The sequence below is a fragment of the Pseudoduganella lutea genome (genome assembly GCF_004209755.1).
Lineage (GTDB): Bacteria > Pseudomonadota > Gammaproteobacteria > Burkholderiales > Burkholderiaceae_D > Rugamonas > Rugamonas lutea.
The window spans coordinates 2468386-2583728 of record NZ_CP035913.1; the positions used below are offsets into that span (position 1 = coordinate 2468386).

Here is a 115343-nt window from a genome sequence, read left to right on the forward strand (position 1 = left end):
AGAAAACGTTGCTCGAAAAATGGGGGCGTAGCCGAGGGTGACGCAGGGGTTTCGCGGAGCATGCTCCGCGCCTGCAGAACGATGTTGCCATGCAGGGCAACATCTTCAAGGAGCCTGCTCCTTGTCGGCGTAGCGATGCTGGCTTGCAAGCCAGCATTCCTTCCGTACCCCATTTTTCGAGCAACGTTTCGAAAGCTGGCAGCCTTCCGCGTGACGACCGCCCGCTTCCGTTTTCAGCTACCATGGCGGGCTGTCCCGTTTTGAAGGCCCCGCCATGTCGAATTCCCCAGAACATTCCCCACTCGGCAAGAACTCTGCTTACCGCACCGATTACGCGCCGGAACTGCTGTTCCCGATCCCGCGCATCGGCAAACGTGACGAGCTCGGCTTGACAGGCACGCTGCCATTCTTCGGCGTCGACATCTGGAATGCGTACGAACTGTCGTGGCTGAACATGCGCGGCAAGCCGCAAGTGGCCGTGGCGCGCATCACGGTGCCGGCCGACTCGCCGAACATCATCGAATCGAAGTCGTTCAAGCTGTACCTGAATTCGTTCAACCAGACGCGGCTGGGTGGCCCGGAAGCGTTGCGCGAGCTGCTGCAGCAGGATCTGTCCGCCGCGACCGGGGCCACCGTGCACGTGGCACTGACGATGCAGGAAGAATTCGGCAAGCTGCAGATGGGTGAACTCGATGGCCTGCTGCTGGACCGCCTCGACATCGAAATCGACAACTATTCGCCGCAGCCATCGATCCTGAAAGCCGCCGTCGATGAATTGCCCGTCGAGGAAACCCTGGTGTCGCATTTGCTGAAATCGAACTGCCTGGTGACCGGCCAGCCGGACTGGGGCAGCGTGCAGATCAGCTACGCCGGCCCCCAGATCGACCAGGAAAGCCTGTTGAAGTACCTGATCGGTTTTCGCGAGCACAATGAATTCCATGAGCAATGCGTGGAGCGGATCTTCGTGGACATCCTGCGCGAGTGCCGGCCCGCCCACCTGACCGTGTATGCCCGGTACACCCGCCGTGGCGGACTCGACATCAATCCCTGGCGCAGCAACTTCACCAAGGCCGGCAGCCCGTCGAATCTGCGCAACGCACGACAGTGATTGAGGCATCGCAAAGCATTCATCTTAGGAGTATGCTCAGCTTCAGGATGCTCGCGGCACGATCGTCCGAAACGCGCAATAATTGGCCAATGCCGGTTCGCGCGATGGAAATGTCGGCGCACAACGTTGTTTTAACGTGGAAATAGCGCTGGCTGTATTCGTTGTGTTTCAAAACACTTTTCAACGCATGCATGGCAAGCTGGCCGGCAGCGGGGCGCAGGTGCCGGTCCGAGCAATTTCGGGTTACACGGCGGTGAAACAGGCCTATAATTCTGCTCGCCAGCCACCTTTGTGCGCCGCACCAATTACGTCGCGTTATGAATAACCTGAGTAAAATCCTTTCGCCCGAGAACGTTCAACTGGATCTGGAAGTCTCCAGCAAGAAGCGCGCTTTCGAGCAAGCAGGCCTGATCTTTGAGAACAATTGCGGTATCGCCCGCTCGACCGTTTCGGACAATCTGTTTGCCCGCGAACGACTGGGCTCGACCGGCCTGGGCCACGGCGTGGCCGTCCCGCACGGGCGCGTCAAGGGCGCGAAGAGCCTGAAGTCGCCGCTGGCGGCCTTCGTGAGACTGGCCGAGCCGATTCCCTTCGAATCGCCGGATGGCAAGCCCGTGAACCTGCTGTTTTTCCTGCTCATTCCCGATCACGTGACACAGCAGCACCTGGAAATCCTGTCGGAGATTGCCGAAATGTTTTCCGATGACGCTTTCCGCCAGGCGCTCAGCACCGATCCCGACCCGCGTTCCGTGCATCGCCGCATCGTGAACTGGCAGCCCAGCTTGCAGGCGGCGGGCTGACCGGGCGTCGATCTACTCCACAATAAAAAGAACCCATGCTGCAAAATCCCCTGACGATTCAACGCCTGTACGACGACAATCGGGAATCTTTGCAACTGGGCTGGTTTGCCGGCTTTCCCGGCGGCGAACGCACGATTTCCGGCGACGCGGCTTCGGCCGCCGACCAGGTGGGCCACCTGAACACGATCCACCCGGGCCGCATCCAGGTGTTCGGTCACCAGGAAATCAATTATTACCACCGCCTGAAGGCGCTCACGCGCGCCCATGTCATCGGCGAGCTGATCGCCGGCGGCCCGCCGGCGCTGATCGTTGCACAGGGGCTGGAAACGCCGCCCGACATCCTCGCGATCTGCGACGAAAAAAACATCCCGCTGTTTTCCACGCCATTGCCCGCGGCACAAGTGATCGACTTCCTGCGCGTGTACCTGTCGAAGAAGCTGGCGCAACGCATCATCATGCACGGCGTGTTCATGGACGTGCTCGGTGTCGGCGTGCTGATCACGGGCGACTCCGGGCTCGGCAAGAGCGAACTGGGGCTGGAACTGATCTCGCGCAGCCATGGCCTGGTGGCCGACGATGCCGTGGAATTTTCGCGCATCGCACCGAACATGATCGAGGGCCGCTGCCCGCCCCTGCTGCAGAACCTGCTCGAGGTGCGCGGGCTGGGGCTGCTGGACATCAAGGCGATCTTCGGCGAGACCGCGGTGCGCCGCAAGATGCGCCTGAAACTGATCGTCCATCTGGTGCGCCGCTCCGCGCTCGAGGAAGAAGTCGAACGCCTGCCCTTCCAGTTCCCCACCGAAGACGTGCTCGGCCTGCCGATCCGCAAGGTCGTGATCCCCGTGGCCGCCGGCCGCAACATCGCGGTGCTTCTGGAAGCCGCCGTGCGCAACACCATCCTGCAACTGCGCGGGATCGATACGCTGCAGGAGTTCATGGAACGGCAACGGCAAGCGATGAGCGGGGACTAGAAGTCCCCTCCATCGCAACGTTGCCAAGGCGTGCTCGCTTGCAAGCGAGCACCGTTCCGCAGGCGCAGAGCAGTGCTCTGCGAAGCTGTGGCCTTGCATGGCCACAGCGTTCCGCAGGCACAGAGCGATGCTCTGTGAAATCCCTGCTCCACTCCCTGCTCCACCAGCGTCAGGCAATGAGCGGCGACTGAAGTCGCCCCTCATCGCAATGCTGCCAAGGAGAGCTGCCTTGCAAGGCAGCTCCGCTTCGGTGGCGCCGAGCCGTGCTCGTCGAATTCCCACCTTCGCCAACGGCAAGCAATGAGCGGAGACTGACGTCCCCTGCAACTCATCGCTGGCGCCACGCCACACCGTAAGCCGGTACTATCCCGGTTTGAGTCCTGGTATCACACATGGCGACTTACCAGTGGTTCGTGCTGATCGGCTGCCTGATGCTGGCCCGCGGCCTGTGGGGCACGCCGATTGCCCATCTCCCGTTCACGTCGGCGATGATCTACCTTGCCGTTGGCCTGGTGGTGGGCCCGTTCGGCCTCGGCATCTTTTCGTTCGACCTGATCACGGAAGCACCGCTGCTCGAGGTGCTGACGGAAGTGGCCGTGCTGATTTCGCTGTTCTCGGCGGGCATCAAGATGCCTGTGCCCGTCACGATCCAGCGCTGGTTGCCGCCCATTCGCCTGGCGTGGCTGGCGATGGCGATATCCGTACTCCTGATGACGCTGTTCTGCTATTACGTGCTGGATTTGCCGCTGGGCGCCGGCGTGCTCCTTGGCGCGACCCTGGCGCCGACCGATCCCGTGCTGGCCAGCGATGTGCAGCTCCGCCATGCCGGCGACAAGGATCCGGTGCGCTTCGCGCTGAGTTCCGAGGCGGGCATGAACGATGGCAGCGCGTTCCCGTTCGTGATGCTGGGACTGGGCCTGCTTGGCCTGCACGACCTGGGGCCGCATGGCCTGCACTGGCTCGGTCTCGAACTCCTGTGGGGCACCATCGGCGGCCTGGCGATCGGCAGCGCATGCGGTGCCGGACTGGCCCGGATGAGCCATGCGCTGCGCCAGTACCGGCCGCAGCACGAAGTGCTCGACGACCTGATGGGCCTGGGCCTGATTGCCGTCTCCTACGGCTTGACGGTGTCCGTCAATGCGTGGGGCTTCCTCGCCGTGTTCGCGGCGGGGGTCGCCCTGCGCCAGACCGAGCTGACGCTGGCGGCACGCAGCGGCAAGGCCGTCGTCACCGACAAGGGCGTGGAACCGGTGCAGGACACCATTTCCGCCAATTCGCTGCTGTTCAAGGAACACCTGGAACGCCTGTCGGAACTGACGCTGGTATTGCTGCTGGGCGGCGCCTCGGTGGTATGGATCGACGACTGGCGCGGCTGGGCCACCGCGCTGTTCCTGTTCTTCGTTGCCAGGCCTGTCAGCGTGCTGCTCGCGCTGGGCCGCGGCAGCACACAGGCACGCGTGATCATCGCCTGGTTCGGCGTGCGCGGCATCGGGTCGCTGTATTACCTGATGTATGCGATCAACCATGGACTGCCGGAGCCGTTGGCCCGCGACCTGACCGGCATCACCGTCGCCGTCATCATGCTGTCCATCGTCATGCACGGCACCAGCGTGACACCGCTGCTCGACCGTTTCTGGCGGCGCTGAGCGCCCGATCGTGCTTCGGTCGCCGCGGGCGCCTTTGATGTATCATGCGCGCATGCGCATCGTCCTTATTACCGGCATTTCCGGCTCGGGCAAATCGGTGGCCCTGAACGTTCTCGAAGACACCGGCTATTATTGTGTAGATAACCTGCCGCCAGCCTTGCTGGCCAACCTCGTTGCCACACTGGCCGAGGAGGGCACCGCTGCGCTGGCCGTGGCGGTCGACGCCCGCAGCGCCGCCTCGCTGGCCAGCCTGCCGAGCGACGTGCGCAAGCTGCGCGAGCTGGGGCATGACGTGAAAATCATGTTCCTCACGGCGAACACGCATTCGCTGGTGGCGCGTTTTTCGGAAACGCGTCGCAGCCATCCGCTGTCGCATGAATTGCACCCGGGCCAGAACCCCGCGGCGCGCCGCACCCTCATCGAATGCATCAGCGAAGAACGCGAACGCCTGTCCGCGATCGAGCAGCTGGGCCATGTGATCGACACGTCGGAAATCTCCGCCAACAAGCTGCGTGCCTGGATCAAGGAACTGGTCGAGAGCGAGAACGCACCGCTGACGCTGTTCTTCGAATCGTTCGCGTTCAAGGTCGGCGTGCCGCAGGATGCGGACTTCGTGTTCGACGTGCGCGCCATTCCGAACCCTTACTATGACCTGGTGCTGCGCCCGCTGAACGGCCGCGACGCACCCGTGATCGCCTTCCTCGACGCGCAGCCGAGCGCCGAAGAAATGTTTGGCGACATCCGCGCATTCATCGAAAAATGGCTGCCGGCCTTCAAGACGGACAACCGCAGCTACCTGACGGTCGCCATCGGCTGCACCGGCGGGCAGCACCGCTCGGTGTACATGGCCGAGCGGCTGGCACGCTACTTCGATGCGGCGGAGCGGGTGGTGCTCCGGCATCGCGAACAACACTAAGTCAGGCGATGCAAGGAGTGCTCGCTTGCAAGCGAGCACCGCTGCGTAGGCGCGGGGCAGTGCCCCGCGAATGCCCTACTCCGCCATCGCGAACAACACTAAGTCAGGCGATGCAAAGGAGTGTGCGATTGCAAGTGCACACCGCTGCGTAGGCGCGGGGCAGTGCCCCACGAATGCCCTACTCCGCCATCGCGAACAACACTAAGTCAGGCGATGCAACGGAGTGTGCGCTTACAAGCGCACACCGCTGCGTAGGCGCGGGGCAGTGCCCCACGAATTCCCTACTCCGCCATCGGGAACAACACTAGGGCACCTCGAAAAACCTCCCGGTCCGTAGCATGATGTCAGCGCACCAATTTTGATGACTCTGCCATGATGAAGCCCAATCTGTTCGCAGCCCAGGAGCGCGAAGCCAAGCTGACAAAGCCAGGCGACGCGCTGCAAGTGCTGGAACGACACGTCGACTTCGCGGCGCTGGCCAGCGCCGTTGACGAAGCCGCACCGCGACCAGGTCGCGAACGCGGTGGCCGGCCACCGTTTCCTACCGAAGTGATGGTGCGGATTCTGCTGATCCAGCAAGTGTTTAACCTGTCGGACGAACAGATGGAGTTCCAGTTGCTCGACCGGCTGAGCTTCCAGCTTCGCCAGGCTGCATGATTCGAGCCAGATCCCGGACCACACCACGATCTGGGCTTTCAAGGAGCGCCTGATCAAGGCTGGCGCCAGCGAGAGCGTGTTCGAAGCGGTCAATCGGCAACTGGCCCGGCATGGCTATATTGCCCGGGGCGGGCAAATGGTCGATGCGAGCATTGTTCAGGCACCGAAGCAGTCGCTCAATAAAGAAGAAAAGGCCATCGTTGCCGAGAATGCCATGCCAGCAGACTGGTCGCCGGCCAAGCGCCGTCAGAAGGATACCGATGCACGGTGGACGAAGAAACATGGCAAGTCCTACTTCGGCTACAAGCTTTCGGCCAACGCCGATAAGCGCTAAAAGCTGATTCGCAAAATCAAGGTGAGCACGAGCAGCGAACATGACACCCTCCACTTTGAAGATGTGCTCGATCCGAGCAATACCAGTCGCGACTTGTATGCCGACAAGGACTATGTCGATGGCGAGCGCGAAGCGCGCCTGACAGGACAAGGCTGGCGCATGCACATCCAGCGCAAAGGCACCAAGGACAAGGCGATCTCGACGACGCAAGAGCAGCGCAACAAGCGTATCGCCAAAACCCGTGCACGGGTGGAGCATATCTTTGCCAGTCTGGCGCAGATGGGCGACAAGGTGGTGCGTTCGATCGGCTTGGCACGCGCCACCTTGCATTTGAACTGGAAAGCCGCCGCATACAATTTGCGTCGCCTTTGCTACCTGACGGAGGCGGCGGTCATGGCGTTTTAACGCCCGAAGTCCGTCTGGATCACCTAAAAAGGTCGATTCGGGCGGCGAAAAGGCCATGAATGGCCAGATTGGCGGCGAGGCTCTTCCTCTACGCCACCATTTTTTTGGGTCCAGGCTGAAATCGTCGGTTATTCGAGGTGCCCTAGAATCAGAGCAAACAGAGCCTCACATCCTCACCTATTTTGATACTTCGCGCATCCGCAATAAATGAGTCTAGTAAACCAATTTCGGTAACAAGATTTAGTGAGCAAGCATCGATAACAGCTTCGCCATAAAGATCGTTAAGCGATCGCAACCCTAAAAACACCCTTATTCGTCCTGTTTCGGAACACTCGAATTTGGCCGCAAGTCCTGGTGACTCCACCCCTTTGGCACCAAGATGAACTTCACAAATTCTTCGTTGGTTACCAAACATTTTTTCCTTTACCAACTCCTCCAAAGCATCGATCTGTTTACTAAACTGCGCCAGATCAGTGTACACAGTTGTGGCAAAAATAATCTGATCGCGCAAGACTATAATATTGCAAGTTAATCCATCGCTATCGTCTATTAAGTTAAATGTCAATGAGTTCTTCATGGTAGCAAATTAATAGTTGTAGGGTTAAAGCAACAACAAAGAAAGTACTTTCGGTTCTCAACCAGATCAATGTAGTGTTGCATATATGAACATAAAATGTCTCTCCTAGCACCATGAAAAGAATTTCACTTTATCTGATTTCCGTGATCCTAACCGGATCATTTGTATACCTCTACCTGGACTCAGAGAATCAAAGTAATTCACCAGGGCTCTTGGCGAAAGAGACGGCACAACCCAATTATAAGTTGGGCCCAACAGTAGCCGAGGGCAAACCTCCTACTGACGGCTGCGCAAGCACGCCTCCATTGTACGATCCAGTGGCCTTTAAGGGTAGCGAAGACCGTGAAAGCCTAGAGGAAAAGGTAGAGGAGGCTTATCTTAACCCCCAAATGCTATTCGCAAAAACGGAAACAGACCCTCAAGCAAACATCGCACTTTATCGGATGTTTTCTTCATGTGGCAAGCCGCCTACTAATGTGGGTGGGCACTGGCAGTCGGGTGGCGGGGGTTGCCCAACCATAGAATCAGCAAACATTTTCCGACTCCATCCGATTGAGCTCTTAAGTAAGGCAGCGGCTCAAGGTTCGACAGAGGCTAAGACGATGTTTGCATTGAACGCCCCCGTTGTAGCGTTTCAGCTTTCGAAAGACGATTCACCAGACAAACAAGAGTTCGCAAAAAGACTGTTGTCTGAAGCGAGAAAATTGGGTGCCGAAGCCGCTTACGAAGGAGATGCTGATGCGTATCGAGTGATGAGCGAATCCTTCACAAAAGGATGGTTTGGAACTAAAAATATTGAGTTGGCATATTCATATTCTCTGCCTCTGGAGGTACTAGGCAATGCCAACGACAAAGAGCAGATAGCTCGATTGGGGGGCTTATTAACCACAACACAACAAGATATCGCCAGTAAGGCAACTTACGGCTGCAGCAACTCAGTTCCGCCTGGAATTTTGAGTAATCCCTTTGGATAATTTTGACTAGGAGACATCAATGCCTGATTACCATTTCTTGCAGAAAAAGGTAGTGCTGATTGCGCTTGCCTTTGGACTCGGTTTGCCTGCATTCGCGGATGAAGTAGTTGTCATCCCTGGAAACCCGCCATGCTCTGGCGATTGTTCCGGCGGGCCAATTGTCGGAGGGGGGTTCGGAGGCGGCGGGGGGCCTCCAAATGGTAATGGGTCCGATCATGGCATTGACGGCTATAACGATGGAACAAAGGGGACTAGCGCTTCATTCAATCGACAACCCGGTTGTCAGCGAGAAGGATATTTTTGGGCGGAGGTAGCTGGCCAAGCAGCTGCTGGCCAGCCGCCGGGCAATGTTATAATGGATACATTTGGTGATCCGCTGTATCAGGCACCTGGATGGCGAAAATTTCAGGTTACCCGAATCACGCGAGAGTGGAAGGCTGCATGGAATACGACCATGCGTTATTCCCTCAACATTCATTATATGTATAACATTGAAACGGGGCAATTTGCTCAAGAGAAATTAAAAACATCCTTTGAAAGCGGGTGCACCGGGATTAGATCGAACTAATTACCGATTTCGGGTGCGATTTCTCGATTTTTGACAGGTCTAGCGAAATCACATTTGGGCACCTCGAAAAACCTCCCGGCCCGTGGCATGATGTCAGCGCACCAATTTTGATGACTCTGCCATGATGAAGCCCAACCTGTTCGCAGCCCAGGAGCGCGAAGCCAAGCTGACAAAGCCAGGCGACGCGCTGCAAGTGCTGGAACGACACGTCGACTTCGCGGCGCTGGCCAGCGCCGTTGACGAAGCCGCACCGCGACCAGGTCGCGAACGCGGTGGCCGGCCACCGTTTCCTACCGAAGTGATGGTGCGGATTCTGCTGATCCAGCAAGTGTTTAACCTGTCGGACGAACAGATGGAGTTCCAGTTGCTCGACCGGCTGAGCTTCCAGCTTCGCCAGGCTGCATGATTCGAGCCAGATCCCGGACCACACCACGATCTGGGCTTTCAAGGAGCGCCTGATCAAGGCTGGCGCCAGCGAGAGCGTGTTCGAAGCGGTCAATCGGCAACTGGCCCGGCATGGCTATATTGCCCGGGGCGGGCAAATGGTCGATGCGAGCATTGTTCAGGCACCGAAGCAGTCGCTCAATAAAGAAGAAAAGGCCATCGTTGCCGAGAATGCCATGCCAGCAGACTGGTCGCCGGCCAAGCGCCGTAAGAAGGATACCGATGCACGGTGGACGAAGAAACATGGCAAGTCCTACTTCGGCTACAAGCTTTCGGCCAACGCCGATAAGCGCTAAAAGCTGATTCGCAAAATCAAGGTGAGCACGAGCAGCGAACATGACACCCTCCACTTTGAAGATGTGCTCGATCCGAGCAATACCAGTCGCGACTTGTATGCCGACAAGGACTATGTCGATGGCGAGCGCGAAGCGCGCCTGACAGGACAAGGCTGGCGCATGCACATCCAGCGCAAAGGCACCAAGGACAAGGCGATCTCGACGACGCAAGAGCAGCGCAACAAGCGTATCGCCAAAACCCGTGCACGGGTGGAGCATATCTTTGCCAGTCTGGCGCAGATGGGCGACAAGGTGGTGCGTTCGATCGGCTTGGCACGCGCCACCTTGCATTTGAACTGGAAAGCCTCCGCATACAATTTGCGTCGCCTTTGCTACCTGACGGAGGCGGCGGTCGTGGCGTTTTAACGCCCGAAGTCCGTCTGGATCACCTAAAAAGGTCGATTCGGGCGGCGAAAAGGCCATGGATGGCCAGATTGGCGGCGAGGCTCTTCCCCTACGCCACCATTTTTTTGGGTCCAGGCTGAAATCGTCGGTTATTCGAGGTGCCCACTAAGCCAGGCGATGCAACGGAGTGTGCGCTTGCAAGCGCACACCGCCCTTTATCGCATATACGGTGCCACGTTCCCCGCGATCCGCTTGAACTCCGCCTCGGTCAGCGGCAGCTGCCGGAAAGCGGCCCAGCTTTCGCGGGGGCGCAGGTTCTTGCCGGCGGCGGCATCCGAGCCGAACAGGATGCGGTCGGCGCCGATCTGGCGGATGCGCTGTGCCAGCTTTTCCCGTTGTTGCGGCGTGATGTCCGGGTTGGCCATCGTGGCCGCGTCGAACCACAGGCGCTTCGTGCCGGGGGCGTTTGCCGCGGCAGCTTCGGCCAGCACGCCCAGCGCCTCGTCGGATGGCGCATCGCCGTAGCCCGGCCCGGTGCCGGCCAGATGCGCAACCTGCACCGTCACGTCCGGTGCGGCTGGCAGCAACTGCTCGAGGAAGACGCGGGCCTGGGCGGCGCCGTATGGCCGGCGCTTCGATACCGATGCGCGCATGTGCACCACGATCGCCATTTTCCTTGCGTTCGCGGCCGCGAACACTTGTCGCAGGCGCGCCACGTGCTCGGGCAACTCGAGCTGCACGTCCGAGTTCCCGAAGTGCAGCTTGAGCCCATGCTTGAGGTCGGGCAGCGCCGCGCAGCGTTCCAGTTCCTCCAGCGCGTAATCCTTCAGCGGATTCACGCTGCACAGGGCCCGCAGCCGGTCCGGGTACAGCGCAGCCTGCGCGCCGTTGAAGTCGTTCTCGGCGCGCACCTTCGCATGCTCGTCGTCGATCTTGCGCGCCGGACTGCCCCACACATAGGCGACGGACAGCAGCACGGCGCGCCGGATGCCGGCCGCATCGAGCAGCGCGATCAGGTCCTTGGCCGTGATCACGGGCGGGCCGCCAGCCCCACTGTCGAGCAGCCGCGCCATTGCCGGGCTGAACAGGTGCTGGTGATGGTCCACCAGCGGCACGATGTCGGCAGCTGCCGCATCGTCGGCCCGGGCCGGCAATGCCATGGCGGCAGCGGCGAATGTCAGGAAGTTACGGCGGTCCATGGTGGCCTCACAGGTGGCGCAGCGGATGGGCCCAGGCGGGCCAGGCGGGTTCGAAGAAGCGCGCCACCATGTCCTCCGTCACGCCATCGAGCGTCGGCGGGTTCCAGCGCGGCGCATGGTCCTTGTCGATCGCCAGCGCGCGCACGCCTTCGATGATCTCGCCATGCTCGAAGGTGCGGCGCACCAGGTTGCGTTCCATCCGCAGGCAATCGGCAACGCCCATCGTTGCGCCGCGCCGTATCATCTCGAACGTCACGCACATCATCAGCGGCGAGCGGCGCTCCATGGCGGCCAGCGTCTTCTGCGCGAACGGATGATCGTCGCGGCGCAGGGAGGCCACGATGTCGGGTACCGAGGGCTGGGTGAAATGGTCGTCGATCAGCGCGCGGTGCGCCTGCAGCTCGGAAGGACCGGCCTCGTCGCGCAGCGAGCGTCCGAACATGCCCACCGCCTCGCGCAGCCCCGCCCCGGCCGTGGAGCCGACCAGGTCGGCCAGTTGCGGCAGCTCGGCCGCCGGCACATAGTGATCGGCCAGCCGGCAATACATCGCGTCGGCCGCGCCGATCGTCAGCGCCGTCAGCGCCAGGTACACGCCCAGCTTGCCTGGCGCGTGGGACAGGAAATAGCTGCCGCCCACGTCGGGGAACAGGCCGATGTTCACCTCGGGCATTGCCAGCCGCGTGCGGTCGGTCACCACGCGCACGCTGCTGTGCGGCCCGCCCTGGGCGATGCCCATGCCGCCGCCCATCACCACGCCATCCATCAGGGCCACGTAGGGCTTGGGAAAGCAGTACACGAGGTAGTTCAGCGCATACTCCTCGGTAAAGAAATCCTCGATCTGCGCACTGCCGCCTTGCGGCGTCGCTGTACCGGCCGCATGGAAGAAGCGGATGTCGCCACCGGCGCACAGCGCCTTTTCGGTGGTGCTGCGGACGACGACGGCGGCAATGTCGCTGTCGTCGCGCCAGGCCAGCAACGTGCCGGTGATCGTGCGGATCATGTCGAGCGACAGCGAATTCAATGCCTTGGGTCGGTCGAGCGTGATGAAGCCGGTGCCATTGCGCACCTTGGTATGGACGTGGTCGGTCATGGTGTCTCGCATCGTTGTCGTTATTGGCCTCATTCTAGCCATGGATGCGGATCGTGTGGGTGTAAAAGGTGAACTGAAGAGGAACTGAAGGTGAACTGCCGTGAACTGCGGTGAACTGCCGGGATGCGGTGAGGTGCGGACGTAACAAAGGGCGCATTGCGCGCCCTTCTGTTGCAGCAGCCAGCCGGCTGCGACCTGCACCCGGCGTTATGCGGGTGACGCGGGAATCTCGATCTCGCTCAGGTGCTTGATGGTTTCATGATTATGATTTTGCACTTTATCCTTGTGCTTCATGACCTGCCGGTCCAGCTTGTCGATCAGCGAGTCGATGGCCGCATACAGGTCCTGCGCGACGCTTTCGACAAACACGGTCTTGCCCGACATGCGCAGGTTGATTTCCGCCTTCTGCCTTTTTTCTTTCTCGGTGAGATTATCTACACTCAGGATCACACTTACATCGATCAGCTGATCGAAATGCCGTCTAACGCGTTCCAGCTTGTTCTGCACATACTCGCGAATGGCAGGGGTTACGTCGATATGGTGTCCACTGATGGTCAGATTCATACACACACTCCTAAAGAAGATCAATCCAGGTTCGTGCGGCTTCCGCCATCAAAATGCGGCGGCGCAGAGGAACCCATACACTACAGATTGCTTACAAGGACTTGCGGAGGCTGACTGGGGGAATTTTCAATGCTTCGCGATATTTGGCAACAGTGCGTCGCGCAATCACCATGCCTTGTTCACCCAGCATGTCCGCAATCTTACTGTCGGATAAAGGGTTCTTCGGGTCTTCGGCTCCTGTGAATTGCACGATCAGCGCCCGGATCGCAGTCGAGGAAGCTTCCCCACCAGCTTCGGTTGCGACGTGGCTGCCAAAAAAATACTTCAACTCAAACATGCCATGCGGGGTGAGCATATATTTTTGAGTTGTTACCCGAGAGATAGTACTCTCGTGAAGACCCAGTGTATCAGCTATTTCACGCAACACAAGGGGTCTCATTGCCACCGCGCCATGCGAGAAAAAGTTCTTTTGCCGCTCGACGATGGCCTGGGCCACGCGCAGGATCGTGTCAAAGCGCTGGCGCATATTCTTGATCAGCCACTTGGCTTCTTGCAGCTGCGCATTCATCTGCGTTTCGCCCTTGCCCTGTTTGAGCAGGCTGGCATACAGCGCATTCACGCGCAGGCGGGGCATCACGTCATTGTTGAGCGTGACGATCCAGCCATTGCGTCCTTTCCTCACCACGACATCCGGTACGACATAGTCTGACACGTCGGCCGCGAAGGCGGCGCCCGGATGCGGATTGCACTGCCGAATCACCGCTTGCGCTTCGCGCAAGTCTTCATCGTCGCAATCGAGTGCCTTCTTCAGCTTGTTGAAGTCGCGCTGCGCAAACCACTGCAAGTGTTTTTCAACGATGCACAGCGCCATCCGCCGCGTGACCAGCGGCACGCCCGGCATGCGGCGGATCTGCAGCGCCAGGCATTCGGAAGCGTTGCGCGCACCGATGCCGGCCGGATCAAAGCTCTGCAGCAGCTTCAGCGCGGTGCGCAATTCGTCGAACTCGATCTCCAGCTCTTCCGGCATGCGCGCATGGATATCTTCCAGGCTCTCCTCGAGGTAACCGTTATCGTCGAGCGCATCGATGATCAGCTCCACCAGGGCGCGGTCGCGCGGCTCCAGCACCGTCACGCGCATCTGCTCCATCAGGTGTTCGCGCAGGCTGCGATGGCTTGCCTCGAGCTGGGGGCGGCCATCGTCGTCGTCCGGTCCCTTGCCACTGCCCGCACTGCTCCAGTCGGTATCGCCGGCACCGGGGTCGAGGCCTTCGCCTTCGCCGCCCTCGTAGGGCTCCGGTTCCGGGGCGGCCGGCGCATCCTGCGGCGGGCCGCCTTCGGGCGGCGCCTCGCCCGGCGCCTGCGTGGTGTTGATCGCCCCATCGCCCAGCAGGCGCACGGAACGGTCGAGCGGATCGTCGAGCCGCTCGAGCAGCGGATTATCGGTCAGCAGCTGTTCGAGTTCCTGGTGCAGCTCCAGCGTGGACAATTGCAGCAGCCGGATCGACTGCTGCAATTGCGGCGTCAGCGCGAGGTGCTGGGAAGTGCGCAGTTGCAAGGACTGTTTCATGGCTGTTTCATGGCTGCTGGTTCAAGACGGCTGGTTTATGCTCATTATCAGTGGAACAACGCGTGGCGCAACGCGGTCGACGCGGTTACATGCGGAAGTGCTCACCAAGATAGACACGGCGGACGGACTCGTCGGCGATGATGTCATCGGGCCGGCCGGAGGCCAGTACGCTGCCCTGATTGATGATATACGCCCGGTCGCAGATGCCCAGCGTTTCACGTACGTTATGATCCGTGATCAACACACCGATGCTGCGTTCCTTCAGGAAGCGCACGATGCGCTGGATCTCGATCACGGCGATCGGATCCACGCCGGCAAACGGTTCATCCAGCAGCACGAAGCGGGGATTGGTCGCCAGTGCGCGGGCGATCTCCACGCGGCGGCGCTCGCCACCGGACAGCGACAGCGCCGTGTTCTCGCGCAGCTTCTCGATCTGCAAATCGGCCAGCAGCGCATTCAGGCGCTTGTCGATCTCGGCCTTGCCGAGCGCCTTGCCGTCCACCTTCTGGAGCTCCAGCACGGCGCGGATATTTTCTTCCACGGTCAGCTTGCGGAACACCGATGCTTCCTGCGGCAGGTACGACAGGCCGAGGGTGGCGCGCTTGTGGATCGGCAGGCTGGAGATGTCGGTACCGTCGAGATCGATGGTGCCGGCGTCCGACGCCACCAGGCCCACGATCATGTAGAACGACGTGGTCTTGCCGGCACCGTTCGGGCCCAGCAGGCCCACCACTTCGCCGCAGGCCACCTGCAGGGACACGTCATGCACCACCTGGCGCTTGCCATAGCTCTTTTGCAATCCGCGCACGATCAGCGTGCTGCTGCAATCTTGCTGCTCGCGCGCCATCTAGTTCCCCGCTGCCGGCGCGGCCGGCGGTTGCGTGGTGGCGGGAGTCGATGCGGGAGCCGGCGCCGTGCGCTTCGGCTGGATCACCATCGTGCCGCGGCCGGCGCCCGGCTTGTCGGTGCCCGTGCTGGAATTGCGCACGCTGAAGAACTCGCGGCGGCTGTCGTACGAAATGAACTCGCCTTCCACCTCGTCGCTCGGCTTCGTGCCTTCGAGGCGGCGGATCTTGGCCTTCGAATACATCTTCACCAGTTCGGCCTTTTCGTCGTATTCGATGCGGTCCGCTTCGCCTTCCATCCACTGGTCGCCTTCACCGTCGCGCTTCTGGCGGAACGCCACCTTCTTGCCGCCGCCGGTCAGCGTGGCCAGCTGGTAGCCGTCCGGCGTGTAGGTCACCACGGCCTTGTCGGCCTTCATCCGCAGCGTGCCACGCGTGAGCGTCACGTCGCCGGTGAACGTGTAGACCTGCTTCACGTCGTCCGCATCGAGGCGGCCATAGTTGATCTCGGTGGGCTTGTACGAGTCTGCCTTTTCGGCGGCGGCAAAGCCCGCCGCGCCCAGCAGCAGCAGCGCCGACAATATGAGTCTCTTCATCTTCGATTCCTATCTGCGATTCTTGTTTGCTTCACTGCCGCGCACGGGGCGGATACACGATGGTGCCCTGGCCGAGCTGCAACTGGCGCGTGGCATTGTTGGCCTTCATGCCAACGCCGGTGGCGGTCGCGCCGCCACTCTGCATGCGCACCGGCCGGTCCGTTTCCATGCGGTCCTCGTCCGGATAGATCGTCAACAGCTCGGTGGCCAGGTGCATTTCCCGCGCGGCGGGTGACGCTGTCCTGTGGATGTTCACGTTCTTCGTCAGCGTCACGCGCGTATTGTCCTCGTCGACCCGTGCATGCTCGGCGCGGATATCCATCGGCGGCTTGTCGCCGGAAATGCTGCGCACCACGGGCTTGTCGATCTCCGACGAATCGTCGGACGGCCGGTGCGTCAGCTTGTCACCCGAGATGATGTAGCTGGGCTGCCCCGTCTCCGACATGCGCACGAACGAAAAGCGCTCCACGATGTAGTCGGGCTCGTCGACCTTGATGCCGGCTTCCATTTCCCCGCCGGCCCGGTTCATCAGCTCGAGCAGCCAGAACGAGCCCAGCGCGCCGAGCAGCGCGAGGACCATGCCGATCGACAGCCGGTAGCGGTGTGCTGTTCGCTGGTTACGCATCCTGTCTCCCTGTAGACGTCAGCGCTCAGGCCAGGAACTGGGCCATGACACGCTCGTAATTGCCCTGCGCGCGCAGCACGAATTCACAGATTTCGCGCACCGCGCCATGGCCGCCGCGGTGCTGCGTCACGTGGTGCACGCGCGCCAGTACTTCCGGCCGGGCATTCGGCACGGCCACCGCGAAACCGGCGCGCGACAGGATCGGAATGTCGACCACGTCGTCGCCGATGAAGGCCACCTGTTCCTCAGTGAGGTTCAACTGGTCCAGCAGCGCCTTGAACGGCGTGAGCTTGTCATGGCCGCCCTGGTGCACGAACTCGATCGCCAGGTCCCTGGCGCGGGCCGCCACCTGCGGCGAACGGCGCGCACTGATGATACCGGTGAGCACACCGGATTCCTGCAGCAGCTTGATGCCCAGGCCATCCTGCACGTTGAACGTCTTGAACGCTTCGCCCTCGGCACCGTAGTGCAGGCCGCCATCGGTCAGCACGCCATCGACGTCGAAGATGAACAGCTTGACCTTCGCGGCCCGTTCGAGGTTGGCCACGTCATATGTTTCACTCATCAGATCACCTTTGCACGGGTCAGGTCATGGATGTGCAGCGCGCCGACCAGCGTGCCCGCGTCGTCGACCACCAGCATCTGGTTGATGCGGTGCTCTTCCATCACGGCCACGGCATCGACGGCCAGCTTGTCGGGGCCGATGGTACGCGGATTCGCGTGCATCACGTCGCCGATGACGACCTTGCCGAAATCCTGCACCTTGTCGATCAGGCGGCGCAGATCGCCGTCCGTGAACACGCCCACCGGCCGGTATTGCGCGTCGACCACCGCCGTCATGCCCATGCCTTTTTGCGTGATCTCCATCAGCGCGTCCGGCAGACGCGTATCGGCCGTGACGGCGGGAATCGCCGCCCCGTGGCGCATCACGTCGCGCACGTGCGTCAGCAGGCGGCGGCCCAGCGCCCCGCCCGGGTGCGAGCGGGCGAAGTCCTCTTCCTTGAAACCGCGCAGGTCCAGCAGCGCCACGGCGATCGCATCGCCCAGCGCCAGTGTCACGGTCGTCGACGCCGTTGGCGCCAGGTTCATCGGGCAGGCTTCCTTTGCCACCGACACGTCCAGGTGCACGTCCGCCAGCTTCGCCAGGCTCGATTCCGGCTTGCCCGTCATCGAGATCACCATGCCGCCCATGCGCTTGACCACGGGGAGGATCGCCATCAGCTCGGTGCTTTCGCCCGAGTATGAAATGGCGATGAACGCATCGTCCGGCGTAACCATGCCCAGGTCGCCGTGCGCCGCTTCGGCCGGGTGCACGAACAGCGCCGGGGTGCCGGTGGACGCCAGCGTGGCGGCAATCTTGCGCCCGATATGGCCGGATTTGCCAATGCCGGACACGACAACGCGGCCCTTGCAGTTCAGCAGCAGCGAGACGGCTTTCCCCACGCTCTCATCCGTTGCCAGGCGGGCATGCAGCGCGATCAGCGCGTCGGCCTCGATTTGCAGGGCTTCGCGCGCCAGCTCCAGCGCGCGGCTTGCGGTCGTTGCATCAAAAGCTTTCAGCATTGTTTTTTCATGGGTTACACTCATGGCCGAAAGTATAGCCGAATTGGGAAAGCAAAAAACTTGCCAGATGTTACAAACTCCGCACGCGCGCAGCATCTCCTCCTCCCGCCCCTGGCCATTATTGGCGCTCTCCCGTGTTCTCGCCCCTTGAACTGACTCTCGTTCTGCTAGGCAGTGCCGTGCTGGGCGTGGTGGCATTCCGCATGCTCCACCTGCCGCCCATGCTCGGCTACCTAGCCGTGGGCATCCTGATCGGCCCGAACGCGCTGGGGCTTGCCGAGGAGAGTCACGCCACCCATGCGCTGGCCGAATTCGGCGTGGTCTTCCTGATGTTCTCGATCGGGCTCGAATTCTCGCTGCCGAAACTGAAATCGATGCGCGGCGACGTATTCGGCCTGGGCATGGCCCAGGTGGTGCTGACGATCGTGGCCACCATGGCCTTCGGCTGGGTGATCGCCAGCGCGCTGCCGCCGGCCATCCACATTTCCTGGCAGGCCGCGTTCGCGCTGGGCGGCGCGCTGGCCATGTCGTCCACGGCGATCGTCGTCAAGATGCTCACCGAGCGGCTGGAACTGGAATCGGAGCATGGCCGCAAGATCATCGGCATCCTGCTGTTCCAGGATATCGCCGTGGTGCCCCTGCTGATCCTGATTCCCGCGCTGGCGAAGAATCCGGACAACCTGGCGGCCACGCTGGGCTGGGCGGCGCTCAAGGCCGTGCTGGTGCTGGTGCTGCTGCTGTTCTTCGGCCAGAAGCTGATGCGCGGCTGGTTCACGGTGGTGGTCAAGCGCCGCTCGCAGGAACTGTTCATGCTGAACCTGCTGCTGGTAACGCTGGGCGCGGCGTGGATCACCGAGCGTGCCGGCCTGTCGCTGGCGCTGGGCGCCTTCCTGGCCGGCATGCTGATCTCCGAGACGGAATACAAGCACCAGGTGGAAGAAGACATCAAGCCTTTCCGCGACGTGCTCCTTGGCCTGTTCTTCATCACCATCGGCATGCTGCTGAACGTGCGCGTGGTGCTGGACAACTGGTGGCTCGTGCTGGCGCTGCTGGTCTTGCCCGTGCTGATGAAGTTCGCGCTGATCGCCGGCCTGGCCAAGCTGTTCGGCTCCTCGGACGGCGTGTCGATGCGCACCGGCCTGGCCCTGGCGCAGGCCGGCGAATTCGGCTTCGTGCTGCTGAACGTGGTCGGCGGCATGGAACTCGTCGATCCGTTCGTGGTCCAGGTGGTGCTGGCATCGATGGTGCTGTCGATGCTGGCGGCGCCGTTCCTCATCGAGCAGTCCGACAGGCTGGTGCTGAAATTCTCCAGCAACGAATGGATGATGCAGTCGCTGAACCTCACGCAGCTCGCGGCCCGCACGATGTCCGCGCAACAGCACGTGATCGTGGCCGGCTTTGGCCGCAGCGGCCAGAGCCTGGCCACGCTGCTGCAGGAAGAAGGCATTCCCTACCAGGCGCTGGACCTCGACCCCACCCGCGTGCAGGAAGCCCGCTCGGCCGGCGCCAGCGTGTCGTATGGCGACGCGGCGCGCCGCGAAAGCCTCATTGCGGCCGGCATCTACCGCGCCAGCGCGCTGGTGATCACGTATGCCAGCACGCCGTCGGCGCTGAAGGTGCTGCACCTCGTGCACGAGCTGGCACCCACGCTACCGGTGATCGTGCGCAGCCACGACGACTCCGACCTGGACCGCCTGAAGGCGGCCGGCGCCACCGAGGTGGTGCCCGAACTGATGGAGGGCAGCCTGATGCTGGCCTCGCACGCGCTGGTGATGCTGGGCGTTCCGCTGCGCAGGGTGGTGCACCGCGTGCAGGCCGCCCGCGAGGAACGCTACGCCTCGCTGCGCGGCTACTTCCACGGCATCAGCGATGTCGGCGACGACGCCGAAACGGCGCGGCTGCACACGGTGACGCTGACGCAGGCATCGAACTGCGTGGGCCGCACCGTGGGCGACATCGACGTGGACGGTGCCGAGATCATGGCGGTCCGGCGCGGCAGGGAACGGCTCGACGCCGGCGCGGACATGGTGCTGGAAGCGGGTGACGTGGTGGTCCTGCGCGGCAATGCGCAGGCGGTGGCGCGCGCCGAACAGCTGCTGCTGGGTTGACCGTGGAGATGCTGCGCCTGTCGCTGCTGTTCGCCGTCACGGCCGTCGCCGAGATCGTCGGCTGCTACCTGCCCTGGCTCGTGCTGAAGGGCGGCCGTTCGGCGTGGCTGCTCATACCGGCCGCCGCTTCGCTGGCCCTGTTTGCCTGGCTGCTCACGCTGCACCCTGCGGCTGCGGGCCGAACCTATGCGGCATACGGAGGAATGTACATCGCGGTGGCGCTGCTGTGGCTGCGCTTCGTGGACGGCATTGCGCTGACGCGCTGGGATGCGCTGGGCGCCGCCCTCGCGCTGGGCGGCATGGCCGTCATCGCGCTGCAGCCGCGCGGCTAGTTCGCTGCCGGCGCATCGGCGCGCCCGAGGATCGTGCTGGCGGCGCGCCGGTCTTCCGGCAGGCCGGCACCCTTGTCGTACAGGCTCACCAGCGCGCGCTTGGCTTCGGAGCTGCCGCTGGCCGCGGCCCTCGCGTAGAGCGCGAAGGCCTTCGTGTGATCCTGCGCGACGCCCGCTCCCCGTTCATAGCAGCGCGCCAGCATCAGGCGGGCCGGCATTTCGCCGCGTTCGGCGGCACGCTCGAGCAGCGCGATCGTGCCCGCATCGACGGCGCCGCGCTGGATCTGCAGCCACGCCAGCTGGGTCTGGGCCTGCGGGTGATCCTGCTGCGCCGCCTTGAGCAGCCATTCCTCGCCGGCCGCTTCATTCTTCGTGACACCTTCGCCACGCAGCAGCAGGAAGCCATATGTCGCCTGCGCGTTCGCGGCGCCCTGTTCCGCGGCCTGCTCGATCCAGCGCACACCATCGGCCTTGTCCTGGGCCATGCCGCGGCCGTGGAACAGCATCATCCCGAGGATCTCCATCGCCTGCGTATTGCCGCCGTCCGCCGCCTTGCGCAGCCACCAGGCGCCCTGCTCCTGATTGTGCGGATCGTTCGAGCCATGCGCGGTGGTCATGTACCGCTTCGCCATCCGCAACGCGGCCGCCGCATCGCCGCCCTCGGCCGCCTGGCGGTCGGCCTCGAGCGCGGCCGCCACGGCCGCCGGGTCGGACGCCTTTTTTTCCAGCGTCCATACGTACTGCATCTTCATCCATGCCGCCTGCGGCTTGCCGTCCTGCGTGGCAGGCACGAAGCGGCATTTCATGATGCCGTCGCGGGCAGCCATGTCGAGCATCGGGAAACCGCTGGATTTGACGATCCTGGAATCCGTCACCGCACCGGCTTCGCTGATCTTGAATGCCAGTGTGACCTTGCCCTGCTGCGCCTGCCGTAACGCCTCCTTGGGCCAGACGGGCTTGTCGCAGGTATTGAAATCGGCGACGGCAGGCGTGGTGGCGGCCACGGCGGGCGCGGCGCACAGGGCCGCGGCGATGATGGATACGGACGTGCGGGCAAGGCGGGTCAGGGGCATGGAATCTCCGTGATGGCGGTAATGGATCGAGCGGCATGGTTGTCTTCGATGCACGCATGTTACCGTCAACGGAGCCAGCCCTGGGAATCGTTTTTCACTTTCAAAACAATAGCTTGCAGGACCAAGGCGGGTCGGAAAGCAGTCCCCCGGGGCCGACGTGGCCTGCAACTACTTCGCCTGGCTCGTGCCGGTCCTGCGCAGCGCCAGCGCTGCCGCCTTGTCCTGCGGGACACCAAGCCCCTGCTCGTACAGCCGTGCCAGCCCCTCCCGGGCCGTATTGTCGCCTGCCGCTGCCGCCTTGCGATACCAAACGACGGCCGCCTCGTAGTCGCGCGGCACGCCCTTGCCGCCTTCGTAGCGTGCACCCATCCACAGCTGTGCCGCGGGGTTGCCCCGCACGGCGGCCCTGGTCAGCAGTTCCAGCGCCTGCGGCACGCCGCCTTCCGCCGCGGCGGCCATGGCGGCCTTGTCCGCCGCGCTGGCGGCAGCAAAGGCCCGCTCCGCCTCGACCGCCGGCTGCTCCGGCTCCTGCATCCACACGTACTGCATCGTCATCCATGCCGCCCGCGGTTTGCCGTCCTGCCGCGCCGGCGCGAACGGACACTTGGCGATGCCGTCGCGTGCCGCCGCGTCCAGCAGCGGGAAACCGCTCGATGCCGCGATCTTCGACTCGCGTACCTTGCCCTCTTCATCGATCAGGAAGGCCAGCGTGACCGTTCCCTGCTGCTCGAAGTGCAGCGATTCCCTCGGCCACAGCGGTTTCTCGCACTGGTACGGGTCGAAGAGGACCATGGGCTGGACCGGTTTTGCCGGCTCCGCGGCATGGCCCGCCAGGCTGGCGGCAAAGAGCGCCAGCGCGGCGGCACCACGCCTCATCATGTAATACGTCATCTGTTCCCTTCCCTGCTCATCGCTGCTGGTTCTCGGCCTCACGCCGTATCCGGGCGCTGTTCGCCGCGTCGCGTTTCAGCGCATCGGCGACAACGACATCGAGCGGCACGCCACGCCCGTTCTCGTACAGGCGCGCCAGGCCTTCCTTCGCGGGGTTGTCGCCGACAGCGGCCGCCTTGCGGTACAGCTCTGCCGCGATGGCATAGTCCTGCGCGACGCCGGTGCCGTTCTCGCGACACCAGCCGAGCAGCCGCTGGGCAACGGGGTCGTTCGCGGCGACCGCGCCATCGAGCAGCGCGATCATCTCGGCGGTGTCCCCGCCGGGCCGCTGCAGGCGCGATGCCAGCGTCACCTGGGCAGGCGTATTGCCCTGCGCAGCCGCCTTGCGCAGCCAGTCCTCCGCGGCCTGCTCATCCTTCGCCACGCCCTCGCCGCGCAGCAGCATTTCCGCCAGCATGTTCTGGGAGTTCGGCGAGCCATGCTCGGCACCGCGGCGGTACAGCGCGGCGCTCTGCGCCAGATCCTTCGGTACCGTGGAGTCCCACCGCAGCGACGATGCGAGCAATTCGATCGCGGTCAGGTCCCCGGCGGTGGCGGCCGAGCGCAGCAGCTCCGCGCCGCGCGCCGGATCGCGATCGGCCGACATCGTGCTCTGGTAGTAGCGCGCCAGCGCCACCTGGGCCTTCGTGTCGCCCTGCTCCGCCCGGGCCGTCAACGCGGCCTTGTCGAATCCGTCCGGCTTCGACGGTGCGGGTTCAAGCGTCCACACATACTGCATCTGGACCCATGCCGGGATGGCCTTGCTGTCCACGGTGGACGGTTGGAACCGGCATTTCATGATGCCTTCGAGCGCCGCCACATCGAGCAAGGGGAAGCGGCTCGACCGTGTCACCTTCGAATCGGTCACGGCACCGCTCGCGCTGATCAGGAACGACAGCGTGACGGTGCCATGCTGTTTTTCCCGCAGGGCTTCCTTGGGCCATACGGGCCTGGCGCAGGTAGTGAAATCGGCGACGGCGGCCGTTCTCACCGGGTCGGCCAGTGCGGGTACACCGCTCATCGTGGACAGCGCAACAAGGGCGGCGCCAAGCCGCGACAGGGTTGGAAATGGCATTCTCGACTGCTCTCTTTACTTGGTTTCAGCGACCGGCATGGCGGACTACCCTGTTGCGCCCGCCAGCCTTGGCCTGGTACAGCGCCTCGTCGGCGTGGGCGATCAGTTCGGTGGCCGCGGCTTCGGCCGGCCCCTCGCCTTCGGCGCCGGCCAGGCAGGCCACGCCGATCGAACCGGTGATCGACACCTTCACGCCGCCGGGCAGCTCGATCATCGGCTCCGCCAGGCTGGCGCGGATGCGCTCGGCCACGAAGGCCGCGCTGTCCAGGCCCGCATCGATCAGCAGTACCACGAATTCCTCGCCACCGAAGCGCGCCAGCGCGTCCGACACGCGCAGTTCGCCCTTGATGCGGCTGGCCACCTCGCGCAGCACCTCGTCGCCGCCCTGGTGGCCCAGCGTGTCGTTGATGCGCTTGAAATGGTCGATGTCGATGTACAGGAACGACAGGTCATAGTGCTGGCGGCGCGCCCGCGCGATCTCTTCGAGCAGGCGCCGGTCCAGGTAGCGGCGGTTGAACACGCCGGTCAGCGAATCGGTCAGCCCGATGTACTTCAGCATCTCGTTGCTGATCACGTTTTCCAGGCAGATCGCGATGATCGACGCCATGTGCTCGACGAAGTCGGTGCCCAGGCTTGGCGTGAACCGGGCCGGATCGGCGCTTCCCAGGTTCAGCGTGCCGATCACGCGCCGGTTGCGCAGCAGCGGCACGATGGCCACGCTCTGCAACGGCGGCGCGCCGGGAAAGCGGTGCGCATCGCGCGCCGCGTCATGCGCGCCGAGCAGCGGCTTCGTTTCGGTCCCGAGGGTGAGCTGGCCGATGCCCGGCACGAACAGCAGCTGCGGGAATGCGGCGAAATCGACGCCCAGCTTTTCCATCACGGTGCGGATATCGTCACCCTCGTCCACCAGCGACAGCGTCACGCTTTCCAGTTCGGAGATGGCCGGCAGCGAGCCGAAGATCCTGCCGATCAGCTCGGGAAAATTGGTGGCGGCCACGATTTCCAGGTCGAACGCCTGGTGCCGCATCATGATGTCGTGATTGCGCTCGGCCTGCTCCAGCATCCAGGCCATGCGGGCGCGCAGCGCGCGGTTCTCGGCCGCCAGGTCTTCGTGATCCGTCATCGGCTGCCGTTCAGAAGGCCAGTTCCACGTCCACTTCCTGGCCCACGCGCACGGTTGCGCCATCGCCATCGAGCAGGATGTTGTTCATGCCGAAGCAGATGGCGCCATCGACTTCCGGCTTGGCGCGGTAGCCCTGCAGGATATCGAGCGGGTCGGGGCCGAACTCGCCGGTGGCCTGGTCGATCGACGGCATCGGGCAGCGCGGGCACGGCTTCACGGGCTTGAGCACCGCACCGCCGGCGCGGAAGGTGTCGACATAGTCTTCTTCATAGGCGCCGATACCGTCGACGACGAGGTTCGGACGAAAACGGTTCATCGGCAATGGCGCGCGCCCTGCGCCTTCCAGCCGGCCATTCAGGTCGCGCAGCGATTCGGCACCGATGACGAGGATCGGGTAACCATCGGAAAACAGCGTGGGTGCCTCGATACCGCCGGTCCATGCCGGATTGGCGAGCCGCAGCGCATCCGGGTGGAAGCGCACCAGCCGGCACGGCACGCCCAGGTAGTTGCTGAACCATGTGGCCGTCAGCGCGTCGCAGTCATAGGCCTTGAGGGTGTGATCCCAGACCTGTACGGTCAGCGTGGGCGCCGTTTCGGGATCGGGCAGGCCGAGGGGGATTTCCAGGCGCAGCATGCCGGGCGCGCGCAGTTCGAGCGTATCGAGCTTGAGGCGCGGCGCGATCAGTGCCATTTTCGGATGCTCGCGCTGGGTCAGGCAGGCGCCCGCCGCGTCGACGACCATCCATTCGCGATCATAGATCTGCTCGGACATCAGGCCGGCGCGCGTAAGCGTTGCCGCCCGCAGCGCAATGCCGCCACAGGATTTGACCGGATACAGGGTAATTTCAGAAAGGATCGCCATCGACCAGCCGCCATGAGTTTCTGTGACGCGCAGTATGGCAGCAAAGCAGGCGGCAGTAAATTGCCGCGGTCGCGGCACCGGCCGGAAACGAAAATGGCCGGCAACGGCCGGCCATTCGGAGGAGAGGAGGAGGTCAGCCTTCGCTGTCGCCCTCGGGCTTGCTCTTCGGCTTGCGCGGCAGCCTGCTGCGCGAAGGCGTGCGCGGCTTCTTGGCAGGTTGCGGTGCCGCCTCGCCGGCCGGCTCGGCAGGCTCCAGCGGCGCGGGGCTTTCCTCGGCTGCCGGTGCCGGCGCTTGTGGCGCCTCGGCTTCCGGTTCCGGCTCCGGTGCAGGGGCCGGCTCCGCCGTGGCTTTCGCCTTGCTGGACCGCGCGGGCTTCTTCGCCGCCGCCAGCTTGCGTGCCGGAGTACGGCTGCGCTTGGCAGGCGCCGGTTCCGCCTCGGCCGGTGCTTCGGCTTCGGCGTCGTCTTCCGCCTGGGCTTCCGGCGCAGCGTCCGTTTCCGCATGCAGTTCGGCCAGGGCCTTGGCCGCCTGCTCGGCCGCCGTCAGTTGCCCGGCAGCCCGGGCGCGGCGCGTTTCCTTGACTTCGCGGGCCATTTCTTCCAGCGCCTGCTCGGCGGAAGCCAGCTCGCTGGCGTAATCGGCAGCGGCCGATTCGAGCGCCACCGCCAGTTCGTCCGCATCCAGATCGGCGCCGTCGGCAATTTCCTCGCCCAGGTCTTCGGCCACGTCGTCAGCCATGTTGTTGGCCGCAGCATTGCCTGCATCGTCAGTCGCGGTGTCGACCACCTCGTCGTCGGCTTCCCCGGCTTCCTGGCTGCCCGCGTCGCTGCGCGCGCCCCACGGCCCGGAAGGTGCCGCGGTTTCCGTCGCTTCAGGCACGCCGTTGCGGCGATTGCGCCCGCCACGATTGCCGCGGCCACGCCGCCCTTCGCGCTTATCCTGCGCGTCGGCTGCTTCCTGCGTGCTCACCACGGCTTCGGTCGCCGCGTCGACATCGGCCACTTCGACCACCGGCAGCGCCGCATTGCTGCTGCGGTAGACATAGGCGCCGGATTTCTCGTCGCGGCCGAATTCGAGCAGGCCGCGCGCCTTCATTTCCTCCAGCAGGTTGCCGAAGGTGCGGAAGCCGTAATACGCCTCGTTGAAGTCCGGCTTGCGGCGCTTGATCGCTTCCTTCAGCACCGAAGCCCAGATCTTGCCGCTGTCGCCACGCTCGGCAATGAGGGCATCGAAGGTTTCGTAGGCGATGTCCAGCGCTTCGGCGCGGCGCTTCTCGGATTCGTCGCGCTTCTTCTTTTCCTCTTCCGGCGAGCGCTTCGGCTGCTGCTGGTCGCGCACGTCGCGGCGCTGGCGGCGGCTTTCGCGCACCAGGTCGTCGTAGAAGATGAATTCGTCGCAGTTGGCGACCAGCAGGTCGGACGTGGAATCCTTGACACCCACGCCGATCACCTTCTTGTTGTTTTCTCGCAGCTTCGACACCAGCGGCGAGAAATCGGAATCGCCGGAAATGATGACGAAGGTATTCACGTGGGCCTTCGTGTAGCAAAGGTCCAGTGCATCGACGACCATGCGGATGTCGGCCGAATTCTTGCCGGAGATGCGCACGTGCGGGATTTCGATCAGCTCGAAGTTCGCTTCATGCATCGGGCTCTTGAACGCCTTGTAGCGGTCCCAGTCGCAGTAAGCCTTCTTGACCACGATGCTACCCTTGAGCAGCAGGCGTTCCAGCACGGGCTTGATGTCGAATTTTTCGTAGTTCGCGTCGCGCACGCCGAGCGCGACGTTCTCGAAGTCGCAGAACAGCGCCATGCTGACATTATCGTTGGATGAAGCCATGAGTCTCTTGGGGGGTAGCGGTGGAGCCGCCGATTATACAGCCAGCGTTGCCGCCGCCTCGCACGCCGTGCGCTACTGATGTATTCTCGCCGTTTTACCCGACAGGAGGATCCGATGAGGCCACTGGCCACCACTTTCGCCGCCGCGGCAGCCGCCGTGGCGCTGGTTGCCGCCCCGGCGCACGCGCAGCTGCCGGATGCCGCCGGATTCACGCAACAGGTCAACGCCTTCGTCGACGGCTGGCACGACGATGCCGCCCATGCCCGCCCGGCATATTTCGACAAGATCGCGCCGAACGGCGTGTACATCGGCACCGACAAGACCGAGGTATGGACGCGCGACCAGTTCAAGGCATGGGCGAAACCGTATTTCGACGCGAAGAAGGCATGGGCTTTCACCGCGCAGAAGCGCAATGTGTACTTTTCCTCCGACCGGCGCTATGTGTGGTTCGATGAACAGCTGAGCACACAGATGGGCACCTGCCAGGCCAGCGGCGTGCTGCGCAACACGGGCAAGGGTTTCCTGGTCGAGCATTACCAGCTGTCGCTGGCGGTGCCGAACGCGCTGGTCGGCGGGTTCGCGAAGGCGATCGCGGAATTTGAAGCAAAAGGCAAATAAGTGGCACGCATCCTCTTCATCCACCAGAACTTTCCCGGCCAGTTCCGCCACCTGGCGCCCGCGCTCGCGGCCGACGGCCATGAAGTGGTGGCGCTCGGCATGGCCGAGCATGCCGAGCGCCTGCCCGGCGTGCGCTATTTCGTGCACCACGCGCGCGTGCCGGCGGACGCGGGCCAACAGGCCGCGCAACTGAAGGACCTGTACAGCAAGGTGCTGCGCGGCGAATCGGCCGGCGCAACGCTGCACCGCCTGAAAACGGAAGGCTTCACCCCGGATATCGTGTTCGCCCACCCCGGCTGGGGCGAGGCGCTGTACGTGAAGGACGTGTTCCCGCGGGCCCGGTTGCTGATCTACGCCGAATACTATTACGGCGCCGAGGGCGGCGATTCGCATTTCGATCCCGAGTTCTCCGCGCCACCCGACCTGGCAAGCCTGCAGCGGCTACGGCTGCGCAATACCCACCTGCTGCACGCGATGGCCGAGGCCGATGCCGGCCTGTCGCCGACCGTGTTCCAGGCCGACCGCCATCCGGCATGGTTCCGCGACCGCATCAGCGTGATCCACGACGGCATCGACACCGACCGCTTCCGCCCCGATGCGTACGCGCGCGTATCGCTGACCGGCGCCGGCCTCACGCTGAAGCCGGGCGACGAAGTGGTCACGTTCGTCTCGCGCCAGCTGGAACCCTACCGCGGCTACCACATCTTCATGCGTGCGCTGCCCGAACTGCAGCGCCTGCGGCCGAATGCGCGGGTGGTCCTCGTGGGCGGCGACAGTGTCAGCTATGGTGCCGCCGCGCCGCAAGGCAAGACGTGGAAGGCGATCTTCCGCGACGAGGTGATGCCGCGGCTGGACATGAGCCGCGTGCACTTCGTGGGCCGCCTGCCCCATGCGCTGCTCACGCAGCTGATGCAGGTATCGGCCGTCTACACCTACCTCACGTACCCGTTCGTGCTGTCCTGGTCGCTGATGGAAGCCATGAGCACCGGCTGCCTGATCGTGGGCTCGCGCACCGCGCCATTGCAGGAAGTGATCGAACATGGCCACAACGGCCTGCTGACGGACTTCTTCGACCATGGCGCCCTGGCGGAAACGATCGCCGATACGCTGGCGCGCCGCGACAGCCTGGCGCACCTGCGCGTGGCGGCACGGCAGACGATCGTCGATGGCTACGACCTGCGCCGGCATTGCCTGCCGGCGCAGAAGCGCTTCGTGCTGGGTTAAGCGGGCGCCGCCACTTTCGGGCGCCGTACGGCGCGCACCTTGCCGCTGGCGCCGCCGCCACAGTAGAACAGGTCCGCGCCATCGGATTCGAGCCCGCTCACGCCAACGCCCGGGGGCATGTCCAGCCGTTCGAGCACGGCCCCGGTGTGCGGATCGATACGGCGGATGTCGCTGGCATCGCCTTCCCAGGTGCCATGCCACAGCTCACCGTCGACCCACGTCACGCCGGTGACGAAGCGGTTGCTTTCGATGGTGCGCCGGATCGCCCCCGTATCGGGATCGATCTGGTGGATCCTGCGGCCGCGGTACTGGCCCACCCACAGGCTGCCCTCGGCCCAGGCCAGCCCCGAGTCGCCGCCATCGCCGGGCGCCGGAATCGACGCCACGACCGCGCCGCTGGCGGGATCGATCTTGTCGATCCGCGCTTCGGCGATCTGGTACAGGTAGGTGCCGTCGAACGCGGTACCGGCGTCGCCCGGCCGCTCGATCGAGCGTGCCACGGCGCCGCTGCGCGGATCGAAGGCGACCAGCCTGGCGCCGGTGGCGGCCCAGACCTGCGTGCCGTCGTGCGTAACGCCGTGGATCGTGTCGGCGCCGGCAAAGGGGCCATATTCACGGACGATCTCGGCGGCCTGGCCGCCGGCTTCCAGCTCGTTCCTGCTCAAGGTTTCGCTCATCATTTTTCACCTCCAGGTAAGGCACCGCGAAGGGGCGCCGCGAAACCACTCTAGCGAATCGGCAGCGCGGCGGGGAGTAACAAGATCGTCGTGAATCCCGTCAGCGGCGGTGCCAGCCAGCGGCGTGCCCGCCCGCCGCCGACCGCGCGCACCTGCCCGCCGGCTTCGAGTGCGGCAAGCGAGCGCTGGACAGTCCGCTGGCTCGCCCCCAGTGCCAGCGCCAGCGCCGAGGTGGACCAGGGCGCACCGTCGGACAGCAATGCCACGAGCGATGCCCCGTCGCCATCGATGGGTGGCTCCAGCAAGGCCAGGCCGCGCCCGTCGCGGGGCTGCAAGGCAAAACCCCGCCCGGTGGCGACGATGTCCGCCAGCGGGGCAGCCAGCGCGCGCACGCGGCCGATCTCGACCCGCAGGCGCGCCCGGTGGGTCTCGTTGGGGCGCCGGATGCGAAAGGCGCGCGCGATCAGTGCTTCCCGGCTCGTATCGCCGGGCCAGGCTTCGGCAAGCGCCCGCGCCAGCGCGAACAGCACCGGCCGGCGCGCCAGCGGCCGCCACACGCCGCCGGCACCGAGACCGCGGCGGCAGGCATCGACGACCAGCGTGTCCGATGCCAGCAAGGCTGCCACTTCGCCAAGCCGCAGCATGTGCGATGCGCCGCCAGCCACGCGGCGGGCGGCCGGGCGCTCGAGCGCCGCGCACGCCTCCCCCACCTCGGCCAGCAGGGCCGGTATGCCGGCGTGCGATGCAGCCGCCTGCGCCTGGTGCAGCGCGCCGCGCGCCGCATCGATGCGCAGCAGGCGCAGCGCCAGTTCTGCCGTGGTGAGCGCGGCGACGGCGGCCAGCGCCGGCGGCAGCCCGCGGGCATCGAGCTGCGCCAGCACCGTCTCCGCATCGGCGAGGCGCCCCAACAGCAGCAAGCGACGCGCGGCAATCAGGCGTGCCTGCAGCGCATTGGCATGATCGGCATGGGTATCGAGGGTGGTGGTGGCCAGCGCGAGCGGCCGCGGCGAGCCGCCGATGTCGCGCATGGCCAGCGCCACCTCCGCCTCGGCCACCACGCAGCGGGCACTTGCCAGTGCCTCATGGGCACCGAAACCACGCGCGGCGGCCCGCAGCAGTTCGCGCGCGCGCCGATGTTCGCCCAGCTGCGCCATGGCGATACCCCGGAGGGCGAGTGCCGGCGGGTCGCCGCGCAGGGCGACGCGGTTCAATGCGCCAAGCGGATCGCCGGCGGCCAGCGCCCGCGCCGCGGCGGAAATCAGGGAGTCCATCCCGAGAGGCTACACCAGGCCGCGCACCGCCCCGGGAACACAAAGGGCGGCCCGGTTTCCCGGGCCGCCCTTCGATCATGCCAGGCAGGTTACGCTGCCTACGCGAAGGCGGACAGGCCGAAGTCCCCGGCATCGATTGTTGCCACGCCGGTCAGCGTGGCGATCTGCTGCAGTTCACCGTTGCTCACCACCGCATCGTTGCCGCTGCTGGTGAACAGGTACACGGCCGTGGTGCTGGCCGTATGCAGCGCGAACAGCGCCGTTTCTCCGAGCCCATAGGCTTCGCTGGCGCTACCGATCGCCTTGGCCGCACTGGTCGTCGACAGGCTGGTCACGTTTTGCGTGAACAGCACCAGTTCCGCTTTGGACGAGAAGCCGCCCGTGACGCCGGGTGTCGCCACTTGTTCGATGACCAGGTCGCCATCGCCGATCTTGCGCGCGATGGCGAGATGGTCGGTGCCGCGGACGAAATCGGTGATCGTGTCGTTGCCCGCGCCCATCACGAACGTGTCGGCACCCAGTCCGCCGGTCAGCTTGTCGCTGCTGGTGCTCCCCGCGATCACGTTGTCCAGCACATTGCCGATACCGGTGAACGCGCCCTTGCCTGTGAAGCGCAATTCCTCCACGTTCGCCGCCAGCGTGGTTTTCGCCACGGTCGTCTCGACGATGTCGTAGCCGCCATCCACCGCTTCCAGTACCTTGTCACCCGCCGCGTCGACGGAATAAAAGTCGTTGCCGGCGCCGCCGTCCAGCGTGTCGTTGCCCTTGTCGCCGAACAGCCGGTCGTCGCCCGCGCCACCGGTCAGCATGTTGGCGGCGCCGTTGCCCGTCAGCGTGTTGTCCTTGCCGTTGCCCACCAGGTGGATCGCCGCGCCGGACGTGATTTTCGCGTGCTCGATCTCGCCGCCCAGCGTGTAGGTCATCTTGGCCGAAATGCCGATGCTGACGGTATCGATGCCGCCGTTGGCCAGCTCGATGACCGTGTCGCCCGCATTGTCGAGGAAATACGTGTCGTCGCCCTTGCCGCCCGTGAGCTGGTCGGCACCGGCCAGGCCGTTCATCTGGTCGGCGGCATCGCTGCCGGTAAGCGTGTCGTTGCCCTGCGACGCCACGTTGACCTGGAGCTGGGCCAGCGTCTTGACGCCGTCGCTGAATTCCACCTCTTCGATGTTCCTCAGCGTGATCTTCTGCGTGCCCTTCACCAGCACGAGATCCTTATCGTTCGGGCTCTGGCGCTGGAAGTCGGCGAAATCGCCCTCGATCACGTACCGGTCCTTGCCGGCCGCGCCATCGATCGTGTCGTTGCCGAAGCCGGCGGCGATCACGTTGTCGAGGGCGTTGCCGGTGCCGGCGAAAGCGGTGGTGCCCGTATACGTCACGTTTTCGATGTTGGCGCCCGCGGTGTATTTCGCCAGCCTGGTGGAGACGGTATCGGTGCCCTGATCGGCCAGTTCGGTGACCTTGTCGCCGGTTGCGTCGACGACATACATGTCGTTGCCCAGGCCGCCAGCCAGCACATCGTTGCCCTTGTCGCCATCGAGGACGTCGTTGCCGGCACCGCCAGTCAGCACGTTGACGGCGGCGTTGCCGGCCAACGCGTTATCGAGGTCATTGCCGGTGATGCCTGTCGCGCCGGTCGAGGTGACCTTCGCATCCTCGACATTCGCCGCCAGCACATAGGCGCCTTTCGTCAGCGCCACATGCACCGTGTCACGGCCCTCGCCTGCTTTCTCCCTGACCGTATCGCCCGTCTGGTCGACCACGTACAAGTCGTCGCCCGCGCCGCCGCTCATTTCGTCCGCGCCGGCCAGCCCGTCCAGTGTATCGTTGCCGCTTGTGCCGGCCAGGATATCGTTGTCTGCGGAGGCGAGATCGCCGAGCATGTCAGCCAGGGTCAGCAGGACGTCGCTGAAACGAACATGCTCGATGTTCTTCAGCGTGATCTTTTGCGTGCCCTTGACCAGCATGACATCGGTGGCGTTCGGCCGCTGCCAGGTATAGTCGCCAGAAGCGCCGCTGGCAACGAAGGTATCCGCTCCGCCGGCGCCGTCGATCGTGTCATTTCCGCTGCCGCCCGCGATCACGTTGGCAAGGTCGTTGCCAGTGCCGCTGAACCGGCCTGTACCCGTATATGCCAGGTATTCGATATTTGCACCGAGCTTGAACGCAGCCAGTGTCGTCACGACCTTGTCGTCACCACCTGCTTCCGCTTCCACGATCCTGTCGCCGATGGTGTCGACGATGTAGACATCATTGCCTTCCCCGCCTTCGAGCTGGTCAGCACCTGCGCCGCCATCGAGTGTGTCGTCGCCATGCAGGCCGAGCAGCGTATCGCTGTTCATCGCTCCTTTCAGCCGGTTTGCCAGCTCATTGCCATACAGCTTCGTTGCCGCGCCCGAGACCACCGTGCCATGTTCCACATTACCGGACAACAGATACAGGCCGTTCTGGCTGAACGTCATCCTTGCCTCGTCAACGCCGCCATCGGCGTCTTCGACGATGCGATCGGAGAATTGATCGACGAAGTAGACATCGTCTCCCTTCCCGCCGTTCAGATAATCGATGTCAGTGCCGCCATCCAGCAAGTCCTCGCCATCACCGCCGCGCAGGTTATCTCCGCCCTCACCGCCGGAGAGCGTATCGTTTCCAGCGCCGCCGTCAAGACCATCATCGTCGTTTTCGCCGGAAAGCCTGTCGTCACCATCGCCGCCGTCCAGCCTGTCGCCGCCATCGCGGCCAGCCAGCGTATCGTTGCCCGCACCGCCTTCCAGCCGATTGCTGTTTGCCGAGCCGGTACCGGTGAAATTGCCCGCTCCCGTGTAGCGCAGGCTGCCCAAATACTGGGTAAGCACGAAACTGTCCAGCGAAGTGATTACGCCGTTCCAATAGCCATCGGTTTCGACGATGACGTCGGTGCGGCTGTCGATAACGTAGACATCGTCGCCGGTGCCGCCCTTGAGTGTGTCGCTGCCGGTCCCGCCATCCAGCGTATCGGCGCCATCCCCCCATTGAGCATGTCGTTGCCCGCGGCACCGGTGATGCTGTTGGCGCCACTATTGCCCGTCAGCTGAACCGGCCCGGTGGCGCCGGCCACCAGGTTTTCAATCTTCTCGGCCAGCGTGAATGCGCCAGTGAAGCGCACTTCCACCGTATCCCGCCCGTCGTCCCGGTAGTTATCGATCAGGGCGCCCCGCTCGGAGAGAACATAGCGGTCATCGCCGTCTCCACCAGACAGGGTATCGCCGGCGGCACCGGCAAGCGTGTCGTTTCCTGCACCGCCTTCGAGGCGGTCCTTTCCGGCACCGCCGTCGAGATAGTCATTGCCCAGTTCACCATAAAGATCGTCATCGCCACCGCCCCCCAGCAGTGAATCGCTGCCGGCCTGGCCATGGAGGTATTCGCCGATATCGGCGCCGGCAATCGTATCGGCAAACGACGTACCGCCAAGATATTCATTTGTTCCGTCGCCCAGGACCAATTGCCCCGGCATCGGTGCGCCATCGATTGCCAGTCCGCCAAAGTTGTCGTTGACGAGGTCCGCGAGCGATACCCCGACCAGTGTCAGCACCGTTGCATAGGAGGAGTACTGCTGCCACTGCAATACGACATCGGCATCTTGTTGCAGCAGGCGCAGGGTACCTGTTTGAAATGGATTGTCGCCGAAGTACTGCACTCCGAGCATCCGGTCGAGCACTTTCACCACGTCGATCACATCGCCATCCCGGCCGGGAGCAAAGTCGTCGATCCGGATGGTGCCCTGGAAGGAGGGCCGACCAAAGGAAATGACGGAGTCGCCGATGAGCTGGAAAGTGTCGCGGCCCGTGCCGCCATTCATCGTCACCACGGCACCGGTCTGGATGCCAATGACGAATGTATCGTCGCCATCGCCGCCTCTTACGGTCGCCCGGCCCGTCTCGAAGTGAATCGAGTCGCTACCCGCACCGCCATCGATGCTTTGCTCGCCATCCCGGTTCGCCGTGTCGTACAGCCGGTCATCGCCTTCACCGCCGAGCAGGGTATCGGCCCCACCGCCGCCGAACAGCGTGTCGTTGCCCGCACCCCCTGCCAGCGAATCGTTGCCGGTCTCGCCATCGAGCCAATCGTCGCCTGCCAGGCCCGCCAGTGTATCGGCGAAGAAGGTACCCTCCAGCGTTTCACCGGATTCCGTTCCGGTCAACGCGATGCCCGTTACCGGCAAACCATCGGGAGAAATCGCGCCAATGAAATTGGCCGCTGTGATGTCGGTCGCCAGCACGTTCTCCAGCACGAGCATGGTTTCCCAGCTGGTGCTGGACCACCGCGGTCCGCCGACCTGAAGCCGGGTGTCCGCACCGTCCTGAATTAGCCTCAATATGCCGGCGGCAGGCGAGAACGGGTTTTCTCCAACAGCGCCATGCGGATAGTGTGTCGAGGTCAGCAGCATCCCGAGATCGATACGATCTCCGTTGGTCCCCGCTTCGAAATCGGCGATAAAGACGGGCAAGGTGCCATTGGTATTCCAGCCGGGAATGAACGTATCGCGGCCAGCGCCTCCCGACACAGTGATCTGCTTTTGCCAGGAATAGTTGAGCCGGTAATCGACGGTCAGTACATCGTCGCCGTCGCCGCCATCCACGCTGACAGCACTCTCTCCGATGTTCAGCTGATCGTTGCCTGTGCCGCCAAGCATGGTGGACCCGTTGCTCCAGGATCCGAGCGTATCGTTTCCGGCGCCGCCATCCATCAGTGTGCTGGCACTTCCGCCATTGAGAATGTCGTTGCCGGCTTCGCCATACAGGCGCGCGTCGCCCATGCCGCCGGCCAGGGTGTCATCACCCGCACCACCATGGAGGTCCGTCCTGAAGTGGGCGTTATATAAATAATCGTTACCGTCCGTTCCATGGCGCACGATGTGAACAGGGCTGCCATCCGGTGCAATGCCGCCCAGGTTTTCCGCCGTGATGCTTGCCACGGCGACGTTCTTCAGAAGGAAAACCGTGTCCATCCCGAACCGGTCGCCACCGGCGTCGAAATCGAATTGCACCGCCACGTCGCTGCCCTGCTGGACCAGTTGGGCAAAGCGGACATCACCGAAAGGATTGTCGTTGCCGATGACATATGCGAGGCTTTTTTCGATGTCCACGACGTCACCGTTCGCGCCGGCCTGGAATCCGGTGACGACGACGCTCCCCCCGTCGTAGGGGTGATAGAAGCTCCGCAAGTCATAGACATAGGTATCCCTGCCTTCTTCGCCATCGAGCTGATACACCATGCCTTTCGTCGTGCGCACGATGAATGTGTCGCTCCCGGCGCCGCCGCTGGCGACAATGCCGTGGCCATCGATGTAGAGCGTATCGTCGCCGCTGCCGCCGTCGAGCGTATCGCGCACACCTTCCGCGATCAGCGTGTCATTGCCCTCGCCTCCTACGAGGCTGTTCGAAAAGAGAATGGTTCGGCCGTACGCTCCCTCCCTGCCAGCCACAAGGTAGTCATTTCCGCCACCACCACGCAGCGTATCGCTCCCCCAGCCGCCGACGATGGTGTCGTTCCCATCCGCGCCGTCGATGACATCCTGGCCGCCCCTGCCACGCAGGTCATCGTTTCCGCCAATGCCGGAAAGAGTATCGGCGAACTCCGAACCCGATAACGTTTCGCTTTCGTTCGTGCCGAGCCAGTTGGCGCCGGGCACAGGGGATCCGTCCGGTGCGATCTTGCCGACGAAGTTGTCGGCGACCAGCGAACCGGCCGACACCTCGCGCAGGACGAGAACGTCCGTGAAGTCACCGTAAAGCGCCCACTGCAGGATGGTATCGGCCCCGCGCTGGACCAGTTTCAGCTCCCCGCCTTCAGCAAAGGGATTGGTGCCGTCTTCTCTGGCATAACGCAGGCGGAAAACCTCGGACAGGTCGATCCGGTCGCCGCCGGTTCCGGTACGGAATTGATCGATGATATCGGGATAGGAAGTGAGGCGGACGAAAAAGGTCTGCCCTGGCGGGACGTTGGATGGTGTCATGCGATGAACGGTAGCGTTTGAACTGGCGAGGTGTGCCTCGCCCATGGATATCAATGGAAATCGTCGACGGAAACGAGCTGCACGCCGGTCAGCGTGGCGATCTGCTGCAGCTCACCCTTGCTCACTACCGCATCGTTGTCGCTGCTGGTGAACAGGTACACGGCCGTGGTGTTGCCACTGTGCAGAGCGAACAGCGCCGTGTCCCCTTTTGCATAGGCCTCTCTGGCGTTGCCGATGGCCTTGGCCGCATTGGTCGTCGTCAGGCTCGACACGTTCTGCGTGAAGATCACCAGTTCTGCGTCGGACGAGAAGCCGCCCGTCGCATCGCGGATCGCCGCATCGTCGATGACCAGGTTGCCGTTGCCGATCTTGCCAGCAACGGCGAGATGGTCGGTGCCGCTGACGAAATCGGTGATCGTGTCGTTGCCGGCACCGATCACGAACGTGTCGGCGCCAAGACCGCCGGTCAGCTTGTCATTGCCCGTTCCGCCGAGGATGACGTTATCCAGGGCGTTGCCCATGCCTGTGAACGCGGCCTTGCCCGTGAAGCGCAGTTCCTCCACGTTGGCTGCCAGCGTGTATTTCGTGGCCGTCGTTTCGACGATGTCGTAACCGCCGTCGGCCGCTTCCAGCACTTTGTCGCCGGCCGCGTCGACGGAATACACGTCGTCGCCGGCACCACCGTCCAGCGTATCGTTGCCCTTGCCGCCGACGAGGGTGTCGTTGCCCGCGCCGCCGGTCAGCATGTTGGCGGCGGCGTTGCCGGTCAGCGTGTTGTCTTCGGCATTGCCCACCAGGTGGATTACCGCGGTGGACGTGATCGTCGCGTGCTCGATGTTCGCGCCGAGCGTGTAAGTGAGCTTTGCCGCGATGCCGATGTTGACCGTGTCGATGCCCCCATTCGCCAGCTCGATGACGGTGTCGCCCACGTTGTCGAGGAAGTAGGCGTCGTCGCCCTTGCCGCCCGTGAGCTGGTCGGCGCCGGCCAGGCCGTTGATCTGGTCATCGCCATCGGTGCCGGTGAGCGTGTCATTGCCCTGGCTTGCCACGTTGACCTGGAGCTGGGCCAGCGTCTTGACACCATCGCTGAACTCCACCTCTTCGATGTTCCTCAGCGTGATCTTCTGCGTGCCCTTCACCAGCACGAGATCCTTATCGTTCGGGCTCTGGCGCTGGAAGTCGGCAAAATCGCCGTCGATCACGTACCGGTCCTTGCCGGCCGCGCCATCGATCGTGTCGTTGCCGAAGCCGGCGGCGATCACGTTGTCGAATGCGTTGCCGGTGCCGGCGAATGCGGTGGTGCCGGTGTACGTGAGATTCTCGAGATGAGCGCCCAGCGTGTATTTCGCCAGCTTCGTGCTGACGGTATCGGTGCCCTGGCCGGCCAGTTCGGTGATCTTGTCGCCGGTCGCGTCGACGACATACGTGTCGTTGCCCATGCCGCCAGCCAGCTTGTCGGAACCCGTGCCGCCATCGAGGGTATCGTTGCCGCCAAAGCCCCACAGCTGGTCGTTGCCGCCCATGCCATCGAGATAGTCGCCGGCTTCCGTGCCCTTCAGTGCGTCGGCGCCGGGGCCGGCAGCGGCGGCGCGGATAGCGGCCAGCGAGAGCGTGGTGTCGGCGAACCGGAAGCTTTCCGCATTGCGGGCGAGGATCGTGGCGCCCGTCGCGATGTGCGTGACCAGCACATCGTTTTCGGCGGGACGCGTGATGCGGACTTCCGCCAGGTTCCAGGCATATTCCACGACATCGGTGCCGGTGCCGCCGTCGAACAGCATGTTGCCGGTGCTCTTGCGCACGGTCATCGTATCGTTCCCGACGCCGCCCTGCAGTGTGTCGTTGCCCAGCGAAGAGTAAAGGCGGTCGTTGCCCGCGGCGCCGTCGAGCTTGTCGTCGCCCGACCCGCCCTGCAATGTGTTGTCGAGTGCATTGCCCTTGCCGGTGAATGCACCGGTACCCCAGTACCGCAAGTCGTGCAGGTTGGCGCCCAGCGTGTACGACGCCAGGTTTTCGACGATGACCATGCCGTCATCCGTATCGATGACCACATCGCCCTGGGAATCGACGAAATAGACGTCATACCCGTCGCCGCCGACCATCGTGTCGTTGCCGGCACCGCCGTCGAGCGTGTCCCAGCCCGTGCCGCCCGCCAGGTGGTTGGCGGCGCCGTTACCGGTCAGCCCGTTGTCGAGCCCATTGCCGATGATGGCGACGGCAATATTGTCCGGTGCGGTGACCACGGCATTTTCCACGCCTTGCGCCAGCACATAGCTGCCCGCTTTGGTAAAGGCGATCTGCACCGTATCGGCCAGGTCGCTCCAGTCTTCCTCGACCACGTCGCCTTCGTTGTCGACAATGTAGGTATCGTCGCCGGCGCCGCCGTGCATCGTGTCTGCGCCGCCCTGCCCGTCGAGCGTGTCGTTGCCGTCAGTGCCCGTGATGTCGTCGCCGCTCTCGGTGCCTGGCACGAGTTCGGTCACGCGCCTTGCGCCATCGGTGAACCGCAGCCAGTCGATGTTGTCGGCGATGATGTCCTCGTTCGTTGCCGCGTTCACCAGGTGCACGCCCAGCGATGTGCCGCGCACCGAATAATCGGCCAGCGCGCCCAGGAGCACGAGCGTGTCGTTGCCGCCGCCGCCCACCACGCTGTCGTGTCCCGTGCCCGCCTCCAGCATATCGTCGCCGGCGTTGCCCTCCAGGGTGTCGTTGCCATCGCCACCTTGCAGCAGGTCGTCTCCCGCGCTGCCGGCCAGGCCATCGTCACCGCCCGCGCCGGCCAGCGTGGCGGCACCTGTCAGCGCCGTCAGGAAATTGTCCTTGGCGTTGCCGGTCAACGTGCCCGCGCCGTCCAGCACGCCACGCTCGATTTCATCCGGCAGCGTGTACGTCACGCCGGTGATGACCGTGTCGAAACCGCCGTCCGCCAGTTCCACGATCACGTCTTCGGCATTCATGTCGGTGTACTGGTCGCTGCCTGAGCCGCCCACCAGCGTATCGACGCCGAGACCTCCATCGAGGTGGTCGAAATTGTCCGAACCGGTCAGCGAATCGCGGCCGGGCGTGCCGTCCAGCATGCCCGAACCTTGTCGTGTGATGCCGACGTAATTGTCCTGGCCGACCTGCGTGGCATCGGTATTGCGCAGGATGATCCTCGTGATGTAAGTGTCGAGACCGTCGCTCCTCTGCAGCAGTGCGTCGCTCCCGTCCTGTACCCAGCGGAAGTCGTGCGAGAACGGATCCGTCCAGTGGGCCGACGACCAGAGAAGGCCCGAAAAATCGAGCCGGTCACCGCCGGGGCCGGCCTCGAAATCGGTGATCGTGAGCGCGGTCACGCCTTTCCACCAGACCATGTTTTCCAGGATGAACAGGTCGCTTCCCGCGCCGCCGGTCATGGTAATGCCCGGCGACGGCCGTGACGAGTAGTCGTCGTGGGTGGACAGCGTATCGTTGCCGTCGCCGCCTTCAAGCACGGCATTCGTCGATGCCACGAGGAAGTCGTCGCCGGCGCCGCCGCGCAGTGTGTCGGTGTCGGTGCCGGTGCCCGCGCTGGAGCGGATCGAATCGTTGCCGTCGCCGCCATCGAGCAGGTCGTCGCCATCCTGGCCATTCAGCATGTCATGACCGCCGCCCAGCGTGTCGTTACCGACGCCGCCATGCAGCACGTCGTTGCCGGCATCGCCCATCAGCCAGTCGTTGCCCTCGTCGCCATGCAGCGTGTCATTGCCATAACCGCCTTCCAGCGTATCGACCGCGCCGCCGCCGTGCACCAGGTCATTGCCACCCGAGCCGAACACGCTGTCGTTGCCCGCACCGCTGGTGATCGTATCGTCCCGGAGAGTGCCTTTCAACATGCCGGTGCCGCTCAGCACCTCGCCGGGCACCCCGGCACCATCCGGGCTGTAGCCCGAGAAATTGGCTGCCGTGAGGCTGGTCGCGTCCGTATCGCGCAACGTGAAGACCGTCCTGAACTCGCTGCCGACTGCGCGGTGCTGGACCAGCGTGTCACTGCCCTGCTGCATGACACGCAGCATGCCGCCCTCTGTGGCGAACGGGTTGCCGCCCTGCCCGTAGTAAGCGTATGCCCCGAGTACCATCATCTCGATGTCGATCACGTCATCCGCACCGAAATCGGTGATGACGAAAGTGCCGTCGAAGCCGGTCGGCGGCCACATGAACCTGTCGGCGCCGCCGCCGCCCGTAAGTACGATCGACGCAGCATTGTCGGTCTCCAGCACGAACACGTCCGCACCAGCGCCCCCATCCGCTTCGACCATGCTTCCGGTGCTTGCCCGGTAGCTCCGTATCTTGAGCAAGTCGTCGCCCGCGCCACCTGCCAGTTGGTGGCGGGAACCCGGGCTCAGTACGGTACTGAGACTGTCCGCGCCATCCCCGCCGTCCAAACGGGAGTTGTCGCCGCTCAGCGTATCGTTCCCGGCGCCACCGGCCAGCGTATCGTCACCGGCATTGCCCGACAGCAAGTCGTCGCCGGCGCCGCCATCCAGCACGTCGCCCCCCGGCCCGCCCATCATGGTGTCATTGCCGCCGTTGCCGTTCAACGTATCGTTGAACATGGTGCCCTCGTGCCAGTCTTTACCATCATCGCCAGCGAATGCGATGCCGGCCACGGCGCTGCCATCGGGATGCAGGCCCTGCTTAAAGTTGTCGGCCGTCAGCGCGGTCGCAAGGGTGTTCTCCAGTCGCGCCAGCGTGTACCAGGGCGCTTCCGCACCGCTACCCTGGCGGGCTTGCAGCAGGGTGTCCGCGTTGCTTTGCACGAGGCGCACGAAAGGGTGTGCCGGGTCGAACGGATTGCCGCCCGGGTAGTCGTATGCTTCGGAATATTTGCGCAACAGGTCACTGACATCGAAGACGTCGCCGCCCGGACCGGTCGCGAAATCGGCGATCGCGATCATGGTGTTGCGGGAATCGCTGCCGAGCTGGTAGGTATCCCGCCCCTCGCCGCCCCGCAAGGCCAGGGTGCCGCCAGCGGATGCCAGCACGAAGACATCGGCGCCCGCGCCGCCGTCGACGATCATGGCACCGGCAGTACGCGAGTCGGACACGGCCAGAATGGTGATGGTGTCGTTGCCGTCGCCGCCAAGCACGGTGTCGGTGACGCCATCGAGCGTAACGGTAATGACGTCGTTGCCGCCTTCGCCATCGATGCTGTCCGCGCCCGTGCCGTCTTCCAGCTTGTCGGCGCCGCTACCTCCCAGCAGGCTGTCATTGCCTGCGCCACCGCGCAAGTCGTCGCCGTCGCTGCCGCCCAGCAGAAGGTCGTTGCCGCCGCCACCCGACAGGGAATCGTTGTCGCCACCGCCATCGAGCGTGTCGGATCCGCCCGAGCCGTCCAGCACATCGCCCCCGCCGAGTCCCGTGATGCTGTCGTCGTTGATCCCGCCGCCCAGGTAATTGCCGTTTCCGTCGCCGGCCAATACCAGCCCCGGCATCACGCTGCCGTCCGGCAGGTAGCCGCCGACGAAATTATCGCCCGTCAGCGCCGTGGCGCGCACATTCTTCAGCACGATCATTCGCCAGAATATGCCGTTGTCCTGCATTACATCGATCACGGTATCGGCACCCGACTGCGACAGCCGGAACGGGCCGCCTGGCGCGAACGGATTGCCGCCCGAATATCCCTGGTAAAGCATGTGTTCCACCACGGCCGACAGATCGATCCAGTCGCCACCGGCCCCGGTGGCGAAACCGGTGATGGTGGCGATGCCGCGCCCGACCCGCTCGAAATGGACCGTGTCGCGCCCCGCGCCGCCAGAAATGGCGATGATGTCGCCCTCGATCGAGTTCACGATGTCGAACAGATCGTCGCCCGCGTCGCCACGCGCCGTCACGGTGTGCGGCCCCGAATTCCATGACTGCGGGCGGTCTATCAGGAAGGTATCGTTGCCGTTACCGCCGATCAGCGAGGCGCTGCCATCGTAAGGATAGTAGACGGTCAGGGTATCGTTGCCTTCGCCACCATCGAGCGTGTCGCTGCCCTGGTTCGCATAGAGCCGATCGTTGCCGCCGCCGCCGCGAAGGGAATCGTTGCCATCGGTCCCCCCAGGACGTCATCGTCCGTGGTGCCGGTCACCAGTGCCAGCGTACCGAAACCATCATCGGCCAGCGTCCTCGCTTCGATCGTTCCCGTGCCACGTTCCAGCGCCCAGTTGCCGCCCGCAGCGGTCGGGCCGCTCAGGTCGGTGGAAGCCGCCACGTCGGCCCCCGTCAGCCCGGCCAGCGTGGCAAGGAACGCCGCACCTGCCTCACTCTCTCCCACATTGCAGCCGTAGAGCAGCAGGTCGCCATCCGATGCCAGCGATGCGCCGATGCGCGCCAGTGGGCCAGCGGCGCCGGCAAGCGTGGCCAGCGAGACTTCCGTACCGCCCAGTTGCAGGATTCCCGGCGCGCCGTGCGACACGATGTGGATCGCGGCCAGGGTCTGCTCGCCCGCCACGGCGGCTGCGACCTGTTCGAGGCCATCGACAGCGGGATCGAGGATCACCAGGCGCATGCCAGTGGGCACGGAGGTGGGGACGTAGCTGGCCGCCACGCGGCTGTCGAGGATCAGGAGAGAGGTGGTCACGGGGATTGGCTGGAAGATTCGAACAGCGGCGGAAACCTGCCGCACAAAGTTACGAATCGTAACATATGTTAAAGATTGGAAATCTCACACAATGTCACAAACTTAACTTCGTTTATCTTCCCAGCAATCCCCGGAATACGTTGCTAGCCCATATCGCCCATCTGGAAATCGCCGATGCCGAGGGACGGCACACCCGTCAGCGTGGCAATTTGCTGCAGTTCCCCCTTGCTTACCACCGCATCGTTGCCGCTGCTGGTGAACAGGTACACCGCTGTGGTGCCGGCGGTATGCAGCGCGAACAGTGCCGTGTCGCCCAGCCCATAGGCTTCGGTGGCGCTGCCGATCGCCTTGGCCGCGTTGGTTGCCGACAGGCTGGTCACGTTTTGCGTGAACAGCACCAGCTCCGCTTTGGACGAGAAGCTGCCCGCAGCGCCGGGTGTCGCCACTTGTTCGATGATCAGATCGCCATCGCCGATCTTGCGTGCGATGACGAGATGGTCGGTGCCGCTGGCGAAATCGGTGATCGTGTCGTTGCCCGCGCCGATCACGAACGTGTCCGCACCCAGTCCGCCGGTCAGCTTGTCGCTGCCGGCGCCGCCGATGATCACGTTGTCGAGGTTATTACCGATGCCGGTAAAGGCACCCTTGCCCGTGAACCGCAGTTCTTCCACATTCGCCGCCAGCGTGGTTTTCGCCACGGTCGTCTCGACGATGTCATAGCCGCCATTGGCCTCTTCCTGCACCTTGTCGCCCGTCGCATCGACCGAATAGAAATCGTTGCCGGCGCCACCATCGAGCGTGTCGTTGCCCTTGCCGCCGATGAGGGTGTCGTTGCCCGCACCGCCGGTCAGCGCGTTGGCGGCCGCATTGCCGGTCAGCGTGTTGTCTTCGGTATTGCCGATGATGTTGATCGCAGCCGTGGACATGATCGCCGCGTGCTCGATGTGCTCGCCCAGCGTGTACGTTATCTTTGCCGAAATGCCGATGTTGACGGTGTCGATGCCCTGGTTAGCCAGTTCGACGACAGTGTCATCCACGTTATCGAGGAAATACGTGTCGTCGCCCTTGCCGCCCGTGAGCTGGTCGGCGCCGGCCAGGCCATTCATCTCGTCGTCGCCAGCGGTACCGGTGAGCGTGTCGTTGCCCTGCGATGCCACGTTGACCCGGAGCTGGTCGATCGACTTCACGCCATCGCTGAACTCCACCTCTTCGATATTCCTGAGCGTGATCTTCTGCGTGCCTTTCACCAGCACGAGATCTTTATCGCTCGGGCTCTGGCGCTGGAAGTCAGCAAGATCGCCCTGTATCACGTACCGGTCCGTGCCGGCGGCGCCGTCGATCGTGTCGTTGCCGACGCCGGCCGTGATCACGTTGTCGAGCGCATTGCCGGTGCCGGCGAAAGCGCTGGTGCCGGTGTACGCGAGATTTTCCAGATGGGCGCCCAGCGTGTATTTCACCAGCGTGGTACTGACGGTGTCGGTACCCTGGTCAGCCAGTTCGGTGACCTTGTCGCCCGCAGCATCGACGACATACGTGTCGTCGCCAGTACCGCCGACGAGCGCATCGCTGCCCTTGCCGCCATCGAGCGTGTCGTTGCCACCACCGCCGCTCAGTGCATTCGCGGCGCCGTTGCCGGCCAGCTCGTTGGCCAGGTCGTTGCCGGTGATGCCGACCGCGCCGGTGGACGTCACTACCGCGTCCTCGACATTCGCCGCCAGCACATAGGTGCCCCTGGCCAGTGCCACCTGCACGCTATCGCGCCCCGCGCCAGCATTCTCGACGATACGGTCGCCGATATTGTCGACCACGTAGAGATCGTTCCCCAGCCCGCCGCTCATCTGGTCCGCGCCGGCCAGGCCGTTCATGCTGTCGTTGCCGTCCGTGCCTGACAACGTGTCGTTGGCGACCGACGCGACATTGACGAACAGCTCGGCCTGCGTTTTCACACCGTCGCTGAACCGGACTGTCTCAACGTTCTTCAGCGTGATCGTCTGGTCGCCTTTTATGAGTACGAGGTCGGTCGCGTTCGGGCGCTGGCGACTGTATTCGCCGAACGCGCCAGTTGCCACGTAGGTATCGATGCCAGCCGCGCCGTCGACCGTATCGTTGCCTTTCCCGCCCACGATCACGTTGCCGAGCGCGTTGCCGGCAGCGGCGAAAGCGCCGGTGCCCGTGTATGTCACGTTTTCGACATTGGCGCCCAGCGTGTACTTTGCCAGCGTGGTGATGACGGTATCGGTGCCGCCATCGGCCGACTCGGTGACTTTGTCGCCGGTCGCATCGACGTGGTACACGTCATCGCCGCTGCCACCGGCGAGCGCATCGTTGCCCTTGCCGCCATCGAGCGTGTCGTTGCCGGCACCGCCAGTCAGCGCATTCGCGGCGCCGTTGCCGGTCAGCGCATTTGCCAGATCGTTGCCCGTGATGCCGGCCGCGCCGCTGGACATGATCGTTGCGTCTTCGACGTTCGCCGCCAGCGTGTAAGTGCCGTTGCCTAGCCCGACCTCCACCATGTCGCGTCCCGCGTCGGCAGCCTCGACGATCACGTCGCCAGCGACGTCGACAACATAGGTATCGTTGCCCGCGCCGCCCGCCATCGTATCGGCACCGCCGTCGCCATCGAGCCGGTCGGCACCGGCCGTTCCGTTCAAAACGTCCGCACCGTTGCCGATGATGCCATCCTGCAGGGCGTCGATCGGGCGCGTGCCATCGGCGAACTGCACCCATTCGATATCGCGCAGCACGGTCCGGTCGCCGGTCGATGCATGCACCAGCACCGTATCGCCGCCTTCGCGCTTGCGGGTGTAGTCCGCGAACGCTCCGCCCACCCAGGCACGGTCTTCACCCGCGCCGCCGTCGAGCGTGTCGTTGCCGGCCATGCCAGCCAGCGTGTCCTTGCCGGCACCGCCGGCCAGGGTATCGTTGCCGGCGCCGCCCGTGAGCAGATTGGCCGCGGCATTGCCCTTGCCGGCAAACGACGCGCTACCGGCATAAGCAAGATCCTCCAGGTGCTCGGACAAGGCGTAGTTGCCCAGCGTGGTCACGACACGATCCGTTCCTTGGTCATACATTTCGATGACCATGTCGCCCGCAGCGTCAACGATGAAGATGTCGTCGCCGTACCCGCCGTCCAGCGTGTCGCTACCGCCGCCGCCATTGAGCGTATCGTCGCCGCCATGCCCCACCAGGATGTTGGCCGCGCCATTTCCGCGTAATTCGTTTTCCGTGTCGCCACCTGTCACGTTCACGGCCAGGCTTCCTGTCACGATCGCGCGCTCGACGTGGTCGCCCATGCGCCAGGTTCCGGCGCCCGCCAGGCCGATCATCACGGTATCGAACCCCCAGTTCGACGATTCCTCGACGGTGTCGCCGACATTGTCGACCAGGTACAGGTCGTCGCCCCATGCGCCGTCCATCGTGTCGGCGCCGGCGGCGCCGTCGAGCGTGTCGTTGTTACCGTATCCATACAAGGTATTGTCTGCCGCGTTGCCGGTACCGTGGAATGCGGCATCGCCCCAATACCCGAGGGTTTCGAAGTTCTCCGGCAGTACGAAACTTTCCAGCCACGTATAGATGCGGTCGACACCGCCATTCGCTGTTTCGACCACGATATCGGCGACAACGTCGATGACGTAAATATCGTCGCCGGTACCGCCGACCATCGAATCGATGCCGCCATCGCCCGACAGCTCGTCGTCGCCGGCGCCGCCCAGCAGCGTGTCGTTGCCGCTGCCGCCATCGAGGTCGTCGTCGCCCGCTTCGCCCTGCAAGCCGTCGTTGCCACCAGCGCCGGACAGCGTATCGTTGCCCGCGCCGCCGTCGATGGCATTGACGGCGTCAGTGCCATCGATCGTGTTGTCGCTGCCGTTGCCGACGACGTCGATCGCAGCATCGCCGATCTCCAGTACCAGCCGCTCCACTTCATCGGGGATCCGATAATTGCCCAGGGAGGTCGTCAAGTGGATCGTATCGACGCCACCGCCTGCCTCTTCGACGATCCTGTCACCGGCCGAATCAACGACATATTCATCGTAGCCGCCGAGGCCCGTCATCGTATCGTTGCCCTGTCCGCCGTCGATCGTGTCGCCAAACGCGCTGCCCAGCAGCGCATCGTTGCCGGCCGTGCCGCTGACACGCATCAGGTCGGCAAACGCCCGGGTGGCATCGGCAAAGACCAGCGTTTCGACGCTGTACAGGAAGGCATGCACGCCTCGAACGTCGTCGTGCAGCGCAATGCCGGCATGGACGCGTTCGATCCGGTAATCCGCGAAATTGTTGCCAAAGTAGACCGTATCGATGCCGTCGCCGCCAGCGATGCTGTCTTCTCCCGCGCTGACGCGGATGATGTCGTCGCCGTCTTCACCTTCGATGCTGTCGTTGTTACCGCCGCCGTCCAGGTCGTCATTGCCCCGGCCGCCGTCCAAGGTGTCATTGTTCCCGCCGCCGATGACCGTATCGTTGCCGATGTCGCCATCCATCTCGTCGCCGCGCTCCAGGTACCGGCTTTCAGCGTCGCCACTGTAAAGTACATCATTGCCGGCGCCCCCATTGAGTTCGTCGGAATTCCCGGTTCCCTGCAGCGTATCGTCACCATGCCCGCCGTACAGGTCGATGTTATACACGGCTGTCAGCAATTGACCGGCAGGCATGCCGCCACCTGGCGCATACCCGAGCGGGTCCCCCATGTTGTGGGCCGTCAGCTGCGCCGCGTCGACGGTCTGTAGCCGCGCGATCGTCTCCCAGCCCCTGTCGCCCAGAGCTGCGCCATCGGCGTCGTACTGGACCAGCGTATCGGCACCTTCCTGCACCGCCCTCAAGTAGCCGAGCTGTGCATCGAAGGGATTGCCGGCTTCGTAGTCCGGCCGCCCGTGGATTCGCTGGATATAGTCGCGCAGCACCAGCCGGTCGCCGCCCGCACCGGCCGCAAAGTCAGTGATGGTGGCGCTGCCGCTGCCGTTGTCGGAGCCGATCATCAGCTCGTAGCTGTCGACCCCGCTGCCGCCCGTGATGACCAGTTGTGCATGGTTGACGTACAGCTTGACGAAATCGTCACCGGCGCCCAGGTCGACCAGCAGCAACGCCTCTTCGTTGCTGGCCACCCCGGACACCCGGTCGTTACCGTCGCCGCCGCGCAGCGTCGTGTCCCGTATCGAATAGTTCAGCGAGAAGGAATCATTGCCTTCACCACCGTCCAGCAGGTGGCTGCCATAGTAGTTCACTATCGAGTCATTGCCCGCGCCGCCGTACAGTTCATCGTGCCCGCCGGTGGCTTCGAGTTGGTCGTTGCCGTCGCCGCCGCGCAACGTATCGTTGCCCGCATCGCCCTTCAGGCTGTCGTCGCCGCCGTTCCCTTCGAGATAGTCGTCGCCCAAGGAACCCGTTATCCAATCGCCGCGTTCGGAACCGATGATGGTGTCCGCGTAGTAGCCGCTGTTCCATTTGCCATCGGCGCCGGCTTGCGTGATCAGTTTCCCGGCCACCTGCGCACCGCTCGGGTCGGCTTCGAGAAAATTGGCGACCGTCAGCTGCGTGACCTGCACGTTCTTCAGCGTCACCACCGTCACGAAATTTGGCATGGCGGCACTGTCGTAATCGTATTGCAGCAGCGTATCGGCGCCGCGTTGGACCAGCCGCAGCAATGGCGCCGTACCGCCCATCGGATTGATGCCGTTGAAGTTCCAGTAAAACCGTTCGATGTAGGTGCTTGTATCGATGCGATCACCACCCGCGCCCGCCTTGAAATCCAGGATCTCGATAGCGGACGTGAACCAATGCAATCGGAAGGTGTCAACGCCTTCGCCCCCGCTGAGCCGGAACGCGCGGGTATCGTATTCCCCGAAGATGAACTCGTCGTCCCCTGCGTCACCCTGTGCCACCACGGTACCGGTCAAATCGGTTACCCAGGGATGGAAGCGGATCTGGTCATTGCCGGCCCCGCCGCGAATACTGTCCAGCCCGTCAAAGCCAGAAATCGTGTCGTTGCCGTCCGTGCCGATCAGCGTGTCGTTGTTCCGCGTGCCAAAAATTTCCATGAAATGTCCTCTGGTGGCCGCTCGTCGCGCGGCGCGGCGTTCTCTGGAACGCGTTGCAAAATTTCAAGATTACCATGCAAGAAGCAACACATTATGCAAGAGAATAAATTTTCAAAACTTATACAGCACGTATTTTTTTAGCAACCTCGATATGCATCTGCAAGTCATCGGGGTGCCCGCGCAACGGCGAAAAAAAAGTGGCGTTCGTTACGCCACTTTTTCGGTTACCAGCGCGCTATCAGGACAGCGTGGCGAAGCCGTAGTCATCGATGCCGGTCGTCACCACGCCGGTCAGCGTGGCGATCTGCACCAGCTCGTTCGCACTGACGACGGCATCGTTACCCTTGCTGGTGAACAGGTACACGGCCGTGGTGCTGGCCGTGTGCAGCGCGAACAGCGCGGTCTCGCCTGTTGCATAGGCTTCGGCGGCACTGCCGATCGCCTTGGCCGCACTGGTCGTCGTCAGGCTCGCGACCTTCTGCGAGAAGATCACCAGTTCCGCATCGGAAGCGAAACCGCCCGTGACGCCCTGGATTGCCGCATCGTCGATGACGTCATCGCCATTGCCGACCTTGCGGGTGACAACGAGATGGTCAACGCCGCTGGCGAAGTCGGTGATGGTGTCGTTGCCCGCGCCGAGCACGAATCCATCGGCACCGAGCCCGCCGGTCAGCTTGTCGTTGCCGGTGCTGCCAGCGATGACGTTATCGAGGTCGTTGCCGATGCCGGTAAACGCAACCTTGCCCGTAAAGCGCAGTTCCTCCACGTTCGCCGCCAACGTGATTTTCGCCACGGTCGTCTCGACGATGTCATAGCCGCCATCCGCTGCTTCGAGCACCTTGTCGCCCGCCGCGTCGATGGAATACACGTCGTTACCGGCGCCGCCGTCGAGGGTGTCGTTGCCCTTGCCGCCGACGAGGGTGTCGTTGCCGTCGCCGCCGAGCAGGCTGTCGGCGCCGGCCAGGCCATCGAGCGTATCGTTGCCATCGGTGCCGGTCAGCGTATCGTTGCGGGCCGAGGCCACATTGAGGGTCAGCTCGGCCAGCGACTTCACGCCGTCGCTGAACTCGACCTGCTCGATGTTCTTCAGCGTGATCGATTGCGTGCCCTTGACGAGCACCAGGTCGTTCGCGGCGGAGAGCTGGCGCTGGTAATCGGCATAGGCGCCCGCTGCGACATACGTGTCACTCCCGGCCGCGCCGTCGATGGCCTGGCTCGTCGTGGCATCGCCGCCGTCGATCACGTTGTCGAGCGCATTACCGGTGCCGGCGAAGGCGGCGCTGCCGGTGTACTTCACATTCTCGACATTGGCCGCCAGCGCGTATTTCGCCAGCGCGGTGATGACGGTGTCCTTGCCGGCATTGGCCAGTTCGACCACCTTGTCGCCTGCGACATCGACATGGTACGTATCGTCGCCGCTGCCGCCGGCCAGCACGTCGCTGCCGTTGCCACCGATGAGCGTGTCGTTGCCGGCATTGCCGGTCAGCGTGTTGTTGCCATCATTGCCGGTCAACACGTTGTCCAGCGCATTGCCGTCGATGGCAACGGCGAGCTTGCCCGCCAGCGCCACGCCATTCTCGACGAAGTCTGCCAGGTGCCATGCCGCGCCGGCGTAGGCGATTTTCGCCGTATCGATGCCTTCGCCATCGTTTTCCACCACCAGGGTCCCCGTGCGGCGCACGACATAGGTGTCGTCACCGGCGCCGCCGGTCAGCGTATCGATGCCGTCGTAGCCATCCAGCGTGTCGTTGCCATCGGTGCCGTCGATGCTGTCGCTGCCATCGGGCGGCAGTTCGGCCTGGAACTCCGCCAGCGTATGCAGGACGCCGTACATGTAGAAATTCTCGACGTCGTAGACCGTCAGTGTCCGGCCGCCATCGCCCGCGCCTTCGCCGATATAGGTGAAGGCGAGCCCGTTCTCGCCGGCACGGCGAACGATGTAGTTTTCCCGTGCAGCCATCATGTACACGGAATCCGTCCCGGCGCCGCCATCGAACAGGTCGTCACCGCTGGAGGCAGAAATACCGTCGTTGCCGGCGCCGCCGAACATCGTGTCGTCGCCATAGCCGGTGTAGAAGGAGTCGTTGCCGGCGCCGCCGTCCACGTAGTCGTTGCCGTCGCCGGTCGAGATGCCATTGTCCAGCGCATTGCCGATGGCGGTGAACGCCCCCGATGCACTGAAGCTCAATCCTTCCACATTGGCCGGCATCTTGTAGTAACTGGCGCTGGAATAGATTCTGTCGGTGCCGCCATTGGCCGATTCCTGGACGACGTCGCCAGACGAATCGACATGGTACTCGTCGTTACCGCTCCCGCCGCGCATCGTGTCATTGCCGGCGGCTCCGTCGAGGGTATCGTTGCCGGCTGTGCCGTTGAGCATATCGTTGCGTGCCGTGCCGGCGATGCCCACCAGTTCGGCCAGCGTGTGAACGCCATCGGCGAAGGCGAAATATTCGACGTTACTGACCGAATACAGCGTCAGGTGTTTGTAGCTGCTGAAAAACACGCTGGTCGTGCTCTGGCGATAGACAGTGTAATCGCTGAAGTCCCCCAGCCCTGCCATCGTGTCGATGCCGGCACCGCCATCGATCTCGTTGTTGCCGCTGCCAGGCCGCAGCAGGTCGTTGCCATTGCCCCCCGACAGCGTGTCATCGCCGGCGGTGCCCACCAGGGTGTCGTTCGAATTGGTACCGTTAAGTTCTGCCATTTGATAATTTTCTTTTCTAAGTTTTTTTTAATCGTGCGGGTCGGAAAAACACACATACAAGTTGATCATGCCGGGAAACCGGGCGTCGTTGCAGGTCATGCCAGCAGCCCGAAGTCGGTGACCGTCACCGACGCCACGCCGGTCAACGTGGCGATCTGCGCCAGTTCACCTGCGCTGACCACCGCATCGTTGCCGCTGCTGGTGAACAGGTAGACAGCCGTGGTGCTGCCGCTGTGCAGCGCGAACAGCGCCGTGTCGCCAAGCCCATAGCCTCCGGTCGCGCTGCCGACGGCCTTGGCCGCATTGGTCGTCGACAGGCTCGACACGTTTTGCGTGAAGATCACCAGCTCGGCATCGGACGAGAAGCCGCCCGTCACGCCGTGGGTTGCCACGTCGTCGATGACCAGGTCGCCGTTGCCGATCTTGCGCGTGATGGCAAGATGGTCGATGCCGAGGGCGAAGTCCGTGATGGTGTCGTTGCCGGCGCCGATCACGAACGTGTCGACGCCAGCGCCGCCGGTCAGTTTGTCGTTGCCAGCGCCGCCGACGATCACGTTGTCTTCCGCATTGCCGATGCCGGTAAATGCCTCCTTGCCCGTGAAGCGCAGTTCCTCCACGTTCGCCACCAGCGTATGTTTCGTCACTGTCGTTTCCACGATGTCATAGCCGCCATTGGCCGCTTCGATGATCTTGTCGCCGGCCGCGTCGACGGAATAGAAGTCATTTCCTGCGCCGCCTTCGAGCGTGTCGTTGCCCTTGCCGCCTGCGAGGGTGTCGTTGCCCGCACCGCCGGCCAGCGCGTTGGCGGCGGCGTTGCCGGTCAGCGTGTTGTCTTCGCCGTTGCCCACCAGGTGGATCGTCGCGGTCGACGTGATCGTCGCGTTCTCGATGTGTTCGCCCAGCGTGTACGTCATCTTGGCCGCAATACCGATGTTGAGGGTGTCGATACCACCATTGATGAATTCGATGACGGTGTCGCCCGCGCTGTCGAGGAAGTACGTGTCGTCGCCTTTGCCGCCCGTGAGCTGGTCGGCACCGGCCAGGCCGTTCATCTGGTCGTCGCCAGCAGTGCCACTGAGCGTGTCGTTGCCCTGCGATGCCACGTTGACCTGGAGCTGCGCCAGCGCCTTGACGCCGTCGCTGAACTCTACTTCTTCGATATTGCGCAGCGTGATTTTCTGTGTGCCTCTCACCAGCACGAGATCTTTATCGTTCGGGCTCTGGCGCTGGAAGTCGGCGAACTTGCCCTCGATTACATACCGGTCCGTGCCGGCCGCGCCGTCGATCGTGTCGTTGCCGACGCCGGCGACGATCACGTTGTCGAGGGCGTTGCCGGTGCCGGCGAAAGCGGTGGTGCCGGTGTACGCGAGATTTTCCAGATGGGCGCCCAGCGTGTATTTCACCAGTGCGGTGCTGACGGTGTCGGTACCCTGGTCAGCCAGTTCGGTGACCTTGTCGCCGGCAGCATCGACGACATACGTGTCGTCGCCAGTACCGCCGAAAAGCGCATCGCTGCCCTTGCCGCCATCGAGCGTGTCGTTGCCACCACCGCCGCTCAGTGCATTCGCGGCGCCGTTGCCGGCCAGCTCGTTGGCCAGGTCGTTGCCGGTGATGCCGGCCGCGCCGGTGGAAGTGACCTTTGCATCTTCGACGTTGGCCGCCAGTACGTATGTGCCCTTTGCCAGCGCCACCTGCACCGTGTCGTGGCCTTCGCCTGTCTTCTCCAAGATCGTGTCGGCCACGTTGTCGATCACGTAGATGTCATCGCCCTTGCCGCCGCCCAGCTGGTCGGCACCGGCCAGGCCGTCGAGGCTGTCGTTGCCAGGCGTACCGGTCAGCACATCGGCAAGCGGGCTCGGCGTATTGCCGACGATCGTAGCGACAGTCAGCGTTTCATCGCTGAACGCCACGTGCTCGATACCGCGCAACGTGATCGTCTCGCCGTCACGCGCCAGCACCACGTCCGTCGCGGCCGGGCGCGAGATCGTATAACTGGCACGCTTGCCCAGCACGGTCGCAGTGTCGTCGCCCGCGCCGCCATCGAGCGTGTCGTTGCCGCCGTTGCCGGCCAGCGTGTCGCTGCCGGCCAGGCCGGACAGGCTGTCATTGCGCAGGCTACCGGCGATGCGGTTGGCCTCCGCGTTGCCAGTGCCGGCGAATGCGGCGCTGCCACTGTAGCGCAGGTCTTCAAGATTGGCGCCCAGCGTGTAGCGCGCGAGGCTCGTCTGCACCGTGTCGGCGCCCTGGCCGGCCAGTTCGCTCACGGTATCCCTGGCGCTGTCGACGATGTACGTATCGTCGCCGGTGCCGCCCGCCAGCGTGTCGTTGCCCAAGCCACCGTCCAGCGTGTCATTGCCGGCGCCGGCATTGATCCTGTCGTTCCCGGCAAGCCCGGAGAGGAAATCGCCCTGCGACGTCCCGGTCAATACGTCGCTCCCGGGACCACCCGTCATGGGCAGCAGCGCCGTCACGGTGGTGGTCCATGGCGCGGCGCCCGGCGCTTCGAAACGAAGGCACTCGACGTCGCGCAGGAGGATGACCTCGCCGGTGGTGGCATGCGACAGCCGGATGCCGGCGCCTGATCGCGCGATGGAATAGGCCGCGGCGCCATCGGCCAGTACCGCCGTGTCGTCGCCAGCGCCGCCATCCAGCAGCCGGTCGCCCGCTCCCGCGACCAGCAGATCGTCGCCGCCCGCGCCTTCCAGCGTGGCATTCGCGGCGGCTCCTGCCGCCAGGGTATTGGCAAGGTCATTACCTGTGCCATGGAACGTTCCCGTTCCCGTGTAGCGCAGGATTTCGACGCTTGACCTGATGGTGATTCCGGCGAGACCCGTCAGCACTGTATCCTGGTCATCGCTGAACCGATCATTGATGATATCCCTGGCGTCGACCACGATATAGACATCGTCTCCCATGCCGCCTTCAAGCGTGTTCGCCCCGACCCCACCGGCCAGGGTATCGTTGCCCTCCTCCCCCCGCAGCACATCGTCGCCATCGCCCCCTTGCAGCGTGTCGTTGCCGAGGCCTCCCGCCAGCCAGTCGCCTTCGGTGTCGCCCTGGCCCGATTGCAACAGATCGTCGCCGCCGCTGCCATAAAGGATGTCGCGGCCGCCTGCGCCGTTGATGATGTCGTGGAATATGGTACCGAACAGAGATTCCGGCCCCGTACTCCCCGTGATGGTCTGGACAGGCAGCGCACTGCCGTCCGGCGCGATACCGCCTGCGAGGTTTTCCGCCACCAGCGATGCCCGGTCCACATCCTGCAACCGGAACCAGGTGCTCCACGCATGGTCGGTGCCATTGCCATCGGGGTCCCATTGCAGCAGCGTGTCGGCACCATCCTGCACCAGGCGCAGGTACCCGCTGGCAAACGGGTTGTCGCCGCCATAGCTGCCGCCCACCTGGGCCTCGCCCAGCGCTGCGAGCATATCGATCGTGTCGCCGCCTGCCCCGGCGGTGAAATCGCGCACCGTGACCTGGCCGCCGGTCGGCAAGGTGACGAGCACGTACGTATCGCGGCCAGAGCCGCCCTGCAACGTGACATTCTCCTCGGGTCCGATCGTCAGATTGAACGCGTCGTCACCCGCTCCGCCGTCGGCAATGGTGCCGCGGGCGGAGCCAAGCTCGAACAGGTCGTCGCCCGCGCCACCGCTCAATGTCTCCGCCTGGTCGGATACGGACCGGATCGTATCGTTGCCGTCGCCGCCGCTCACGCTGTTGCGGCCGAAATCGCCATTCAGCCTGTCGTCTCCGGCGCCGCCGAGCAGCGTATCGTTGCCGCCACCGCCCGACAGCATGGCCGGCTCCGTGCTCCCGGCCGGCACGCGCAGCAAGTCATTTCCCCCTTCGCCGAACAGCCTGCCGGTGCCTTCGATGGTATCGTCGAAGCGGCCGCCTGCCAGTTCGCTTTCGGTGAGCAGTTCGCCTGCAACGTCGCCTCCGCGAGGGTCGATGCCCTCCACAAAATTGTCCGTGGTCAGGTCGGCAACGTTCACGTTCAGCAGCCGAAGCCAGGTGAAGAGATTGTCGCCCACGTTCCGCGCGGACAGCAGCAGCGTGTCCGCGCCGTCCTGCACCAGCACGATTTCACCTGTGGTAAACGGATTACCGCCGGGCGATTCCGGACCGAATCCGTTACCGTAGAGGAAAGGCATCAGTGCAATCCGGTCGCCTCCGGCCCCTGTCGCGAAATCGGTGATCGTCTGGATGACCACGTCGAGCTGGTACTGCAGGCTATCGAAGTCGTAGGTATCGATGCCGGCGCCGCCAGTGACGATTGCCGTGATGTTGTTGCGGTAGTATCCCGAGTATACGATCAGGTCGTCGCCGCTTCCGGCGTCCACGATGGGCACCGTGTCACGCCTGGCATACACATCGCCCCACAGGGAGATCGTATCGTTGCCGGCGCCTGCATCCAGCGTGTCATTGCCCTCCCCCGCCGTCGCGTTCAGGTGATCGTTGCCGTTGCCGCCTACCAGCAGGTCATCGCCGTCAGCGCCATGCAGCCAGTCGTCGCCTTCGAGACCGAGCAGGGTATCGGCCTGCAGCGTTCCGTAGATCTCGTCATTGCCAGCCGTGCCGACGAGCTGGCTGCCCGGCACAACCGACCCATCCAGCGGTACACCGCCGAAGTTGCTGTCGGTGAGCGTTGCCGCTTCCACGTTCTTCAACGTGATCAGGGTCGAGTAATAACGCTGCTCCCCCGGTTGGCTTTCCGTGTATTGCAGCAGTGTGTCGGCGCCATCCTGCAACAACCGGAACAGGCCTTCCCGCGCATCGAACGGCCGATCGACCCGCTGACCGCCATGGGATGCGTTCTTCAGGATGGTTTGCAGGCCGATCCGATCCTCCGCCGCGAAATCCAGCACGATCAGCGGTTGCGACCACGGGCTCAACGTCGGGAGATAGACGTCGGCGCCGGCACCACCGGCAGCGATGACCGTGGTCTCGTGTGCGTACAGCCCGGATGCATCGATCGTGTCTTCGCCATCGCCGCCGTCGATGCTGGCCATGCCGGTACCAAACAGCAGCGAGTGAAGGCTGATCAAATCATTGCCCTCTCCACCGGACAGGGTGGCGGGCCCGCCGGTCGACATCACGTCGTTGCCGGCGCCACCATCGAGCTGGTCGGAACCCACGCCGGCCCGCAACGTATCATGGCCATTGCCGCCGATCAGCGTGTCGTTGCCGTTGCCACCATTCAGGTAATCGTCGCCGTCACCGCCATCCAGCAGGTCATTGTGCTCGTAGCCGGTCAGGCTATCGTTGCCTGCCGCGCCCGAGAGTGTGTCGGCGTCAAAATCGCCCGCCAGCGTGTCGGGGGCGTCGGTACCGATGAGGTGCATAGTGTTCCTTGAAGTCCGCCAGGACGGCGGTGTTTTTTCAAAAAGGCAGGCAAAGATTTTCATATATTAACATTAGTTAATTATTGGAAATCTCTCGAATTGTCACGGAACAGGCGCGATCGCTGCCTTATCGTCAGCCGGCTTCTCTTGCGGGCAAGCCATGTGGGGCGCGCAAAAAAAGGGAGCGTTCATCACGCCCCCCTTGTTAGCCGCACGGCGAAACGATCAGGGAAGCGCCGCCAGCCCGTAGTCGCCAATACCGGTCGTGGCCACGCCCGTCAGCGTGGCGATCTGCACCAGTTCGTTCGCACCGACGACGGCATCGTTGCCGCTGCTGGTGAACATGTAAACACCCGTGGCGGTCGCCGTATGCAGTGCGAACAGCACTGTTTCGCCCTGCACATAGGCTTCGGTGGCGCCGCCAATGGCCTTGGCCACGGTGGCCGCGCTCAGGCTCGTCACGGCCTGCGTGAAGATGACCAGTTCGGCGTCCGCCGCGAACCCGCCGGGTGCCCCCAGCGTGAAAGTTTCGTCGATCACGTCGTCGCCATTGCCGATGGCGCGGTCGATTGCCAGCCTGTCGACGCCGCTCGTAAAATCAGCGATCTTGTCGTGGCCGGTGCCGATCACGAACGTGTCCCTGCCCGCACCGCCGGCCAGCTTGTCGTTGCCCGCACCACCGGCAATGACGTTGTCGCCCGCGTTGCCGGTCCCCGTAAACGCGCTGCTGCCCGTGTAGCGCAGCACTTCCACGTTGGCCGACAGCGTGTGCTTCGAGGCTGACGTTTCAACGATGTCGTGGCCGCCGTTTGCCGCTTCCAGCACCGTGTCGCCGGCCGCGTCGACGGCATACACGTCGTTGCCGGCACCGCCATCGAGCGTGTCGCTGCCCTTGCCGCCAATGAGGATGTCGTTGCCATCGCCGCCCGCCAGCACGTTCGCGCTGTTGTTCCCGGTGAGCTTGTTGTTCGCCGCGTTGCCGGTCACGTTCACCGCCGAAGTCGACGTGACGATGGCGTCTTCGACGTGCGTGCCCAGCACATAGGTGACCTTGCCCTTGATCGCGATGTCGACGATATCGAACCCTTCGCCGGCCAGTTCGATGGCGGTATCGCCAACGTTGTCGACCTTGTAGGTATCGTTGCCTTTGGCGCCCCGCATCCGGTCCGCGCCGCCCAGGCCATCGAGCGTGTCGTTGCCATCGGTGCCGGCCAGCGTGTCGTTGCCGGCGGACGCATTGTTGAAGAACATGTCCGCGACCGTCTTCACGCCATCGGTGAAGCGCACCTGCTCCATGTTCTTCAGCGTGATGCGCTGTTCGCCCCGGGCAAGCACGATGTCGGTGGCATTGGGCCGCTCGCGCGTGTACTCCGCGAAGGCACCATCCGCAACGTAGGTGTCGGTGCCGTCACCGCCATCGATCTTGTTGTCGCCGCTGCCGCCGTCGATCACGTTGTCGAGGGTGTTGCCGGTGGCCGTGAAGGCCGAGGTGCCCAGGTAGCCCGCGTTCTCGACATGCGCGCCGAGCGTGATCTTTGCCTGCGTCGTGAAGATGGTATCCATGCCTTCGCCCGCTTCCTCCGTGACCGTGTCGCCGGTCGCATCGATGTAGTACGTGTCGTCGCCGCTGCCACCGGCCAGCACATCGGTGCCCTTGCCGCCATCGAGCGTATCGTTGCCGGCGCCACCCGTCAGCACATTGGCGGCGGCATTGCCCGTCACCGCGTTGTTCAGGGCGTTGCCATCGATGGAAATACCGAGCTTGCCGGCGACCGCGAACCCGTTCTCGACGTGATCGGCCAGTTGCCAGGCCTTGCCGGCGTAGGCCACCTCCGCGGTGTCGATTCCCCCGCCGGCCAGCTCGACAACCCTGGTGCCGGCATTCCACACGATGTAGGTATCGTCGCCCAGGCCACCGGCCAGCGTATCGATGCCATCGAAGCCGTCCAGCCGGTCGCTGCCACCCGTGCCGACGATGCTGTCGCTCCCGTCGGGCGGCAGTACGGCCACGAAGTCTTCCAGCGAATGGAACTTGCCGCCCATCTCGAAGTACTCGACATTGTGGACGGTCAGCGTCTGGCCGCTTGCAAGGGAGGTGAACACCAGGCCATCCGCGCCGGCCCGGCGCACCATGTAATTTTCCCGGCCGGCCATCGCATATACCGTGTCGATGCCGGTGCCGCCATCGAACACGTCGTGGCCGGCCATGGCGGTGATGCCGTCGTTCCCCGCGCCGCCGAGCATCGTATCGTTGCCGGCGCCGGCCGACAGGGCGTCGTTGCCGCCCCCGCCCTCCAGGCGGTCGTTGCCATCGCCGCTGGTGAGTGTATTGTCCTGCGCGTTGCCGATGCCGGTGAACGGCCCGGCGCCCTTGAACACGAGGGTTTCCACATTGGCTTTCAGGGTATAGCGATTCGCCGTGGCATGGACGGTGTCGTTCCCGCCCCCGGCGTTTTCCTGGATGACGTCGCCCGTGGCATCGACGTGGTATTCGTCGTTGCCCAGCCCGCCTGCCATCGTGTCGTCGCCTTCGCCGCCGTCGAGCGTGTCGCTGCCATTGGTGCCGGCCAGCTGGTCGTCATGTGATGTGCCTGTGATGCGCAGCCAGCCGTTCACGGTCTCGTGGCCGGGCACCGGCGAGCGAGCGTGATCGTCCGCTGGATCGGGCAGCATGTCATTCCTGGAAATACCGTTCTGTTCCATCATGTCGTACTCCTTCCCTTAACGATTGAAATCGAAGGGGAAGCGTACTGACGGGCACGGAATGGATACTGCCGAGCACCAAGCTATCGGACTGAACTATTGGAAAAAGCGCGCCACGAGAGGCGCGTCTTTCGCGCAGGCCAGGCATTGCCCTGAAACGCGGAACTTTTTGTAAAGCCTCGTGTCGCCTGCTTTTACGCCATCGTTTACCGTGGCGGTAACGCGCGGGTCAGTTGCGCTGGCGAAGGGCGCTTTCGATCTTCTGGTCGGTCTTGTACTGGCTGAGCGCATACACGGCCCAGATCGTTGCCGGGAGCCAGCCGATCAGCGTCACTTGCAGGATCAGGCAGATCACGCCCGCGATCGGGCGCCCGATGGTGAAGAAGGTCAGCCAGGGAAAGATGAGGGCAATCAGGAGACGCATGGATGTTTCCTTTCGATGCGGCCCGCTTGTGTGGGCCATTGTTTGTTGTGTCCGGGCGCTTGTACCTGCGCTGTTCAAGCACCGAAGCCTTGCAGAGCGACGGCAATCACGCAAATGTTCAAGGAACGGCAATCGTCATGCTACCGCGTCCGGCCTGCATGAAAACTCAACAATTATCACATCGTGTGCGCCGACATCGCGTTCGCCAGCCCGCAAGCGGGCGAGCGGTAATGTGTCGTGGCGATCAGTCGGGCAGCGCCGCGAGCATTTCCGCCAGCGCCTTCTGCGAATGGTCGTTCAGCCTGCGCGCCATCTTGAGGTGCAGCGTGGCCAGCCGGTCCGCCGCCTGGGCTTCGAGAATCACCGGCTGCACGATGCGATCGGCGGCTTGGTGGAACTGCTGTGATGTGGCGTCGAGCTGCGCCGCCAGATCCTTGCGCGCGGCTTCCAGCTGCAACCGGAACGCCTTTTCAAACCGCTCGCGCTGGTGGCCCACTTCCTCGAGCTTGCGTTCCGCCGGATTCATCATCCACTTGAAGGCCCCGGCAACGAGCAGTGCCCCGCCAACGATGGGCGCCACCGGCGCGATCATCGGCATGACCGCGGCCGCACCCAGGAAATATGCCGCCGCGCCAGTGCCGATGGCCGCCGCGCCCCCAACCTTCAGCGTCATGTTGGTCGCGCCTTCGGCACCATTCTTCAGCCGTGTACCCCAGCGCAGCGCAGGCGCCGCAGTGGCGAATTCCGTGTGATGCAGGCGCTTCAGGATCGTGCTGCGCGACAGCGCCATCTCTTCCTGGAACAGCCGCAGGTCTTCATGGATCAGCTGGAGCGAGCGCTCGCGCCGGCCGATGATGCGGTTCACCCGCCGCTCGAGTTCCTTGCCGAACGTGGAGGCGGCAATGCTTTCCCACACCGCCGCGCGCTTCCACTGGTCCGTATTGAGGCGATCGACGACTTCGCGTTCAAAGGCATTGCCCGCGTCATGGATGGCTTCTTCCAAATCCTCGTCGAACGTTTCACGCTCGAACGCAATGCGCGCATCGGCAATGGCCAGGCGCTGGTCAACCTGCTTCTGCAGCCCATGGGCGGACTCGAGGAAGGCTACCGCGGTGTCGCTGCTGGTTTCATAGTCCGCGATGCGCTGGTTGAACGCCGCGATCTCCTGGCTCACGCGCGCGCAGGCCGCCGTCATCCGCCGGGTCAATTCCGCCTTGTCCAGCGCGCCCTGTTCGACCTCAAGTACGGCATTCGCCAGCGACACGTCGCCGGTGGCACGCACGCACAGGTCGGCAAGATCCGCATACTTGCGCCCCTTGAGCAGGCGCACCGAGCCCAGGCTCACCTTGTTCCACAGGCTTTGTTCGTCGGTCGGGAAGGCCTCGAGCTCGCCCATGGGAAGCTGGTAACGCAGTGCCTCGGCAAAATCCCGCGCCATGTTCCTGCTGCGCGTGCCCTGGATCGACAACAGCGCCCGCGCTGCCTCGAACGCCTCCGCCGCGGTGGCCTGGTCGATGCCGGCAGACGCCGCATGCAGGTCGCCGAACGCCGCTTTCCAGTCCAGCGGATGTTCCACGCATTCCAGCAACACCACCCGCGCCAGGGCCGAATCGTTCATCAGCGCCGCCACGTCGTTCAGGGCATTGAAATCGGCGACGTTGAGGATGCCGTCGGAGGCGGCGATGGCGGCGACTGCCCGCAGGTAAGCCGTGGGGAAGGTGGCGTCATTGGCAACGTAGTGGCCCAGTTCTCGGTGCTGGCCGGTGCCTGGCTGGCCGAAGGTGTCGAAGTTTGCTGATGGCTTGTTGGTCATTGGCTTCCTTGGGTACGTCGCGGGCTTGCATTGGGCAGGGCAAAGGGCATTCTACTTCAGGGCTGTACTGGCAACGGCGACCTAGCAGTGAATAGTTCCCTTGAACTGCGGTAGGCTGCAGTCGTTCCATCATGCTGCGTCTCGCCCAGTGTGTGTACTCACTTGGCGACAAGTTTAAGACGAAAGTATCACCCATCAAATCCTTTTGATTCCAGGAGCGTGGCGATCCTGATAAGCTCTCCCAAGATTATTATGCTTACTCTTGTGCTTATTTATCGAACCAGCTTGCATCACAACCATGACGAACGACGAACTAATTAGTAAAATTAATATATTTACACGATTTCAGAACGATTGTGCAGACCTTTTCACCGAGATCGCTGAATCTTTGAAAGGCGACAATACCCGGCTAGCAAGAGTTTGTGCCGATCAGTTCAACTTCATGGCAGAAAGATCCAATACTCTTATTGAATTAATAAAAATCAATGCAATTTGGGATGCACAGATTCTAGCGCGTCCGATCATCGAATCATGTATTAAAGTATGCTTCATCTGCTATGCGCCAGGTGATCGAAGTTCTGACCTTTGCGCCGAATATGAAGAGACATTCTCGGTAATCAATACCTTAAAACAGCATGACAAGGCCAGCAAAACAATGGAATCCCTTGGCGAAGGTGTTTCGTGCTTGAATATATTTATACTTTCTTCCGACCAACTTCAAGAGCTAAAAGCAAAAGTTCCAAAAGAGGTTAGGAATGCAATCGAGTCAAAATGGGGCTTTACACGAATGGTGGCAGCGCTAGACAAGAGCTTCAAATCTCAATTTCAGATAAATCCGTGTGCTGGCCTCTTACATTCATATGCCTTGTCCAGCCACCTGATCCATGCAGACGAAATGGGATTGGGCACCATGCGAGCAAGATCAAAGCTTGAAGGTGAGCGCCATTCACTTGTTACCGATTCGCATATTTTGGCATTGTTGGATACCGTAGCGGGGGCAGCAATGGTTTCGGCAGTCGCACTAAGCTTCGCCTCCGAAAATGACAGCCATAGGGAAAGAGCAATTGAATTAACAACATTATTAAAACGTGTGCATCAAGGAACTTATTAGCTTACGCTTGCATTCGTATGATAATTACAACCTGATGAGGTGGAAAACTGAACGGGGCGAAATTAGCAAGACTAGAGCTCAGCCCCTCCAATTTTAGTTCCACTGCAGAGGGCTTAAGGAACCGCTGATTTATTCATGGCGACGATCTTAGCCATGAGAAACGCGCCCAGCTGCGCCAAAAATATCCCGCCACACCTTGGCATGACGGATATTTGCATCTTGCTGGACACGGTTTTCAAGATTAACATCATCCGCCATCAGCGCTTTCCTAAACGTGACGATTAGCAGCCCAATGTGAAATAAAAAAACCCGGCTCCAAATTGGAAGCCGGGCTCGTCAACGCCAACCGGAACCCACCAGATTCCGATCTCATCCTTACTTACACGTTGAACAGGAAGTTCAACACATCCCCATCCTTCACCACATATTCCTTGCCTTCAGCGCGCATCTTGCCCGCTTCCTTGGCACCCGCTTCACCCTTGAACGCGATGAAGTCATCAAAGGCAATGGTCTGCGCGCGAATGAAGCCGCGCTCGAAGTCGGTGTGGATCACGCCAGCAGCTTGTGGCGCCGTATCGCCCACGTGGATCGTCCACGCGCGCACTTCTTTGACGCCAGCGGTGAAGTAGGTCTGCAGGCCCAGCAGCTTGAAGCCGGCGCGGATCAGGCGATCCAGGCCCGGCTCGTCCATGCCCATGTCGGCCAGGAACTCGGTCTTGTCGGCGTCTTCCAGGTCGGCGATTTCCGCTTCGATGGCGGCGCAGATCGCCACGATGGGCGCGTTCTGCTCGGCCGCGTAGGCGGTCAGCTGGTCCAGCAGCGGGTTGTCCTTGAAACCGGTATCGGATACGTTGGCTACGTACATCGCCGGCTTGGCCGTGATCAGGCACAGCGGCTTGATGATGTCCATTTCGTCGGCCGACAGACCCAGCGCGCGAACAGGTTTTGCGTCGTTCAGCGCCGGCAGCACTTTTTCCAGCAGCGCGACGAGCTTCGCGGCATCCTTGTCGCCGGAACGGGCTTTCTTGTTTTCGCGGTGGATGGCTTTTTCCACGGTGCCCATGTCGGCCAGCGCCAGCTCGGTCTGGATCACTGCGATATCGTCCAGCGGGCTGACCTTGCCGGCCACGTGGATCACGTTTTCATCTTCGAAGCAGCGCACCACGTTGACGATGGCGTCCGTTTCGCGGATGTGGGCCAGGAACTGGTTGCCCAGGCCTTCGCCCTGCGACGCACCGGCCACCAGGCCGGCGATGTCGACGAATTCAACGATCGCGTTGACGATGCGCTCGGGCTTGACGATCGCGGCCAGCTGGTTCAGGCGCGGATCCGGCACCTCGACCACGCCCACGTTCGGCTCGATCGTGCAGAACGGGTAGTTTTCGGCGGGGATGCCGGCCTTGGTCAGCGCATTGAAGAGGGTGGACTTGCCGACGTTGGGCAGGCCGACGATGCCGCATTTCAGACTCATGAAAAACCTTCGATGATCAATATGTTAAGCAGGCGCGAAAAGCGGGTGCAGCCTGGAAATGCGGCTATTGTACCCTCTTCAAAGGCCGTGGACGCCAGCTTGGGCCGCCCCCAGCCCGCTGCAAGAGCACTCATGCCATAGCTGCTTTCTTCGCGCCCAAAGTTATTCTTGTCAGCAAGCCTCGACCGCACGCGGCGACCACGACGCGGTGAGTCCGGTGTGTTATTGCATTCATTGAATGCAAAAGCACGTGCATACGTCGAGCCCCCGTGCTTGGCACCCGTTGGCACGTCGCCGGATATCAGCTTGACGTGATATCACGCGAAGATGATACTTAACGTCCCCTGGCACGCGGAGTGCAACAGGCAGGACCGCAAAAGGAAAGAAATAGGAGGCTCCCATGGGACGAAACCTAGACGAAGTCCTGAACAAACTGCCAGCCGCTCGGCGGGCGAGAATTACTGCCCTTTCCGAAGAAAAAGTCGAAGATATGCTCGCCCACGCGGCAAATCTCACCGACTTTCGCAAAGCGGTCGGCAAGACCCAGGCGCAGGTTGCAAAGGGCTTGGGTATCAACCAGAACGCGGTATCGCAACTTGAAAAACGCTCCGACACGTATGTCTCGACGTTGCGTCGATATTTGAAATCCCTGGACTTGACGCTTGAACTGTCGGTTGTCGACAAGAATGGCGTTCGTACCGAGCTGCCGCACTTCCTTCAGTGGCCAGACAGCGATGAGGAAGCAAGCTCGGCAACTGTGAAGAGGCCTGTCAGGCGCCCCTCCACGAAAGCGGCTACCACCACGAAAACCGTTGCCAAGGCAAGTCCGGCGAAGAAGGCTGTTGTCGCAAAAAAATCACCAGCGGTCCCCGCAAAGAAACAAACGGCTGCGCGTCCAAAAGGCCTGCCCTCCTGAACAGCCAGCCTCAGGACCGACAGGCGCCAGGCTGCCAGCGGTCCCGTCAAGCTGCATGCGCCGGGACATTGCGTTCCGCTTTTTCCATCCGTATCGCAGCAGCCCGAGGCCGGTAGCTGCCCATGCCCAGCCGCACCTGCGGCGCCGGCTGCACGGCGCCACTAGCGCCCAGCTGCCACGTGGTCGGCAATTGCAGGTCGCCGGAGACACGCGCCCACGCGCAGACGAGGTCCGGTGCCAGCTCAGCCTGGCCGAACGCGAACGGACGGGCGGCCATCGTGGCGGGCACCGTCAGCGGCACGATCGTGTCGCCGTCGAACAGCGCGGCAAACGCGTCGAGCGGCAGCGCCAGGCCGCTGCCCTCGGCTTTCAGCACGGCTTCCTTCAGAGTCCAGAAGCGCAGGAACAGGCGGTCGTAGCCGCTGCGCGGGCTGGCCAGCAGCTGGATCTGTTCCGCGCGGTGGAACAGCCGCTGCGCAACCAGCGGATCGGCGCGGCCGGGTTGTACCGGTTCGATGTCCACGCCGGCCGCCGCGCCGGCGCCCGTCAGCAGCACGGCGCTGCCGCGGCAGTGCGACAGGTTGAAGGTCAGGTCCGGCCGGCCGCACAGTGCCGGCTTGCCCCAGCGGTTCGTCTCGAACGCCAGGTGCTCCGGCGGCGTGTCGGCCAGTTCGGCCAGCACGCGGCGGAGCAGGAAGCGGCTGGCCAGGAAGTCGGCGCGGTCGCCGTCGAACACGAACCTCCGCGCCCTCTCCCGCTCGGCCACGGTGAGCCAACCTTCCGCGATCGGCAGCGCCGTCGCCACGTCGGCCGTGCGCACCCACACGAGCAGCGGCGCGTCCTCAGGCAAATGCAAGTTCTTCATGGATCGCCTCCCCCAGCGCCTTCAGGACGGCATCGCGACTGTCGTGGATGAAGAAATGGGCGCCGTCGAAATGGCGCATCGCGAAGCCGGCATCGGTGTGTCTGGCCCAGCCGGTCATCTGGCTGGCCGGCACGGCATCGTCGGCGCGGCCGGCCAGTGCGGTGATCGGCACCGGCAGCGGGCGGGCTTCGTGGTGGCGATAGGTTTCATGCATGCGGAAGTCGGCGCGCAGCATCGGCAGCAGCACGTCCATCGTTTCACGGTGGCGCAGCACGGCATCCGGCGTGCCGCCGTATTCTCGCAGTGCATCGATGAATTCATCGTCAGGCAGCGCGTGCAGGTCGCGCTTCGGGTTCGGCAGGTGCGGCGCCCGGAAGGCCGACACGAACAGCCGGCGCGGCGGGTTGATGCCGCGCGCGATGAGTGCACGCGCCAGCTCGAACGCGATCAGCGCGCCCATGCTGTGGCCGAACAGGAAATACGGCTTGTCGGCCAGTGCGGCCACGGCCGGCACCAGGCCATCGACCATCGCGGTCATCGACTGCACCGGCGGTTCCAGCATGCGTCGCTCGCGGCCGGGCAGCAGCGCGGCATGCAGTTCAATGTCCTCCAGTCCACCCAGCCACGGCCGGTACAGCGTGGAACCGCCGCCCGAGCTGGGCAGGCACAGCAGGCGCGCGCCGGCGTGCGGGGCGGGGCGGGAAAAATGGGTAAACCAGGGATTCACGATGTTCTCCTCAGGCTGCGCGGCGCAGCGGTTCAAAAACGCCGACCCGCTCGGTCGGCATGAAAGACGGTGTATCGAGGCGCAGCACGGCCGTGTTGACGATGAAGTCGTGCTCGAAGCGGGTGATGCCGCGCGCGTTCGTCGTGGCCGGCAGCAGCCGCGCGATCAGCGGCTTGCGCCACTTCTGAGCGATGGTGGAAATGGCCCGCACCAGCGTGGCCAGCCGGGCCGGATCGCTGTCGGCGGACACGGGGATCATGTCCAGCCCGCAGCCGCACACGGTGGACAGCAGCAGCAGGTCCTTCACGCCCACGTCGCCGGCGGCCGTGGCCTCGGCCAGCCGAGTGTCCTCCAGCACGGACAGCATCGTGCCGTTGAAGCCCACCATCGGCAGGCTGGGCAGCGCGTGCTGCAGCATGTCGTTGACGGCATACAGCGCGAACATGAAATCGAGCTGGCCGATGCGGCTGCCGTTCATGCTTTCGACGACGGCCACGGCGCTGGTTTCATCACCAGGGAACGGTGCCAGCGACAGGTCGTAGCCCAGGAAGCGCACGCCCTGCTCCCGCGCCAGCCGCATCAGCACGGGCAGCGTTTGCGCCACGCGGCTGGTGAGCTCCTGGCGGCAGGCATCGAGCCGGTCGGCGAAGTTGTCGTGCCGGCCGCACGCCGCCAGGAATGGCCCGGCCAGTTCCAGCGCCACCGAGAAGCCCGGTGCGCCGTCGTGCCAGGCGGCCGGGAAATAGGGCGTGGCCGGCTTGATCCACGCCAGCGCGGCAAAGCGGAAATTGTCCTGCTGGCGCGCCACCGTGGTGCCCAGCCGTGCCATCGTTTCAGCGGCGGCGGCCACGGCCTCGTTGTGCAGGCCCTGTTCGCCGGCCACGCGCATGTTCGTGAACACGTGGCGCGTTTCGCCCACGATCGCATCGATCAGGTCCACGCGCCGGCCCACGCTGTCGTGCGTGTCGCAGGCCGGGCCGGGCAGGCAGCACCAGATACTCTCGCCCAGCGCCTGCTCGAGCTCCACGGCGACACGGCCGGCGGTGGCTGGGTCGCCACCCGGCAGCCATTGCTCGACGGGCGGCGCCACGTAGCGGAAGCAGCGGGCCGCCAGGCCGGCCTCGTCGAGCAGGCGGGCCGCATGGGCAAAGAACCGGCGCGCGGTGGCGGCGGTCTCGCCGGGGGCGGCGCCGTCCAGCGGGCAGCCGAAAGTGATGGTACGCAGGGTAGGCATGACTACTGCTCCTTCGCGGCGCGCAGGCTGCGCGGCCGCATGTCGGTCCACAATTGCTCGATGCGTTCGAGGCAGGTCTCGCGGTCGGCCGCGTCGCCGATGGTCGTCCAGCCTGCGGGAACCGGGCGGTAGGCGGGCCAGACCGAGTACTGGTCTTCTTCGTTACGAACTACATTGTAGGCAGTCGAATTCATGATTTTCTCCAGGATGTGTAATCGTTTGTGGGATTTGTTCAACCGAAGATGCCGCGCTTTTTCAGCGTCATGGCCACGCCTTCGGTTGCGAAGATGTCGCCGACATAGCGCTGCCATGCCTCGGTCTCGATGCGCGGTTCGCGCAAGCCATGGCCAGCCAGCCGGCGCACGGTTTTTGCCTGCTTCACCTTCAGGCGCTTTTCTTCCGGCGCCGCGGCGTCGGTGTCCCACCAGAACAGGTAGGGGGAGAATGGCAGCGGCTCCACCGCGCTGCGTTCCTTGACGGCGTCCACCCAGTCGCGGATGGGCATGCGCTGCAGGCCCGCGCCGGCGCAGTCGACGAAATCGGGCAGCAGCCGGCTCCAGTCGCGCTTCTCGTCGCCGACCAGGTGGTGCACGCCGGTGCTCGTGTAGTCGGCGGCCAGCGCCGTAATGGCGCGCGCCACGTGGTCGACCGGAACGAACTGCTCGACGAATGGCCGGTCGGGCCATGCGCCCACTTTCAGGCAGGTGCGCACGAACAGCGCCACGAAATCGTCCATCCGCCCTGTCCCGCTGCGGCTGTCCAGGACCACGCGGCCCAGCCGCATGATCTGGACCGGGATGCCGGCCCGTGCGGCGCGGCGCACCATCAGTTCGGACACCCACTTGCTGGCGTTGTAGCCTTCGCGAACGCTCTGGCCGATCTCCTCGACCCGCACGTCCTCGTCGAAGGTGCCGCCATTCTCGCCCTGCAGCACGCCGGCGGTCGATACCAGCACGAAGCCCTTGCGCTTGGCCGTGGCGGCCAGCTCCAGCAGGCCCCGCGTCGGCTCCACGTTATCCCTGCGCAGCGCCTGGTAAGGCAGCACGTGGTTCAGGCGCGACGCGTTGTGCACCACCAGGTCCACGTCGTGCGCCAGCGTGGCGTAATGGTCGTCGTCCAGGCCCAGTTTCGGGTCGGCCAGGTCACCCGTCAGCACGCGGATACGGGCGGCATAACCCTCCTTCCACAAACCGTATTGATCGAGGTTGTCGCGCAGGCGGCGCAGGCCGGCGGCCGGATGCGCCGCGCGCACGTGGCAGTGCAGCGTCACGCGCGGCCAGCGGTCCAGCATCTCGGCCGCCACGTAGGCGCCCACGAAGCCCGTGGCGCCCGTCAGCAGCACGTGTTCCAGGCTCGATGCCAGCGGCGGCAGCGGTTCCGGCAGCACGAGCGCGGATTCGGCCTCGCCATCAAGGTGGCTTTCCGCCGCATCCATGGCGCGGGCCGTGTCGGCATGCTCGATGCGGAACGCCATCGCCCGCACGGTCGGCTCGCTGAAGAATTCAGGCAGCGTGACCGTGTGGCCGAGCGAGGCACGCACTCGCGCCAGCAACTGGGTGGCCGTCAGCGAATTGCCGCCCAGCGCGAAGAAATCGGCCGTTACGCTGACCCGCTCCAGGCCCAGCATCTCGCCCCAGACCAAGGCGATCGACTGTTCGAGCGCCGTTTCCGGCGCCACGTAGTCGCCGGCGCCGAGCGCATCGGCATCCGGCAACGGCAGCGCACGGCGGTCGACCTTGCCGTTCGCGGTGACCGGGAAACGGTCCAGCAACACGTAGGCGCCCGGCACCATGAAGGCGGGCAAGCGCTGCGCCAGGTAGTCGCGCAGCAGGCTGGGTGTCACGGAAGAATCGGCATCGGCAAGGGTCACGTAGGCAACCAGCCGCTTGTCGGCACTGTCGCCCAGCGCCAGCACGAGCGCGCCGCCGACACCCGGGCAGGTCGCCAGTTGCGCCTCGATCTCGGCCGGCTCGATCCGGTAGCCGCGGATCTTCACCTGGTCATCCATCCGGCCGAGGAATTCCAGCGTGCCATCGGCCTTCCAGCGCACCTTGTCGCCGGTGCGGTACAGCCGCGCACCCGCGCTGGCACCCTCGCCCCCGAAGGGATCGGCCACGAAGCGCTCGGCGCTCTGCTGCGGCGCGTTCAGGTAGCCGCGCGCCACGCCGGCGCCGCCGATATACAGCTCGCCCGGCACATTGCACGGCACCGGTTCCATCGCATCGTCCAGCACATAGGTGTCGGTATGCGCAATCGGCCGGCCGATCGGCACGGTGCCAGCCAGCGCGGCGGCCATGCTCACGTTCCCGGCGGTGGCGAAGGTCGTGCACTCGGTCGGGCCGTACACGTGGATCAGTTGTCCCCCGCTCCCCGCCTGCATGGCTTCGATTGCCCGCGCGGCATGGGGCGACGACATCGCCTCGCCGCCCGTCAGCAACTGGCGCACGCCGGCCAGCGCTTCCGGGTGCTGGTCCACCAGCTGGTTGAACAGCGCGGCCGTCACGAACGCGGTGTCGATCCGCTCTCCGGCGATCAGCCCGGCCAGCTGGTCCAGGCCCACCACGCCGGCGGGCGCCTGCACGAGCCGAGCACCGTTCAGCAGGCTGCCCCAGATCTCGAATGTGGAGGCATCGAAGCCCACCGGGGCATATTGCAGGTACGTGCGGTCCGCGGAAAAGTCCGCATAGTCGGCTTCGCGCACCAGCCGCACGATGCTGCGGTGCTCGATCATCACGCCTTTCGGCTTGCCGGTGGTGCCGGACGTGTACATCACGTAGGCCAGCGCCCGCGGATCGTGCGGCACGTCCGGATTGGCATCGCGCTGCGCCGCGACTTGCGGCGCGTCGACATCCAGCACGGCACCGTCGAATGCGGGCAGCAGCGCGGCGCCGTCGGCGTTCGTCAGCACGGCCACGGCGCCCGCGTTCGCGAGCATGTAGGCGGTGCGTTCGCGCGGGTACTCGGTATCGAGCGGCAGGTAGGCGCAGCCGGCCTTCAGCACGGCCAGCAGCGCAACGATCAGTTGCGGACTGCGTGGCAGTGCCACGCCCACGATACCGCCCGGTGCCACGCCTGCCCCGAGCAGGTGATGGGCCAGCCGGTTGGCGCGGCGGTTCAGTTCATCGTAGTCCAGTTGCAGCTCGCCCTGCACCAGCGCGACATTCCCTGGCGCCAGCAGCGCCTGTTGGGCGAACAGGCCATGCACGGAGGTTTCCGGCAACGCGGGCTTGACGCCCCGCGCCAGCGCCAGCATCTTTTCACGCGTGGCGCCGTCGACCACGGCCAGGTTGCGCAGCGGCGTGGCCGGCGCCTCGGCCACCTGTCGCGCGAGCAGCGCGAACGAGTCGGCCAGCCGTGCCACCGTTTCGGGCAGGAACAGGTCGCGTGCATATTCCCAGTGCGCACGCAGGCCGCCATCGGCGCTTTCATACAGCACCAGTTGCAGGTCGAAGCGGGAAATCCATTCGGTGGTGTCGATCAGCGACGTGTCCTCGTAGGCGCGCTGCAGCGCGAAACCGACCTGGAAGAACGGCAGCGTATTGGCGCTGCGCGGCGGGTTCAGCTCGTCCACCAGCAACTCGAACGGCAGCTCGGCATGGTCGTAAGCGGCGCGCGCGGTGCGGCGCACGTCGTCCAGCAGGCCGGCAAAGGTCTGCCCGCCCTCCATGCGGGCGCGCAGCACCAGCGTGTTGACGAAGAAGCCGATCACGCCTTCGGTTTCCTCCAGGTTGCGGTTGGCGATCGGGCTGCCCACGTTGAAGTCAGTCTGGCCGCTCCAGCGGTGAAGCAGCACGTCGTACAGCGCCAGCCACGTCATGAACGCCGTGCTGCCGCTGTTGGCAACACCGCGCAGGGCTGCGCAGATATCCGCGGGAATGTGCGAAACATGCAGGCCACCGGACGACGACCGCGCGGCGGGCCGCGGGAAGTCATACGGCAACGTGATCTGCGGCTGGCTGCCGTCGAGTTCCGCGCGCCAGTAATCGACGAGCCGGGCGCGCTTGTCGCCGGCCAGGTCGGCACGCTGCCACAGCGCATAGTCCGCATACTGGATCGGCAACGGCGCCGTCTGCGGCGCACCGCCGGCGGCGAACGCGGCGTACGCGGACGACAGTTCGCGCATCATCACGTCCATCGACCAGCCATCGGTGGCGATATGGTGCAGCGACACGAGCAGGATGGCCCGGTCGTCGCCCTGCACCAGCCGGTAACGGGCCACCGGGCCGGCACGCAGGTCGAACGGCTGCGCCGCCTCGGCGGTGGCGATGGCCGACAGGCGCCCGGCCGCGTCCGGCGCGCCCCGCAGGTCGTCATAGCCGAGCGCCACGGGCGCCGGTGCCAGCACCTCCTGCCACGGCGTGCCATCCGCCTCGGGATAGCGGGTGCGCAGCGATTCATGGCGGGCGTGCAGCCAGTCCAGCGCCCCTTGCAGCGCCACGCGGTCGACGGTGCCGGCCAGCGGCAGCGCGTTCGGCACGTGGTAGGCCATGCTGGCCGGTTCGTACTGGTGCAGGAACCACAGCCGCGATTGCGAGAACGACAGCGGCAGGCGCTCCGGCCGCTGGCCGGCGGTGATAGCCGGCTGCCGCGCCGCGGCCTGGGCCTTCGCACCATCCGCGCCATCCGCCCCTGCTTCGCGCAAGGCGGCGGCCTGCCCCGCGATGGTCGGCTGCTCGAACAGCACGGACAGCGGAATGCGCACGCCGAACGTTTTCTGCAGCCGCGCATACGCCTGCGTGATCGACAGCGAATGGCCACCCAGGTCGAAGAAATTATCGGTAACACCGAAATCGTCCGTACCCAGCACGGCGGCCCAGATGCCGGCCAGCCTTGCCTCGATGTCGTCGCGCGGCGCGATTTTCACCGTGTCCGCATTGCTCATGTCCGGGGCCGGCAGCGCACCGCGATCGAGCTTGCCGTTCGCGTTCAGCGGCAGCGCGGCCAGCGGCATGTAGCACGCCGGCACCATGTACTCGGGCAGCCGGGCAGCCAGCCAGGCGCGGCATGCTTCCTGGAGCGCGGGCGTCCACGCGGCGCCGCCCTCCGGCACCACGTAGGCGATCAGGCGCTGGCCATCCGGTGTCACGGCGGCGACGGCGTCGAGCACGGCCGGGTGGCCGCGCAGTTCATGGCCGATCGCATCCAGCTCGATGCGGTAGCCGCGCAGCTTCACCTGGAAGTCGACGCGGCCGTGCACGACCAGCGTGCCGTCGGCGCGGTAGTACCCCAGGTCGCCCGTCAGGTACAGCCGCGCACCTTTCCTGTCCGGATCGGGCAGGAATTTCTGTGCGCTCATCTGCGCGTTGTTCAGGTAGCCGGCGCCCACCGAACCGCCGGCGATCGCCACCTCCCCCGTCACGCCGACCGGCAGGCGGTTGCCGAAACGGTCCAGCACGTGCACGGCCAGGCCGGGCAGCACGCAGCCCACGGTGACGGGCGCTTCCAGGTCCACGAACTCGTCGCGGCCGAAGCGGTGCGTGGTGCACAGGTCCGTGCATTCGGTCGGGCCATAGGTGTTGACCAGCGCCGTCTTGCAAGCCGGCGACAGCAGCCAGGGTGCCAGCCGGCGCTTGTCCACCGGCTCGCCGCCGACGAACAGCAGCCGTAACGATGCCAGCGCATCATGACGGCCGGCATCCGCTTCCACCATGGCGTAGGCCATGCTCGGCGTGCAGTTGATCCAGCCGATGCCATGCCCGGCCACCTGCTCGCGCGCATGCAGCGGGTCGAAGTGGCGCGTGGGCGCCAGGTGCAGGATGCCGCCCGTCGTCAGCGCGCCCCACACGCATTTCTGCGCCAGGTCGAACGTGATCTTGTTGACGAGCAGGCAGCGCTCGCCCGGGGCGAACGTGAACTCATCGTTCCACCAGCCGATGAAGCGCGTGAAACTGTCGTGGAATACGCCGGCAGCCTTCGGCTTGCCCGTGGAGCCGGACGTGTGGATCACGTACAGGATGCGCGCCGGGTCGGCGGCCGGCCAATCCTTCAATGGCACATCGTTCTCGTCATCACCGCCCAGCAGGACCAATACGCCGGCGATGTCGAACAGCGCGGCATGGGCGCCGTCCGTCACCACGTGGCGGATGTGCAGGTCGGTCACCATCTGCGCCAGCCGCGCCGCCGGCAGGCGCACATCGAGCGGCGCATACGCACAGCCGAGTCGCGTGATCGCCACCAGCGCGGCGATCATCGGCACGCCGGGCTCGAAGGCAAAAGCCACCGTGTCGCCCGCGCGTACGCCGGCGGCCAGCAGGCGGGCGCCAAGCCGCCGCGCCTGGAGGTCGAGTTGCGCGTAGGTGGCGTCTCCCTCATCCGACACGATGGCCGGCGCGTCGGGCCGCTCGGCCACCTGGCGCGCAAACAGTTCGCCCAGGTCCGATGACGCGTTCACGGCGGGGCGGTGGTTCCAGGCGTCCTGCAATGCCATGTCGTCGTCCGGGGCGATGGTCAGCATGCCGACCGGCAGGTCCACGTCCGCCACCATCCGCGACAGCAGCGCGCGGTAATGGGCCAGCAGCCCTGCCACCGCACTACCGTCGAACTGGCGCGCGTCGTACAGCGCCTTGGTGCGCATGCGGCCGACCGGGTCGATGACCAGGGCCAGCGGAAAATTCGTGTGCTGCCACACGCTGACGTCCGGCAGGCTGAAGCCTTCCGTATAGGGGAACGATTCGATGGCCACCATGGAGTCGAACAACGCCCGGCCACGCGGCACCTCGCTCCAGCCGGCGATCTCCGTCAGCGACGCATGTTCGTGTTCGCGCTGCGCCACCAGCGCGGCGCCCAGCCGGGTGGCGAAGCCGCGCACCGTTTCGGCAGGATCGATGCGCACGCGCACGGGTACCGTGTTGATGAACAGGCCCACCATCGCATCCGCGCCGGCCAGTTCGGGCGGCCGGCCGGCGACGGTGGCACCGAATACCACATCGTCCTCGCCGCTGTACAGGGCCAGCAGGTGCGCCCAGGCGGCTTGCAGCAGCGTGCCGGGGGTGACGCGCAAGGCACGGGCCGTCTCGCGCAAGCGGTTGCCCAGGGCCTCGCCCAGTTCCCCCGTCGCCGTGGCACCGGCGTCGGCGCCGCTGTCCGGTGCCGGGCGCTTGACCAGGCCAAGCGGCGTGGGCGCGTGGAAGCCTTCCATCTGCCCGCGCCAGTAATCTTGCGCGGCGACCTTGTCGCGGCCGCGCAGCCAGCCCAGGTAATCGCCCCAGCCCGGCACCGGGCGCGGCTGCCATGCCGCGCCATCGGTGAGCGCGGCGTAGGCGGACAGCAGTGAACCCAGCACCACGAAGGCCGACCAGCCATCGAGCAGCACGTGGTGGTAGGTCCAGAACACCACGCTGCGGTCCTCGCGATGCAGCAGCGCCTGGCGCAGCAGCGGTGGCCGGCGCAGGTCGAAACCGCGTGCCGCTTCATCGCGGCGCAGGGCATCCAGGCGCGCGGCGAAGGCCGTGTCGTCGTCGTCCGTGGCATCGATCTCGACCACGTCGATCGCCGCCAGCTTCGTCACCACCAGCAGCGGGTGCTCGAGACCTTCCCAGGCGATGGCGGCGCGCAGTACCGGGCAGGCGCCCAGCACCATGTTCCACGCCGCCTGCCAGCGCGCGCCATCGATCCGCCCGGCCGCCGGGCAGGCGAACTGCTCGACGTAGACACCGCTGCCCGGCGCCTCCAGCGTGTGGAACAGCATGCCCTGCTGGAGTGGCGTGAGCCGGTGTACTTCCTGTATGTCCTGCTTGTTCATGGTCGCTCTCGAGTCTCGTGTGTCGTTCATCCGGTATTCAGTCGGCCAGCGCGTGCAGCACGGCATCCAGGTCGTCGGCGGTTGCCGTTTCCGGTTCGGGCGCCGGCGCCTGCGGTGCGGGCGAAGGAGACGCCGGGTCGCCGACCACGCCGGCCACGGCCGCCAGCTCGGCCACCGTCTGGTGTTCGAACAGCTGGTTCGGCTTCAGCAGCACGCCATGCTTGCGGGCATGCGACACCACCTGGATGCCGATCACGGAATCGATACCCAGGTCGAAGAAGTTGTCATGGATGCCGACCGGGGTGATACCCAATGCGCCCTCGATGATCCCCACCAGCACTTCCTCGGTCGGATTGGTGGGCGGCGCGGCGATCACGTCCTCGCGCACAACCTTTTTCTTTTCCGCGGGCGCGGCGGCCGGGGCGATGCGCTCTTCGCGCAACTTGCGCAACAGCGCGTCGACCGGGTGCGGGTTGACGATCCAGTGCCCGCCGTTGCGCAGCGCGAGGGCACGGGCAAACAGCGCGCGGCCTTCCTGCGGGGAGATCGAGCCGTCGTCCACCGCCGGTGCGGCGGCGGCAGGCTTTGCCGTCAATGCGCCAGCGGGAACCCGGCGCAGCTGGAAGTCCGCCACCTCGGCCAGCACCGTGCCATCCGGCGCGTACAGCGCGATGTCGAAGCGGATCACGTCGCGGTCGTCGGACATGCCGACGAACTTCACGTGGCTGTACAGGTGCGTGCCCAGCCGACCGTGCACGGCCAGGGCGCCGTACGTGAACGGCAGGTATTCGTCCTGCAGTCCCAGGTCCAGCCGCGCCAGCAGGTGCCCGGTGATCGGGCCGGTGGCCATGTCCAGCAAGGCCGGGTGCAGGCCCAGCGCGGCATCGTCCGCCACGCCGTCCGGCAGCGCCAGCTCGCCCAGCAGCTGCCGCCCGCCAAGGCGGATGCGGCGCACCACCTGCCAGTGGCGGCCCAGCTCCAGGAAGCCATCGTCGCCGACCATCGCCGCGGCGCCACCGGGGAAGTCCAGCACATCGGCACGGCATTCCTCGGCGATGGCCGCCAGGTCGGCCTTCGTCGCGCCCTCCTTCGCGCCAGCCGACACGGTGGCCGACAACACGGGACTGTCGCCCTCCTTCACTTCGACCGAATAACCGTCGCCGGCGCGCTGCAGCAACACGTCGACCGTGACCAGCCGGTCGGCCGGCACGAACAGCGGCCGGTAGAAGAACACGTCGGCCAGGGTGCAGGCTTCGCCGCCGCCGGCTGCTTCACTCCATGCGGCGCGCACTATCTCGATCAGCGCCGTGCCCGGCATCACGGGCGTGCCATGGATGCGGTGGTCCTGCAATGCCCAATGGTCCTGCGCACGCAGGTGCGCGGTGAACCGCAGCGTGGCGCCTTCGTCGGCGCGGCTGAACAGGTACGGGTGGGCCAGCGTGCGGCCGGCCGGCAGCGCCGGGGCGGACGCGGTATGGCCCATGGCAACCGCCATGCCGACTTCACGCCAGCCGCCATAGGCCAGCGACAGCGTGCGTTGGCCGCGCGCGCTGCGGCTGCGGGCAAACGCATCGAGGAAGGCGTTGGCAGCCGCGTAATCGGCCTGGCCAATACCGCCGATCGTGCCGAACAGCGACGACACGACGACGAAGAAATCGAGCGGCTGGCCGGCCAGCGCAGCTTCCAGCGCCAGCGCGCCGAGCACTTTCGGTGCGAGCACGGCATCGGCCTGGGCGCGGGTCTTCAGCGCCATCATGCCGGCACCGGCGATGCCGGCCGCGTGGACGACGCCGCGCACCGGCGGCATGTCACCCTGCACGCGTTCGACCATCGCGCGCACTGCGGCGGGGTCGGTGATGTCGCAACGTTCGGTGACGACCCGGGCGCCACGCGCCGCCATGCGCTGCAGGCGGCGGATGCGTTCGCGGCCCGCGGCATCGTCCGGGTGCGCGGCCAGCCATGCATTCCATTCGGCCTGCGGCGGCAGCGTGTTGCGGCCCACCAGCACCAGGTGGCGCGCACCGCGTTCCACCAGCTCGTCGGCGAACTCCAGGCCCAGGCCTCCGAGCCCGCCGGTGACGAGGTACGTGCCCTCGGCCGCCAGCGCGGCCGGCACCGCCGGTTCCGGCACCGCCATCGTCTCCACATGGGCCAGCCAGCGCGCGCCATGCCGCTCGGCCACGAACTGGTCCGCCGGGCCGGCCGGCGCATGCGGCGCCGCCTGCAGGCGGGCCAGTTCGTCGAGCATCAGCCGGGCGACATCGTCCGAACCGGCCGGAACATCGAGCACGCGGCTGGCGATGGCCCGGTGTTCGTAGCCGATCGCCAGGTGCACGCCCAGCATCGTGGCCTTCACGGCATCGACCGCTTCGCCCGGCTGCACGTCGAACACTTCGCTGGCCACGGACAGCAGCGGCAGCCGTTCACCAGCGTCGTTGCCGAATGCCTGCGTCAGCGCCAGCAATGTATGGAAACCCAGTTCCAGCGTGGCGCCGCTGTTGGCGACGGAGTCGCCACCGCTTGCCGGCAGCAGCCAGGCATGGACGATCGCATCGGGCTTGCCGGCATGTCGCGCCAGCGCTTCCCAGTCACCCGCCTGGTCCGGGCGCACCCAGTACGCGCCGTCGTCCACCACGCCGAACGCGGGACCCGGTTCGGCACAGGCCACGGTGGCGCCGGCGCCGCGCAGGGCTGCCGCCAGCACATTGCCCCGTGCGTCGTCGTGCGCCAGCAGCAGCACCTTGCGGCCGGCGAGCGCGGGCACGGCGTCCAGCCACGGCTGCCGGCGCCACGACGCCGCATGAAACCATTCGCCCATGTCGGCGCTGCGGCGCAGGCCCCCATCGAGGGTGCCGCTCGGCGCCAGCGGCGGTTCCATCCAGTGGCGTTCGCGTGCGAACGGATAGGTGGGCAGCGGAATCCGGCGGCCCAGGTTGAACGCGTCGACGCCGGCATAGTCCAGCGCATTGCCCGCCGCCCACAGGTTGCCCAGCGCGGCCAGCAGGAAGCGGTCGGCAGGCAGCACCTCCTGCGGATGGCGCATCAGCGGCACAGCTACGGCGGTGGGCTTGCCCGCGACCGTCCCGGCGATGTGGCGCACGAAGGTGCTCAGCACGCCCGCCGGGCCGGCTTCGACAAGGAAGCCGCAGCCATCGGCCAGCAGCGTTTGCACGCCGGCCTGGAACAGCACGGGCGACAGCAGGTGGCGCACCCAGTAATCGGGGTCGGTGGCCTCGGCCGCCGTCAGCCACGTGCCGGTGACGTTCGACACGACCGGCATCGTCGGCGCCTGCGGCGCGGCCGCGGCGACGGCGGCGCGGAATTGCCCGGCCATGGGTTGCATCATCGCGGAGTGGAACGCGTGCGACGTCTGCAGCCTGCGGCAGCCGGTGCCGGCCGCTTCCAGCTCGGCCGCCAGCGCATCGATGGCCGCCGCCGGGCCCGCAACGACGCTGGCGCGGGGGCTGTTGATGGCGGCCAGTTCGATGCCTTCGCGCAGGCAGCCACGCGCCTCGGCTTCGCCACCGCCGATCGACAGCATGGCGCCGGCCGGCATTGCGTGCATCAGGCGCCCGCGTAGCGCCACCAGGCGCAACGCATCGTCCAGCGTGAACACGCCGGCCACGGTGGCGGCCACGTATTCGCCCAGGCTGTGGCCCAGCAGCGCGGCCGGCATGATCTTCCATGCCTGCAGCTGCATCGCCAGCGCATATTCGACGGTGAACAGCGCCGGTTGGGCATAGCGCGTTTCACGCAGCAGCGCGCTGTCCGCCTCGGTGGGGGTGGCAGTCAGCAGCAGCCGGGCCAGGTCGGTGTCGAGGTGGCGGGCCAGCGTGGCGCAGCAGGCGTCGAACGTGTCGCGGAAGACGGTGCAGCCGGCATGCAGTTCGCGCGCCATGCCGGCGTACTGCGAGCCCTGTCCCGTGAACAGCAGGGCCAATTTCTTCGTGGCCGGCAGTGCCGGCGTCTTGCCCGGCTCCTTCGCCAGCCTGTCCAGGTTGTCGATCAGTTCGGCCGCATTGCGCGCCACCACGGCGCCGCGCAGGTCGAATGCGCGGCGGCCCTCCTGCAAGGTGAACGCCACGTCGTCCAGGTCCGTTTCCGGGTGGCGTTCGAGGAAGCGGGCCAGCTGGCCGGCGGCGCGGCCCAGCGCGCCGGGCGTTTTCGCCGACAGCGGGAAGATGCGCAGCTTCTCGCCCGACACGGTGGGCTTCGTGATCGGCGGCTCTTCCAGGATCAGGTGGGCATTGGTGCCGCCGATGCCGAACGAGCTGACGGCGGCCACCCGCTTGCGGCCGGGCGCGGTGCGCCATTCGTTCAGCCGGTCGTTGACGAAGAACGGCGTCGCCGGGAAATCGATGCGCGGGTTCGGCGTATCGAAATGCAGGCTTGGAGGCAGCATGCCGGAGCGCGCCGCCAGCGCCGCCTTGATCACGCCGGCCACGCCGGCGGCCGGCGCCAGGTGGCCCACGTTGGTTTTTACGGAGCCGATCGCGCAATAGCCGCTGCGGTCCGTGTGGACCCGGAATGCGCGCGTCAAGGCCGTGATCTCGATCGGGTCGCCCAGCGACGTGCCGGTGCCGTGCGCCTCGATGTAGCCGATGTCGTCCGGGTGGGTGCGGGCGGCCTTCAGCGCACGCGTGACCGCTTCCACCTGCCCGTCGATGCCGGGCGCCGTGTAGCCGGCCTTGTGCGAGCCATCGTTCGTGACCGCCGAGCCGCGGATCACGGCGTAGATGTTGTCGTCGTCCGCCTCGGCATCTTCCAGGCGCTTCAGGACGATGACACCCACGCCGCCCTCGGAAAACACGGTGCCCTTCGCACCCGCGTCGAAGGCGCGGATGCAGCCGTCGTCCGAATTCAGGCTGCCTTCCGTGTAGTTGTAGCCGTGGCCGGCCGGCACGGTGGCCATCGAACCGCCGGCCAGCGACAGGTCGCATTCGCCGGCGCGCAGCGCCTGGCATGCCATGTGGATCGCCACCAGCGACGTGGAGCACGCCGTCTGCACCGTCACGGACGGGCCGGTGAGATTGAGCTTGTAGGCCACGCGGTTGCTGAGGTAATCCGGTTCGTTGCCGATGCCGGCGATCAGGTCGCGGTCCGATGCGCACATGATCTCGCGGTTGGAATACACATTGTTCAGGAAGTAGCGCGACAGCCCGGTGCCGGCATACACGGCGGCCGTGCCGCGGTAGCCGTCCGGCGCGTAGCCGGCATCTTCCATCGCCGCCCACGACGCTTCCAGGAACAGCCGCTGTTGCGGATCGATCAGCTCCGCCTCGCTGGGCGCGTAGCCGAAGAAGCCGGCATCGAACTTGTCCACGTCCGGCAGGTGATAGCCGGCGCCGACCCAGCCGCCGCCGGCCACCTGCCGCTCGACGTAGGGCACGGTCAGGTAGTCGTGGGCATCGATGCCCGCGCGGATTTCTTCCGGCGTGAACTGGCGCAGCGCGCTGCGGCTTTCGCACAGCATGTTCCAGAAGCTTTCCACGTCGGGCGCGCCCGGGAAGCGGCCACTGATGCCGATGATCGCGATCTTGCCCGACGAGACTTGGTTCTCTTTCATGGTATTCCCCTGAATATGTTTCATTGAGCCCGGCGGCGGCGGCCGCGCGGTGCGTCGTTGTTGTCGTTGTTCTTGCCTGCACCCGCGGCCGACGTGGCGTCGCCCTCCACGTGCCGCACCAGGTCGGCGATGGTCGGGTGGCCGAAGAACATGTCGAGCAGGCTCACGTCGCGCGACAGGCGTGGTTGCAGGCGCGTGTGGATGCGGATCATGTCCACCGAGGTGCCGCCCAGGTCGAAGAAGTTGTCGGCCGGGCTCACGTGCGGCACGTCGAGCACCTCGGCCCACAGCGCGCAGATGTCCGCGGCCAGCGGGCTGGCGGTGCCGGCGCGCATGGTGCCCGGCGCCTGCCTTGCCACCGGCTCGGGCAGCGCCTTGCGGTCCACCTTGCCGTTGGCCGACAGCGGCAACGATTCGAGCCGCACGAACTGGCGCGGCACCATGTACTCGGGCAGGCGGCGGGCCAGGTGGGCGCGCAGCCCATCCTCGAACGCGGCCTTCGACAGCGACGCGTCGGGATCGTTCGCATTGCCTGCTGCTTCCCGGCCCGGCAGGCCACCGGCCAGCATGTGGAGGTACATCGCGTCGCCGCCCAGCGCGAACGGATCGCCGGCCCGTTCCGCGTCGAAGCCGCCCAGCTGCACGAGGCCCAGGCCGGCCGCAGCGGCGGCGTCTTCCAGCAGGTGGCTCATGGCCCCCGCCTCCAGCAGGCACAGCGTGGGCGCCGCGGCGCCGTACTGCGGCTCGATCGCCTGCCGGGAACCGACGAGGAACAGGCGGAACGCGGCGGCGGCGGCGATCGGCTGGTTGCGGCGCGGGTACAGATCCGCGTCCAGCGTCACGCCGGCGGCCACCTGCTGCAGCGCGTTGCGCACCGGGTGGTAGTAGTAGATGCCGGGTTCGATCCCGTCGACACGGCTGATGTGCAGGTACAGCTGCACCGGGTACAGGCCGCCGGCCGAGGCGTAGCGGTAGCGCGGCAGGCCATCGTCGCCGCCCTGGCGCAGCGGTTCGAGCAGGCGGGCCAGGGCCGCCGGCGACACCGCTTCCGCCGCGAACACGCGGGTGGAGCGGCGTTCGATGCGCCGCGGTGCCGTGTCGCCGAGCGCCGTTTCGCTGCCGTGCAGGCGGCGCACGCCCGGTTGCGACAGGATGCCCTGCAGCTTGCTCGCGCTGCCGTCGTCGTCGCGCAGGTAATAGCCGACCAGCTGGCCCGCCTTGCCGGCGCCCACGTTGGCGACGGACGCCTGCACGCCCGGCCAGGCGTTCATCGCGCTTTCGATTTCGCCCAGCTCCACGCGGTAGCCGTTGACCTTCACCTGGAAATCGATGCGGCCCAGGATTTCCAGCGTGCCGTCCGGCAGCCAGCGCCCCAGGTCGCCCGTGCGGTACAGCCGCGCGCCGCTGTGCGGGCAGGTGACGAATGCCTGCGCGGTGCGCTCGCGGTCCTGCCAGTAGCCGACGGCCACGCCGATGCCGCCGATGCACAGTTCGCCGGGCACGCCCACCGGGCAGTTGTCGAGGTTCGCGTCGCGCACGTGGAAGGTCTGGTTCACCATCGGCTTGCCGTAAGGGATGCTGCGCCAGGCCGGATCGATGTCCGCGACGGGATGCAGGATCGACCAGATCGACGCTTCCGTTGCGCCGCCCAGGCTGTAGATGGCCGCGTTCGGGCACCAGGTGCGCAGCTGCGCCGGCAGGGCCAGCGAGATCCAGTCGCCGCTCATCATGGCCACCCGCAGGCGCGGGTCGGGCCGCTCGGCCACGTCGCGCAGATAGCCCACATACAGGTCGAGCAGCGCCGGCACCGTGTTCCACAGCGTGACGCCGTGGCGCGCCATGATCGCGGCCCAGTGCGCCGGTTCGCGCGCATGGCCGGCGTCGGGCAGCACGAGTGCGCCACCGGCGCCCAGCACGCCGAAGATGTCCCACACCGACAGGTCGAAGTTCAGCGCCGACAGCCCCAGCACGCGGTCGTCCACGCCCACCTGCATGCGCTGGTTGACGTCGATGCAGGTGTTCAGCGCGCCGCGGTGGTCGATGGCCACGCCCTTCGGCGTGCCGGTCGAGCCGGACGTGTAGATCACGTAGGCCAGGTCGGACGGCGCGCGCAGGGCCGGCAGCGGCCGCGGCGCAGCGGGCGCCAGCGCGTCCAGTTCGACGACCATGCAGCCGGCAATGGAACGCTGGCGCAGCGTGGCCGCGTCGGTGACGACGGCGGCCGCGCCGGACAGGCGCAGCACCTCGTCGATGCGCTCCTGCGGCAGGCTGGGCTCGATGGGCAGGTAGGCGGTGCCCGCCTCGAGGATGCCCAGCACGGCCACCACCTGGGCGGCCGATTTCGGCAGCATCACGGCGACCAGGGCACCGGTCGGCACTTCGCGGGCGCACAGTGCATGGGCCAGCGCATTGGATTCGCGGTACAGCGCGCCGAACGTGAGCGCGCGGCTGCCGTCGGCCACCGCCAGGCTGTCCGGCCGCGCGTGGCACTGGGCCAGCAGCGGCTGGTGCAGCAGCCCGGCCGGCACCGGCGCGGCCGTGGCATTGGTGCGCGCCATCAGCGCCTGCTGGGCGGTGGGCACCAGGTCGAGCCGCGGCTGCTGCCACGCCGTGCCGTCGCGGGCCAGGCGCTGCAGCAGGCCCGTGAAGGCATCGAACATCGCATCGACGAAGCCATGCTGGAACAGTTCATCGACGCTGTCCCAGTCGATGGCGAGGTCGCCGCCGTATTCGCCGGCCTGGCAGTCGAGCCACACCTGCGGCGTTTGCGTGACGGCATAGGCGGTATGGCCCAGCCAGTCCAGCGGGGCGACATCCGCATGCGCGGCGACGCTGCCGTTGCCGTTGCCATTGCCGCTATTGAGGGCGCCGGTGAACACGACCGGCATCATCACCGAGCCGGCGCCGCGCCGGCGTTCGGTAAGCTCGCGCAGCACGCGCACGCCGCTGACGGCGCGGTGGTCGAGGTCCTGCCACAGCTGGCGCTGCACGCCCAGCGCGATGTCGGCGAAGGCGCGCGGCGTGGACAGGTCGAAGGCCAGCAGCGTGACGGTGGTGAAGTCGCCGACCAGCCGGTCGACGTCCGGGTGGAACGGCAGCCGGTTGAACAGCGTGAGGTTCAGCGTGAAGCGTGGCGATTGCGACCAGCGCCGCACCACGCAGGCATAGATCGACAGCAGCAGCGCGGCCGGCGTGATGCGCAGCGCGCCGGCGCGTTTCTTCAACGTTTCCCAGTCGGCCCGCGGCAGGCGCAGGCTGCGGTGCGTGAACTTCGGCGCGTCGATCGATTCCGGGCTGCGCGCCAGCGGGAATTCCGGCGGCGGCGGCAGGTCTTCGAGCCGGTTGCGCCAGTAGCGCAGCGATTCCTGGAACCCCGGCGTGTCTTCCATCTGGCGCAGGCCGGCCTCGTAGTCGGCGAACGAGAAGGCCAGCGCCGGCAATTCGTCATTCGGGTGATCATGGTAATGCTGCCAGTCGTCGCTGATCAGGTCGAAGCTGTGGGCGTCGAGGATCAGCACGTCGAGCGACAGGTGCAGCCGCAGCACGCCTTCCGGCAGCCGGCTGGCGCGGATCTCGAACAGCGGCCAGATGTCGGCCGGCAGTACCTGGTGCGACAGTTCCTCGCGCAGCGCGGCCAGCCGCGCGCCGCGTTCCGCCGGCGGCAGGGCCGACAGGTCTTCCACCTTGAAGCGGTAATACGGCACGTCGGCCAGGATGCGCTGGTTGCCGTCGGACTGCACGACGGCGCGCAGCATGTCGTGCCGGGCGATGACGCGGTTGAATGCCCGTTCCAGCCGTGGCAGGTCGGCGCCGCGCGCCTCGATTTCCAGGTAGCCGTGCGCGGACACGTTGCCCATCGCGAAGCTGCCCTGCCGGCCCACCCAGTAGGCCTGCTGGATTTCCGTCAGCGGGAACGGTTTGCGGCGGCGGCTCGCATCCGGCGCCAGTTGCGGCACGCCTTGCCCCCGCGCCACCACCTCGCGCCGCTCGCGCATGCGCGCCAGCAGCGTTTCCGTCTGCGACCGGGACAGGCCGGCGATCTTGTCGATGATATCCATGCTCTTCTCCTTACAGCGCGGGGTCGGCGGACACTTCGGCCACCAGTTCATGCAGGTCGCCCATGCCATCGGCCAGCGCGGCCAGCAGCGTTTGCGACAGTTCGGCCACGGTGGGCCGCGTCATCAGGTCCGACAGGCGCAGCGCCGCGTGCCAGTGCTGGTTCACGTCGAACAGCAGCCGCGTGGCCAGCAGCGAATGGCCGCCCAGCGCGAAGAAGTCGCCATCGATGCCGACCGCTTCAGGTTCCAGGCCGAGGTGCACGGCAAAGCGCTGCGCCAGGTCTTCCTCGACGGCGTTGCGGGGCGCCTGCCGGGCGTGCGTTTGCGGTTCGCCGGCACCCGTCGCCGCCAGCCCGGCCAGTGCGCGGCGGTCGGTCTTGCCGTTCGGCGTGAGCGGCAGTTGCGCCAGGCGGTGGAACGAGGACGGCACCATCCAGCGCGGCAGGCGCTCGGCCAGCGCGGCGCGCAGTGGCGCTTCCATGTCGCTGGCCGCGCTGTAGAAGGCTGCCAGCCGGGCCGGTTCGCTATGCGCGACGACGGCGCCGGCCTCGACGCCGGGCACGGCGCGCAGCGCCGCGTCGATCGCGCCCAGTTCCACGCGGTGGCCGCGGATCTTCAGCTGGTCGTCGCGGCGACCCAGGTATTCCACGGTGCCGTCGGGCAGCAGCCGGCCCAGGTCACCCGTGCGGTACATGCGGCTGCCGGCATTGCCGGACAGCGGATCGGGAATGAAGCGCTCGGCGGTCATGCCGGGGCGGCCCAGGTAGCCGCGCGCCAGGCCGTTGCCGGCGAGGCAGATTTCACCCTGCGCGCCGGCCGGCACCGGCTGCAGCGCTTCGTCCAGCAGATACAGGCGGGTACCCGGCAACGGGCGGCCGATCGTGACGGCGCCCTCCTCGCCCGGCGCCAGGCGCAGCCACGTGGAATACGTGGTGTCCTCGGTCGGGCCGTACAGGTTGCAGACGGTCAGCTGCGGCCACAGGGCGCGCACGCCGTCGACCAGCACCTGCGGCAACGCTTCACCGGCCAGGTTCAGCACGCGCACGGCCGGCGGCAGGCACTGCTCGCGGGCCAGCTCGGCGGCGGCGCTGGGCACGGTATTGACCAGCGTGACGTCGGCAAACCGGGCGTCGCCGGCATCGCCGCCCTGCGTCAGCGCCAGCACGTTGTCGACCAGGACGATCCTGCCGCCGTGCGCCAGCGGCAGGAACAGCTCGAAGACGGACAGGTCGAAGCACACCGACGTCGAGGCCAGCATGCCGGCCCGTTCCTCGGCCGTGAACTCGGCGGCGGCCCAGTCGAGGAAGGTGCACACGGTGCGGTGCTCGATCGCCACGCCTTTCGGTTCGCCGGTGGAGCCGGACGTGAAGATCACGTAGGCCAGCTGGCAAGGCGAGACATCCACCGCCGGTGCGTGCTCCGGTTTTGCTTCCAGCGCGGCATCGTCCAGCACGAAGCGCGGGCAGGCGCCCAGCGCCACGTCCCCCGTGCCGGCGGCCGTGATCACCAGCGCCGCGCCGGACAGGCGCAGCACCGTGTCGATATACGCGGCCGGGTAGGCCGGATCGACCGGCACGTAGGCCGCGCCGGCCTTCAGCACGGCCAGTAGCGCCACCGGCAGGTCGGCCGTGCGCGGCAGGCAGACGGCCACGCGGTCCTCGGGCCGGACGCCGCGCGCCAGCAATGCATGGGCCAGCCGGTTGGCGCGGGCATCGAGTGCACCGAATGTCATTGTCTCCAGCCCGCAGCGCAGCGCGACCGCGTCCGGGTCGCGCGCGGCCTGTGCTTCACACAGCCGGTGCAGGCAGCCCTCGTTCATCGCCACCGCCGGCTGCGCTGCGAGCGCCTGGCGCTCTTCCGGCAGCAGCGCGTCGAAGCCGGCCAGCGGCTGTTGCGACGCAGCAGCGATGCGCTCCAGCAGGTGCGCATAGCGGCGCAGCATGGTCTGGGCGGTGGCTTCGTCGAACAATGCCGCCGAATAGGTCAGTACCAGCTCGATGCCGTCGGTGGCCAGCAGCGCGTCGAGCGTGAGCTCGTATTTCGTGTGCGTGGCCGGCGGCACCATTGTGCGCGTCGCCACGCCCGCCCCCTGCCATGCGTCGTGCGCTTCGCAGTTGAACAGCACCTGCACGAGCGCCGGCCGGGCCGGGTCGCGTTCCAGGCCGGCGGCGCGCACCATGTCGGCAAACGGGAATGCGCGGTGCGCCAGCGCATCGGCCACTTCGGTGCGCACGCTGCGCAGGAAATCGGTGAACGGCTGCTCCGGTACCACGGCGGTCGTCAACGGCACGACGTTGACGCCGAAGCCCACGTACGACTCCGCCGCGCCGGCCGGATGCACGGAGACCGGCACCCCGATGACGAAGCGGGCGGCACCGCCCAGCCGGGCCAGCAGCAGGCGCCAGGCCGCGTTCAGCGTCATGAATGGCGTGGCCTGGGCTGCGGCGCCGAGCCGGCGCACGGCATCGAGCATGGCCGCCGGCAGCTGCAGCGTGACGCGGCCCGCTTCGAAGCGCTGCACGGCGGGCAGCGGGCGGTCGACCGGCAGCTCCGGTGCCGGCGGCACCTGCGCCAGCCGGTCGCGCCAGTAGGCGGCGGCGGCCGGATCGATCTCGTCGAGCTTGCGGCAGGCCGCGTCGACCGGCAGCACCGGTTTCAATGGCGCCACGCCGCCCTGCTTCAGCGCGCCATACAGCGCCCACAGCTCGCCGGCCAGGCGGCCGAACGACATGCCGTCGATGACGAGGTGGTGCGCCAGCAGGTATAGCCAGGCTTCGCCGGACGGCAGCGACAGCAGCCAGGCGCCGGCCAGCGGGCCTCGGCGCGGATCGAGCGGCGTACGCTGGCGCACGGCGATCCAGTCACGCGCGCGCCCCTTTGCGCCATCGCCCAGCATCGAAAAGTCGACCTGTTGAAGCGCCAAGGACGCGGCGGCCGGCACCACGAAGCACTCGCCCTCTTCGGCGACCTGGGCACGCAGCAGCGGGTGGCGTGCTACCGCTGCGGTCCACGCCTGTGCCAGCAGGCCCGCATCGAGATCGCCCGTCACGGCATACAGCGCGCCTTCGTTGTAGGCCGGTGCGATCTGCTCGCCCAGCTCCAGGTGCACGAGGATCTGGCGCTGCGCTTCCGACATCGGCAGCGCGAGGTCGCGTACTGGCCGCGCACGCAGCACGGCCTGGCCTGCCGACACGAGCAGCGCTTCCGCTTGCGTGAAGCCGGCGGTGGCAAGGCGGTCGAGCCAGCGTTCGGGAGGCATCAGCGCATGGTCGGGGCGCACGTCCGTATCGTCGCGCTGCCACCAGCCTTCGGTGATGCCGAACACGAGGTCGAGCCACGCATGCGCCTGTGTGCATTCCTGCAGCAGCAGGGTGCCGCCGTCGACCAGCAGCGCGTCGAGCCTGGCCAGCGTGGCCGCCAGGTCGGGCGTGGCGTGAACGACGTTGGCGGCGACGATCACGTCGAACGTGCCCTCGATGCCCTGCTCCGCCGCGCCGCGGGTGAGGTCGAACTGCCGGTACGTGACGCGGTCATCGGCCAGTTCGCGCTCGGCGCGGGCCAGGAAGGCCGGCGAGATGTCGGTGTACCAGTAGTCGCACCCTGCGCCGAGCCGGGCCAGCAGGCGGCGCGCGACGGTGCCGGTGCCGGCACCTGCCTCCAGGATACGCAGCGGCCGGCCGGCGGCCTTTTCGCAGTCAGCCACCGCGTCGACCAGCCGTTCGTTGGCCGCTGCCGCCCCCGGCGCTTCCGCATACAGGCGCGTGAGCCATTCGAAGCCTTCGCCGCGGAACAGCACGTCGACCGCTTCGCGTCGGCCGGCCAGCACGTCCGGCAGCGCTACCGCGCAGCGGTCGGCGAGCGCGGCGATGGCCTGGGGCAGCCGCTCGGCCAGCACGGCGCGGCGCTGTGGCAGCGCGGCGGCCAGCCGGCGCAGCGCATCGGCACGGGGCGCGCCCAGGTGTTCCAGCATGCGGTTCAGCAGTTTCGCATGGGCCGGCGTCACGGGGGCCGCCGCATCGTCGCGCCAGCCCAGCTTGACGAGGGCGTCGGCGAATGCGGCCAGCGCGAAATCGTCCAGCGCGAGCGTGGCCGCTTCCGGCGCCATGGCGGTTCTGTCGAGAGACAGTCCGCCGCCATCGCCGCCCGGGAAGAAGCCGCCGGCGCGCATCGCGTTGGCGCTGTCGATCGCGGCAGCCACGATGCGTTCGATGTCCGCATCGTCGTGCGCGGTGGTCAGGAAGCACGTGTGGCCTTCCCAGATATACACGCCGCGCAAGGTCATGTGATAGAAGAACAGGTTTGCCTCGATCGGCTGGAACTCGACGCTGAAGTTATTGAAGAACACGAACCGCAGCAGCGAGCCGGCATGGTCGACGTGGATCGGGAACCGGGCGGCGGCGTAGTGCGCGTTCAGCCGCGCCGCCAGCCGCGCCGTGCGCCCGTTCAGCGTGCGGTACAGTTCCTCGCCTTCCGCCTCGATGCGTTCCAGCACGGCGATGCACGAGGCCATCGTCAGCGGGTGCGCCGAGAACGTGCCGGCGAAGAACGTGTGCGGCTGGCGCGGCGCGGAATCGTCGCCGTAGCGCCAGGCGCCGCCGTCGATCGCATCCATGAAGCGCGCACGGCCGGCGATGACCCCGATCGGCATGCCGCCGCCGGCCACCTTGCCGTACGTGACGATATCGGCCCGCACGTCATACCACGCCTGGGCGCCGCCGGCGTGCAGCCGGAAGCCGGTGATCATCTCGTCGAACATCAGCGCGCAACCCGTTTCATCGGCGATGCGGCGCAGCTCGTGCAGGAACGCCTTGGGCTGCAGGCCGGGCCGGCGGCTCTGCACCGGCTCGGCAATGATGGCCGCCGCTTCGGGTGCCAGTTCGCGGATCTTTTGCAGCGATGCTTCGGTGCCCCACTCCAGCATCGTCACTTCGCGCGCGCTGGACGCCGGCACGCCAGGGGCGCCGGGCTGGCCTTCGATGCCGCCACGGCCGGCACTGGCCAGCGTGGCGTCGGAATGGCCGTGGTACGAACCGGTGAAGCGGATGATGCGCGTGCGGCCGGTGACGGCGCGGGCCAGCCGGATCGCCGTCATCACGGCCTCGGTGCCGGAGTTGGCGAACGCCACGCGCTCGGCGCCGGTCAGCCGCGCCACCAGGGCGGCGGCCCGGCCGGACAGGGGCGATTTCGGCCCCACCTGGATGCCGTCGACCAGCTGCTTGCGCAATGCGTCGACGACCATCGGCGGATTGTGGCCGAACAGGCACGAACCGAAGGCCATCGTCAGGTCCACGTAGTCGTTGCCGTCGATGTCGGTGACGTGGCTGCCGGCGCCGCGGTCGACGACCAGCGGGTAGATCATCTCCTTCGTGGCGCGCTTGAAACCCAGCGAGCTGCGGTAATCGGCGAACACGGCGCGGTGCTGCTCGGCGTAGGCGCGCGAGCCGGCCGTTTTCGCGGTATAGGCGCGGGCCAGCTCGTCGATATGGGCGGCCTTGCGGCTGTCGAGGGCCGGCGCGGCGGGGGCCGCGGGTGCAAGGAGAGCAGTAGATGCGGAAGCAGGCGCGGAGGCAGGCGCAGGAACGGCAGCCGGTTGCGACGGCATGGCGGCCGCCGGCGCGGCAGGTGCCACGGGTGTCGATGCCATCGATGCATTGCCGCCGGCCTGCGCCATCTGCAAGGCCATCACGTCGCGCAGCGTGGCCAGTTGCTGTTCGAACAGGCGGGCCAGGTTGTCGATGCCGCCGGCGGCAGGGGTCGCGGCGGTGACTGGGGCGATCGGGGCGGCAAGGGCGACAGCGGAGGCCGGTGCGGTTGGTTCCACTATGACCACCGGTGCATGCGTCGCGACGTGCGCGGCCAGCCGGTCGATCGTGTCGAGCCCTTCGAACAGCGCGGGCAGTTCGATCTTCACGGCGAAGCGCGTTTCGATGCGGCCGCCGAACTCGGTGAGCACCAGCGAATCGGCACCGCTTTCCAGGAAGCTGCGGCGGTTGTCCACCGCATCGGCCGGGCAGCGCAGCAGTTCGGCCAGCGTGGCGCGCAGCCAGCCCGCGGCATCGGCGCCGGCCTGGGTAGTGGGAGCGGCAACGGCGGCCGGCGTATGGGGAGCATTCATGACAGGTGCCTCGGAAGTTGAAATCCAGTGGGAAGCGAGATCGAACGGGTAAGCCGGCAGCGCGATGGCGGGGTCGGCATCCGTGCCGGCCAGCGCCGCCCAGTCGGGCCGCGCGCCGATGCAGTACAGCCGGGCCAGCGCGGCGAAAATGCCGCGCAGCGCGGTGCCGGGCACGCACGACACCACGTCGGTGCCCGGTACGGCGCCGCGCCGCAGCAGGCCCGCCAGCACGGCCTGCGGCGCGATTTCCAGCAGCACGTCCGCACCCTCGTCCTGGGCGGCGACAACGCAATCGGCGAAGCGCACCGTGCCGCGCAGGTGATCGACCCAGTAGCCGCCGTCGACCTGCTGCAAACGGGTGCCGCGCAGGTTGCCGTAGAGCGGGATGACGGGCACGCGGTAGCCGATGCCGGCGGCCACGCGGCCGAATTCGCCGAGCACCGGATCCATCAGTGCCGAGTGAAAGGCCGTTTCGACCTGGAGCGGCTGCGCAGTGAAGCCGGCGGCCAGCACGGCTTCACGTGCGGTGTCGAGGGCCGCGGCCGGGCCGGTCAGCGTGACCACGCCGGGCGCGTTGACGGCCGCCAGCTCGACACCGGCCGGCAGGTGCGCCAGCCACGTATCGAGCAGGTCGGCGCGGCCCGTGACGGCCAGCATCGCGCCGCCCGTGCAGTGGCTCATCAGCCGGGCGCGCGTGGCCACCAGCAGGGCCGCGTCTTCCAGGTCGAGCGCGCCGGCGATGCAGGCCGCCATGTATTCGCCCAGGCTGTGGCCGAACGCGGCGGCCGGCTGGATGCCGCAGGCCATCAGCGTGCGTGCCAGCGCGTATTCGCAGGCGAACAGCGCGGGCTGGGCAAACGCGGTTTGCGCCAGCGTTTTACCGTCGAGCGGTTCGTTGCCGTAGAGTTGTTCCGCGAGGTGGCCCGCGAGGTGGCCCGTGACTGGCAGGCCGTGCTGCGCGAACGCGGCGGCAGCGGCATCGAACGCTTCGCGGTAGGCCGGCACGTGGCGGTACAGTTCCGCGCCCATCGCGGCCTGCTGCGCCCCCTGCCCGCCAAACACGAAGGCGATGCGCGGTGCCGGGCGACCCGTCACGTCGCCCTGCGCCAGGCTGGCGGCGCCTTCCAGCTGCGCGGCGAGATCCGCCGCATCGGTGCCGATGGCCACGGCGCGTCGCGACAGTGCGGAACGGCCCGCTGCCGCCACGCGGGACAGGCGGTGCAGCGCGGCCGGGTCTTCACGCAATTGCCGCGCATAGGCGTGGCACAGCGCGCGCAGCGCCCCTTCCGATTCCGCGCTGACCGGCAGGACCGCGGTGGGCAGGGATCCCGTGTTTGCAGGTGCCACGGTGTCATGACGTTCGAGGATCACATGGGCATTGGTGCCGCCGAAACCCATCGACGTGATGCCCACGTGGCGCAGCGGCGCGGCGGGCGCCGTGCCATCGGCAAGTTGCAGGCGGCCTTCGGCGCGGTCGAGCCTTGGATTGGCTTGCGACAGCCCGGCGACGGGCGGCACCTGCTGGTGCCGCAGGCACAGCACGGCCTTCACGAAACCGGCCAGGCCGGCGGCCGCCTCCAGGTGGCCGATATTGGCCTTCACGGTGCCGACCAGGCAAGGTGCGTTGGCGCCATTGCCATCGCCACGGTCCGCGCCAACGACCGCGTTCAGGGCGTTCCATTCGATCGGGTCGCCCAGCGCGGTGCCGGTGCCGTGCGCTTCGACGTATTGCACGGTAGCGCCCGCGATACCGGCGGCATCCAGCGCGGCGCGCAGCAGTTGCTGCTGGGCGTTGCCGTTCGGTGCCGTCAGCCCGAAGCTGCGGCCATCCTGGTTGACGGCGCTGCCGGCGATGCGGGCCAGGATGGGATTGCCGGATGCCTCGGCCGTATCGCGCCGGCGCAGCACGACGGTGACGACGCCCTCGCCGCGCACATAGCCATCGGCCGACGCGTCGAAGCTGTGGCACGCGCCGCTCGGCGACAGCATGCCGGCGCGGCGCAGCGTGGCCGACAGCCGCTCGTCGAGCAGCAGGTTGACGCCGGCGACGATGGCGGTATCGCATTCGCCATCCCGCAGGCTGCGCCACGCCATGTGCAACGCCACCAGCGACGACGAGCATGCCGTGTCGATCGCCACGCTGGGGCCGCGCAGGTCGAGGAAGTACGACAGCCGGTTGGCAACGATGCTGTTGGCGCCACCGGTGGCGGCATGGCCACCTGCCACGTCGTCGAGCACGCGCTGGCCGTATTCCTGGCCGCTGATGCCGACGAACACGCCGGTGCGGCTGCCGGCCAGTTGTTCGCGCGGGATGCGCGCCGCTTCCAGCGCATGCCAAGCACTCATCAGCAACAAGCGCTGGCGCGGGTCCATCCGTTCGGCTTCGTGCGCGGCGAGGTGGAAGAACGGGGCATCGAAGCCGTCGATATCGTCCAGCCAGCCGGCCTCGCCATCGGCACCCAATGCGCGGCGCGCGGCCGATGGCATGCCGACGGCGCGGTGGCCTTCGCGCAGCAGTTGCCAGAACGCCGCCAGGTCCGGCGCACCGGGGAAGCGGCCATGCATGCCGACGACGACGATATCGTCGCGTGCCTGCTCCTGCGCCGCCGGGTGTTCCGGCATCGCCGGTGCCGACGAATCGGCAAATGCGGCGGCCAGGTGGCACGCCACGGCGGCCGGCGTTGGATGGTCGAACAGCAGCGTGGTCGGCAGGCCGGGCATGGCGAATTCGCGTTCCAGTTCGCCGGACAGGCGCACGGCATCGTTCGAATCGAGGCCCCAGTCGGCAAACGCGCGGTCGGCACGGATCGCCTCGACCGGCAGGCCCGCCAGCTCGGCCACGCGGTGGCGCAGCCAGGCTTCGATACCGGCCTCATCGGCCGGTGCCGGCGTGCCCGCGGTGCCGGCAGCTGCCTGCGCGGCCAGCAGCGCCGGGCTGCGCCAGCCGGCCTTTTCTTCCAGCGTGCCGTCCAGGAACATCGCGCTCGTGGCGCGGCGCTGCACCTTGCCGCTGGTTGTTTTCGGGATCGTGCCCTGGCGGATCAGGGCGATGCCGGCCACCTTCAGCTCGTGGCTGTCGGCGATGCTGCGGCGGATGGCCGTCAGCACTTCATCGGTATCGCGCTCGGAGTTGAAGCGGCGGTCGGTCTCCGCCACCACGCACAACTGCTCTTCGCCGCCGACCTGCACCGCGAACGCCGCCGCGCCGGCCGGGCGCAGCAGCGGGTGCGCGCTGTCGACGGTATGTTCGATGTCCTGCGGATAGTGGTTGCGGCCGCGGATGATGATCACGTCCTTCATGCGGCCGGCGATGACGACCTGCCCGTCGTGCAGGAAACCCAGGTCGCCGGTGCGCATCCAGCGCCGGGCGTTCCTGCTGGCGGCATCGCTGGAGGCATCGCTGGCCAGCGTGCCGCCGAACGTTTCCTCGGTGCGCTGCGGGTTTTCCCAGTAGCCGGCGCCGACGGCGGCGTTGCGCACCCAGATCTCGCCCACGCGGTCGGCCGCGCAATGCAGGCGCGTGGCCGGATCGACGATGGCCAGTTCCGTATCGCCGATCGGGTAGCCGCTGCAGGCCAGCCAGGTGGTGCCCGGACCGCCCTCGGCACGCGGCTCGACGCGGTGGCATTCCAGCGCGCGGGCATCGACGAACAGGCCGTTCGGCTCCTGGCCGGCCACCTTCAGGTGGCTGCCGGTGACGATGCAGCTGGCTTCGGCCAGGCCCCAGCTCGGGTTGAACACGCCGGCGCGGAAGCCCGCTGCGGCGAATCTTTCCGTGAAGGCGCGCATGGTTTCCATCCGCACGGGCTCGGCGCCGTTCAGCGCGCCCTGCCAGCACGACAGGTCCAGTTCCGCCAGTTCGCTGGCGGTCACGCTTTTCATGGCCAGGTCGAAGGCGAAGTTCGGCCCCATCGTGTGCGTGATGCGGTAGCGGCTGATGGCGCGCACCCAGCGCGACGGCTGCTGCACGAACGAGGCGTTCGGCATGATGTAGCCGCGGATCGCCAGCCGGATCGGCGTGAGCAGGCCATAGATCAGGCCCAGGTCATGGAACGGCGGCAGCCAGTTCAGCAGGCTGGAATGTTCACCATGCGCGCAGCCGCGGGCAAAGTATTCGGTGTTGGCCAGCAGGTTCGCGTGGGTCAGCATCACGCCTTTCGGCAGCGCGGTCGAGCCGGACGTGTACTGCAGGAAGGCCACGCCATGCGGGTCGATCTGCGGCCGCCGCCAGTCATCGGCGCGGGCGGTGTCGACTTCCTCGCTGGCGATCCATGCCATGTCGCGCAGTGCCGGCATCGCATCGAACGATTCGGCCGCCTTGTCGGCCAGCAGGCGCGTGGTCAGCACGGCGCGCGGCGCGGCCGATGCGGCGATGGCCAGCAGTTTTTCCAGCGTCTGCTGCAGGCGCGCCGGCCGTGGCGGCGGCAGGGGCACGGCGATGCGGCCCGCATACAGGCAGCCAAAATACGCGCTGGTGAATTCCATGCCCGGCAGGTACAGCAGCATCACCCGGTCGCCTGGCTGCGTGCTGGCGGACAGCGCCTGCGCGATGGCGCGCGCCTCCTTGTCGAGATCGGCGAAGGTGGCGGTGGCGGCGGCTTCCTCGCCGTCCCGCAGGTAGGTGAGGACCGGGAAATCCGGCAGCCGGGCGGCCTGCTGTTGCAGCAGGTCCACCAGGTCGCGCGGATCGAAGTCGTCGTGCATGTTCATCGGTTGCCCCTGATAGTTTTAGTGTCGATGTCAGAAACTTGCCGTCATGCCGAGGAACAGCACGCTGTCCAGGTAGCGGCGGGTGTCGCCATGGCGGCTGCCGAAGGGCACCGTCAGGTTGGCGGCCAGCTTGATGCGGTCGTTCAGGTCGTGGGAAATCACGATCGTGGTGCTGCCGTCCTTTGAATCCAGGCCATAGCTGACCTGTGCCACCAGGCTGGTAGCGGGGGCGATGCTGCGGTTCACGTATTGCATGTACACGGAGTCGCGGCCGAACGTGCGGGCATATGGTTGCACCACGGCGCCCAGCTGCCCTGCCGCGGCACCGGCGGCGAACGGATCGCTGCTGCGGAAGCGGCCCGCCTGCGCGACGGCAAACGCATCGAGCGCCGCCCGCTCGGCCGCCGAGTAACCTTCCGTATTGCGGCGGTATTCCAGGTTCACGGTGCTGCCGCCTTCGAAGGTGTAGGAACCGCCGACGAGCACGTCGTAGTGGCGCTTGCGGTCGTCGGCCCGCGTTGCCAGCTGCCAGTCCTGCGTGCCGTTGTTTGCCACACCTGGAGCGAGGGCCAGCAGCCGGCGCGAACCACGGAACGTGGCGGCGTCGAAGTACACGATGACGGCATCGTTGACGGTCCACTGGCCATAGGCGCCGTACTGGTTGCGGCCGGCGCGGTGCGAGGCCACGGCACCGACGGCGAACACGTCGCCCACGTGGTCGGCCCGCAGCGCCGTCTCGGGCTTGAACGGGCGCAGCACTTCGCGGTCGCGGCCTTCGTCGACATTGCGCACCAGCGCCACGGTGTTGCGGTCGTCGATGCGCCAGCGGGCACCGACGAAATCGCGCGAGGGCAGTTCCGTGAACGGGTTCACCTGGTTCGTCTCGGTGAAGAACGGATTCGACGGCGAGGCGAACTGCGACGGCCCCCACAGCATCAGCTCGCGGCTGTAGAACACGTCGACATTGCCGAGGCGCCCTTCGACCAGCCAATTCTGCAGATAGGCCTTGGTCTCCCGCGTGTCGCCGCTGGCGGCGTTGGTACCGGTAGCCTTGCTGAACGTGACGCGCGGGCCGATCGCCAGCACGCCATACTCGCCTTCCATGCGCCAGCGCAGCCGGGCTTGCGCGCCATGCTGCATGCGCGGCAGCCCTGCCAGCAGGTTGTCCGGGTTGTAGCTGCTGTCGGCGCGCACGTCGTACAGGGAGCTGAACAGCACCAGGTCGGCGCCGAATTCCGGCGCGCCGGCGTACACGTTCCCCGTACCGGCCGCCAGGGTGGCCAGCACTACCAGAGCACATCGCATGGAAGACCTCGTTGTTGGTGGGTTGAGCCTGAAACGTTCAGTTGTGCATCAGTGGCACATCAATTCCGCGTCAGGTTCGCCAGGCTGAGCGTGGACGACGAAATGTCGTTCACCTTGACGTCCCAGTATTTGAGGACGGTGCGCTTCGATGGTTCGAGCGCGTCGGCGATTTCCATTTTGCTGACGAAGCGCACGGTCTGGCCGTTGTGCCGCACGTGGTTGTCGTACTCGATGCGGGCTGTCTTGAGCACGTTGCCGGACACGGCGAAGTATTCCGCCTTGATGCCGAGCGCGCTTTCCTTGTCGATGAAGTAGCGGATGCGGTCGTAGGCCACCGACGTGGATTTCGCCTTCAGGTCCAGCACCCATACGGGGCGGCCATCGACGGTGCCCTCGCCCGCCAGCGCGGCATCGTAGTCGCGGCTGTAGTTGGTGGTGGCGATGTCGCCGTTCGACGCTTCGCCCAGCATGCGCTGGCGCGGCGAGATGGCGATCGGCTTGCGCACGTCCGGCGAGGCGAACCACATGTTCCGGCCCTGCATCAGCATGCGGTTGCCGCGCACCCGTGGCGGTTCCGTAAAGCTGATCAGGCTGTCGGCGGCGGCGGCCTGGATCTGCAGCTTCAGTTCCGAGCCGGCCTGGCCGTCGCGGATCTCGGTGACGCTGCTGTACAGCTGCACGCCTTTCAGGCCGCCGCCGCGCGCCATGTCGCTCTGTTCGAGCAGCTTGTTGGGATCGGGCGCGGCAGTCGCTGCCTGCGCGTTGAAGGTGGCTGCGGCTGCGAGCAGCAGCCGCATCAGGTGTTTGGCGTTAAACATGAGAAAGTGCTCCTGTGATGTTGCGACGCGACGCGCGCCGGGCGGGCAGGTACGAGGCCAGGGCGGCCAGCACGACCAGCGTGAACAGGGAACCGCCGAGGTTGGCGGCGACGAGCTCGACGACCAGCGGCACTGCGGCGGCGGCGTCCGGCGGCGTGTAGGTGATGCCGGCGCCATTGATCAGGAAGCCGGCGACCACCGTGATCGCGATGCCGAGGCCGCAGCCGACGGCCACGATCAGCATGCCTTCCAGCACGAACAGGCTGTCGAGCGTGCGCACCTGCATGCCCAGCGCGCGCAGCGTGCCGATCTCGCGGGTGCGCTCGGTGATCGTCATGCCCATCGTGTTGAACACGCTGGCCAGCACGACGATGGCGACGACGACGCTGATGAACAGGTACATCATGTCGAACAGGCTTTTCACCTGGTTGTAGTAGGCCGACAGCGTGCGCCAGTCGCGCACCTCAACGGCGATGCCATCGATCGCCAGCGCGGTCTTCACGGCGGCGGCGGTGGCGGCCAGGTCGGTGCCGTCTTCCAGCAGCAGCACGATGCGTTCCGCGCCGTCGTAGGCCATCAGCCGGCGCGCGGTCTCGAGCGAGGTGAGGATGAACTTGTCGTCCGTGCCCAGGCTGCCGGTGGCCGACGCTTCCAGCATTTCGACACCGACGGCATTGACCATGCCGTCCAGCGTGCCACCCAGCAGGCTGGCATCGCTGCCGACTTTCAGGCCCAGCGATTCGGCCAGCCGCCGGCCGAACACGGCGCCCTGCGTGCGCTGGGGATCGAGCAGTCCCGGCTGGTTCGCATATTTCTCGCCGCGCAACGCGAACATGTCTTCGGCGCGCATGCCTTCGCCGATGTAGATGCGCGACGTGTCGCCATTGCTGACCAGGCCCGACAGCGTGATGCGCGGGCTGACCAGTTTCACGCCGGGCACTGCCGCCAGCCGCGCCGTGGCCGTGGCCAGTTCGCTTTCGGTGAAGGCATAGCGGCGCGGATCCTGGGCGCCCTTGTCGTACAGGCCGGGCTTGCCCACGGTGAGGTGGCCGAGGCGTTCGCCGACGATGACTTCATCTTCCAGCGAGCTGTAGACGGAGACGAAGTACCCCTCGAACAGCGACAGGGCGACGAAGCCGATGACGACGGAGGCCAGCGTGGCCATGCTGCGCCGGCGGTTGCGGACCGCGTTGCGGGCGGCGAGCTTGAAGCGGGTGATCGTGTCCATCATGCGGCCTTTTCGGTGGCGGTACGGGTATCGGTGACGATGCGGCCGTCGGACAGCTCCAGCCGCCGGCTGGCATAGCCGAGCAGGCGCGCATCGTGGGTGGAGAACACGAAGGTGACGCCCTTCTCCTCGTTCAGCCTGCGCATCAGGCCGATCACGGATTCGGAGGTGACGGAATCGAGATTGGCGGTGGGTTCGTCGGCCAGCACCAGCTTCGGGTCGTTGACGAGCGCCCGGGCGATCGCCACGCGCTGGCGCTGGCCGCCGCTCATCTCGTCCGGCCGCTTGCGGGCCTGCTGTTCCAGCCCCACGTCGGCCAGCATGCGCAGCGCCCGGGCCTTGCCTTCGGCGGCGGCGACGCCGGCGATCTGCAACGGCATCATCACGTTTTCCAGCGCGCTCAGCACCGGCACCAGGTTGAAACCCTGGAACACGAAGCCGACGGTGGCGTTGCGGAATTTCGCCGCTTCCGTTTCATCGAGCGTGGCGCAGTCGGTACCGTCGATGTGCACGGTGCCCAGGTCGGCACGGTCCAGCAGGCCGATGAGGTTGAGCAGCGTGGACTTGCCGCTGCCCGATGCGCCCCATACGCAGGCAAATTCGCCCGGTTGGACCTCGAGGCTGAGCTTGTGCAGTGCAACAACCCTGCCCTGGTCCTTGCCATACGCCTTTTCGACGTGGGTGAGTTCTACGATGTTCAAAGGATGCTCCTTGAAAAATCAGGCAAAACGGGGCCCCGCGGCGACACGCGTGGCGTTGCCGGATCGTGGACAGCGGTGGCTGTCTTATCGCTGACGGGTGCTGATTACTGCTGGTATTCCTACTGCGCTGCCTGCTGCGAGTATCGGTTACGACTGCTGTACTGCTGGTTGCGGGAAGTGGTCGCAACGGCCGAGGCCGCTTAGTCTGTTCGCGACTCTAACGACGCGTTATGACCTGGCAATGACAAAAAAACAATAACCATATGCCTGACTCGATCGGTTTTTATAATGGATGCGACCTTGATCAAGTGAAGGCATGTTATCCATGGTGCGCAGCACAATCCATCGTGCAGTTGTGCCGCTTTTGTCGCAAATGTGTACAGGTAATAAGGTTATGGGATTTTTATCGGGGAGAAAAAATCCATGTGACAGCGCATGAAGGCGCAGTGGGGCGGGAGAGTTGGCCTCCGGAGAGGCCGGTGAATCAATTGCTGTGCAGTTCCATGGTGGCCTGCGCCATCTTGCCGGCGACGGCGAGGGGAATGACGGTCAGGCTTTTGCGGATCGCTTCGTCGATCAGCAACTGCTCCTCGCGGCGCGGCCGGTGCAGCACGAAGTCGGCCACGTTCTGCGTGAGGTTCAGCGTGCGCGGGTGGCCGATGCCGATGCGCAGGCGCCAGTAATCCTGCGTGCCGAGGGCGGCGGTGATGTCCTTCAGGCCATTGTGCCCGCCGGACGACCCGCCCTTCTTCAGCTTGGCCACGCCGGGCGGCAGGTCCAGTTCATCGTGCACGACGAGAATCTCGTCCGGATTGATCTTGAAGAAGCGCGCCAGGCCGCCGACCGACTGGCCGGAACGGTTCATGTACGTTTGCGGTTCCAGCAGCCAGACTTCGCTGCCGCCGATGGACGTCTTTTGCGCCAGCGCATTGAAACGGCTCTCGCGCTGCAGCGGGCCGATGGCGAGGTTGTCCACCAGCCAGAAGCCGGCGTTGTGGCGGGTTTGCTCGTATTCGGGGCCGGGGTTGCCGAGGCCGACGATCAGGCGAATGGTCATGGCGCGCTGGAGTGTGGATGGATTGGAAGGGCGGATTATCGCGGAGATAGCGCCGAAACGAAAGAGCATGACAACTAGTAAATCTTTCCTGAAAAATGGGGACGTTCCCGAATGCCGTTCAGTTAGCGGAATCCGATGCAGCTCGCGGCGCGAGCGTATTGGTGTCGGACACCGGCTTCTTGGTGTCGGACACCGGTTTTCCGCTCAGGAATTCGGCAACATCAGGCGAAGACCGGTGTCCGACCACTAGTGTCCGGACGTTGGTCCGGATGGCGTCTGTAAGCTACTGATTCCACGCGAGATTTCGACGGTTTGGTCTGGTCTCGATTTCAATTTTGAGCGCAGACTTGGGCCTTTTGCTGGCAACCGCGAAAGGCTCCCATGCATCAGGGCAAACTCGTCTTTGCGCAGATCATGACGCATCTGCCACTCACCACGTTTCGACGCTGCGTCGCAGCCCACCAAGGTCACTACAAGGTCAAGACGTTTTCATGTCTTGACCAGTTCTTGGCGATGGCATTCGCTCAGCTCACCTATCGCGAATCGCTGCGTGACATCGAGCTCAATCTCAGGGCTCAAGCAGCCCGGCTCTATCACATGGGCTTCCGCTGCAAGACGATCTCCCGTAGCACACTGGCCGATGCAAACGAGACGCGGCCATGGCAAATCTATGCCGATCTCGCAGCGCATCTTATCGGCATTGCCAGACCTTTGTACGTTGGTGAGGAACTGGACGTCGACCTCAAAAATACTGTGTATGCGTTCGACTCGACGACAATCGATCTATGCCTGTCGGTCTATCCGTGGGCACCATTCAAGTCGACCAAAGCAGCCATCAAACTTCATACACTGCTTGATCTACGGGGCTCTATACCAAGCTTCATCCATATCTCGGACGGCAAAATGAGTGACGTCCGAGGCTTCGACAGACTGACGATTGAACCAGGCGCTTTCTACTTGCTAGATCGCGGCTACCTCGATTTCGAACGTCTCTACAACCTCAATTTGATGGGCGCGTTCTTCGTCTCGAGGGCAAGAAGCAACACCAAGCTTAGGCGTCGTTACTCGCATTCAGTCGACTGCGCCAACACGAATGTGGAATGCGATCAGACCGTTGTGTTGGCGATCCCAGCGACCGCTTCGCGCTACCCAGACGCATTGCGACGCGTGGTCGTGAAGGACGAAACGGGCAAGCGCATCAGCTTTTTGACGAACAATTTTTCACTGAGCCCGGAGACGATCGCGGGCCTCTACAAGCAGCGGTGGCAGGTCGAACTGTTCTTCAAGTGGATCAAACAACATCTACGCATCAAGGCGTTTTATGGCACCAGCGAGAACGCCGTGAAGACCCAAATTTGGATCGCAATCGCGACCTACGTCCTGATCGCCATCGCAAAAAAACGCCTCCAACTACCCCAAAGTCTCTACGAAATTCTACAGATTCTCAATCTGGCAATGTTCGAAACTTCCCCATTAAATCAACTACTTAGCGGAGCAGACAACGATGATCTACAAAAAAGCGAGCAGATTCAGCTCGCTCTCCTATGAGAAACGTCCGGACACTAGTGGTGTCCGACACATTTTCCGGATGGAGCGCCCGAAAAAAATGTCCGACACCAGGCGCGCTAACGCCGACTCAAATGATCACGTCGCCTTAACTTAACGGCATTGGGGACGTACACCATTTTTCAGGAAAGATTGGCGAAAAAAAACCCGCCGGAGCGGGTTTTCTCGATGCGGAAGAGATTACTTCTTCTCTTCGGTCGCAGCTGCGTCGGCGGACACTTGGCCGGCCGGTACCGATGCGGTAGCGATCGTCAGGTCGGAACCGTGGGTGATCAGCGTCACGCCTTCCGGCAGCGTCAGGTTCGATGCGTGCAGCGAGGTGCCGACGTCCATGTTCGTCAGGTCGACGGTGATGAACTCAGGCAGTTGGCCTGGCAGGCAGGACACTTCGATTTCGTTGGTCACGTGGCTGATGGTCGCGCCGTGCAGTTTCACTGCCGGGGAGACTTCAGCGTTTTCGAAGTGCAGTGCCACTTTGACGTGCACAGGCTGGTTGGCGTCAACGCGCTGGAAGTCAGCGTGCAGGACCAGTTGCTTGTATGCGTGCATCTGGAAGTCGCGCAGCAGCACTTGCTGCACTTTGCCGTCGATTTCCAGGTCCAGCACGGCACCGTGGAAGGCTTCTTTCTTCAGCGCGTGGTACAGCGCGTTGTGGTCCAGGGCGATCGTCACCGGGGCTTCGGTGCCGCCGTAGATGATGCCAGGGGTCTGGCCGGAAATACGCAGGCGGCGGCTCGCACCCGTGCCCTGCAGTTCGCGTTTGAATGCAACAACTTTCATTTGATACTCCAAAAAGAGCCGGGATTCGCATCCCGTGGGTTGTTATACCCTTGATTAGAAGCCACCCGCGACCAGGCGGCTCCGGAAAACCGGCGGCGCATACGCGATACCGGATAAAACTTTGGCGGCGCGCCCGGTGAAGTACTGCTTCACCGGGCGCGCCGCCTGGAATTTCAATCGTTCGCTGAAAAAATCAGTCGACGAACAGGGAGATCACGGAATCGCCCTTGATGATGCGCTTGAACGTCTCTGCCAGCAGCGGTGCGCAGGTCAGTTGACGGATCTTGCCGCAGGCCTTGCCGGCTTCGGACAGCGGGATCGTGTCCGTCACGACCAGTTCGTCCAGCGACGAATTGGTGATGCGGTCGATCGCCGGGCCGGACAACACGGCGTGCGTGCAATACGCGATGACTTTCTTGGCGCCGCGTTCCTTCAGCACTTCGGCGGCTTTCACCAGCGTGCCGGCGGTGTCGACCATGTCGTCCATGATCACGCAGTTGCGGCCTTCCACGTCGCCGATGATGTTCATCACTTCGGAAACGTTGGCTTTCGGGCGGCGCTTGTCGATGATCGCCAGGTCGCAGCCGAGGCGCTTGGCCAGCGCGCGGGCACGCACCACGCCGCCGACGTCGGGCGACACCACCAGCAGGTCCTGGTGATCCTTCTTCTGCAGGTCGCCCAGCAGGATCGGGGAAGCGTAGATGTTATCGACGGGAATATCGAAGAAGCCCTGGATCTGGTCGGCGTGCAGGTCCATGATCAGGACGCGCTCGACACCGGCTTCTTCCAGCATGTTGGCGATGACTTTGGCGGAAATCGCGACGCGGGCGGAACGCGGGCGGCGGTCCTGGCGTGCATAACCAAAGTAAGGGATGGCGGCCGTGATGCGGCCAGCGGATGCGCGTTTCAGGGCATCGACCATCAGGATCAGTTCCATCAGGTTGTCGTTCGTCGGCGCGCAGGTCGATTGCAGCACGAAGACGTCTTTACCGCGGACGTTTTCGTTGATTTCGACCATTACTTCGCCGTCCGAGAATTTCGAAACGACCGCTTTGCCGAGGGGGATGCCGAGATTTTTCGCGACCCCTTCTGCCAATGCAGGATTAGCGTTGCCGGTAAAAACCATCAGGTTTTCGTAAGCCATGGGAGTCCCAGGAAGGTAAGCTTGACTTGAAATACCACCGATATGAAACAAAAATCGGCGTCGGAATAAAAAAGCCCCGGCTGAGCAGGGGCTTTTCTTGTTTTTCTAAGACTGTCAGGCCGGATACCTGCGCTGCGCTTCGACAGACTTGAAGAATTTGTGGCAGGGGAACAAGGATTCGAACCTTGGTATGCCGGAATCAAAATCCGGTGCCTTAACCAGCTTGGCGATTCCCCTACGCTTGACTGACTGTGTTCCGTCAGATGGCGAGCATTATACTAGCAAAACGACGTAACACCAAATCTTTTTACGCTTCGCAACTTTCACACCGTTAAAGTGCCAGCGGATGCTTGCGGAGCGCCTTTGCTTTCCACCCCTTCCAGGTGGCTGGCGCTTGCCGCTTGAAAGCGTCGAGCACCGCATCGGCCTGTTCTTCGCTGTGAAACGCGCAGAACACGCATGCACCGGAGCCAGTCATCCTGGCATCGCCGTAAGCCCCCAGCCATTCCACCGCCTCGGCTACCGGCGGGAACAAGCGGGTGGCCACTTGTTGCAAATCGTTTTTCCCGAACTGTCGCAGCTCACTGCTCTGAACCGCGTAGTGCCTGGAAAAGTCCGAGATTATGACGGCGGCTGTGTTCCTTGTCAAATACTCCGACGTGAAAATGTGCGCAGTCGGCACTTGCACGCCCGGTTCGATGACGACATACCAGCAATCGGGCACGGCAACGGCTTGCAGCGCCTCGCCCACGCCTTCGGCAAACGCCGTTTCGCCGAAGATGAAGAACGGGATGTCGGCCCCCAGCGGCAGGCCCAGGTCCATCAGCGCCTGTTTCGACAGCCCCGCGCCCCACAGCCGGTTCAGCGCCATCAGCGTGGTGGCGGCGTCCGACGAGCCGCCGCCCAGCCCGCCGCCCATCGGCAAGATCTTGTGCAGCGCGATGTCCACGCCCGGCGGCAGCGTGCCGGTGCGGCGCTGCACTTCCTCCTGCAGCAGCCGGGCCGCGCGAACGACCAGGTCGCTGTCTTCCGGCACGCCGGGGATATCGGTGACGCGGCGCACCTGCCCGTCGTCGCGCAGCGTGAAATCCAGCGTGTCGCAGCGGTCGACCAGCACGAAGGCCGTCTGCAGCAGGTGGTAGCCGTCCGGCCGGCGCCCCGTCACGTGCAGGAACAGGTTCAGCTTGGCGGGTGCCGGGCAGTGTTCCAGCCGGGTCATTGCGCGGCCGCCCCGTCGATCACGATGCGGATGTCGATGCTGTCGATATCGCCGATGGCGCCCCGGCTGGCATCGATGCGGCGCGGCTTCGGCGGCGTGACGCCCTCCTGCCATGACACGAATTCGAGTTGCCAGCCATCGCGTGTGGTGATTTTCGGCTGCGCCGGACTGACCGCGACGCGCTTGCCGTCCGCCGCCACGGCGTAACCCTGCAGCCAGTCGCGCAGGCCGGACACGGGCAGCGGCCAGCCCAGCACCTGCGCCGACAGTGTGTCGACATCGGCGGCGCTGCGCGGCGGCTTGCTGCCCTCCTTCAGGGTGGCCTCGCCGGGCGTGACGGCGATCGTGGCGATCGTCTGCCCCAGCGGCGAGGCCAGGGTCACGTCGGTGCGCGCGGCGCTCTGGCGCCAGGAGAACTTGCCGGAAATCGATTCCTGCTTGCCGGCGCGGAGGTAGTTGACGGACAGGCGGCCATCGGTTTCCAGCGTGTCGGCATAAGGTGCCACGGGAGCCGAGGAGAGCGGGCCTTGCGGGGTGGTGGCGCAGCCGGCAAGCAAGGTAGCCAATGCGGTTGCCAATGCGGCGGTGGTGAAGCGGCGTTTTATCGTCATGCGGTTCTCAGAGACTGGTGTTCAGGCGTGCCAGCGTATCGCGCAGCACATCGTTCTTGGGGTCCTTGGTGCGCGCTTCGCGCCACAGCTTCTGCGCCTCGTCGCGCTTGCCGCGCTGCCACAGCACCTCGCCCAGGTGCACGGCGATCTCGGCATCATTGCGCAGCGCATGGGCGCGGCGCAGCGTGGCTTCCGCTTCCTCGAGGCGCCCCATGCGGAACTGTACCCAACCCATCGAATCCATGATGTACGGATCGTTCGGCGCCATCTTCAGGGCCTTGTCGATCAGCGCATGGGCTTCGTCGAGGCGCACGTTGCGCTCGGCCAGCGAATAGCCGAGCGCATTATAGGCATGGTGGTTGTCCGGCACCGCCGCCATCACCTTGCGCAGCGCCGCCTCCATTTCCTCGTGCTTGCCCTGCTTCTCGGCGGCCAGCGCGAAGTCGTACAGCAGGTCGGGGCTGTCCGGGAAGCGCTGCGCGGCATCGGCCAGCAGCGTGTAGGCTTCGGCACCGCGGCCGGCATCGCGCAGCAGCTGGCCCTCCGTCTGCAGCACCTCGGCCTGCTCGGCGGGATCGATGGCGGCGATCTCGTGGAGCATCGTGCGGGCCCGTTCCAGTTCGCCCTTCTTCGCCGTCAGGTGCGCGCGCTTCAGGCGCGATGTCATGTACAGCCGCGGATCGTCGCTGCTCACCTTCTCCAGCCAGCCCAGCGCGCCGTCGAAATCGCCCCGTTCCTCGGCGATCTGCGCCAGCAGCATCAGGCCTTTCGACGGATCGCGATCGGGCTCGTCGCTGTCGCCCAGCACGGCCACGAAGCGGCGCAGGTAATCCTCGGCCGATTTCTGGTCGCCGGCCTGGAGCGACATGATGCCCAGCGCATACAGGGTGCCGGGATTGTCCGGCTCATCCTTGAGCATCCGTTCGAACTGGACGCGCGCCTTGTCGTAGCGCTTCTGCTCCACCAGCAGGCGCGCATGGGCGGCGCGCACCTCGCGGGCAGCCGGGTTCCTGTCCAGGAACCCGGCGAACAACTGGCCGGCCGCATCGGCATCGCCGAGCACCTGTGCCAGGGTGAGCACGGCCAGCTCGGAATCGGGCTTCAACTCCAGTGCGCGTTTCGCCTCGGCCGTGGCGCGATCGCGCTTGTCGGCCGCATAGGCGGCCTGCGCCAGCACCAGGTGGCTTTCCATCGTGGCGGCGTAAGGCGCGAGCACCCGTTCCATCAGCGCGAACGCGGCGGCCTTGTCGTTGGCCCGCAAGAGGTATTGCTGCATCTGGAACATGACCAGGCCGCGCGCCTCGGCCGGCGCGGCGCCCAGGCGCTGCGCGAAGACCTTTTCCGACTCGGACAGGTCGTCGCCCAGCACGGAAAAGCCCAGGAAATACTGCACGGCTTCATCGGAATCGGGTGCCAGCTCGCGCCACAGGCGGATCGCGGCCAGGGCCTCGTTGCCCTGCTTGGCCGCCAGCGCCATTTCGGCCGAACGGCGCGCCAGCCGCGGATCGCGGGTCTGCTGCGCCAGCACCATCATCGACACATACGCGCTTTGCCACTGCCCCCGCTTGAAATCGAGTTCGGCTTTCGTGAGTTTGTAGAACAGGTCGCTGGTCAGTTCGACGGCGGGCAGCTTTTCCTCGTGCTGCAGGGTGGCGGCGATGGCGTCGGCACCCGGCTCCCCGGACGGCCCCGCCGCCGAAGGCACGGCTGGCGTGGCGGCGGCTTCGCCATCGGCCTGTTTTTCTGGCGCAACAGCGCACGCGGACAGCAGGGCCGAGAGGGTTACAATGGCGAGTGCGTATTTCAAGGCATGCATCCAGGTCGGGTCAAACCCTGATTCTACGCCCAACCCATCGCCTGCGCGGCTGCGGCTGTCATCCACGACGTATCCCGCGGAGCAACGCGCAGGTGCAACCAGGTTTCGCCGGACTCCCATTCGTTTCTATGCCAGAACTACCCGAAGTCGAAGTCACCCGGCGCGGCGTCGCGCCCCACCTCGAAGGCCGCGCGGTGCGCGACGTGGTGCTGCGCCGCGCCGGCCTGCGCTGGCCGTTTCCCGCCGCCCTGCCCCAGATCCTGGCCGACCGCACGGTGGCCACTACGGGGCGCCGCGGCAAATACCTGCTGGTGGAATTCGAACACGGCACGCTGATCATCCACCTGGGCATGAGCGGGCACCTGCGCGTGCTGCCGCCCGGCGTGCCGGCGCAGAAACACGACCACTTCGACCTGGTGGTGGATGGCCCGCAGGGGCAGCAGGTGCTGCGCATGACGGACCCGCGCCGCTTCGGCGCCGTGCTGTGGCACCCGAAGGAGGAAGGCGAACTCGATACGCATCTGCTGCTGCGCGGCCTGGGCGTGGAACCGCTGGGCCCCGGCTTTACCGGCGAGCTGCTGTACCGGAAAACGCGCGGCCGCAGCGTGGCGGTGAAATCGGCCCTGCTGGCGGGCGACATCGTCGTCGGCGTGGGCAATATCTACTGTTCCGAGAGCCTGTTCCGCGCCGGGATCAACCCGAAGACGCCGGCCGGCCGTATCGGCCTGGCGCGCTACAAGAAGCTGGCGCAGGCGATCCGCGACGTGCTGGCCGAGGCGATCGTGCAGGGCGGCAGCACGCTGCGCGACTTCATCGCGGTCAATGGCCAGTCCGGCTATTTCCAGAACACGTATTTCGTGTACGACCGGGCGGGCCTGCCCTGCCGCGTGTGCGGCGCGCCGATCCGGCAGATCAAGCAGGGGCAGCGTTCCACGTTCTATTGCGTGAATTGCCAGAAATGAGGGAGCAACGACAGCCATGATGCGCGACCTCGAACAGTACAGTGCCTGGCGCCAGGGCGTGGCGGCGGCGCTGCAGGCTTACCGCGACGGCGCGCAGGCGGCGGACCTGCTCGATGCGGCCACCGCCCAGCGCATCGCCCGCACGCTGGCGCGGCTGGCGGACGACAAGCTGTCGGTCGCGTTCGTGGCCGAGTTCTCGCGCGGGAAATCGGAGCTGATCAACGCGATCTTCTTTGCCGATTATGGGCAGCGCATCCTGCCCTCGGCGGCCGGCCGCACCACGATGTGCCCGACCGAGCTGCTGTACGATCCGGCGCAGCCGGCCTCGATCCGCCTGCTGCCGATCGAAACGCGCGCCACCAATCTTTCCACCAGCGACTACCGCGACGACCCGCGCGCCTGGACGGTGCTGCCGCTGGAGGTGGCATCGGCCACCGCCATGCACGAGGCATTCCGCCAGGTGAGCGAGACCCGCGCCGTGCCGGTGAACGAAGCGCACCGCTATGGCCTGTACGACCCGGACGATCCCGACCTCGCCGCCACCGTCAACGACGCGGGCATGGTCGAAATTTCACGCTGGCGCCATGCGATCATCAATTTCCCGCACCCGCTGCTGAAGCAGGGCCTGGTGATCCTCGATACGCCGGGCCTGAACGCGATCGGCACCGAGCCGGAACTGACGCTGAACCTGATCCCCCACGCCCACGCGGTGCTGTTCATCCTGGCGGCCGATACGGGCGTGACGAAAAGCGATATCGAAGTCTGGCGCGAGCACATCGGCGCCGGCGCGGGCCGCATGGTGGTGCTGAACAAGATCGACGGCATGTGGGACCCGCTGCGCTCGGAAGCGGAAGTGGATGGCGAGATCGCCCGCCAGTGCGCGCACGCGGCGCAACTGCTCGCCGTCGACGAGCGGCAGGTGTTCCCGGTTTCCGCGCACAAGGCGCTCGTGGCGAAGATCACGGGCGACGCCGCGCTGGCCGAACGCAGCCGCATCGGCCGGCTCGAGCAGGCGCTGTTCGAGGAACTGATCCCGGCGAAGAAGGACATCGTGCGCAAGCGCCTGGCCGAGGACCTGGGCGCGCTCAATGGCGCGCAGGGCGCCATGCTGGCGGCAAGGCAGCGCGGCATCGCCGAACAGCTCCATGAGCTGACTAGCCTGCGCGGCAAGAACCAGAACGTGATCGCCCACATGATGCGCCGGGTCGAGGCCGAGAAAAAGGAATTCGACGCCAGCCTGTTCCGCATGCAGGCGGCGCGCACCGCGTTCACCCGCCTGTCGACGGAGCTGTACGGCACGCTGGGCATGGACGTGCTGCGCGACCATGTGGTCCACGTGCGCGAAGCGATGGCGCGCAGCCACTGGTCGGCCGGCCTGCGCGAGTCGGTGCGCGTGTTCTTCGACAGCGTGCAGGCGGAGCTGGAAGAATCGGACCGCAAGGCCATCGAGATCCGCACGACGATGGATACCGTGTACCGCCAGTTCGCCGCCGAGCATGGCGTGGCGCTGCCGCCGCCGCCACCCTTCGGGCTGGCCAAGTACCGCGCGCAGGTCTCGGATATCGAAGCGATCTACCAGCGGCAGTTCGGTGCCGCGGCGCTGCTGACCACCAGCCGCACCGTGCTGATGGAGCGTTTCTTCGACACGATCGCGTCGCAGGTCAAGCGCTGCTTCAAGGCGGCCAACGCGGAGTGCGAGAGCTGGCTGAAGGTGATCATGGCGCCGCTGGAAGCGCAGATCCGCCAGCACCGCGAGCAGTTGAAGGCCCGGCAGGCATCGATCGGGCGCATCCACGACGCGGCCGACACGCTGGAACAGAAGATCGAGGCGTTCGGGCGCATGCAGGCCACGCTCGAACAGCAGAAGGACCGGCTGGCGGCGCTGGCCGGGGCGATCGAGCTCGCCATCGACAACGAACCTGCCTCGCCCATCGCCACGACGGCGACTGTGGCCAATGCATGATGCACACACTGGAAAGAACGACTTGCAGTACGAAGACCCCACTTTTTCCGCCGCGCTGATCGCGTGGCAGCAGCAGCACGGGCGCCACACGCTGCCCTGGCAAAATACCCGCGATGCCTACCGCATCTGGCTTTCCGAGATCATGCTGCAGCAGACGCAGGTGGCCGCGGTGCTCGGCTATTACGCGCGTTTCCTGGAACGCTTCCCCACCGTGCACGACCTGGCGGCCGCGCCCGTGGAGGACGTGATGGCGCAATGGAGCGGCCTGGGTTACTACACGCGCGCCCGCAACCTGCACAAGTGCGCGCAGCGCGTGGTGGCCGAGTACGGCGGCGTGTTCCCGGCCGACCCGGCCCTGCTGGCCGAACTGCCCGGCATCGGCCGCTCGACGGCCGCGGCCATCGCCGCGTTCTCGGGCGGCGCGCGGGCGGCGATCATGGATGGCAACGTCAAGCGCGTGTTCGCGCGCGTGTTCGGCATCGATACCTTCCCCGGCGAACGCAGGACGGAAGAAGCGATGTGGCGCCGTGCCGAAGCCCTGCTGCCCGCGCAGGGCATCGAATCCTATACGCAGGGGTTGATGGACCTGGGCGCCACGCTGTGCACCCGCAGCAGCCCGGATTGCGCGCGCTGCCCGATGGCGGCGCGCTGCGTGGCGTTCGCCACCGGCCGGACGAAGGAGCTGCCCGTGCGCAAGCCGAAGAAGGCAACGCCGGAAAAGCACGCGACCATGCTGCTCGCCGTGCATGGCGGTCAGGTGCTGCTGGAGCAGCGCCCGGGCGCGGGCATCTGGGGCGGCCTGCTGTCGCTGCCCGAGGTGGACGGCCACGTGGCCGCGGACGACGACGGACAGCCGCCAGTCGACGAGGATGCGGTGGCGCAGGCGCTGCTGCCGTTCGGCGTGCCCGAATCGCAGGAACGCCTGAACACCGTCACCCACGGCTTTACCCACTACAAGCTGCACATCGCGCCCGTGCTGGTCACGCTGGCGCAGCGCGCGCCGCTGGCCGCCGACGGCCGCTACGTGTGGCTCGACGTGGGCAAGGTCGCGGAGGCGGCGCTGCCGGCGCCGGTGAAGAAACTGCTGGTGGAGTTGCTGGGCGCGACCGCGCAGGCGCGGATGTTCTGACGGCGCGCCGCCGGGTCAGAGTTCTTCCAGCGAATACAGTTTGCGGTGCACGTGGATCGCATAGCGATCCGTCATGCCGGCGATATAGTCGGCGATCCGCCGCGCCTGCCGGGTGACATCCCCTGACGGCTCGCGGTAATCCGGCGGCAGCAGTTGCGGGTCGGCCGTGAACGCGTCGTACAGTTCGCGCACCATGCGGCTGGCCTTCAGGCGCATGCGGTTGACCTTGTAGTGGCGGTACAGGTTCTCGCGCAGGAAGCGCTTCAGCTCGGTCGCATCCTGGCGCATCGGGTCGGAGAAGCGGATCAGCGGCGGCGCGGCGCGCACGTCGTCGATGCTTTGCGGGTTCGCTTCGGCGATGCGCGCCTGCGACGTGACGATCAAATCGTCCGCCAGCGCCGTGATCAGGCGGCGCAGCGTTTCATAGATGGCGCGGCGGCCCGTCAGGCCCGGGTACTTGTCCTGCACGTCGCGCCACAGGCGGGCAAAGAAATCCACCTGTTCCAGCTGGGCGATCGTGATCAGGCCGGAGCGCAGGCCATCGTCGATGTCGTGGCTGTTATAGGCGATTTCATCGGCCAGGTTGGTCAGCTGCGCTTCCAGCGAAGGTTGCGTCCTGTCGAGGAAGCGTTGCGCCACTTCGCCCAGCTGGCGCGCGTTGTTGACGGAGCAGTGCTTGAGGATGCCTTCGCGCGTCTCGAACATCAGGTTCAGGCCGTCGAACGCGCCGTACTGTTCCTCGAGATGATCGACCACGCGCAGGCTTTGCAGGTTGTGCTCGAAGCCGCCGTGGTCCTTCATGCAGTCGTTCAGCACATCCTGCCCCACGTGGCCGAACGGCGTGTGGCCCAGGTCGTGCGCCAGCGCGATCGCTTCCACCAGGTCTTCGTTCAGCCGCAGGTTGCGCGCCAGCGAGCGGCCCACCTGCGCCACTTCGAGGCTGTGCGTAAGGCGCGTGCGGAACAGGTCGCCCTCGTGGTTCAGGAAGACCTGCGTCTTGTATTCGAGCCGGCGGAAGGCCGTGCAGTGGATGATGCGGTCGCGGTCGCGCTGGAACTGGCTGCGCGAGGCATGCGCGGTTTCGGCATGGCGGCGCCCGCGCCCCTTGTCCGAATGCGCGGCGTAGGGAGCGAGCGCTTCTTCCATGCTTACTCCACGCAGGCGGCCAGCGTGGCCAGCAGTGCCTCTTCCGGCACGTTGGTCACGATGGCCGTGCCCAGCGGCTTGATGAGGATGAACTTGATGGCGCCGCCCTCGTTCTTCTTGTCCACTTCCATCAGTTCCAGCCAGCGGCCCGTGCCCAGGTTTGGCGCCTTGACCGGCAGGCCCGCCGCGGCGACGACGCTGCGGATGCGTTCCAGCGTGGCCGCATCGATGTAGCCCAGGCGGTGCGACAGGTCGGCCGCCATCACCATGCCGCAGCCGACGGCCTCGCCGTGCAGCCACGCGCCGTAGCCCATGCCCGCCTCGATCGCGTGGCCGAACGTGTGGCCGAAGTTCAGGATCGCGCGCAGGCCGCCTTCACGCTCGTCCTGGCGCACCACGTCGGCCTTGATCTCGCAGGAGCGGGCGATCGCGTAGGCCAGCGCGGCGCGGTCGCGCGCCACCAGCTTGTCGATATTGGCTTCGATCCAGTCGAAGAACGGCTCGTCGATGATGGGGCCGTACTTGA

At 65.6% G+C, this 115343-nt stretch carries 65 protein-coding genes, 1 tRNA gene and 4 pseudogenes (1 of these 70 running past the window's edge); 20 read left to right on the top strand and 50 right to left on the bottom strand.

Annotation, left to right across the window (positions count from 1 at the left end; genetic code table 11):
- Positions 1–274: 274 nt before the first annotated feature.
- From queF to EWM63_RS10455, 7 genes and pseudogenes are all read left to right on the top strand, one after another.
- Positions 275–1108, top strand: a complete 834-nt coding sequence (gene queF / locus EWM63_RS10425; RefSeq protein ID WP_130186456.1) for an NADPH-dependent 7-cyano-7-deazaguanine reductase QueF — start codon at positions 275–277, stop codon at positions 1106–1108.
- An 82-nt stretch (positions 1109–1190) separates the two neighbouring features.
- Positions 1191–1433, top strand: a complete 243-nt coding sequence (locus tag EWM63_RS10430) for a hypothetical protein (RefSeq protein WP_130186457.1) — start codon at positions 1191–1193, stop codon at positions 1431–1433.
- On the top strand, positions 1426–1908 hold the full coding sequence (locus tag EWM63_RS10435; protein WP_130186458.1) for a PTS sugar transporter subunit IIA: 483 nt from the start codon (positions 1426–1428) through the stop codon (positions 1906–1908). Before EWM63_RS10430 ends, EWM63_RS10435 begins: the two co-directional genes overlap by 8 nt.
- Positions 1909–1943: 35 nt before the next feature.
- Entirely contained in the window at positions 1944–2879 is a 936-nt protein-coding gene (gene hprK / locus EWM63_RS10440; protein ID WP_130186459.1) for an HPr(Ser) kinase/phosphatase, read from the top strand.
- Positions 2880–3271: 392 nt separating this feature from the next.
- Entirely contained in the window at positions 3272–4525 is a 1254-nt protein-coding gene (locus EWM63_RS10445) for a cation:proton antiporter (protein ID WP_130186460.1), read from the top strand.
- Between the two features lie 52 nt (positions 4526–4577).
- Positions 4578–5441: an RNase adapter RapZ gene (gene rapZ / locus EWM63_RS10450; RefSeq protein WP_130186461.1), complete on the top strand. Its 864-nt coding sequence runs from the start codon at positions 4578–4580 to the stop codon at positions 5439–5441.
- Between the two features lie 372 nt (positions 5442–5813).
- Positions 5814–6837, top strand: a pseudogene (locus EWM63_RS10455) (IS5 family transposase).
- Positions 6838–6985: 148 nt separating this feature from the next.
- On the opposite strand, the gene EWM63_RS10460 reads toward EWM63_RS10455, so the two are convergent.
- On the bottom strand, positions 6986–7414 hold the full coding sequence (locus EWM63_RS10460) for a hypothetical protein (protein WP_130186462.1): 429 nt from the start codon (positions 7412–7414) through the stop codon (positions 6986–6988).
- Positions 7415–7527: 113 nt separating this feature from the next.
- Between EWM63_RS10460 and EWM63_RS10465 the strand changes: the two genes are divergently transcribed.
- The 3 genes and pseudogenes from EWM63_RS10465 (at position 7528) to EWM63_RS10475 (ending at position 10101) form a co-directional block, all read left to right on the top strand.
- A complete protein-coding gene (locus EWM63_RS10465) occupies positions 7528–8388 on the top strand; it encodes a hypothetical protein (RefSeq protein WP_130186463.1) in 861 nt (286 codons plus the stop codon).
- Between the two features lie 19 nt (positions 8389–8407).
- Positions 8408–8956, top strand: a complete 549-nt coding sequence (locus tag EWM63_RS10470; RefSeq protein WP_130186464.1) for a hypothetical protein — start codon at positions 8408–8410, stop codon at positions 8954–8956.
- 121 nt (positions 8957–9077) lie between these two features.
- Positions 9078–10101 (top strand): annotated as a pseudogene (locus EWM63_RS10475) (IS5 family transposase).
- 194 nt (positions 10102–10295) lie between these two features.
- Here EWM63_RS10475 and EWM63_RS10480 read toward each other — a convergent pair.
- The 9 genes from EWM63_RS10480 to EWM63_RS10520 form a co-directional block, all read right to left on the bottom strand.
- Positions 10296–11279, bottom strand: a complete 984-nt coding sequence (locus tag EWM63_RS10480) for an amidohydrolase family protein (RefSeq protein WP_229487846.1) — start codon at positions 11277–11279, stop codon at positions 10296–10298.
- Positions 11280–11286: 7 nt separating this feature from the next.
- A complete protein-coding gene (locus EWM63_RS10485; protein ID WP_130186465.1) occupies positions 11287–12369 on the bottom strand; it encodes an enoyl-CoA hydratase/isomerase family protein in 1083 nt (360 codons plus the stop codon).
- A gap of 207 nt (positions 12370–12576) precedes the next feature.
- Positions 12577–12933, bottom strand: a complete 357-nt coding sequence (gene hpf, locus EWM63_RS10490; RefSeq protein WP_130186466.1) for a ribosome hibernation-promoting factor, HPF/YfiA family — start codon at positions 12931–12933, stop codon at positions 12577–12579.
- A gap of 91 nt (positions 12934–13024) precedes the next feature.
- Positions 13025–14500 carry an RNA polymerase factor sigma-54 gene (locus EWM63_RS10495; RefSeq protein ID WP_130186467.1) on the bottom strand — a complete coding sequence of 492 codons (1476 nt, stop codon included), beginning with the start codon at positions 14498–14500 and terminating at the stop codon, positions 13025–13027.
- Between the two features lie 85 nt (positions 14501–14585).
- Positions 14586–15347, bottom strand: coding sequence for an LPS export ABC transporter ATP-binding protein (gene lptB / locus EWM63_RS10500; protein WP_130186468.1), 762 nt, complete (start codon positions 15345–15347; stop codon positions 14586–14588).
- Positions 15348–15941: a lipopolysaccharide transport periplasmic protein LptA gene (gene lptA, locus EWM63_RS10505; protein ID WP_130186469.1), complete on the bottom strand. Its 594-nt coding sequence runs from the start codon at positions 15939–15941 to the stop codon at positions 15348–15350. It lies immediately after the preceding gene.
- A gap of 31 nt (positions 15942–15972) precedes the next feature.
- Entirely contained in the window at positions 15973–16566 is a 594-nt protein-coding gene (gene lptC / locus EWM63_RS10510; RefSeq protein WP_229487847.1) for an LPS export ABC transporter periplasmic protein LptC, read from the bottom strand.
- A gap of 25 nt (positions 16567–16591) precedes the next feature.
- On the bottom strand, positions 16592–17131 hold the full coding sequence (locus tag EWM63_RS10515) for a KdsC family phosphatase (RefSeq protein WP_130186470.1): 540 nt from the start codon (positions 17129–17131) through the stop codon (positions 16592–16594).
- Positions 17131–18153 (bottom strand): KpsF/GutQ family sugar-phosphate isomerase, encoded by a 1023-nt coding sequence (locus EWM63_RS10520; protein ID WP_371861206.1) that lies wholly within the window; start codon positions 18151–18153, stop codon positions 17131–17133. Before EWM63_RS10520 ends, EWM63_RS10515 begins: the two co-directional genes overlap by 1 nt.
- A 110-nt stretch (positions 18154–18263) precedes the next feature.
- On the opposite strand from EWM63_RS10520, the gene EWM63_RS10525 reads away from it, so the two are divergent.
- Together EWM63_RS10525 and EWM63_RS10530 are read left to right on the top strand one after the other, a co-directional pair.
- Positions 18264–20237 carry a monovalent cation:proton antiporter family protein gene (locus EWM63_RS10525; protein ID WP_130186472.1) on the top strand — a complete coding sequence of 658 codons (1974 nt, stop codon included), beginning with the start codon at positions 18264–18266 and terminating at the stop codon, positions 20235–20237.
- A gap of 8 nt (positions 20238–20245) precedes the next feature.
- Positions 20246–20569, top strand: a complete 324-nt coding sequence (locus EWM63_RS10530) for a YnfA family protein (protein WP_130190316.1) — start codon at positions 20246–20248, stop codon at positions 20567–20569.
- Here the strand turns inward: EWM63_RS10530 and EWM63_RS10535 are convergent.
- The 6 genes from EWM63_RS10535 to EWM63_RS10560 form a co-directional block, all read right to left on the bottom strand.
- Positions 20566–21642 carry a TonB family protein gene (locus EWM63_RS10535; RefSeq protein WP_130186473.1) on the bottom strand — a complete coding sequence of 359 codons (1077 nt, stop codon included), beginning with the start codon at positions 21640–21642 and terminating at the stop codon, positions 20566–20568. The two genes, EWM63_RS10530 and EWM63_RS10535, sit on opposite strands and share 4 nt — an antisense overlap.
- A gap of 168 nt (positions 21643–21810) precedes the next feature.
- Complete coding sequence (locus EWM63_RS31745) at positions 21811–22575, bottom strand: TonB family protein (protein WP_165390791.1); 765 nt, start codon at positions 22573–22575, stop codon at positions 21811–21813.
- Positions 22550–23647: a TonB family protein gene (locus EWM63_RS10545; protein WP_130186474.1), complete on the bottom strand. Its 1098-nt coding sequence runs from the start codon at positions 23645–23647 to the stop codon at positions 22550–22552. Before EWM63_RS10545 ends, EWM63_RS31745 begins: the two co-directional genes overlap by 26 nt.
- A gap of 25 nt (positions 23648–23672) precedes the next feature.
- The gene (locus tag EWM63_RS10550; RefSeq protein WP_130186475.1) at positions 23673–24770 is read right to left on the bottom strand and encodes a GGDEF domain-containing protein; all 1098 of its coding nucleotides are present in this window, start codon (positions 24768–24770) and stop codon (positions 23673–23675) included.
- Positions 24771–24780: 10 nt separating this feature from the next.
- On the bottom strand, positions 24781–25632 hold the full coding sequence (locus EWM63_RS10555; RefSeq protein ID WP_130186476.1) for an MOSC domain-containing protein: 852 nt from the start codon (positions 25630–25632) through the stop codon (positions 24781–24783).
- Positions 25633–25765: 133 nt separating this feature from the next.
- The gene (locus EWM63_RS10560; RefSeq protein ID WP_130186477.1) at positions 25766–27469 is read right to left on the bottom strand and encodes an NYN domain-containing protein; all 1704 of its coding nucleotides are present in this window, start codon (positions 27467–27469) and stop codon (positions 25766–25768) included.
- Between the two features lie 114 nt (positions 27470–27583).
- Here EWM63_RS10560 and EWM63_RS10565 point away from each other — a divergent pair, with 114 nt between their 5' ends.
- Both EWM63_RS10565 and EWM63_RS10570 read left to right on the top strand, forming a co-directional pair.
- The gene (locus EWM63_RS10565; protein WP_130186478.1) at positions 27584–28087 is read left to right on the top strand and encodes a nuclear transport factor 2 family protein; all 504 of its coding nucleotides are present in this window, start codon (positions 27584–27586) and stop codon (positions 28085–28087) included.
- On the top strand, positions 28088–29311 hold the full coding sequence (locus EWM63_RS10570) for a glycosyltransferase (protein WP_130186479.1): 1224 nt from the start codon (positions 28088–28090) through the stop codon (positions 29309–29311). It abuts the gene before it with no gap.
- Here EWM63_RS10570 and EWM63_RS10575 read toward each other — a convergent pair.
- From EWM63_RS10575 to EWM63_RS10630, 12 genes and pseudogenes are all read right to left on the bottom strand, one after another.
- Positions 29308–29988: a Vgb family protein gene (locus EWM63_RS10575; RefSeq protein ID WP_371861240.1), complete on the bottom strand. Its 681-nt coding sequence runs from the start codon at positions 29986–29988 to the stop codon at positions 29308–29310. The genes EWM63_RS10570 and EWM63_RS10575 overlap by 4 nt on opposite strands.
- A 50-nt stretch (positions 29989–30038) precedes the next feature.
- The gene (locus EWM63_RS10580; RefSeq protein ID WP_130186481.1) at positions 30039–31259 is read right to left on the bottom strand and encodes a helix-turn-helix domain-containing protein; all 1221 of its coding nucleotides are present in this window, start codon (positions 31257–31259) and stop codon (positions 30039–30041) included.
- 98 nt (positions 31260–31357) lie between these two features.
- Complete coding sequence (locus tag EWM63_RS10585; protein WP_371861241.1) at positions 31358–34246, bottom strand: beta strand repeat-containing protein; 2889 nt, start codon at positions 34244–34246, stop codon at positions 31358–31360.
- Complete coding sequence (locus tag EWM63_RS10590; protein WP_165390792.1) at positions 34132–37251, bottom strand: calcium-binding protein; 3120 nt, start codon at positions 37249–37251, stop codon at positions 34132–34134. The genes EWM63_RS10585 and EWM63_RS10590 overlap by 115 nt, the downstream gene beginning before the upstream one ends.
- Before the next feature lie 50 nt (positions 37252–37301).
- Positions 37302–43100 (bottom strand): beta strand repeat-containing protein, encoded by a 5799-nt coding sequence (locus tag EWM63_RS32340; protein ID WP_130186484.1) that lies wholly within the window; start codon positions 43098–43100, stop codon positions 37302–37304.
- A 284-nt stretch (positions 43101–43384) separates the two neighbouring features.
- Positions 43385–43879: pseudogene (locus EWM63_RS32345) on the bottom strand (DUF4347 domain-containing protein); the annotation flags it as partial.
- Positions 43880–43977: 98 nt separating this feature from the next.
- Positions 43978–49866 carry a calcium-binding protein gene (locus EWM63_RS10605; protein ID WP_130186485.1) on the bottom strand — a complete coding sequence of 1963 codons (5889 nt, stop codon included), beginning with the start codon at positions 49864–49866 and terminating at the stop codon, positions 43978–43980.
- Between the two features lie 238 nt (positions 49867–50104).
- Complete coding sequence (locus EWM63_RS10610) at positions 50105–52573, bottom strand: calcium-binding protein (protein WP_130186486.1); 2469 nt, start codon at positions 52571–52573, stop codon at positions 50105–50107.
- Between the two features lie 95 nt (positions 52574–52668).
- Entirely contained in the window at positions 52669–57918 is a 5250-nt protein-coding gene (locus EWM63_RS10615) for a calcium-binding protein (RefSeq protein WP_165390793.1), read from the bottom strand.
- Between the two features lie 225 nt (positions 57919–58143).
- The gene (locus EWM63_RS10620) at positions 58144–60624 is read right to left on the bottom strand and encodes a beta strand repeat-containing protein (RefSeq protein WP_130186488.1); all 2481 of its coding nucleotides are present in this window, start codon (positions 60622–60624) and stop codon (positions 58144–58146) included.
- A 226-nt stretch (positions 60625–60850) separates the two neighbouring features.
- Complete coding sequence (locus tag EWM63_RS10625; protein ID WP_130186489.1) at positions 60851–61045, bottom strand: YqaE/Pmp3 family membrane protein; 195 nt, start codon at positions 61043–61045, stop codon at positions 60851–60853.
- A 244-nt stretch (positions 61046–61289) separates the two neighbouring features.
- A complete protein-coding gene (locus EWM63_RS10630; RefSeq protein ID WP_130186490.1) occupies positions 61290–62858 on the bottom strand; it encodes a hypothetical protein in 1569 nt (522 codons plus the stop codon).
- 298 nt (positions 62859–63156) lie between these two features.
- Here EWM63_RS10630 and EWM63_RS10635 point away from each other — a divergent pair, with 298 nt between their 5' ends.
- Positions 63157–63969 (top strand): DUF5677 domain-containing protein, encoded by an 813-nt coding sequence (locus EWM63_RS10635; RefSeq protein ID WP_130186491.1) that lies wholly within the window; start codon positions 63157–63159, stop codon positions 63967–63969.
- Positions 63970–64348: 379 nt separating this feature from the next.
- On the opposite strand, the gene ychF is transcribed toward EWM63_RS10635, so the two are convergent.
- Positions 64349–65440, bottom strand: a complete 1092-nt coding sequence (gene ychF / locus EWM63_RS10640) for a redox-regulated ATPase YchF (protein ID WP_130186492.1) — start codon at positions 65438–65440, stop codon at positions 64349–64351.
- A gap of 400 nt (positions 65441–65840) precedes the next feature.
- Here ychF and EWM63_RS10645 point away from each other — a divergent pair, with 400 nt between their 5' ends.
- Complete coding sequence (locus EWM63_RS10645) at positions 65841–66356, top strand: helix-turn-helix domain-containing protein (protein ID WP_130186493.1); 516 nt, start codon at positions 65841–65843, stop codon at positions 66354–66356.
- Positions 66357–66402: 46 nt separating this feature from the next.
- Here the strand turns inward: EWM63_RS10645 and EWM63_RS10650 are convergent, their stop codons facing one another.
- The 13 genes from EWM63_RS10650 to pth all read right to left on the bottom strand — a co-directional run bounded on the left by EWM63_RS10650 (position 66403) and on the right by pth (position 102481).
- Complete coding sequence (locus EWM63_RS10650) at positions 66403–67221, bottom strand: 4'-phosphopantetheinyl transferase family protein (RefSeq protein WP_130186494.1); 819 nt, start codon at positions 67219–67221, stop codon at positions 66403–66405.
- Entirely contained in the window at positions 67199–67948 is a 750-nt protein-coding gene (locus tag EWM63_RS10655) for a thioesterase II family protein (protein WP_165390794.1), read from the bottom strand. Before EWM63_RS10655 ends, EWM63_RS10650 begins: the two co-directional genes overlap by 23 nt.
- Before the next feature lie 10 nt (positions 67949–67958).
- Positions 67959–69182, bottom strand: coding sequence for a DUF711 family protein (locus tag EWM63_RS10660; protein ID WP_130186496.1), 1224 nt, complete (start codon positions 69180–69182; stop codon positions 67959–67961).
- A 2-nt stretch (positions 69183–69184) separates the two neighbouring features.
- Positions 69185–69376 (bottom strand): MbtH family protein, encoded by a 192-nt coding sequence (locus EWM63_RS10665; RefSeq protein WP_130186497.1) that lies wholly within the window; start codon positions 69374–69376, stop codon positions 69185–69187.
- A gap of 38 nt (positions 69377–69414) precedes the next feature.
- Positions 69415–76923 carry a non-ribosomal peptide synthetase gene (locus tag EWM63_RS10670; RefSeq protein WP_165390795.1) on the bottom strand — a complete coding sequence of 2503 codons (7509 nt, stop codon included), beginning with the start codon at positions 76921–76923 and terminating at the stop codon, positions 69415–69417.
- A 37-nt stretch (positions 76924–76960) separates the two neighbouring features.
- Positions 76961–82489 carry a type I polyketide synthase gene (locus EWM63_RS10675; RefSeq protein WP_165390796.1) on the bottom strand — a complete coding sequence of 1843 codons (5529 nt, stop codon included), beginning with the start codon at positions 82487–82489 and terminating at the stop codon, positions 76961–76963.
- A gap of 20 nt (positions 82490–82509) precedes the next feature.
- Positions 82510–86547, bottom strand: a complete 4038-nt coding sequence (locus EWM63_RS10680) for a non-ribosomal peptide synthetase (protein ID WP_165390797.1) — start codon at positions 86545–86547, stop codon at positions 82510–82512.
- Positions 86548–86557: 10 nt separating this feature from the next.
- Positions 86558–97372 (bottom strand): non-ribosomal peptide synthetase/type I polyketide synthase, encoded by a 10815-nt coding sequence (locus EWM63_RS10685; RefSeq protein WP_130186501.1) that lies wholly within the window; start codon positions 97370–97372, stop codon positions 86558–86560.
- A 30-nt stretch (positions 97373–97402) separates the two neighbouring features.
- Positions 97403–98677 (bottom strand): hypothetical protein, encoded by a 1275-nt coding sequence (locus EWM63_RS31785; protein WP_165390798.1) that lies wholly within the window; start codon positions 98675–98677, stop codon positions 97403–97405.
- A gap of 59 nt (positions 98678–98736) precedes the next feature.
- The gene (locus tag EWM63_RS10695) at positions 98737–99495 is read right to left on the bottom strand and encodes an outer membrane lipoprotein-sorting protein (RefSeq protein WP_130186502.1); all 759 of its coding nucleotides are present in this window, start codon (positions 99493–99495) and stop codon (positions 98737–98739) included.
- Positions 99488–100726 carry an ABC transporter permease gene (locus EWM63_RS10700; protein WP_130186503.1) on the bottom strand — a complete coding sequence of 413 codons (1239 nt, stop codon included), beginning with the start codon at positions 100724–100726 and terminating at the stop codon, positions 99488–99490. The genes EWM63_RS10695 and EWM63_RS10700 overlap by 8 nt, the downstream gene beginning before the upstream one ends.
- On the bottom strand, positions 100723–101424 hold the full coding sequence (locus EWM63_RS10705; protein ID WP_130186504.1) for an ABC transporter ATP-binding protein: 702 nt from the start codon (positions 101422–101424) through the stop codon (positions 100723–100725). Before EWM63_RS10705 ends, EWM63_RS10700 begins: the two co-directional genes overlap by 4 nt.
- 484 nt (positions 101425–101908) lie before the next feature.
- Positions 101909–102481 (bottom strand): aminoacyl-tRNA hydrolase, encoded by a 573-nt coding sequence (pth, locus tag EWM63_RS10710; protein WP_130186505.1) that lies wholly within the window; start codon positions 102479–102481, stop codon positions 101909–101911.
- 381 nt (positions 102482–102862) lie between these two features.
- On the opposite strand from pth, the gene EWM63_RS10715 reads away from it, so the two are divergent.
- Entirely contained in the window at positions 102863–104029 is a 1167-nt protein-coding gene (locus EWM63_RS10715) for an IS4 family transposase (RefSeq protein WP_130185175.1), read from the top strand.
- Between the two features lie 198 nt (positions 104030–104227).
- Here EWM63_RS10715 and EWM63_RS10720 read toward each other — a convergent pair whose 3' ends face one another.
- The 6 genes from EWM63_RS10720 to EWM63_RS10745 form a co-directional block, all read right to left on the bottom strand.
- Positions 104228–104827, bottom strand: a complete 600-nt coding sequence (locus tag EWM63_RS10720) for a 50S ribosomal protein L25/general stress protein Ctc (RefSeq protein WP_130186506.1) — start codon at positions 104825–104827, stop codon at positions 104228–104230.
- 193 nt (positions 104828–105020) lie between these two features.
- Positions 105021–105971, bottom strand: a complete 951-nt coding sequence (locus EWM63_RS10725; protein ID WP_130186507.1) for a ribose-phosphate pyrophosphokinase — start codon at positions 105969–105971, stop codon at positions 105021–105023.
- Between the two features lie 160 nt (positions 105972–106131).
- Positions 106132–106208, bottom strand: a tRNA-Gln gene (locus EWM63_RS10730).
- A 94-nt stretch (positions 106209–106302) separates the two neighbouring features.
- A complete protein-coding gene (ispE, locus tag EWM63_RS10735; protein ID WP_130186508.1) occupies positions 106303–107190 on the bottom strand; it encodes a 4-(cytidine 5'-diphospho)-2-C-methyl-D-erythritol kinase in 888 nt (295 codons plus the stop codon).
- Positions 107187–107801, bottom strand: a complete 615-nt coding sequence (locus EWM63_RS10740; protein WP_130186509.1) for an outer membrane lipoprotein LolB — start codon at positions 107799–107801, stop codon at positions 107187–107189. Before EWM63_RS10740 ends, ispE begins: the two co-directional genes overlap by 4 nt.
- Positions 107802–107808: 7 nt before the next feature.
- On the bottom strand, positions 107809–109617 hold the full coding sequence (locus tag EWM63_RS10745; protein ID WP_130186510.1) for a tetratricopeptide repeat protein: 1809 nt from the start codon (positions 109615–109617) through the stop codon (positions 107809–107811).
- A 128-nt stretch (positions 109618–109745) separates the two neighbouring features.
- Here EWM63_RS10745 and mutM point away from each other — a divergent pair, with 128 nt between their 5' ends.
- Genes mutM through mutY form a run of 3 tightly spaced genes read left to right on the top strand, consistent with a single transcriptional unit; the run spans position 109746 to position 113671 of the window.
- The gene (gene mutM, locus EWM63_RS10750) at positions 109746–110579 is read left to right on the top strand and encodes a bifunctional DNA-formamidopyrimidine glycosylase/DNA-(apurinic or apyrimidinic site) lyase (RefSeq protein WP_130186511.1); all 834 of its coding nucleotides are present in this window, start codon (positions 109746–109748) and stop codon (positions 110577–110579) included.
- A gap of 16 nt (positions 110580–110595) precedes the next feature.
- Positions 110596–112542 carry a dynamin family protein gene (locus tag EWM63_RS10755; RefSeq protein ID WP_130186512.1) on the top strand — a complete coding sequence of 649 codons (1947 nt, stop codon included), beginning with the start codon at positions 110596–110598 and terminating at the stop codon, positions 112540–112542.
- Complete coding sequence (gene mutY / locus EWM63_RS10760) at positions 112535–113671, top strand: A/G-specific adenine glycosylase (protein WP_130186513.1); 1137 nt, start codon at positions 112535–112537, stop codon at positions 113669–113671. The genes EWM63_RS10755 and mutY overlap by 8 nt, the downstream gene beginning before the upstream one ends.
- 15 nt (positions 113672–113686) lie before the next feature.
- Here the strand turns inward: mutY and EWM63_RS10765 are convergent, their stop codons facing one another.
- On the bottom strand, positions 113687–114817 hold the full coding sequence (locus EWM63_RS10765) for a deoxyguanosinetriphosphate triphosphohydrolase (RefSeq protein ID WP_130186514.1): 1131 nt from the start codon (positions 114815–114817) through the stop codon (positions 113687–113689).
- A gap of 2 nt (positions 114818–114819) precedes the next feature.
- Positions 114820–115343, bottom strand: a pseudogene (gene aroKB / locus EWM63_RS10770) (bifunctional shikimate kinase/3-dehydroquinate synthase AroKB) (it continues 1095 nt past the right edge of the window).

Coding starts and splice junctions, on each gene's coding strand:
- queF (WP_130186456.1), top strand. CDS start 275: ATGTCGAATTCCCCAGAACATTCCCCACTCGGCAAGAACTCTGCTTAC.
- EWM63_RS10435 (WP_130186458.1), top strand. CDS start 1,426: ATGAATAACCTGAGTAAAATCCTTTCGCCCGAGAACGTTCAACTGGAT.
- hprK (WP_130186459.1), top strand. CDS start 1,944: ATGCTGCAAAATCCCCTGACGATTCAACGCCTGTACGACGACAATCGG.
- EWM63_RS10445 (WP_130186460.1), top strand. CDS start 3,272: ATGGCGACTTACCAGTGGTTCGTGCTGATCGGCTGCCTGATGCTGGCC.
- rapZ (WP_130186461.1), top strand. CDS start 4,578: ATGCGCATCGTCCTTATTACCGGCATTTCCGGCTCGGGCAAATCGGTG.
- EWM63_RS10460 (WP_130186462.1), bottom strand. CDS start 7,414: ATGAAGAACTCATTGACATTTAACTTAATAGACGATAGCGATGGATTA.
- EWM63_RS10465 (WP_130186463.1), top strand. CDS start 7,528: ATGAAAAGAATTTCACTTTATCTGATTTCCGTGATCCTAACCGGATCA.
- EWM63_RS10470 (WP_130186464.1), top strand. CDS start 8,408: ATGCCTGATTACCATTTCTTGCAGAAAAAGGTAGTGCTGATTGCGCTT.
- EWM63_RS10480 (WP_229487846.1), bottom strand. CDS start 11,279: ATGGACCGCCGTAACTTCCTGACATTCGCCGCTGCCGCCATGGCATTG.
- EWM63_RS10485 (WP_130186465.1), bottom strand. CDS start 12,369: ATGACCGACCACGTCCATACCAAGGTGCGCAATGGCACCGGCTTCATC.
- hpf (WP_130186466.1), bottom strand. CDS start 12,933: ATGAATCTGACCATCAGTGGACACCATATCGACGTAACCCCTGCCATT.
- EWM63_RS10495 (WP_130186467.1), bottom strand. CDS start 14,500: ATGAAACAGTCCTTGCAACTGCGCACTTCCCAGCACCTCGCGCTGACG.
- lptB (WP_130186468.1), bottom strand. CDS start 15,347: ATGGCGCGCGAGCAGCAAGATTGCAGCAGCACGCTGATCGTGCGCGGA.
- lptA (WP_130186469.1), bottom strand. CDS start 15,941: ATGAAGAGACTCATATTGTCGGCGCTGCTGCTGCTGGGCGCGGCGGGC.
- lptC (WP_229487847.1), bottom strand. CDS start 16,566: ATGCGTAACCAGCGAACAGCACACCGCTACCGGCTGTCGATCGGCATG.
- EWM63_RS10515 (WP_130186470.1), bottom strand. CDS start 17,131: ATGAGTGAAACATATGACGTGGCCAACCTCGAACGGGCCGCGAAGGTC.
- EWM63_RS10520 (WP_371861206.1), bottom strand. CDS start 18,153: ATGAGTGTAACCCATGAAAAAACAATGCTGAAAGCTTTTGATGCAACG.
- EWM63_RS10530 (WP_130190316.1), top strand. CDS start 20,246: ATGCTGCGCCTGTCGCTGCTGTTCGCCGTCACGGCCGTCGCCGAGATC.
- EWM63_RS10535 (WP_130186473.1), bottom strand. CDS start 21,642: ATGCCCCTGACCCGCCTTGCCCGCACGTCCGTATCCATCATCGCCGCG.
- EWM63_RS10545 (WP_130186474.1), bottom strand. CDS start 23,647: ATGCCATTTCCAACCCTGTCGCGGCTTGGCGCCGCCCTTGTTGCGCTG.
- EWM63_RS10550 (WP_130186475.1), bottom strand. CDS start 24,770: ATGACGGATCACGAAGACCTGGCGGCCGAGAACCGCGCGCTGCGCGCC.
- EWM63_RS10555 (WP_130186476.1), bottom strand. CDS start 25,632: ATGGCGATCCTTTCTGAAATTACCCTGTATCCGGTCAAATCCTGTGGC.
- EWM63_RS10560 (WP_130186477.1), bottom strand. CDS start 27,469: ATGGCTTCATCCAACGATAATGTCAGCATGGCGCTGTTCTGCGACTTC.
- EWM63_RS10565 (WP_130186478.1), top strand. CDS start 27,584: ATGAGGCCACTGGCCACCACTTTCGCCGCCGCGGCAGCCGCCGTGGCG.
- EWM63_RS10575 (WP_371861240.1), bottom strand. CDS start 29,988: ATGAGCGAAACCTTGAGCAGGAACGAGCTGGAAGCCGGCGGCCAGGCC.
- EWM63_RS10580 (WP_130186481.1), bottom strand. CDS start 31,259: ATGGACTCCCTGATTTCCGCCGCGGCGCGGGCGCTGGCCGCCGGCGAT.
- EWM63_RS10590 (WP_165390792.1), bottom strand. CDS start 37,251: ATGACACCATCCAACGTCCCGCCAGGGCAGACCTTTTTCGTCCGCCTC.
- EWM63_RS10605 (WP_130186485.1), bottom strand. CDS start 49,866: ATGGAAATTTTTGGCACGCGGAACAACGACACGCTGATCGGCACGGAC.
- EWM63_RS10610 (WP_130186486.1), bottom strand. CDS start 52,573: ATGGCAGAACTTAACGGTACCAATTCGAACGACACCCTGGTGGGCACC.
- EWM63_RS10615 (WP_165390793.1), bottom strand. CDS start 57,918: ATGCACCTCATCGGTACCGACGCCCCCGACACGCTGGCGGGCGATTTT.
- EWM63_RS10620 (WP_130186488.1), bottom strand. CDS start 60,624: ATGATGGAACAGAACGGTATTTCCAGGAATGACATGCTGCCCGATCCA.
- EWM63_RS10625 (WP_130186489.1), bottom strand. CDS start 61,045: ATGCGTCTCCTGATTGCCCTCATCTTTCCCTGGCTGACCTTCTTCACC.
- EWM63_RS10630 (WP_130186490.1), bottom strand. CDS start 62,858: ATGACCAACAAGCCATCAGCAAACTTCGACACCTTCGGCCAGCCAGGC.
- EWM63_RS10635 (WP_130186491.1), top strand. CDS start 63,157: ATGACGAACGACGAACTAATTAGTAAAATTAATATATTTACACGATTT.
- ychF (WP_130186492.1), bottom strand. CDS start 65,440: ATGAGTCTGAAATGCGGCATCGTCGGCCTGCCCAACGTCGGCAAGTCC.
- EWM63_RS10645 (WP_130186493.1), top strand. CDS start 65,841: ATGGGACGAAACCTAGACGAAGTCCTGAACAAACTGCCAGCCGCTCGG.
- EWM63_RS10650 (WP_130186494.1), bottom strand. CDS start 67,221: ATGAAGAACTTGCATTTGCCTGAGGACGCGCCGCTGCTCGTGTGGGTG.
- EWM63_RS10660 (WP_130186496.1), bottom strand. CDS start 69,182: ATGCCTACCCTGCGTACCATCACTTTCGGCTGCCCGCTGGACGGCGCC.
- EWM63_RS10665 (WP_130186497.1), bottom strand. CDS start 69,376: ATGAATTCGACTGCCTACAATGTAGTTCGTAACGAAGAAGACCAGTAC.
- EWM63_RS10670 (WP_165390795.1), bottom strand. CDS start 76,923: ATGAACAAGCAGGACATACAGGAAGTACACCGGCTCACGCCACTCCAG.
- EWM63_RS10675 (WP_165390796.1), bottom strand. CDS start 82,489: ATGAAAGAGAACCAAGTCTCGTCGGGCAAGATCGCGATCATCGGCATC.
- EWM63_RS10680 (WP_165390797.1), bottom strand. CDS start 86,547: ATGGATATCATCGACAAGATCGCCGGCCTGTCCCGGTCGCAGACGGAA.
- EWM63_RS10685 (WP_130186501.1), bottom strand. CDS start 97,372: ATGAACATGCACGACGACTTCGATCCGCGCGACCTGGTGGACCTGCTG.
- EWM63_RS31785 (WP_165390798.1), bottom strand. CDS start 98,677: ATGCGATGTGCTCTGGTAGTGCTGGCCACCCTGGCGGCCGGTACGGGG.
- EWM63_RS10695 (WP_130186502.1), bottom strand. CDS start 99,495: ATGTTTAACGCCAAACACCTGATGCGGCTGCTGCTCGCAGCCGCAGCC.
- EWM63_RS10700 (WP_130186503.1), bottom strand. CDS start 100,726: ATGATGGACACGATCACCCGCTTCAAGCTCGCCGCCCGCAACGCGGTC.
- pth (WP_130186505.1), bottom strand. CDS start 102,481: ATGACCATTCGCCTGATCGTCGGCCTCGGCAACCCCGGCCCCGAATAC.
- EWM63_RS10715 (WP_130185175.1), top strand. CDS start 102,863: ATGCATCAGGGCAAACTCGTCTTTGCGCAGATCATGACGCATCTGCCA.
- EWM63_RS10720 (WP_130186506.1), bottom strand. CDS start 104,827: ATGAAAGTTGTTGCATTCAAACGCGAACTGCAGGGCACGGGTGCGAGC.
- EWM63_RS10725 (WP_130186507.1), bottom strand. CDS start 105,971: ATGGCTTACGAAAACCTGATGGTTTTTACCGGCAACGCTAATCCTGCA.
- ispE (WP_130186508.1), bottom strand. CDS start 107,190: ATGACCCGGCTGGAACACTGCCCGGCACCCGCCAAGCTGAACCTGTTC.
- EWM63_RS10740 (WP_130186509.1), bottom strand. CDS start 107,801: ATGACGATAAAACGCCGCTTCACCACCGCCGCATTGGCAACCGCATTG.
- EWM63_RS10745 (WP_130186510.1), bottom strand. CDS start 109,617: ATGCATGCCTTGAAATACGCACTCGCCATTGTAACCCTCTCGGCCCTG.
- mutM (WP_130186511.1), top strand. CDS start 109,746: ATGCCAGAACTACCCGAAGTCGAAGTCACCCGGCGCGGCGTCGCGCCC.
- EWM63_RS10755 (WP_130186512.1), top strand. CDS start 110,596: ATGATGCGCGACCTCGAACAGTACAGTGCCTGGCGCCAGGGCGTGGCG.
- mutY (WP_130186513.1), top strand. CDS start 112,535: ATGCATGATGCACACACTGGAAAGAACGACTTGCAGTACGAAGACCCC.
- EWM63_RS10765 (WP_130186514.1), bottom strand. CDS start 114,817: ATGGAAGAAGCGCTCGCTCCCTACGCCGCGCATTCGGACAAGGGGCGC.